At 42.6% G+C, this 114875-nt stretch carries 116 protein-coding genes, 4 tRNA genes and 2 pseudogenes (1 of these 122 running past the window's edge); 74 read left to right on the top strand and 48 right to left on the bottom strand.

Features of this window, described 5'->3' with window-relative positions:
• From zwf to MiAbW_RS03540, 3 genes are all read left to right on the top strand, one after another.
• Positions 1-1008, top strand: partial view of a glucose-6-phosphate dehydrogenase gene (zwf, locus tag MiAbW_RS03550; RefSeq protein ID WP_151694951.1) — the 3' portion only. The gene continues 522 nt to the left of window position 1, outside the view; 1008 of the gene's 1530 nt are visible here — the last part of the coding sequence; its start codon lies off the left edge, out of view; the stop codon is at positions 1006-1008.
• A 105-nt stretch (positions 1009-1113) separates the two neighbouring features.
• Complete coding sequence (gene opcA, locus MiAbW_RS03545; protein ID WP_151694950.1) at positions 1114-2469, top strand: glucose-6-phosphate dehydrogenase assembly protein OpcA; 1356 nt, start codon at positions 1114-1116, stop codon at positions 2467-2469.
• Positions 2470-2626: 157 nt separating this feature from the next.
• Positions 2627-3211, top strand: coding sequence for a Uma2 family endonuclease (locus MiAbW_RS03540; RefSeq protein ID WP_151694949.1), 585 nt, complete (start codon positions 2627-2629; stop codon positions 3209-3211).
• A 274-nt stretch (positions 3212-3485) separates the two neighbouring features.
• Here MiAbW_RS03540 and MiAbW_RS03535 read toward each other — a convergent pair whose 3' ends face one another.
• Positions 3486-4694 (bottom strand): phosphoglycerate kinase, encoded by a 1209-nt coding sequence (locus MiAbW_RS03535; protein WP_151694948.1) that lies wholly within the window; start codon positions 4692-4694, stop codon positions 3486-3488.
• Between the two features lie 163 nt (positions 4695-4857).
• Here MiAbW_RS03535 and MiAbW_RS03530 point away from each other — a divergent pair, with 163 nt between their 5' ends.
• The 3 genes from MiAbW_RS03530 to MiAbW_RS03520 all read left to right on the top strand — a co-directional run bounded on the left by MiAbW_RS03530 (position 4858) and on the right by MiAbW_RS03520 (position 6159).
• On the top strand, positions 4858-5268 hold the full coding sequence (locus tag MiAbW_RS03530) for a universal stress protein (protein ID WP_151694947.1): 411 nt from the start codon (positions 4858-4860) through the stop codon (positions 5266-5268).
• Positions 5269-5503: 235 nt separating this feature from the next.
• A complete protein-coding gene (locus MiAbW_RS03525; RefSeq protein ID WP_002757141.1) occupies positions 5504-5986 on the top strand; it encodes a photosystem I reaction center protein subunit XI in 483 nt (160 codons plus the stop codon).
• A 56-nt stretch (positions 5987-6042) separates the two neighbouring features.
• Entirely contained in the window at positions 6043-6159 is a 117-nt protein-coding gene (locus MiAbW_RS03520) for a photosystem I reaction center subunit VIII (RefSeq protein WP_002737043.1), read from the top strand.
• A gap of 167 nt (positions 6160-6326) precedes the next feature.
• Here the strand turns inward: MiAbW_RS03520 and MiAbW_RS03515 are convergent, their stop codons facing one another.
• A complete protein-coding gene (locus tag MiAbW_RS03515) occupies positions 6327-8528 on the bottom strand; it encodes an ATP-binding protein (protein WP_151694946.1) in 2202 nt (733 codons plus the stop codon).
• Between the two features lie 360 nt (positions 8529-8888).
• On the opposite strand from MiAbW_RS03515, the gene cobN reads away from it, so the two are divergent.
• The 4 genes and pseudogenes from cobN to MiAbW_RS03495 all read left to right on the top strand — a co-directional run bounded on the left by cobN (position 8889) and on the right by MiAbW_RS03495 (position 14978).
• Positions 8889-12530 (top strand): cobaltochelatase subunit CobN, encoded by a 3642-nt coding sequence (gene cobN / locus MiAbW_RS03510; RefSeq protein ID WP_151694945.1) that lies wholly within the window; start codon positions 8889-8891, stop codon positions 12528-12530.
• 57 nt (positions 12531-12587) lie between these two features.
• A pseudogene (locus MiAbW_RS03505) lies at positions 12588-13067 on the top strand (AAA family ATPase); the annotation flags it as partial.
• Between the two features lie 271 nt (positions 13068-13338).
• Positions 13339-14391, top strand: coding sequence for a phosphotransferase (locus MiAbW_RS03500; protein WP_151694944.1), 1053 nt, complete (start codon positions 13339-13341; stop codon positions 14389-14391).
• Between the two features lie 206 nt (positions 14392-14597).
• Complete coding sequence (locus tag MiAbW_RS03495; RefSeq protein ID WP_151694943.1) at positions 14598-14978, top strand: DUF7682 family zinc-binding protein; 381 nt, start codon at positions 14598-14600, stop codon at positions 14976-14978.
• Between the two features lie 18 nt (positions 14979-14996).
• Here MiAbW_RS03495 and MiAbW_RS03490 read toward each other — a convergent pair whose 3' ends face one another.
• Positions 14997-15482 (bottom strand): DUF29 domain-containing protein, encoded by a 486-nt coding sequence (locus MiAbW_RS03490; protein ID WP_151694942.1) that lies wholly within the window; start codon positions 15480-15482, stop codon positions 14997-14999.
• Between the two features lie 304 nt (positions 15483-15786).
• Between MiAbW_RS03490 and MiAbW_RS03485 the strand changes: the two genes are divergently transcribed.
• Entirely contained in the window at positions 15787-16680 is an 894-nt protein-coding gene (locus tag MiAbW_RS03485; protein WP_151694941.1) for an ROK family protein, read from the top strand.
• A gap of 15 nt (positions 16681-16695) precedes the next feature.
• On the opposite strand, the gene MiAbW_RS03480 is transcribed toward MiAbW_RS03485, so the two are convergent.
• A complete protein-coding gene (locus MiAbW_RS03480; RefSeq protein WP_151694940.1) occupies positions 16696-17298 on the bottom strand; it encodes a Crp/Fnr family transcriptional regulator in 603 nt (200 codons plus the stop codon).
• An 81-nt stretch (positions 17299-17379) separates the two neighbouring features.
• On the bottom strand, positions 17380-17673 hold the full coding sequence (locus MiAbW_RS03475; protein WP_181014227.1) for a hypothetical protein: 294 nt from the start codon (positions 17671-17673) through the stop codon (positions 17380-17382).
• Positions 17674-18003: 330 nt separating this feature from the next.
• Here MiAbW_RS03475 and MiAbW_RS03470 point away from each other — a divergent pair, with 330 nt between their 5' ends.
• The 8 genes from MiAbW_RS03470 to MiAbW_RS03430 all read left to right on the top strand — a co-directional run bounded on the left by MiAbW_RS03470 (position 18004) and on the right by MiAbW_RS03430 (position 23614).
• Positions 18004-18339 carry a hypothetical protein gene (locus MiAbW_RS03470; RefSeq protein ID WP_151694939.1) on the top strand — a complete coding sequence of 112 codons (336 nt, stop codon included), beginning with the start codon at positions 18004-18006 and terminating at the stop codon, positions 18337-18339.
• Positions 18336-18947, top strand: a complete 612-nt coding sequence (locus tag MiAbW_RS03465; RefSeq protein ID WP_151694938.1) for a class II aldolase/adducin family protein — start codon at positions 18336-18338, stop codon at positions 18945-18947. Before MiAbW_RS03470 ends, MiAbW_RS03465 begins: the two co-directional genes overlap by 4 nt.
• Positions 18948-19007: 60 nt before the next feature.
• The gene (locus MiAbW_RS03460) at positions 19008-19211 is read left to right on the top strand and encodes a hypothetical protein (protein ID WP_151694937.1); all 204 of its coding nucleotides are present in this window, start codon (positions 19008-19010) and stop codon (positions 19209-19211) included.
• A 169-nt stretch (positions 19212-19380) separates the two neighbouring features.
• Complete coding sequence (gene argH, locus MiAbW_RS03455) at positions 19381-20769, top strand: argininosuccinate lyase (RefSeq protein WP_151694936.1); 1389 nt, start codon at positions 19381-19383, stop codon at positions 20767-20769.
• Between the two features lie 99 nt (positions 20770-20868).
• Complete coding sequence (locus MiAbW_RS03450) at positions 20869-21324, top strand: NUDIX hydrolase (RefSeq protein WP_151694935.1); 456 nt, start codon at positions 20869-20871, stop codon at positions 21322-21324.
• 269 nt (positions 21325-21593) lie between these two features.
• Positions 21594-22733: a restriction endonuclease subunit S gene (locus tag MiAbW_RS03440; protein WP_238707185.1), complete on the top strand. Its 1140-nt coding sequence runs from the start codon at positions 21594-21596 to the stop codon at positions 22731-22733.
• Between the two features lie 442 nt (positions 22734-23175).
• Positions 23176-23421: a hypothetical protein gene (locus MiAbW_RS03435; protein WP_002772702.1), complete on the top strand. Its 246-nt coding sequence runs from the start codon at positions 23176-23178 to the stop codon at positions 23419-23421.
• Positions 23408-23614 carry an HNH endonuclease gene (locus tag MiAbW_RS03430; RefSeq protein ID WP_147071021.1) on the top strand — a complete coding sequence of 69 codons (207 nt, stop codon included), beginning with the start codon at positions 23408-23410 and terminating at the stop codon, positions 23612-23614. Before MiAbW_RS03435 ends, MiAbW_RS03430 begins: the two co-directional genes overlap by 14 nt.
• A 212-nt stretch (positions 23615-23826) precedes the next feature.
• Here the strand turns inward: MiAbW_RS03430 and MiAbW_RS03425 are convergent, their stop codons facing one another.
• Positions 23827-24912: a molecular chaperone DnaJ gene (locus MiAbW_RS03425; RefSeq protein ID WP_151694932.1), complete on the bottom strand. Its 1086-nt coding sequence runs from the start codon at positions 24910-24912 to the stop codon at positions 23827-23829.
• Between the two features lie 395 nt (positions 24913-25307).
• On the opposite strand from MiAbW_RS03425, the gene MiAbW_RS03420 reads away from it, so the two are divergent.
• The 6 genes from MiAbW_RS03420 to mtnB all read left to right on the top strand — a co-directional run bounded on the left by MiAbW_RS03420 (position 25308) and on the right by mtnB (position 32381).
• Positions 25308-26666: a CmpA/NrtA family ABC transporter substrate-binding protein gene (locus tag MiAbW_RS03420; protein WP_151694931.1), complete on the top strand. Its 1359-nt coding sequence runs from the start codon at positions 25308-25310 to the stop codon at positions 26664-26666.
• Positions 26667-26778: 112 nt separating this feature from the next.
• Positions 26779-27609, top strand: a complete 831-nt coding sequence (gene ntrB, locus MiAbW_RS03415) for a nitrate ABC transporter permease (protein ID WP_151694930.1) — start codon at positions 26779-26781, stop codon at positions 27607-27609.
• A 70-nt stretch (positions 27610-27679) separates the two neighbouring features.
• Positions 27680-29698 (top strand): ABC transporter ATP-binding/substrate-binding protein, encoded by a 2019-nt coding sequence (locus MiAbW_RS03410; protein ID WP_151694929.1) that lies wholly within the window; start codon positions 27680-27682, stop codon positions 29696-29698.
• Between the two features lie 79 nt (positions 29699-29777).
• Positions 29778-30617 carry a nitrate ABC transporter ATP-binding protein gene (locus MiAbW_RS03405; RefSeq protein ID WP_151694928.1) on the top strand — a complete coding sequence of 280 codons (840 nt, stop codon included), beginning with the start codon at positions 29778-29780 and terminating at the stop codon, positions 30615-30617.
• 216 nt (positions 30618-30833) lie between these two features.
• Positions 30834-31307, top strand: coding sequence for a phosphate-starvation-inducible PsiE family protein (locus MiAbW_RS03400; protein ID WP_151694927.1), 474 nt, complete (start codon positions 30834-30836; stop codon positions 31305-31307).
• 456 nt (positions 31308-31763) lie between these two features.
• Positions 31764-32381, top strand: coding sequence for a methylthioribulose 1-phosphate dehydratase (mtnB, locus tag MiAbW_RS03395; protein ID WP_151694926.1), 618 nt, complete (start codon positions 31764-31766; stop codon positions 32379-32381).
• Between the two features lie 47 nt (positions 32382-32428).
• On the opposite strand, the gene MiAbW_RS03390 is transcribed toward mtnB, so the two are convergent.
• Positions 32429-32499, bottom strand: a tRNA-Cys gene (locus MiAbW_RS03390).
• A 134-nt stretch (positions 32500-32633) separates the two neighbouring features.
• Here MiAbW_RS03390 and MiAbW_RS03385 point away from each other — a divergent pair.
• Complete coding sequence (locus MiAbW_RS03385) at positions 32634-32969, top strand: hypothetical protein (RefSeq protein WP_151694925.1); 336 nt, start codon at positions 32634-32636, stop codon at positions 32967-32969.
• Between the two features lie 634 nt (positions 32970-33603).
• Positions 33604-36297, top strand: coding sequence for an efflux RND transporter permease subunit (locus MiAbW_RS03380; RefSeq protein ID WP_151694924.1), 2694 nt, complete (start codon positions 33604-33606; stop codon positions 36295-36297).
• A gap of 6 nt (positions 36298-36303) precedes the next feature.
• Here MiAbW_RS03380 and MiAbW_RS03375 read toward each other — a convergent pair whose 3' ends face one another.
• The 5 genes from MiAbW_RS03375 to MiAbW_RS03360 form a co-directional block, all read right to left on the bottom strand.
• Positions 36304-37728, bottom strand: coding sequence for an FAD-binding domain-containing protein (locus MiAbW_RS03375; protein ID WP_151694923.1), 1425 nt, complete (start codon positions 37726-37728; stop codon positions 36304-36306).
• A gap of 175 nt (positions 37729-37903) precedes the next feature.
• Entirely contained in the window at positions 37904-38596 is a 693-nt protein-coding gene (locus MiAbW_RS03370) for a Uma2 family endonuclease (RefSeq protein ID WP_172967338.1), read from the bottom strand.
• A 130-nt stretch (positions 38597-38726) separates the two neighbouring features.
• Positions 38727-39437, bottom strand: coding sequence for a chromosome partitioning protein ParB (locus MiAbW_RS19505; RefSeq protein WP_172967337.1), 711 nt, complete (start codon positions 39435-39437; stop codon positions 38727-38729).
• Complete coding sequence (locus MiAbW_RS03365) at positions 39438-40787, bottom strand: ParA family protein (protein WP_151694922.1); 1350 nt, start codon at positions 40785-40787, stop codon at positions 39438-39440.
• Positions 40788-41027: 240 nt separating this feature from the next.
• The gene (locus tag MiAbW_RS03360; protein WP_151694921.1) at positions 41028-41969 is read right to left on the bottom strand and encodes a serine hydrolase; all 942 of its coding nucleotides are present in this window, start codon (positions 41967-41969) and stop codon (positions 41028-41030) included.
• Positions 41970-42079: 110 nt separating this feature from the next.
• Between MiAbW_RS03360 and MiAbW_RS03355 the strand changes: the two genes are divergently transcribed.
• The 6 genes from MiAbW_RS03355 (at position 42080) to MiAbW_RS03330 (ending at position 46844) form a co-directional block, all read left to right on the top strand.
• The gene (locus MiAbW_RS03355) at positions 42080-42742 is read left to right on the top strand and encodes a 4'-phosphopantetheinyl transferase family protein (RefSeq protein WP_151694920.1); all 663 of its coding nucleotides are present in this window, start codon (positions 42080-42082) and stop codon (positions 42740-42742) included.
• 95 nt (positions 42743-42837) lie between these two features.
• Positions 42838-43971 carry a glycosyltransferase family 4 protein gene (locus MiAbW_RS03350; protein ID WP_151694919.1) on the top strand — a complete coding sequence of 378 codons (1134 nt, stop codon included), beginning with the start codon at positions 42838-42840 and terminating at the stop codon, positions 43969-43971.
• A 55-nt stretch (positions 43972-44026) separates the two neighbouring features.
• Entirely contained in the window at positions 44027-44320 is a 294-nt protein-coding gene (clpS, locus tag MiAbW_RS03345) for an ATP-dependent Clp protease adapter ClpS (RefSeq protein ID WP_002765336.1), read from the top strand.
• Positions 44321-44322: 2 nt separating this feature from the next.
• Positions 44323-44607 carry a DUF2103 domain-containing protein gene (locus MiAbW_RS03340; RefSeq protein WP_151694918.1) on the top strand — a complete coding sequence of 95 codons (285 nt, stop codon included), beginning with the start codon at positions 44323-44325 and terminating at the stop codon, positions 44605-44607.
• A 5-nt stretch (positions 44608-44612) separates the two neighbouring features.
• Positions 44613-46559: a pentapeptide repeat-containing protein gene (locus MiAbW_RS03335; RefSeq protein ID WP_151694917.1), complete on the top strand. Its 1947-nt coding sequence runs from the start codon at positions 44613-44615 to the stop codon at positions 46557-46559.
• Positions 46560-46580: 21 nt separating this feature from the next.
• Entirely contained in the window at positions 46581-46844 is a 264-nt protein-coding gene (locus MiAbW_RS03330) for a DUF2442 domain-containing protein (RefSeq protein WP_151694996.1), read from the top strand.
• 107 nt (positions 46845-46951) lie between these two features.
• On the opposite strand, the gene MiAbW_RS03325 is transcribed toward MiAbW_RS03330, so the two are convergent.
• The 5 genes from MiAbW_RS03325 to MiAbW_RS03305 are packed head-to-tail and all read right to left on the bottom strand — an operon-like array spanning position 46952 to position 51154.
• Positions 46952-47992, bottom strand: coding sequence for a sulfate/molybdate ABC transporter ATP-binding protein (locus MiAbW_RS03325; protein ID WP_151694916.1), 1041 nt, complete (start codon positions 47990-47992; stop codon positions 46952-46954).
• 19 nt (positions 47993-48011) lie between these two features.
• Positions 48012-48854 carry a sulfate ABC transporter permease subunit CysW gene (gene cysW / locus MiAbW_RS03320; RefSeq protein ID WP_110577640.1) on the bottom strand — a complete coding sequence of 281 codons (843 nt, stop codon included), beginning with the start codon at positions 48852-48854 and terminating at the stop codon, positions 48012-48014.
• A gap of 41 nt (positions 48855-48895) precedes the next feature.
• A complete protein-coding gene (gene cysT, locus MiAbW_RS03315) occupies positions 48896-49738 on the bottom strand; it encodes a sulfate ABC transporter permease subunit CysT (RefSeq protein ID WP_151694915.1) in 843 nt (280 codons plus the stop codon).
• Positions 49739-49757: 19 nt separating this feature from the next.
• Positions 49758-50099, bottom strand: a complete 342-nt coding sequence (locus MiAbW_RS03310; RefSeq protein ID WP_151694914.1) for an NIL domain-containing protein — start codon at positions 50097-50099, stop codon at positions 49758-49760.
• 11 nt (positions 50100-50110) lie between these two features.
• Entirely contained in the window at positions 50111-51154 is a 1044-nt protein-coding gene (locus MiAbW_RS03305; RefSeq protein WP_151694913.1) for a sulfate ABC transporter substrate-binding protein, read from the bottom strand.
• Between the two features lie 170 nt (positions 51155-51324).
• Here MiAbW_RS03305 and MiAbW_RS03300 point away from each other — a divergent pair, with 170 nt between their 5' ends.
• Positions 51325-52104, top strand: a complete 780-nt coding sequence (locus tag MiAbW_RS03300) for a Crp/Fnr family transcriptional regulator (protein ID WP_002794831.1) — start codon at positions 51325-51327, stop codon at positions 52102-52104.
• A gap of 16 nt (positions 52105-52120) precedes the next feature.
• Here the strand turns inward: MiAbW_RS03300 and rnc are convergent, their stop codons facing one another.
• Complete coding sequence (gene rnc / locus MiAbW_RS03295) at positions 52121-52801, bottom strand: ribonuclease III (protein WP_151694912.1); 681 nt, start codon at positions 52799-52801, stop codon at positions 52121-52123.
• A 58-nt stretch (positions 52802-52859) separates the two neighbouring features.
• On the opposite strand from rnc, the gene MiAbW_RS03290 reads away from it, so the two are divergent.
• The 7 genes from MiAbW_RS03290 (at position 52860) to MiAbW_RS03265 (ending at position 59379) form a co-directional block, all read left to right on the top strand.
• The gene (locus MiAbW_RS03290; protein ID WP_151694911.1) at positions 52860-53414 is read left to right on the top strand and encodes a hypothetical protein; all 555 of its coding nucleotides are present in this window, start codon (positions 52860-52862) and stop codon (positions 53412-53414) included.
• A gap of 208 nt (positions 53415-53622) precedes the next feature.
• Positions 53623-55479 carry a threonine--tRNA ligase gene (gene thrS, locus MiAbW_RS03285; RefSeq protein ID WP_151694910.1) on the top strand — a complete coding sequence of 619 codons (1857 nt, stop codon included), beginning with the start codon at positions 53623-53625 and terminating at the stop codon, positions 55477-55479.
• A 115-nt stretch (positions 55480-55594) separates the two neighbouring features.
• Complete coding sequence (locus MiAbW_RS03280) at positions 55595-56620, top strand: CobW family GTP-binding protein (RefSeq protein ID WP_151694909.1); 1026 nt, start codon at positions 55595-55597, stop codon at positions 56618-56620.
• A 99-nt stretch (positions 56621-56719) separates the two neighbouring features.
• Positions 56720-56845: a hypothetical protein gene (locus tag MiAbW_RS20405; protein WP_260441968.1), complete on the top strand. Its 126-nt coding sequence runs from the start codon at positions 56720-56722 to the stop codon at positions 56843-56845.
• A gap of 225 nt (positions 56846-57070) precedes the next feature.
• Positions 57071-57850 (top strand): hypothetical protein, encoded by a 780-nt coding sequence (locus MiAbW_RS03275; RefSeq protein ID WP_151694908.1) that lies wholly within the window; start codon positions 57071-57073, stop codon positions 57848-57850.
• Positions 57850-58659: a metallophosphoesterase family protein gene (locus tag MiAbW_RS03270; RefSeq protein WP_151694907.1), complete on the top strand. Its 810-nt coding sequence runs from the start codon at positions 57850-57852 to the stop codon at positions 58657-58659. The genes MiAbW_RS03275 and MiAbW_RS03270 overlap by 1 nt, the downstream gene beginning before the upstream one ends.
• Before the next feature lie 21 nt (positions 58660-58680).
• Entirely contained in the window at positions 58681-59379 is a 699-nt protein-coding gene (locus tag MiAbW_RS03265; protein WP_151694995.1) for a metallophosphoesterase family protein, read from the top strand.
• 123 nt (positions 59380-59502) lie between these two features.
• Here MiAbW_RS03265 and MiAbW_RS03260 read toward each other — a convergent pair whose 3' ends face one another.
• From MiAbW_RS03260 to MiAbW_RS03245, 4 genes are all read right to left on the bottom strand, one after another.
• Positions 59503-60486: a methyltransferase domain-containing protein gene (locus MiAbW_RS03260; protein WP_151694906.1), complete on the bottom strand. Its 984-nt coding sequence runs from the start codon at positions 60484-60486 to the stop codon at positions 59503-59505.
• Positions 60487-60662: 176 nt separating this feature from the next.
• Positions 60663-60902: a FeoC-like transcriptional regulator gene (locus MiAbW_RS03255; RefSeq protein WP_151694905.1), complete on the bottom strand. Its 240-nt coding sequence runs from the start codon at positions 60900-60902 to the stop codon at positions 60663-60665.
• A 31-nt stretch (positions 60903-60933) separates the two neighbouring features.
• Positions 60934-63264 carry a Fe(2+) transporter permease subunit FeoB gene (gene feoB, locus MiAbW_RS03250; protein WP_151694904.1) on the bottom strand — a complete coding sequence of 777 codons (2331 nt, stop codon included), beginning with the start codon at positions 63262-63264 and terminating at the stop codon, positions 60934-60936.
• Between the two features lie 42 nt (positions 63265-63306).
• Positions 63307-63942: a FeoA family protein gene (locus MiAbW_RS03245; protein WP_151694903.1), complete on the bottom strand. Its 636-nt coding sequence runs from the start codon at positions 63940-63942 to the stop codon at positions 63307-63309.
• 420 nt (positions 63943-64362) lie between these two features.
• Between MiAbW_RS03245 and MiAbW_RS03235 the strand changes: the two genes are divergently transcribed.
• Complete coding sequence (locus MiAbW_RS03235) at positions 64363-66237, top strand: ABC transporter ATP-binding protein (protein WP_151694901.1); 1875 nt, start codon at positions 64363-64365, stop codon at positions 66235-66237.
• On the opposite strand, the gene MiAbW_RS03230 is transcribed toward MiAbW_RS03235, so the two are convergent.
• Complete coding sequence (locus MiAbW_RS03230; protein WP_151694900.1) at positions 66230-67627, bottom strand: amidase; 1398 nt, start codon at positions 67625-67627, stop codon at positions 66230-66232. The two genes, MiAbW_RS03235 and MiAbW_RS03230, sit on opposite strands and share 8 nt — an antisense overlap.
• Before the next feature lie 142 nt (positions 67628-67769).
• On the opposite strand from MiAbW_RS03230, the gene pyrR reads away from it, so the two are divergent.
• Positions 67770-68303 (top strand): bifunctional pyr operon transcriptional regulator/uracil phosphoribosyltransferase PyrR, encoded by a 534-nt coding sequence (gene pyrR, locus MiAbW_RS03225; protein ID WP_150976025.1) that lies wholly within the window; start codon positions 67770-67772, stop codon positions 68301-68303.
• 16 nt (positions 68304-68319) lie between these two features.
• Here pyrR and MiAbW_RS03220 read toward each other — a convergent pair whose 3' ends face one another.
• The 5 genes from MiAbW_RS03220 to MiAbW_RS03200 all read right to left on the bottom strand — a co-directional run bounded on the left by MiAbW_RS03220 (position 68320) and on the right by MiAbW_RS03200 (position 72544).
• The gene (locus MiAbW_RS03220; RefSeq protein WP_172967336.1) at positions 68320-68595 is read right to left on the bottom strand and encodes a GlsB/YeaQ/YmgE family stress response membrane protein; all 276 of its coding nucleotides are present in this window, start codon (positions 68593-68595) and stop codon (positions 68320-68322) included.
• 14 nt (positions 68596-68609) lie between these two features.
• A complete protein-coding gene (locus MiAbW_RS03215; protein WP_052278120.1) occupies positions 68610-68846 on the bottom strand; it encodes a CsbD family protein in 237 nt (78 codons plus the stop codon).
• Between the two features lie 270 nt (positions 68847-69116).
• A complete protein-coding gene (locus MiAbW_RS03210; RefSeq protein WP_151694899.1) occupies positions 69117-69899 on the bottom strand; it encodes an endonuclease/exonuclease/phosphatase family protein in 783 nt (260 codons plus the stop codon).
• A gap of 120 nt (positions 69900-70019) precedes the next feature.
• The gene (locus MiAbW_RS03205) at positions 70020-71636 is read right to left on the bottom strand and encodes an ABC transporter substrate-binding protein (protein WP_151694898.1); all 1617 of its coding nucleotides are present in this window, start codon (positions 71634-71636) and stop codon (positions 70020-70022) included.
• Between the two features lie 368 nt (positions 71637-72004).
• The gene (locus MiAbW_RS03200; protein WP_151694897.1) at positions 72005-72544 is read right to left on the bottom strand and encodes a pentapeptide repeat-containing protein; all 540 of its coding nucleotides are present in this window, start codon (positions 72542-72544) and stop codon (positions 72005-72007) included.
• 69 nt (positions 72545-72613) lie between these two features.
• Here MiAbW_RS03200 and MiAbW_RS03195 point away from each other — a divergent pair, with 69 nt between their 5' ends.
• Entirely contained in the window at positions 72614-73231 is a 618-nt protein-coding gene (locus tag MiAbW_RS03195) for a DedA family protein (protein WP_151694896.1), read from the top strand.
• Positions 73232-73619: 388 nt separating this feature from the next.
• Positions 73620-74390 carry an FkbM family methyltransferase gene (locus tag MiAbW_RS03190; RefSeq protein ID WP_151694895.1) on the top strand — a complete coding sequence of 257 codons (771 nt, stop codon included), beginning with the start codon at positions 73620-73622 and terminating at the stop codon, positions 74388-74390.
• Between the two features lie 28 nt (positions 74391-74418).
• On the opposite strand, the gene MiAbW_RS03185 is transcribed toward MiAbW_RS03190, so the two are convergent.
• The 6 genes from MiAbW_RS03185 to MiAbW_RS03160 form a co-directional block, all read right to left on the bottom strand.
• Complete coding sequence (locus MiAbW_RS03185) at positions 74419-75504, bottom strand: glycosyltransferase family 4 protein (protein ID WP_151694894.1); 1086 nt, start codon at positions 75502-75504, stop codon at positions 74419-74421.
• A 354-nt stretch (positions 75505-75858) separates the two neighbouring features.
• Positions 75859-76164, bottom strand: a complete 306-nt coding sequence (locus tag MiAbW_RS03180; protein ID WP_151694893.1) for an RNA recognition motif domain-containing protein — start codon at positions 76162-76164, stop codon at positions 75859-75861.
• A 275-nt stretch (positions 76165-76439) separates the two neighbouring features.
• Positions 76440-77165, bottom strand: coding sequence for a PEP-CTERM sorting domain-containing protein (locus MiAbW_RS03175; RefSeq protein ID WP_151694892.1), 726 nt, complete (start codon positions 77163-77165; stop codon positions 76440-76442).
• A 283-nt stretch (positions 77166-77448) separates the two neighbouring features.
• Positions 77449-78282 (bottom strand): 1,4-dihydroxy-2-naphthoyl-CoA synthase, encoded by an 834-nt coding sequence (gene menB, locus MiAbW_RS03170; RefSeq protein ID WP_151694994.1) that lies wholly within the window; start codon positions 78280-78282, stop codon positions 77449-77451.
• A 120-nt stretch (positions 78283-78402) separates the two neighbouring features.
• Positions 78403-79434, bottom strand: coding sequence for an adenylate/guanylate cyclase domain-containing protein (locus MiAbW_RS03165; RefSeq protein ID WP_151694891.1), 1032 nt, complete (start codon positions 79432-79434; stop codon positions 78403-78405).
• Positions 79435-79518: 84 nt separating this feature from the next.
• The gene (locus MiAbW_RS03160) at positions 79519-80220 is read right to left on the bottom strand and encodes a DUF3120 domain-containing protein (protein WP_151694890.1); all 702 of its coding nucleotides are present in this window, start codon (positions 80218-80220) and stop codon (positions 79519-79521) included.
• Positions 80221-80383: 163 nt separating this feature from the next.
• Here MiAbW_RS03160 and MiAbW_RS03155 point away from each other — a divergent pair, with 163 nt between their 5' ends.
• Positions 80384-81046: a hypothetical protein gene (locus MiAbW_RS03155; RefSeq protein ID WP_151694889.1), complete on the top strand. Its 663-nt coding sequence runs from the start codon at positions 80384-80386 to the stop codon at positions 81044-81046.
• Here MiAbW_RS03155 and MiAbW_RS03150 read toward each other — a convergent pair.
• Both MiAbW_RS03150 and MiAbW_RS03145 read right to left on the bottom strand, forming a co-directional pair.
• Positions 81043-81477, bottom strand: a complete 435-nt coding sequence (locus MiAbW_RS03150) for a VOC family protein (RefSeq protein WP_151694888.1) — start codon at positions 81475-81477, stop codon at positions 81043-81045. The two genes, MiAbW_RS03155 and MiAbW_RS03150, sit on opposite strands and share 4 nt — an antisense overlap.
• A 16-nt stretch (positions 81478-81493) precedes the next feature.
• Positions 81494-82009, bottom strand: a complete 516-nt coding sequence (locus MiAbW_RS03145; protein WP_046661831.1) for a TIGR02652 family protein — start codon at positions 82007-82009, stop codon at positions 81494-81496.
• A 108-nt stretch (positions 82010-82117) separates the two neighbouring features.
• Here MiAbW_RS03145 and MiAbW_RS03140 point away from each other — a divergent pair, with 108 nt between their 5' ends.
• The 4 genes from MiAbW_RS03140 to petG all read left to right on the top strand — a co-directional run bounded on the left by MiAbW_RS03140 (position 82118) and on the right by petG (position 84945).
• A complete protein-coding gene (locus tag MiAbW_RS03140; RefSeq protein ID WP_104395477.1) occupies positions 82118-82669 on the top strand; it encodes a gamma carbonic anhydrase family protein in 552 nt (183 codons plus the stop codon).
• Positions 82670-82734: 65 nt separating this feature from the next.
• Positions 82735-82854 (top strand): photosystem II protein Y, encoded by a 120-nt coding sequence (locus tag MiAbW_RS03135; RefSeq protein ID WP_002747397.1) that lies wholly within the window; start codon positions 82735-82737, stop codon positions 82852-82854.
• A 173-nt stretch (positions 82855-83027) separates the two neighbouring features.
• The gene (locus MiAbW_RS03130; RefSeq protein WP_151694887.1) at positions 83028-84362 is read left to right on the top strand and encodes an FAD-binding oxidoreductase; all 1335 of its coding nucleotides are present in this window, start codon (positions 83028-83030) and stop codon (positions 84360-84362) included.
• A 466-nt stretch (positions 84363-84828) separates the two neighbouring features.
• On the top strand, positions 84829-84945 hold the full coding sequence (gene petG / locus MiAbW_RS03125; protein ID WP_002738052.1) for a cytochrome b6-f complex subunit V: 117 nt from the start codon (positions 84829-84831) through the stop codon (positions 84943-84945).
• Between the two features lie 170 nt (positions 84946-85115).
• On the opposite strand, the gene MiAbW_RS03120 is transcribed toward petG, so the two are convergent.
• Positions 85116-85667 (bottom strand): 1,2-dihydroxy-3-keto-5-methylthiopentene dioxygenase, encoded by a 552-nt coding sequence (locus MiAbW_RS03120; protein WP_151694886.1) that lies wholly within the window; start codon positions 85665-85667, stop codon positions 85116-85118.
• A gap of 131 nt (positions 85668-85798) precedes the next feature.
• Here MiAbW_RS03120 and MiAbW_RS03115 point away from each other — a divergent pair.
• Positions 85799-85871, top strand: a tRNA-Ala gene (locus tag MiAbW_RS03115).
• Positions 85872-86389: 518 nt separating this feature from the next.
• On the opposite strand, the pseudogene MiAbW_RS03110 reads toward MiAbW_RS03115, so the two are convergent.
• Positions 86390-86821 (bottom strand): annotated as a pseudogene (locus tag MiAbW_RS03110) (GtrA family protein); the annotation flags it as partial.
• 172 nt (positions 86822-86993) lie between these two features.
• Positions 86994-87773: a pantothenate kinase gene (locus MiAbW_RS03105; protein ID WP_151694885.1), complete on the bottom strand. Its 780-nt coding sequence runs from the start codon at positions 87771-87773 to the stop codon at positions 86994-86996.
• 481 nt (positions 87774-88254) lie between these two features.
• On the opposite strand from MiAbW_RS03105, the gene MiAbW_RS03100 reads away from it, so the two are divergent.
• On the top strand, positions 88255-89532 hold the full coding sequence (locus MiAbW_RS03100; RefSeq protein WP_151694884.1) for a M16 family metallopeptidase: 1278 nt from the start codon (positions 88255-88257) through the stop codon (positions 89530-89532).
• A gap of 3 nt (positions 89533-89535) precedes the next feature.
• The gene (locus MiAbW_RS03095; RefSeq protein ID WP_151694883.1) at positions 89536-90795 is read left to right on the top strand and encodes a M16 family metallopeptidase; all 1260 of its coding nucleotides are present in this window, start codon (positions 89536-89538) and stop codon (positions 90793-90795) included.
• Between the two features lie 52 nt (positions 90796-90847).
• Here MiAbW_RS03095 and MiAbW_RS03090 read toward each other — a convergent pair.
• Positions 90848-90919 (bottom strand) — tRNA-Asn (locus MiAbW_RS03090).
• Positions 90920-91066: 147 nt separating this feature from the next.
• Between MiAbW_RS03090 and MiAbW_RS03085 the strand changes: the two genes are divergently transcribed.
• The 15 genes from MiAbW_RS03085 (at position 91067) to MiAbW_RS03015 (ending at position 104455) form a co-directional block, all read left to right on the top strand.
• The gene (locus MiAbW_RS03085) at positions 91067-91540 is read left to right on the top strand and encodes a hypothetical protein (protein WP_151694882.1); all 474 of its coding nucleotides are present in this window, start codon (positions 91067-91069) and stop codon (positions 91538-91540) included.
• A gap of 361 nt (positions 91541-91901) precedes the next feature.
• Positions 91902-92234: an antibiotic biosynthesis monooxygenase family protein gene (locus MiAbW_RS03080; protein WP_002798459.1), complete on the top strand. Its 333-nt coding sequence runs from the start codon at positions 91902-91904 to the stop codon at positions 92232-92234.
• A gap of 107 nt (positions 92235-92341) precedes the next feature.
• A complete protein-coding gene (locus MiAbW_RS03075) occupies positions 92342-93178 on the top strand; it encodes an EcoRI family type II restriction endonuclease (protein WP_151694881.1) in 837 nt (278 codons plus the stop codon).
• A gap of 39 nt (positions 93179-93217) precedes the next feature.
• Entirely contained in the window at positions 93218-94246 is a 1029-nt protein-coding gene (locus tag MiAbW_RS03070) for an adenine-specific methyltransferase EcoRI family protein (RefSeq protein WP_151694880.1), read from the top strand.
• A 289-nt stretch (positions 94247-94535) separates the two neighbouring features.
• Positions 94536-94784, top strand: a complete 249-nt coding sequence (locus MiAbW_RS03065) for a DUF4160 domain-containing protein (RefSeq protein WP_002736965.1) — start codon at positions 94536-94538, stop codon at positions 94782-94784.
• Between the two features lie 4 nt (positions 94785-94788).
• Positions 94789-95034, top strand: a complete 246-nt coding sequence (locus MiAbW_RS03060; RefSeq protein WP_036401527.1) for a DUF2442 domain-containing protein — start codon at positions 94789-94791, stop codon at positions 95032-95034.
• A gap of 203 nt (positions 95035-95237) precedes the next feature.
• Positions 95238-95492, top strand: coding sequence for a hypothetical protein (locus MiAbW_RS03055; protein ID WP_151694879.1), 255 nt, complete (start codon positions 95238-95240; stop codon positions 95490-95492).
• Positions 95473-95733, top strand: coding sequence for a Txe/YoeB family addiction module toxin (locus MiAbW_RS03050; RefSeq protein ID WP_002756268.1), 261 nt, complete (start codon positions 95473-95475; stop codon positions 95731-95733). The genes MiAbW_RS03055 and MiAbW_RS03050 overlap by 20 nt, the downstream gene beginning before the upstream one ends.
• Before the next feature lie 390 nt (positions 95734-96123).
• Positions 96124-98694, top strand: coding sequence for a DUF3536 domain-containing protein (locus MiAbW_RS03045; protein ID WP_151694878.1), 2571 nt, complete (start codon positions 96124-96126; stop codon positions 98692-98694).
• Between the two features lie 135 nt (positions 98695-98829).
• Positions 98830-100077, top strand: a complete 1248-nt coding sequence (gene trpB, locus MiAbW_RS03040; protein WP_151694877.1) for a tryptophan synthase subunit beta — start codon at positions 98830-98832, stop codon at positions 100075-100077.
• Positions 100078-100182: 105 nt separating this feature from the next.
• Positions 100183-101166 carry a CAP domain-containing protein gene (locus MiAbW_RS03035; RefSeq protein ID WP_151694876.1) on the top strand — a complete coding sequence of 328 codons (984 nt, stop codon included), beginning with the start codon at positions 100183-100185 and terminating at the stop codon, positions 101164-101166.
• A 175-nt stretch (positions 101167-101341) separates the two neighbouring features.
• Positions 101342-101971: a ribonuclease H-like domain-containing protein gene (locus MiAbW_RS03030; protein WP_151694875.1), complete on the top strand. Its 630-nt coding sequence runs from the start codon at positions 101342-101344 to the stop codon at positions 101969-101971.
• Between the two features lie 285 nt (positions 101972-102256).
• Positions 102257-102907 carry a DUF3318 domain-containing protein gene (locus MiAbW_RS03025; protein WP_002756971.1) on the top strand — a complete coding sequence of 217 codons (651 nt, stop codon included), beginning with the start codon at positions 102257-102259 and terminating at the stop codon, positions 102905-102907.
• Positions 102908-103020: 113 nt separating this feature from the next.
• A complete protein-coding gene (locus MiAbW_RS03020) occupies positions 103021-104016 on the top strand; it encodes an anti-sigma factor antagonist (RefSeq protein ID WP_151694874.1) in 996 nt (331 codons plus the stop codon).
• Entirely contained in the window at positions 104003-104455 is a 453-nt protein-coding gene (locus MiAbW_RS03015) for an ATP-binding protein (RefSeq protein ID WP_151694873.1), read from the top strand. The genes MiAbW_RS03020 and MiAbW_RS03015 overlap by 14 nt, the downstream gene beginning before the upstream one ends.
• 6 nt (positions 104456-104461) lie before the next feature.
• On the opposite strand, the gene MiAbW_RS03010 is transcribed toward MiAbW_RS03015, so the two are convergent.
• From MiAbW_RS03010 to petN, 5 genes are all read right to left on the bottom strand, one after another.
• Entirely contained in the window at positions 104462-104914 is a 453-nt protein-coding gene (locus tag MiAbW_RS03010) for a GUN4 domain-containing protein (protein WP_238707189.1), read from the bottom strand.
• A gap of 13 nt (positions 104915-104927) precedes the next feature.
• Positions 104928-105143, bottom strand: a complete 216-nt coding sequence (locus MiAbW_RS19875) for a hypothetical protein (protein WP_238707183.1) — start codon at positions 105141-105143, stop codon at positions 104928-104930.
• Between the two features lie 115 nt (positions 105144-105258).
• A complete protein-coding gene (gene sbcD / locus MiAbW_RS03005) occupies positions 105259-106512 on the bottom strand; it encodes an exonuclease subunit SbcD (RefSeq protein WP_151694872.1) in 1254 nt (417 codons plus the stop codon).
• A gap of 42 nt (positions 106513-106554) precedes the next feature.
• Entirely contained in the window at positions 106555-106698 is a 144-nt protein-coding gene (locus tag MiAbW_RS19500; RefSeq protein WP_002736416.1) for a hypothetical protein, read from the bottom strand.
• Positions 106699-106714: 16 nt separating this feature from the next.
• The gene (petN, locus tag MiAbW_RS03000; RefSeq protein ID WP_012265708.1) at positions 106715-106804 is read right to left on the bottom strand and encodes a cytochrome b6-f complex subunit PetN; all 90 of its coding nucleotides are present in this window, start codon (positions 106802-106804) and stop codon (positions 106715-106717) included.
• 85 nt (positions 106805-106889) lie between these two features.
• Here petN and MiAbW_RS02995 point away from each other — a divergent pair, with 85 nt between their 5' ends.
• Together MiAbW_RS02995 and aroB are read left to right on the top strand one after the other, a co-directional pair.
• Positions 106890-107285 carry a hypothetical protein gene (locus tag MiAbW_RS02995; RefSeq protein ID WP_151694871.1) on the top strand — a complete coding sequence of 132 codons (396 nt, stop codon included), beginning with the start codon at positions 106890-106892 and terminating at the stop codon, positions 107283-107285.
• 157 nt (positions 107286-107442) lie between these two features.
• A complete protein-coding gene (gene aroB, locus MiAbW_RS02990) occupies positions 107443-108543 on the top strand; it encodes a 3-dehydroquinate synthase (protein WP_151694870.1) in 1101 nt (366 codons plus the stop codon).
• Here aroB and MiAbW_RS02985 read toward each other — a convergent pair.
• Positions 108520-109656, bottom strand: a complete 1137-nt coding sequence (locus MiAbW_RS02985; protein WP_151694869.1) for a geranylgeranyl reductase family protein — start codon at positions 109654-109656, stop codon at positions 108520-108522. The genes aroB and MiAbW_RS02985 overlap by 24 nt on opposite strands.
• A 389-nt stretch (positions 109657-110045) precedes the next feature.
• Between MiAbW_RS02985 and MiAbW_RS02980 the strand changes: the two genes are divergently transcribed.
• Both MiAbW_RS02980 and MiAbW_RS02975 read left to right on the top strand, forming a co-directional pair.
• Complete coding sequence (locus tag MiAbW_RS02980; RefSeq protein ID WP_151694868.1) at positions 110046-111230, top strand: AAA family ATPase; 1185 nt, start codon at positions 110046-110048, stop codon at positions 111228-111230.
• Positions 111230-111820, top strand: a complete 591-nt coding sequence (locus MiAbW_RS02975) for a DUF4276 family protein (protein ID WP_151694867.1) — start codon at positions 111230-111232, stop codon at positions 111818-111820. Before MiAbW_RS02980 ends, MiAbW_RS02975 begins: the two co-directional genes overlap by 1 nt.
• A 281-nt stretch (positions 111821-112101) precedes the next feature.
• On the opposite strand, the gene MiAbW_RS02970 is transcribed toward MiAbW_RS02975, so the two are convergent.
• The gene (locus tag MiAbW_RS02970) at positions 112102-112494 is read right to left on the bottom strand and encodes a DUF4278 domain-containing protein (RefSeq protein ID WP_151694866.1); all 393 of its coding nucleotides are present in this window, start codon (positions 112492-112494) and stop codon (positions 112102-112104) included.
• Positions 112495-113000: 506 nt separating this feature from the next.
• Here MiAbW_RS02970 and MiAbW_RS19495 point away from each other — a divergent pair.
• Together MiAbW_RS19495 and MiAbW_RS02965 are read left to right on the top strand one after the other, a co-directional pair.
• Positions 113001-113174 carry a hypothetical protein gene (locus MiAbW_RS19495; RefSeq protein WP_172967335.1) on the top strand — a complete coding sequence of 58 codons (174 nt, stop codon included), beginning with the start codon at positions 113001-113003 and terminating at the stop codon, positions 113172-113174.
• Between the two features lie 21 nt (positions 113175-113195).
• Positions 113196-114245, top strand: a complete 1050-nt coding sequence (locus tag MiAbW_RS02965; protein ID WP_151694865.1) for an AI-2E family transporter — start codon at positions 113196-113198, stop codon at positions 114243-114245.
• A 1-nt stretch (position 114246) separates the two neighbouring features.
• Here the strand turns inward: MiAbW_RS02965 and MiAbW_RS02960 are convergent.
• A tRNA-Gln gene (locus MiAbW_RS02960) sits at positions 114247-114319 on the bottom strand.
• Between the last annotated feature and the right edge of the window lie 556 nt (positions 114320-114875).

Genomic DNA, 114875 nt, shown 5'->3' with positions numbered 1-114875 from the left:
TCTGCCCAAGTTCTCAATCGAGTCGTACAAGAGGTTTGTCAGGAGAACCAAGTTTATCGTATTGACCACTATTTAGGCAAGGAAACCGTCCAAAACTTGTTGGTGTTCCGATTTGCCAACGCTATCTTTGAACCCCTCTGGAATCGTCAATTTATCGATCACGTCCAGATTACCGTGGCCGAAACCGTGGGAGTGGAGGAGCGGGCCGGATATTACGAAAAATCGGGAGCTTTGCGCGATATGGTGCAAAATCACCTGATGCAGTTATTCTGCTTGACGGCGATGGAAGCACCCAACGCTATTAACGCTGATAGTGTCCGCGGCGAAAAAGTCAAAGTCCTACAAGCGACTCACCTGGCCGATATTAATAACCTGGAAAAATCCGCCATCCGCGGCCAGTATAAAGCCGGTTGGATGAAAGGAAAACCCATTCCGGGCTATCGGGAAGAACCGGGGGTTAATCCGGAATCGACCACTCCCACCTACGTGGCCATGAAATTAATCGTCGATAACTGGCGTTGGCAGGGTGTCCCCTTCTATCTGCGTACCGGTAAACGTCTGCCCAAAAAAGTTTCCGAGATTGCCATCCAATTCCGCAATGTGCCGTTATTAATCTTCCAATCGGCGGCTCAACAAACTAATGCAAATGTACTGAGTATGCGGATTCAGCCTAACGAAGGTATTGCCCTCCGTTTTGAGGCGAAAATGCCGGGGTCGGAATTACGCACGCGCACGGTAGAAATGGACTTTAGCTATGGTTCCTCCTTCGGTGTTGCCAGCGCCGATGCCTATAATCGCCTACTTTTAGACGCTATGCTGGGAGATCAAACCCTATTTACCCGTTCTGATGAGGTAGAAGAAGCATGGCGCATCGTTACTCCCGCTCTCGCCGCTTGGGACGCTCCCGCCGATCCCGCCTCCGTACCCCAATACGAAGCGGGTACCTGGGAACCCACAGAAGCGGAATTTCTCCTTAACCGCGATGGCCGTCGTTGGCGAAGACTCTAAAACAGTGAACAGTGACCAGTAATCAGTAAACAGTAAACTAAAAACTCACATCTGATAACTGGTAACTGATAACTGATAACTGATAACTGATAACTGATAACTGACATGACTACCCAAAGCCCCCCCATTGTCTCCCTGCAGGCACCGAAAGATGTTTCCATCGATGTGATCGAGCAGGAACTGCGCGATATCTGGCAATCCTATAATGATAATGAGGATGGTATGGCAGCCACCCGGGCCACCACCTTTAGCTTTATTGTCTATGAACCCGACGCGGTACAGGAATTGTTAACCCTTCTCGGCTATTACACCGGCCCGATTGATGGTATTGCCGGTCCCCGGACCCACGCCGCCATCAAAGTCGCCCAGAAAGACCTAGAACTAGAAGTAACTGGGCTTTCTAGCGATGAATTTGTCGCTCGGTTAAGGGCCGCCTGGGAAGCGGAAAAAAACGCCGAGGATGGGGCTAATCATCGTCAATACGCCGCCGATTTGGATGCGATTGGTGTGGCAGATGCGATCGCTGCCTCCAATCCCTGTCGCATTATCACCCTCTGTCCCACAGCCGAGGCCGATGAAGGGGTAAAAGCCTCCGTTTCTGCCTATTGTCCCGTCAACAAACGTAGTCAGAACACTTTAGTTTGCTGTGAATACGTCACTTTAAGCGGCACAGCGGAAGCCTTGGAACGAATTGGCGGCATTATTTCCGAGTTAACTATTCCCAGTTTGCCCAAATTTCTCTGGTGGAAAGCCAGTCCCGATGGCGAATATGGACTATTTAAGCGTCTGGCCAGTCAATGTGATACGATTATCGTCGATTCCAGCACTTTTCGGGAACCGGAAACGGAACTGCTGCAAGTGGGGGATTTATTAGCAACCGATGTACCATTAGCTGACCTGAACTGGAGTCGTCTGGCCCCCTGGCAAGAACTAACCGCCGAGGCTTTCGATCCACCGGAGCGTCGGGATGCTATTCTGGAAGTCGATCGCATCACTATTGATTACGAAAAGGGCAATCCTTGCCAAGCTTTTATGTTCCTCGGTTGGATGGCCAGCCGGTTACAATGGCGACCGGTGGGATATAGTCACCGGTCGGGAGATTACGCTATTCATCGGATTAGCTTCCTCGGTCACGACCAGCGTTTAATTGAGGCGGAATTAGCCGGTGTTCCCGTGGCCGATTGGGGTGAGGTACAAGGGGATCTGATTAGTATTAAACTCAGTTCTACTAATCTTCAGGCCGATTGTTGTACGGTAATTTGTTCGGGAACTACTGGCTGTATGCGGATGGAAGCTTCGGGAGGGGCCCAATCTTGCCGCATTGAACAAGTGTCCCATCTGGAAGACCAAAAAACAGAAACTCTGCTGGGTAAACAGTTACAGCGTTGGGGCCAGGACGTGCTTTATCAAGAAAGCATGAAAGTCACTGGCGCTATCCTCAAATTATCCCAACCGGATTAGCAAATTAGCAACAATAATCCCACCCACTTTGGAGAGACCTTGTTAACAAGGTCTCTCGATATTTATACGGCAGTCATCACTTAATTAAAACCGATAATTGTACCTTTTCAGAAAACAGGTTATCATAAAAACAGAGCTTTGCTTTCAAGGGGGCAATATGGTCGCAACCACTGAGAAACGCTACACAGTCGCAGAATACTTTCAACTAGAGGAAACTGCCACCGACAGACACGAGTATCGAGATGGAGAAATTATTATTATGACCGGGGGAACTCCTAACCATAATCGCATTGCGGGAAATTTTTATAGAAGATTTCCCTTGACTATCCAGAATCAAGCCTATGATATATTTATCACCGATCTACGCTTGGCAATACCCGCCTATAATGTGTACACCTATCCCGATATTATGATCGTTAAAGGGGAACCAATTCTTGAAAGAGGACGCACCGATACGATTACCAATCCACAGGTTATTATCGAAGTTTTATCAAAATCTACTCAAGACTATAATCGGGGTGATAAGTTTAAATTTTATCGCTCTCTTGATAGTTTTGAAGAATATATTTTAATCGATCAATATGGTTATTATATAGAACAGTTTCATAAAAGAGGTGATCATTGGGCATTCCGGGATTATCACAGTCAAGAAGCGATTTTAACTTTGTTTTCTCTAGATTTTCAAATATCCCTGACAGATTTATATCAGCGGGTGGATTTTACTGCTATTGAAGTATCCTAATGATACTAAATACGTTGAGTATAGGCTACATATCAGGACAGGCAAAAGGGGCAATAGATAATCAGTTTTTAATAACCAGATTTAGTATTATATAGCAAAGATCGGGGTGGTTAGGACAATCAATCGCTGAAAACCTTGACCGATAAGAGTTTGAAAATTGAAAGCGTCCTAACTAACTCGTTCTATGCCATATAATTCATAATTCCCAATTCATAATTCATAAAAAAAGGCGGGCTAGGACCCACCTTGTTTAAACCTGAGATATTAGAGATAATTAGGCTTCATCGAGGGCGGCAATACCGGGTAAAACTTTACCTTCGAGTAATTCCAAACTAGCGCCACCACCAGTGGAAATATGGCTCATTTTTTCCGCCACTCCCACTTTTTCCACCGCCGCCACCGAGTCACCACCACCGATAATAGTAGTTGTACCAGTAGCGGTTAAATCGGCTAAAGTGTGAGCGATCGCATCTGTACCAGCCGCAAATTTATCGAACTCGAACACCCCCATTGGGCCATTCCAGAGGACAGATTTACAGTTAGATAAAGCTTTTTGGAAAACTTTAACTGATTCAGGTCCAATATCCAATCCCATCCAACCATCGGGAATATTTTCGACGCTGGCGATTTGGGACTCGGCATCTTTATCGAATTGATCCGCTAACACCACATCGGTAGGAAGGAGGAATTCCACCCCTTTTTCTTTAGCTTTTGCCTCTAGGGATTTAGCCAATTCCAGTTTGTCTTCTTCCACCAAAGACTTACCAACACTTAAACCACGGGCCTTGTAGAAAGTAAAGATCATACCGCCACCGATGAGAAGTTTATCGCACTTTTCCAATAAAGTTTCGATCACGCCAATTTTACTAGAAACCTTAGAACCGCCGATAATCGCCGCTAGGGGACGTTGGGGAGTTTCAATAGCTGCTTGTAGGTAGTTTAACTCTTTTTCAATCAAATAACCCGCCACCGAGGGGCTGAGATAGTGGGTAACGCCTTCCGTGGAAGCGTGGGCGCGGTGGGCGGTACCAAAAGCATCATTAACGTATAAATCGGCATTAGCGGCTAATTTTTGGGCAAAATCGGGATCATTTGCCTCCTCTTCACCGTGGAAACGCAGATTTTCTAAAAGGGCCACTTGACCGTTAGACATTTGACTAATCGCTGCCGTCACTCCCTCACCAATAGAATCGGGACACATGATCACTTCTTGGCCCAGTAATTCCGAGAGACGTTTAGCCACAGGAGTCAGACGCAAATTTTCTTTAACTTGACCGTCGGGACGACCCATGTGGCTGCATAAAATAACCTTAGCCCCTTTTTTGATTAAATCCTCAATGGTTGGTAGTGCTGCCCGAATACGGGTATCATCGCTGATTGCCCCGGTGGCTTTGTCCATGGGAACGTTAAAATCGACCCGGACTAAGACCCGTTTGCCCGCTAAATCAGCTTCTGTTAAATTCGCTACTGTTTTTTTTGGCACAGCCCATAACCTCCTAGATTGCTTACCGTACAATTAAGATTAAATCAGGGTATCGCTACTTGCGACAATTACTTTGACAAAGATTATTTCAGATTTGGGGATCGGTTTTGTAGTTCCAAGACCGATTTGCCCAGAAAAATTTGATTGGAGAGACTTGCTAATTATGTTTGAGACGATTTTATTTCCCATCGACCACAGCCGCGAAAGTCGTGACGCGACCAGTAGTGTGATCGAATTGGTCAAAATCTTTGACAGTCGCTTGGTGCTGTTGTCGGTGGTGGAAACGACACCCACCGGGGAAATTGCCGCCGACGATAAGATGAATTCGATCGAAGCGGTGGATAGATTGTTACAATCGGCGCAGGCCGTTTTCGCCCAAGCTGGTGTCAAGGCAGAAATGATTGAAAGGGAGGGAATACCCTCTTTTGTCATCTGTGATGTGGCCGATGAAATTAATGCTCACCTGATTGTTATGGGTTGTCGCGGTTTAGGATTAACTAGCGAAGGTGTGTCCGAAAGCGTCACCACCAAAGTTATTAACCTTGCCCCCTGTCCAGTGTTGATTATCCCTTAATCAGTGAGCAGTGATCAGATGTGAGTTGTCAGTTCACTGTTTACTGATCACTGAAACAAAGCTCCCCACTCCCCCGTCTCCTGAGAGAAATGTAACGAATTGTGAGAGTTTCAGCCGTCAACCCTTGAAAACTCGATCGATGGGGTTGCTTGAAGTAATTCTTAGGCCTAAAGTGTAATCTTAAAGTTTTATGATCAATGTTCCTGTTGATCGGAAAAAGGAGAACTCAAACACAATGGCTGAAACTGGATACAAACAGGTGGTGACACCCTACAATGATGATCCGTTCATTGGTCATCTAGCTACCCCCATTTCCGCTTCTGGTTTTACCAAAGCTTTTATTGGTAACTTACCTGCCTATCGTCCCGGTCTAGCCCCAATTCTGCGCGGTCTAGAAGTGGGTATGGCCCACGGTTATTTTCTCGGTGGTCCCTGGGTTGTCCTGGGACCCTTGAGAGACTCGGAATATGCTAATCTCGGCGGCTTAATCCCCGCTTTAGCCATGGTTCTTTTGGCTACGGGTTGTTTAGCTAGTTATGGTCTTGTCTCCTTCCAAGGTAAGGCCGCTAGTGGTGATCCGCTGAAATCGTCCGAGGGTTGGAGTCAATTCGCCGCTGGTTTCTTTATTGGTGGTATGGGTGGCGCTTTTGTGGCCTATTTCCTCCTAGAAAATCTTGGTGTCGTTGATGGCATCATGCGCGGGGTTTTTAATCAATAATTAACCCTTTTTCTACCTGTTATCATTTCCTTATTTTTTTACTAGGAGCATTTGACATGACTGGTGCCTACGCAGCTTCTTATCTGCCTTGGATTTTAATCCCGATCGTCTGTTGGTTAATGCCAGCCGTAGTGATGGGTTTGTTATTTATCTATATCGAAAGTGAATCCTAATTTAGCCTAGGATTCCTACAATTCAGGGCTTGAAAACTAGCTATTTAATAGTTAGTTTTCAGGTTCTATTTTCTTAAGAAAAAGGAAAAAATTGACTGGATGAAAATGGGTAAAACCCTACACCCCACACCCTGCCCCACCGAAAAACTTTTTGCCGCAAACCCTACTTATAAAGCGTTTAGATAGCGGATTTTTTCCAACAATAGGGAGGGTTGAATCGGTTTGAGCAGATAGTCATCAATGCCATGACGACCGAGGAAATTAACGCTGATTTCAGGGGTATCATTCAAGATTAGCACTTTACTGGCTTGAGTTTGGCTAGATTTTTTTAAGAGATGACAGAGATGATATATATCGGGCATTTTCCGATCGACAATTATAATACTTGGCTGCACGATCTCAATTTTTTTGATAGCGGAGACACTATCGATTAACCAAATAACTTGATAACGTGCCACCATCAATAACTCACAAATAAGATTGGCAATTTCTTCGTCACTTTCAATCAAAACTATAGTGGGATGGTGGTGATTAAAATGGGGATTATGATCCGAGGGTTGGGGTTGGGATTTGGAGGGCCTTTGTTGAGGTAAACGGACGGTAAAGATGGAACCTTTATCTAAGCAAGATTCTACCTCGATCGTGCCTCGATGGAGTTCCACTAATTGTTTAGTTAAAGCCAATCCTAATCCCATACCACCATAACGACGTTTACGAGAGCCATCCAATTGGGTAAATTTTTCAAACAGAAGCGGTATTTTTTGAGCAGGAATGCCGATGCCCGTGTCCTCTACCTGAAAAATGACCTGACTGCCTTCTTTCCACAGTCTCAGCGTGACAGCCCCCTGTTCGGGGGTAAATTTCAGGGCATTTTTTAACAAGTACAAAAGTATCTGCTGAACTCGATCATAATCGGCATAAAAATAATGATCTTTTTCGGTAATTTTCATCTCTAAAATCAGATGAATTTCTTTAGTTTCTGCCTCTGTTTTAATAATTTCTAAAACGTGATTACAGAGATATTTTAACGAAAATTGTTTAATGTCTAAAACGGCTTTCCCTGCGGAAAGTTGCGAGAAATGAAGCAAGTCATTAATTAATTCTAATAGTTTATTGCCGTTATCCTGAATCACTTGTAGATAGTGTTTTTGTTTGTCGGGAGGTAAAAAATTACTGGCTGCCGAGCATTTTTGCAGGGTACTGGACAAACCGATAATACAAGTTAGGGGAGTTAATAACTCATGACTCATATTATTTAAAAATTCACTTTTGCAGAGGTTAGCGGCTTCTGCGGCCATTAAAGTATCTTGTAATTCTTGGGTTCTTTCTATTACCCGGCGTTCAAAAATATCTTTTTGTTCCTGTACTTGAGAATATAATTGCGCTTGATAGATAGCGATGGCGAGATGTTCACCAATCTGACCTAAAAATTTCTTTTCCTGCGGCAACCATTGGCGTTTTTCTTGACATTGATGGGCAATTAATAAACCCCACAATTCTTCTTGTACCACAATCGGGGCGATTAATTTTGATTGTACTTGGTGTTGTCGCAAAAATTCGGACAAACAGAAGGAAGAAGAATAGTTAGCATCCACATCATCCACGGACAGAATTAATCCTTGACGATACTTTTCCTTATATTGGGGAATATAGGAAAAACAATCGTCTTCGGGAGTTAAATTTAACACCGAATTTATCTGGTCAGAAATGCGCGACTCGGAAGTTATTTTCCCCTTTCCCTCACCGGTACTGGGGAAAAATTGATAAATTAACAATCGGTCCACTTGCAGAAAATCCCGCACTTCCCTGACTACGGTTTCCAGAATCACCGGTAACTCGAGACTCCGACGAATTTGGGTAATGACTTGGTTTAATAATCTTTCCTGTTGGATTTGTTGGGATAGGGCAGCTTCTACCGGTTGACCAACACAGAAGATGCGGGGACAATCTCTATCAGCAGACGGAGAAGAAATTATCGAGAGAATTTTGACTAAAATTTTATTTTGAAAACTGCTGACATTAATGGATAGAGGCAGATTTAAAATTTGATAACCCTGCTGAATTTTCGGGTGGTGGAGAGACTTGATAGCCAGTCCTTGCAGAAAATTTTTAATCGTGTTTGCTTCAAAACTAATGCGGACTTCGTACTGAAAATTATGCCCTTGGGGACTTGCTAACAATAAAGCTTGTAGGTCAGTGGAAAGCAAGAGTTGATAGATTTCCCCCGTCTTTAGGGGCAGCTCTCTTTCACTGAGACTAATCCTCGGCACTGTCACCTGTAGCGTCAACTGTCCCCACCAAGAACGAATTTGTTCGAGGTGAGTAGATGATAACACTTGACAGCAAACATAAGCGGGAGAAGCATTCATTTATCAGTTATCAGTTATCAGTTATCAGTTATCAGTCATCAGTCATCAGTTATCAGTAAGGTGATGGGGGACTGGGGTTTGGGTTTTGGTCAAGTTTTTTTAATCCCTATCCCCTGCTATTCCCTAATCCCTATTCTTGACGGTGTTTCTCATAAGTGGGAAATGTAACCTAATTTGATATCAACGACCGACTACCTACCACTGGCTCCCCAAAACGAAAACTTCGTACCTCACCATTAAGATAACTGCTATAAATTGCCGCAGACAGATATAATCATCTCTATCTACCTAAGAATGATCCCTCGATCGAGACCCTGATTCTCAAAACCTAATCATTATTTAACCTGACTCTCAAAACTTATGCACCGTATTGCTCCCCAAGCGGGTGGTTGGACAGCAGATACCGAAGGGGTGATTATTATTGACCAAAATCCGGCCCCGATTGTCCTCCTCACCATGGCTGATACCGATATTCAAACTCTAGCGGCAGCTATCGACCATCTACCCGATAATTTTCCCGCAATTCGCGCCCTCAATTTATCGCAGTTACAGCAGCAATACAGTATCGATAACTATGGGGACAAGGTACTATCCCAAGCAAGAGTGATTATTCTTCGCTTATTGGGGGGACGGGGGAGTTGGTCCTACGGGTTGGAGGTAGTTAAGGAAATTGTCGAGGAAACCGGTGCGACTTTATTTGTCCTACCGGGAGAGGATAAACCAGATTTAGAGTTGATGAGTCATTCCACTGCTTCCCTGACTACTGTTAACCAGTTATGGTGCTATTTCACGGAAGCAGGGATAGATAACTGGATTAATGCTGCTAAATTTATCGCGCATACCTGTCTCCATCTCGACTATCTTCCCTCTCCTCCTGGGGTTGTCCCTAGGTTGGGAATCTATTCCCAGATAACCCTATCCCAACCCCAAGCACGGACTTGGATACTTTTCTATCGTTCCCATTATCTCGCAGGTAACACCAAAGCTATCGATGCTTTAATCAGTGCTTTCACCCAAAGAAACATTGAAACTGTCCCTATCTTTCTCTCCTCTCTCCGGGAAATCGAAGTGCAAGAGGAACTATTAACCCTCTTTTCCCAGCATCCCCCAGACCTAATTCTCGACACCACTAGCTTCTCTATCCAGCGACCAGAAGACAAACAAAATCATCACTTCTGGCAGTCCCTCAATAAACCCATCTTCCAAGTAATCCTCAGCAGCAGCAGTTTAGAAGCTTATCAACAGGGTTATCAAGGTCTTTCCCCCCGGGATGTGGCCATGAATATCGCTTTACCAGAAATGGATGGCAAAATTATCACCCGCGCTATTTCCTTTAAATCTGTCCTCACCCGACATCCGAAACTAGAAACGGAAATAGTTGTCTATCAACCCCTCCCCCACCGGGTTGATTTTGTCGCTGATTTAACCGCAAACTATTGTCAACTCTCCTCCCTTCCCAACTCCCAGAAAAAAATTGCTCTCATTTTCCCCAACTATCCCAATAAGGATGGTCGTATCGCTAACGGAGTCGGTTTAGATACTCCCGCTAGTGGTTTAGAAATTCTTCGCGCATTACAAAAACAAGGTTATACCCTCACCGACCTCCCCGACCATAGCGATGAATTAATGCGATTGCTTATTTCCGGTATCACTAATGACCTGGAGACAAGGGAATTAAAACCTATCTATCAATCTCTCTCCCGGTCAGCATATCTAGATTATTTCTCCTCCCTTCCCCCCGATAATCAAAGCGCTATGCTTGACCGTTGGGGACATCCAGAAGGAGATTTTCCTATCCCGGGCCTCCAGTTAGGTAATGTCTTTATCGGTATTCAACCTTCTCGCGGTTATGACCTTGACCCGACTCTTAATTATCATTCCCCCGACCTGGAACCTACCCACGGCTATCTCGCTTTTTACCATTGGTTACGACAGGAATTCCAAGTCACTGCCGTGATTAATCTCGGTAAACACGGCAATTTAGAATGGCTACCAGGGAAAAGTCTCGCTCTTTCTCCCCATTGTTATCCCGAAATTGCTTTCTCGTCGCTGCCGAATTTTTATCCGTTTATTGTCAATGACCCCGGAGAAGGTTCCAGCGCTAAAAGACGTTCCCAAGCTGTTATCATCGACCATCTCACCCCCCCAATGACGCGAGCGGAATTGTATGGGGATTGGGAAAAGTTAGAGTCTCTCATCGATGAATATTATCAGGCAGAATCTCTTGATCCTTCTCGTTTAGCTATGATTCGCGAGCGGATTAGTGATCTGGTGGCGAAAACTAATCTCGATCGAGAGCTAGGCACGATCTCGCGTAGCGAGCGCGTTGCGACCAGTGCTTCCTTTGGTCAATTTCTCACCGTCGTGGATGGTTATCTCTGTGAACTCAAGGAAGCACAAATCCGCGACGGTTTACATATCTTCGGTCAATGTCCCCAGGGTCAGCAGTTAATTGATTTAATCCAATCGATCGCCCGTTCTCCCAGTCCCGACCGCCCTGGTTTAACCCGTTCGATCGCCCTTGACCTCCATCTCGACTGCGACCCCCTGACGGAATATAACGATACTACTACTTATCTGGAAAGTCTCGCTCAGGATTTAATTAGCCAGAAAATTGAACCTCTAGGTGAAAATACGGCAAAAGAATTGGTTTGGCTAGAAAATCAGTTAATTCCTGCTTTAAAACAAACCCCCGATGAACTTACCTATCTCTTAAAAGGTCTCGCTGGCCAATACGTCCCCAGTGGTGCTTCCGGCGCTCCTACCCGCGGCCGTCCCGATGTTCTCCCCACTGGCAGAAATTTCTATTCTGTCGATACCCGCGCAATCCCCACAGAAACCGCGTGGGAAGTGGGAAGAAAGGCCGCAGAGGCACTAATTGAACGTTATACCCAAGAAAATGGCGAATATCCCCGCACTTTGGCGATTTCTATCTGGGGAACTTCGACGATGAGAAATAGTGGCGAAGATGTGGCCGAAGCCATGGCTTTACTGGGAATTCGTCCCCTTTGGGATGGTTTTTTCCGTCGGGTGGTCGGGTTTGAAATCCTTACCCCGTCTAGCTTAGGCCGTCCTCGAATTGATGTGACCGTTCGGGTATCGGGCTTCTTTAGGGACAGTTTCCCTAGCATACTACATCTCCTTAATTCTGGCATAAATGCGGTAGCTTGTCAAGAGGAAGAAGAAAAAATTAATCCTTTAGCGGCGAAAGTGAAGACAGAGAGGGAGTTTTGGCTAAGTCAGGGCTTAGGAGAAAAAGAGGCGAAACTGAGAGCTACTGCCAGAATCTTTGGCTGCAAACCGGGTGCTTACGGGGCCGGTTTACAGGGGTTAATCGAGTCACAAAACTGGCAAAATGATCAAGACTTAGCTAATGCTTATATTAACTGGAGTTGTTATGCCTATGATAGTCAAGGAACTGCCCATTCTTTACCGGAAGTATTGAGAAATAGACTGCAAGAATTAGAGATAGTGCTGCACAATCAGGACAATCGAGAACACGATATTTTCGACTCCGATGACTACTATCAATTTCAAGGCGGCTTAACTGCCAGTGTCCGAGCTTTAACCGGCAAAAATCCCGTCACCTATTTTGGTGATCATTCCCGTCCAGAAAATCCCCGCATCAGAAGCCTAGAGGAAGAAATTCGCCGGGTATATCGTTCGCGAGTAGTGAACCCCAAATGGATAGCGGGAGTGATGCGACACGGCTATAAAGGCGCTTTCGAGATGGCTGCGACCGTAGATTATATTTTTGCCTACTCTGCCACTACTCATCTGGTGGAGGATTTTATCTATCAGGGAGTAGCCGAAGCTTATTTATTTGACCACAAGGTACAACAATTTATTCAGGAGAAAAACCCCTGGGCATTGCGAGATATGGCCGAAAGATTATTAGAAGCTCAACAACGGGGATTATGGACCCAGGTGGACCAGAAAACTTTAGATCGATTGAGGGCAATTGTCCATGAAGCCGAAGGAGCGATCGAATCGGGTCAGTAATTGATAACTGGTCTAGAATCGGTCTATCAAGAAATTAATGAGAAACGGGACTAAATAATGGCCGGAATTGAGGGATTGAGGATTAAAAATGATCGAGTGCTCAAGGATATAACTCTGGGCAAGTTATGGAATACTCAAAATCGAGATTCTCTGACACCGATGACGGCCGTTATCGGCAAAAATCGTGTGGGAAAAAGCACACTTTTTGATGCGTTCGGTTTTTTATCTGATTGTCTTAAAGGAGGAGTAGAAGAAGCTTGTGATGCGCGAGGTCGGGGCGGGTTTGAGCGTCTTCGTTCCCAGAGTCAGGAAGGAAGCATTGAATTTCAGATTTACTATAAAGAAGATTACAATTCCCGACCAATTACCTATGAATTAGCTATTGATCTAGATACGGATAATAGACCTTATGTAAAAAAAGAAAGACTCAGACAGAGAAGAAAAGGTCAAAAGACTGGATGGCCTTTGTCATTTTTACTCCTCGATGAAGGGAAAGGAATCCTCTGGAAGGGAGAAGAAGAAGGGAAACAAGTAAAGGGTTCCGCTTCCCAGTGTGCGAGGTCATTCTGTTATTCTGACTTCCCCTCCCGACTCCCGATGACCGGCTCCCGACTCCGTTCGGCGGTTCGGCTGAGCTCACGGCCGAAGCCTAACCCCGCCAACAAACTTTTTCAGCAGACCCTACTTAAAGACTGATTAACAGACGAATGTAGCGAAATATACGGAGCGATCGAACCAATTTGTAATATATGTGGCCTATAAAATAGGATGATGCGAGCGTTGTCCACACTTGCATCGGGAGGGAACCGTGACGACTTTTCTGGCTTCGCTCAATTTACTGCCTTCTAGTTCTCCCGCTGCCAATTTTCGCACTGGAGAATGGACTTTTCCCACACTCTACTCCACTCTGGCTCCCGCTGCCCTAGCAGATTTAGTTTTTTCTCGTTACGAGATTGATGTACCGAAAAATTGTCAATTTTGGCATCGGGGTTTAAGTGATGTGTATCTCCTCGAAACCCTGACAACTCCCTACATTTTGCGCGTATCTCACTGCCATTGGCGCAGCAAAATGGAAATCGACTTCGAGTTAGAATTATTAGATTATCTCGATCGCTCTCAGGTTCCCGTCGCCGCGCCAATTCGCAGCAAAAACGGTGAATTATGCCTAGAAATTAATGCCCCAGAAGGGAAACGTTACGCCGTCCTCTTTCCCTATGCCCCCGGAGGAATTGCTATTGGGGATATAGATCTAGAACAAGCCTATCATTTAGGGGCGATCGTGGCTAATTTACATCGGGTGACGGCAGATTTTCACCCCCTAGCCTATCGTCATCCCCTCAACCTCAAATATCTTCTCGAGGATTCCCTGCAAATTATCGCACCTTTTCTGCACCAACGACCGAGCGACCTAGACTATGTTTTAGAAACCATTAGGGAAATAGAGGAAGAAACCGCCAAATTACCGACAGAATCTCCCTATTGGGGCATTTGTTGGGGCGATCCTCATAGTGGTAATGTGCATATCACCCCTGATAATCAGATGACCCTATTTGATTTCGATCAGTGCGGTTATGGTTGGCGAGTTTTTGATATCGCTAAATTTCTGCAAGTTTCCCTACAATCCGGCTTAAATCGCCAGGTTCGCCATGCTTTTATCCAAGGCTACGACGAAACAGTGCCTTTAACTGATGGTGAATTATCTTGTCTTCAGTATCTCACCCAAGCGGCCTATATTTGGTCTTGGTCAATTAGCTTAAATAACCTGCGTTTAACCGATTATAGTCGTCTCTGTGCTAATTATTTTACTAGCCGTTTGGCCACTCTCAAACGTTTAAGAACCCAAGAATGGGAATTATTCTAAGCAGCCTTAATCCTGTTGGTGACAGTCAGCCCTAACTAACCAAGATCAACTTTCTTGCTGGTCAATGGCCAAACGAGGTATCGATCCCTGTATGCTGGTAAGTATAGATAATCACTAGGTAAAGACTTTCTTCTCCATCTGCCAAAAGTGAAGCAAGCTTTACCGCTCTTGAATACTCCCTCACAGCCTCACAGACAGATGGTATTATGTCCAGAAGAAAGAAGAAGTTTCCCTGTGGTCACAAGGGTTATGGCCAAGTCTGCCATCATTGCGCTCAACTAGATGCCGCTTGGGAAGAAAGAAAACGTCAAAAAAATGCTTGGGAAGCCACTTTTTCCGAAGATCCGATCGATCTGCGGGAATTACCGAAAAATGTGGTACTTAAAGCTAGGGAAATCCTACAAGGATTGCAAAATCACCGCAATTATCGAGATTTCCATGGTAAACGATTGCGACATGATCGCTTTATTATCAGTATCCCCGTTACCCGCAATTATCGTCTCATCTGTCGCGACTACGGCAATCTCCTCGTCCCAGAAGCGGTGATCTCTCACGAGGACTATAATGTCTGTAAACCGGGTAGGTGAAGCTAATCTTTAGTTCGCTTAGGAAGATTTATTGCTGTTTATATCTTCCCAATCTGGCAGCCAATTTTGATCGAGAATCTCCTCTAGACTAGCTAACACTTCCCCGGGGAAAATACTGGCATCTAATTCGGTTTCGTCAATAAGCAGATTGCGAGCATCGAGATAACATTCCTGCAAAATTTCCCTTAAATAGAGCTTTAAACTGGGACTATCTTTAAGAATTTTTTTGATCTGAATCCGAAAATTGCGAATTTCTTTTTTCCATCCAGCTTGATTATAATCCCGTTGGGATTGCCAGTAAGTTAACTTCAGTAAATGTTCTAAAAGTCGAGTTAATAAACTTTCTAATGCTCGTCGTTCACTCTTCCCCAAATCTGCTAACTCCTCTAATAAATTCTGCCAATCTACCGATTGAAAATCGCCTTGACGCAATTGGTTGATAATGTTTTCTAACCAAAGTTGATAATCGGTATCGTAAAGAGTTGGGATAGTAACTTTGATCATTTTTAAAATGGGTAAAAATCAGGAGTTAAGCTGCAGGTAAGCCGTTGACTATCTAAATTACTCGTTAAGACTGCAAGGGAGCGGGGAGCAGGGGGAAGCAGTTTGAGCATTTGTACTAAAATTTTCAATACGCAGTTTAAATTCAGCACAGCTTGTCTAAACTATAGGAGAAATTTGGGCTAATCAATCAGCTAGTTTTGCCAGTTTAGCCGAATTATCCTCTCGATCACATCTAACCCCGAAAAAAACCGCCAAAAAGAGTGATAATAAACCTAGCTATTCCCAGAGTAACAAGGAAAGCCCGATGGTGAAAACAGTAATAGGTGTCGATTTAGGTGGAACCGCTATTAAAATTGGTAAATTTGACCAAGAGGGCAATTGTCTCGAATCTATCACCTTGGCCACTCCCCAACCCGCTACACCCAAACAAGTCGCAGTTACCATACATCAAGGCATTTGTCAAGTAAATTTAGATAAAAGTTGTCAAGCCATCGGTGTGGGAACGCCAGGACCGACGGATGCTCAGGGAAGAATTGCTAAAATAGCGATTAATTTGGCAGGATGGCGGGATATTCCCCTCGCCGATTGGTTAGAAGAAAGTACGGGAATGCCGACAATTTTAGCCAACGATGCCAATTGTGCCGGTTTGGGGGAAGCTTGGTTAGGAGCGGGCAAACGCTTTCAAAACTTGATCCTGTTGACCTTGGGGACGGGAGTAGGAGGGGCAATTGTCCTCGATGGTAACTTATTTGTGGGCAGTAAGGGAACAGCCGCCGAATTGGGCTTAATAACCCTCAATTTTGACGGTCCATTGTGCAATAGCGGTAATCAGGGTTCCTTAGAACAATACGCCTCCCTGCAAGCTATTCGCCGGATGACTGGCAAAGAACCGAAGCAATTGGCAGAATTGGCCGAAAAAGGCGATCAAGAGGCTTTAGAATTCTGGCAGGGTTACGGTTGTTTACTGGGGGCTGGTATTGCTAGTTTACTCTATGTTCTCACCCCAGAGGCGGTAATTATAGGCGGCGGCATTAGCGCCAGTGCTAAGTTTTTCTTTCCCTCTCTCCTCACAGAAATCGAAAGACGGGTGTTACCTAGTTCCAGAGAAGGATTAGAGGTATTAACGGCCGAGTTAGGTAATCGAGCCGGGATGGTGGGGGCTGCTAAATTAGCTTGGCAATTAGTGGGCGGGATCTGACTAAAATTGTCTGAGTTAATCATGAATAATTAAGTGGCGATCGCAATCGATGCTCACCGTTCCCTGACGCTGAAATTCCCCTAACAAACGCGTCACCGTTACCCTTGTAGTACCGATAGCATTGGCGAGATTTTGATGGGTTAAACGTATCTTTAAACGACTGCCTTGGGCGATTGGTTCTCCCATCTCCCGCTTTAATAACTGTAGTAACTGCTGGAGACGTTCCTCCACTCGTTTGAGTCCTGCGATCGCAAGGAGCGATTCCGTTTGTTGTTGACGACGGATCATTTGATTTAACATCATCCTGGTTAATTCCGCCGAATTTTCCACTTCGGCGATCGTGTACCATTTTAGGTACAGTTCCGACAAGGCTCTGGCGTGATAGGATTCTATATGGGTCAAATTTAAGCCAAAAAAGTGGGATGAATGAACCCAGCCTAGTAAAATTTCCTCTCCACTCTCAGATACTTGACTTAGTTGCGCCATACCCCGATAAACTTGCCAGACTCCATCAACCACCAGAGGAATATTTTCCCCGCGATCATAAAAATGGAGCCGACGACTCTCGCTATAGTCTTCTCGGAAGGGTGAGACGTTGGGGTTATAGGTCAGTAACATGATCAAAGTTCTCCTGGGTGAGGGGCTAACAATTTTAACCCCACTTTACTGTATCAAGGTAAACATTAGGTAATCCCCAGATTAACAGTGAGCAGTTATCACTGAGTTGATAATCGCCTTGACTTCCAGATCGTAACCGCGACTTAAACCTGCTTCTAGGCTGATTTCTTCCTCTTGCTGATTGGGATGGGGAACGTATATAGTAAATTGATAGGAGTCCTGGCAAGGGTTACTGATCGCTTCTTCGTGTTCTTCTTGATAATCGTGGTAAACTTTGCCTAGTTCTTGACCTACATAGCTATTTTGATCGCACATATTGCTCAGGGACATATTAATTACTCCCTGCTCAAATCTTGTCTCTCCTAATACATTCATTTTCTCTCATTTCCTACGCCTAATTAGTATCATTAAAAAATGGGTAAATTAGTATTTATGTCAAGTTTTTAACATTTTTTTGCGAAAAAAGCTTAAATTATTTTAAGTAATTTATCAGTTTATTACAATCTATGTCAAAATGGGATATACTTATCGCAAAAAGGAAAATTTCTGCTATCGATGGGAATGTTAATGATGATCAGATTTGAGTTAAAGGTTTCTGCTTCAGTAATCACTAAAAAAAGCTGGTCAACCTTCAGCTAATTTCTCTACTTTGTTATTCCTGAAAAATTAATTATTTACCAATTTAATTGCCATATATGAGAGTCTATGAATCGATTTACATCAAATCAAATTGTTAGTTTATCCTGTCAAAATAGTCAGCTATACGGAGAAGTGATTCAGGTGATCGAAAGTCGTTCGTCTCTTTGGGTGCGTCCTCTTTGGTTAATTGTCGCCGATAATTTTGAGACAATTGATGTGCGGGAAGGTTCCGATTTAATCCTGCCGATGGACTTATTTAAACCCGCCCTAGACACGGAAGTTTTACCCCTATTTTCCCAAGTCATTAAAGATAGTTATATTAATCATATTTCCTATCCTCTTCAGGACTTTGTGCAGAAAATTTGTCAAAATTATCCCGAATATTTTCAGAAAAATCTATGATTGATGAAGGTTACATTAAATACAATTGTACTTGGATTCCTGACCGTCCCTTAATAAGCTCAGAGATTGCAGAATTAAATTATTGGCGCAATCGCCTCTATCGACTGGGATTAATCGGTCAATACGATAACGGAATCGGTTTTGGTAATGTGAGTCAACGAGGAAAAATAGACAAAGAAATTATTATTTCTGGCACTAACACTGGCGGGATTCCAGTATTAAATGAATCCCATTACACCACAGTTATAGACTACGATTGGAGAGAAAATCGTGTCACTTGTCGGGGAACAATTGCCGCTTCTTCGGAAACTCTCACCCATGGAGCAATTTATGAAGCTAATCCCCAGATTAATGGGGTGATTCATATTCACCATCGCCCCCTGTGGCAAAATTTAATGTATTGCGTGCCGACCACTCAAGAAAATATTGCCTATGGAACCCCAGAAATGGCCGCAGAAATTATCCGTTTATGTCAAGAAGATCGTCTAGAGGAGCAACAAATTTTAGTGATGAGTGGTCATGAAGAAGGAATTATCGCCTTTGGGCAAAATTTAGCAAAAGCGGGCAATTTATTATTAGCCTATTACCAGCAATCTCAATTATCTTGAAAGTGACCTCCTCTTTGTGTTAACTTGTTTGGTAGATTTTCGCCTTTGAGGAATGCCATCGTGATCGACACCTTGCATCATCTATCTGTCTCGATCGACTTTTCGCCTCTTACCAATGTCTTGATGACTATTTCCGAGCAAGACGTGGATATCATCGGCAATGTCCAGAAAGCCTTCTCAAATTTCGTCAAAACTGGGCAAGCATGGGCCCTATTAATCGGTTTGATTGTCGGTTATATGTTTCGAGGTTTTACTTCTTATTAGCTTTTCGCCTATCGGCCTTCAGCCAGAGCGAGCAATTCTTGCTATTCTTATGTTTGTAGGGTTGGAGATTTTTCTAACCTGAAGCGGTAATGCTATCAGCGCCGGATTATTCCCCAAAATTGTCCAGCATATTTTGGTTAACTTTATCCACAATCATCTAACGAAAACAGTGACAGCAAAGAAAACTTGGAGCGATCGCTTTGAAGGTAGTCTCCATCCTACGATCGTAGAATTTAACGCCAGTATTGGCTTTGATATCGAATTAATCGAGTATGATCTCACCGGATCGATCGCTCACGCTAAAATGCTCGCCTATACGGGTATTATCAGCCCCGAAGAAGCAGATAGTCTCGTCTCTGGATTGGAACAAATTCGTCAAGAATACCGCACCGGCAACTTTAACCCCGGCATCGATCAAGAGGACGTGCATTTTGCCGTGGAACGTCGTTTAACCGAGATTGTGGGAGATGTGGGCAAAAAACTGCACACGGCCCGTTCGCGAAACGATCAGGTAGGAACGGATATTCGTCTGTATCTTAGACAACAAATCGATGATATTAGGCAAGAAATTCGCAATTTTCAGCAAGCTTTAGTCAATCACGCCGAAAACCATCTGGAAACCCTGATCCCCGGTTATACCCACCTACAGCGCGCTCAACCGATTAGTTTAGCCCATCATCTCCTCGCTTATTTTCAAATGGCCGAACGGGATCACCAAAGATTAGGAGAAATTCGCACCAGGACCAATATTTCGCCCCTAGGATGCGGCGCCTTAGCGGGGACGACTTTTCCGATTGATCGTCATTACAGTGCCAATTTACTCGATTTTGAGCAGGTGTATAACAATAGTCTCGATGGAGTCAGCGATCGAGATTTTGCTATTGAATTTATGACGGCCGCTAGTCTGATTATGGTCCACCTGAGCCGTTTGAGCGAAGAAATGATTCTCTGGTCTTCCCAAGAATTTAGTTTTATTACTCTCACCGATAGTTGTGCCACGGGATCTAGCATTATGCCCCAGAAAAAAAATCCCGATGTTCCCGAATTGGTGCGCGGCAAAACAGGGCGGGTTTTTGGGCATTTACAGGCGTTATTGACCTTAATGAAGGGTTTACCCCTGGCCTATAACAAAGACTTGCAGGAGGACAAGGAGGCGTTATTTGATGGCGTTAAAACCGTGCGGATTTGTTTGCAAGCGATGACGGTACTTTTAGCCACCGGAATTCAATTTAAAACTGACCGATTAGCTAACGCGGTGGCGGAAGATTTTTCTAATGCAACGGATGTGGCGGATTATTTAGCCAGTAAGGGGATTCCCTTCCGAGAAGCTTATAATTTAGTCGGGAAAGTCGTTAAAAGCAGTTTAGCAGCGGGTAAGTTATTAAAAGATTTAACCCTGACGGAATGGCAAGAATTACATCCGGCTTTTGAGGCCGATATCTACGACGCGATCGCTCCTCGTCAGGTGGTAGCGGCCCGTAATAGCTATGGTGGCACAGGTTTTGAACAAGTGCGCTCGGCTTTAATTCAAGCTAAAGCCATTCTCAATCATGATTGATATTGTTGGGGGTTGGGGGATAGGTGTTAGGCAATAGGAAATAACCAAAACTGCCGACTCCTGAATCCCCTCCCTTTTTTTACTTTTTACCTAATATATATGGGTCGTGTTTGGCATTTTATTAAAAGTGTGATGGGAATTATCTTTCGTCATCCTGTAACTGGGGTGACAATAATTCCGCTGCTTGCTGACGGCACAATTGTTTTAATCCGACGCAGAGACACCGGCAAATGGGCCCTACCGGGAGGGATGGTCGATTGGGGGGAAGATATTTTTAATACTGCCCAAAGGGAATTAAAAGAGGAAACAGGATTAAATTTAGTCAGTTTAGGGCGTTTAGTGGGGGTTTATTCCTCTTTTGAGCGTGATCCGCGCATTCACTCCATTTCAGTGTTAATTGAAGTTACAGCTGCGGGGAATTTTCAGATCAAAGATACATTAGAAGTTAGTGAGGTGAGAGCTTTTAGCGTCGAAACTTTACCTCTAGGTAATCTCAGCCACGATAATGATCGCCAACTAGAAGATTATCTCAAGGGTGCCACTGTAGTGGCTTGATTTTTTCCTAGTATCTGCGACCCTAAGTAGCTGGTTATAATTAAATTAAAAATAGATTTTAGGTTCGATCCCCCCCAACCCCCCTTAAAAAGGGGGGAGAAGAGTTCATAGTAGGGTGGGTTAGACGGCAACAATCTAGGCGTTAAAGTCAATCTAACAATCCGTCGTAACCCACCGTTTTAGTCAACCGAAAGGATATTTGATTTATGTTTGAAAATAAGATTGATCTGGTTTTACGCGCGTTATAAGGAGATGTTGGGATGAGATATATGATTCCTTTAGGAGAAGTGGCGGAATTTATTAATGGAGCGGCGTTCAAACCAGAAGACTGGCATGAAAATGGGCGGAAGATAATTAGAATTCAAAACCTCAATGATTCAAGTAAACCCTATAATCTCACCACCAGAAATGTTGATAAAAAATATGAGGTAAATACAGGAGATATTTTGGTTTCTTGGTCTGCCAGTTTAGGTGTCTTTGAATGGCTAGAAATGGAACCAGCTTGGCTAAATCAACATATATTTAAGGCAATTCCAGATAAAGCAAAAGTACATAAAAATTACTTCAAATACTCTCTAGGTAAAGCCATCAATGATATGGAGTGCTACTTGCATGGTGCGACTATGAAACACGTAAATCGCAAGGAGTTTCTATCGACAAAAATATATGTACCACCCCTCGAAGAACAGCGAAGAATTGCGGCAATTTTAGATAAAGCGGATGGGGTGCGACGCAAGCGCAAAGAGGCAATTCGGTTGACTGAGGAGTTGTTAAAATCGACTTTCCTAGAGATGTTCGGTGATTCTGAAAGAAATTTTAGGGAACACTGTGGACAGGATTGTTTTCTACCCCTAGAAAAGTGTATTGAGAGGTTCATTGATTATCGTGGAAAAACACCAACAAAAGCTAATTCAGGTGTTCCACTTATTACAGCAAAAATAATCAAAAATGGCCGAATACAGCCACCTAATGAATTCATTGCCCGAGAAAATTATGACTCATGGATGCGTAGAGGTTTGCCACAATTAGGTGATGTTCTTTTTACGACAGAAGCCCCGCTAGGAGAAGTCGCTCAAGTTGATGATCCTGATATTGCTTTGGCTCAAAGAGTTCTATTGATGCGAGGTAAATCTAATATTCTTGATAATACCTATTTGTTTGGCACTCTTCAGAGTTCATTTGTTCGTGACCAAATTGAGCGCAGATCTACAGGTAGTACGGTTAAGGGAATTAGACAGAAAGAGCTAAGAAAAGTTGTAATTCCCATTCCTCCAATATTCTTACAACGTAAATATGCAAGTTTTGCTGTTTCCCAACAGAAATGCACGGACAGACAAAAATTGCTATTTAAAGAATCTGAAAATCTCTTTAATTCCCTTTTACAAAAGGCATTTAGGGGAGAACTGTAGCCATGGCATCCCGCGGATTAGTACCATAATTTTGTGGGAAATGCCATTAAAAAAGACGGTTGGACAATTAACCAAGATTTAGCTACCGCCGCGGCGACTTCGACCTCTGCGGTTTTCGGGTAGTCTGCGTATTCGGGAGAACTCTCTAACCCTTTTCCCTTTTTCCCCTTTTACCCTCATTCCCTATTTTTTCTCTTTTCTTTTATTTCCTGCTCTTAGACGGGTCGATTTTTTTGAGAAAATGGGGTTAATGTTAAATTCTATACTAAATCTGGTTATTAAAGACTGATTATTTATTCCCCTTTTGTCGTTTGCATGAGTAGAAAACGGGTTTCTCCGAGAAACCCGTTTTCTGTGCGTTACTCAAGAGTTATCGGTTATCAGTTGGGAAGGTGGTGTTATATTATGGGCAGTAAAGTTGCTCAAAAAGCCAGCTACAACCATGAGCGCTCTTGTCAAACCCTCTAGCCTGATTCCCAAAGGATTGCGGGTGCAACAGATTAATAATCTCACCCTATTCAAATTTACAGATGAACTGGGCGATCGGATGCAGACGCTTCTTGACAAGAAAAAAGCTGATGATCTCACCCCGGAGGAAGTCCTTGAGCTAGAAGCGATTGGCGAACTCGACCAAATTTTCAGCTACATCAACGCTGTCATTGCCGCCAGAGTAAATGGTCATTCCTAAATCGCTTTACCATATTGTTCGACAACGCGCTAGGTTCCGGTGTGAATACTGTCACTATCCCGAACTCCTCAGTTCCGCCCCTCTTTCGATCGACCATATTCAACCCTTTATCCAGAATGCCCGACGGCAATGGATAGCCGGCCAACTCCATCCACCCAAGGATGACCCACAACAAGAAATTAGTGAGACTTAAGGCGTGGTTTAAAAAAGGTTGATCGGGAGTAACAAAAGCTTAATCCTGATTATTTATTCCCCCTTTTGTCGTTTGCATGAGTAGAAAACGGGTTTCTCGGAGAAACCCGTTTTCTGTGCATTACTCAACGGATTTAAAAATTAGGTAAAACCCTACACTCGGCCACCGGGAAAAACTTTTTGCCGCATACCCTAAATACTGGCTTTTTCTCTTCAACGGCTGATTCTGCGAAGTTCCTCCAGAAGTTGCTCAAAAATTTCCTCCATCTCTTCTGGGCTGCTGCCCATATTCCTGACCGGTCCGCGCAGGAACTCTTTAACCGTTATCTTTTTATCGCGGAAGTCACGGACAAAATTATAGATTTTTTCGGTGGATTGAACTTGTAAATTCATCTCCTCTAGCATTTGCTCAATCGGGTCGATGCCATCCTTCTCACAAGCGCGACTGGCCCTCACCATCTCGCCTTCCGGGGTATTTCGCACCGAGCGCAGTTCTCTCTTCAGGTTCTCGTATTGCTTTTTGAGTAGTTCGTTATTGGTTTCAACCTTCTCGCACTGTCGTTTAAGGTCGCTTTCCGATGAGCCTTCAACCGCGAAAGAGTCCCCCATTTGATGCTGTCGTTCGATTTCCAGCAGTCTGGCAATATCTCCCTCTTTATAGGCACGGTTGACTTCCTTCATGATCTCATTGTGACGCATCCGAGTTTCGGGATCCGTAACCTTGTCGGGGTGAAAAATCTCGGCCATTCTCAGGAAAGTGCGGCGTATTTGTCTAGATTCAGGAGATTGAGGCGAGCTTTCATGTGATAGCTCTGTTCCATCATCGTTACGGCCGTAGGAGTCTCCCCCAGAGAAGAAATCCTGCGCGGATTGCTCCGATGATCCTTCCGACTCTTCGTCTCCGAAAAGTTCGTCTAGTTCTTCATCTCCATCCTCAAATTTCGGGCTAATCACCCCCGTTAACTGAAGTGTCTGGTAAATTCCGAGAATGCTTTTCCTCGTCTGCTGCCCCAATTTTCTAGCAGTTAGGATTTCGTCAAAAAGGGCGTGTATTTCGCGGTCGAGGTCGGTAAGTTTTTCATAGAGAGGTTGCCCTCTCTGGAACATCTCCGTCGCCAAGGAACGCATCTGGTCGAGGAATTTCTTCATTTCGCTGCGCTTTCTGGCAATCTGTTTGAGGAGCCACTGATGCTCCTCCTCTAAAGCTTGGAGACGAAAATGTAGGGAAGACAGAGCCAAGGCAGGAGAGGTGGGCGAATCAGAGGAGTTCGGTGATTTCGGCTTTTTGGATCTGGTCATTACTTTGGGGTGAAAGCATATTGTCCATTCTACCAAGCCGCAAGGAACCGTATTCCTAGAACTCACCCTTGGCTCATTTTGTTGTTTCTCCCCACTTCCCCACTTCCCCACCTCCCATCACCCCAAGTCCACAGACAGGCTTAAGTGGCTAGAAGCTAGATATATCAATGGTCTTAATTAATCCTTATCAATCGAATTAAATTTTTGTACATAAAATTCTCGCTCAGATTAATTATTTTTTCCAAATTCCGCTAGACTTATTTATTAAGTTCAATCGAGATTTAATATTCCATAGCTAAATTTCTATAGCACAGTCTAGAAGGAAAGTTTAGCGAGGGATTCCTTTACCCATAATTCAGCACACATACTTGCTTTAGCAGCAGGCAGGAGATTCTATGTCAAATTTTTCGAGACGGAAATTCTTAACCACGGCGGCAGTTTCAGCGGCAGGGGCTGTTGTCCTCAAAAGTTGTGTGGGTAATCCCCCCGACACTACCGGTGGAACCAGCACCACCGCACCCGCTTCCCCGGTTGCTTCTCCTGTGGCGGTAGCTCCCGGAGAGGCCCCCGAAACCACCAAAATTAAATTAGGTTATATTCCTATTGTTGAGGCCGCACCTTTAATTATTGCCAAGGAAAAAGGCTTTTTCGCTAAACACGGGATGCCCGATGTGGAAGTCTCCAAACAAGCTAACTGGGGATCTGCTAGAGATAACGTCGAAATTGGGGCAGATGCGGGCGGAATTGACGGAGGACAGTGGCAAATGCCCATGCCTTACCTAATTTCTGAGGGACTAATCACCAAAAATAACGTTAAAGTCCCCATGTATGTGTTGGCGCAGTTAAACACCCAGGGTAACGGAATTGCGATCGCAGGTAAACACGAGGGCAAAAATATCGGTTTAGACCTAAAACCCGCCAAAGATTACATCCTCGCCATGAAAACGACGGGAACTCCCTTCAAAGCCGCCTATACCTTCCCGAAAGCTAACCAAGACTTCTGGATTCGTTACTGGTTAGCCGCCGGTGGTATTAACCCCGATACGGATATTAACCTAATTGCGGTTCCTGCCGCCCAAACCGTGGCCAACATGAAAACGGGAACCATGGATGCGTTTAGTACCGGCGATCCTTGGCCGGCGAGAATTGTGGCTGATCAGATCGGTTTTATGTCAGCTTTAACCGCAGAAATCTGGCCCTATCACCCAGAAGAATACCTCGCTATCCGCGCCGATTGGGTGGATAAAAACCCGAAAGCCACCAAGGCCCTATTAAAAGGAGTTATGGAAGCGCAGCAATGGCTCGATCAAGAGGCAAATCGGGCAGAAGCGGCGGCAATTCTCGCTAAACCGGCTTATTTCAACCTCAAAGAAGAAATTATCGCCGGTCCCCTCAAAGGAATGCAGAAAATGGGTGACGGTAAACCGGAAATCACCGACAAAAATAAAGGAGTTTTCTACTGGAAAGATCCCGCCGGTAGCGTTTCCTATCCCTACAAGAGTCATGATCTCTGGTTTTTAACCGAAAGTGTTCGTTGGGGTTTCTTGCCGAAAGAAACTTTAACCACTGCCTCAGCATTAATCGACAAAGTTAACCGCGAGGATCTTTGGAAAGCGGCAGCCACAGAATTAGGAGTTCCTGCGGCCGATATTCCCACCAGTACCTCCCGGGGTGTCGAAAAATTCTTCGATGGCAAGACCTTTGATCCTGCCAATCCCCAAGCTTATCTCGATAGTTTGGAGATCAAAAAATAGCGAGCTTTTACCGATAGGCTAGGTGCATAAAAAATCTAGTCTATCAATCCCCAAAATGTTTTCTTCTCTCCCCAATCCAGTAACTTTATCTTCAACAAAGGAAAACGGCAAAATGGCAACTAGCGTCAGCAGAAAAAGTAACGGTGGTTTCAACTTCAGTAAATTCTGGAAAAAGCATTCCCAAGACATTCTTCCCCCGATTATCGGTACCTTGGGTTTTCTGATTGTTTGGCAATTAGTCTCGATGGTGGGATTAATCAAATTACCCCCCCCATCCGACCTAATCACCAATGAACGAACTCGTACTTATTTAATGTATCCTTTCTTTGATCGTGGGGGCATTGATAAGGGACTATTTTGGCAAACTTTAGCCAGTCTGCAACGGGTACTAATCGGTTATTCTTTTGCTGCGGTGGTGGGTATTGGAGTTGGGATTATGGTCGGTTTAAATTCTTTCTTAAATAAAGCCCTTGATCCCCTTTTCCAATTCCTGAGAACAGTTCCTCCTCTTGCTTGGGTTCCCCTATCTCTGGCCGCTTTACAACAAAACCAACCGGCTGCTTTATTCGTTATCTTTATTACCGCAGTTTGGCCGATTTTGATTAATACCACCGTCGGTGTCCAACAAATTCCCCAAGACTATATCAACGTTAAACAAGTCTTGCAATTGTCCAACCAAAAATTCTTTTTCAAGATATTAATTCCCTCAGCGCTTCCCTACATATTCACTGGTTTGAGAATTGCGATCGGTTTAGCTTGGTTAGCGATTATTGCGGCGGAAATCGTTATGTCGGGCATCGTCGGTATCGGTTTCTTTATCTGGGATGCCTACCAAAATAACTACATCAGCGATATTATTCTCGCTCTGTTTTATATCGGTGGTGTGGGTTTATTACTCGATCGCTTTATGGCTTGGTTACAAAATCAAATCGTTCGTCAATAGGGAATTAATGGGGAAACTTTCCCCATTTTTCAAACAACTGAAACTTGAGCCAATTTAAGGAGAAAAAACTATGAGTTTGTTTGTTGCTGTCGATAACATTGATAAAATCTTCCCCCTCAGTGGTGGCGGTGAATATGTGGCCTTAAAAGGAATTGATTTACAGATAAAAAAAGGGGAATTTATCTCCCTTATCGGTCACTCTGGTTGTGGAAAATCCACCCTCTTAAACATGATCGCTGGTTTAGATTTGCCCACAGAAGGGGTGGTGACTTTGCAAGGTCAAAGCATTAAAAAACCAGGGCCAGATCGCATGGTAGTCTTCCAAAACTATTCCCTTTTGCCCTGGTTAACCGTCAAAGAAAATATCACTCTGGCCGTCGATCAAGTTCTCACCCAACTGTCAGAAGAAGAAAGAAAAGCCGAAGTCGAAAAATATATCGATCTGGTCAATCTTCGTCATGCAGTGGATAAACGTCCCAACGAATTATCGGGGGGGATGAAACAACGGGTAGCGATCGCTCGCGCCCTAGCCATCCGTCCGAAAGTCCTGCTTTTAGATGAACCCTTTGGGGCGTTAGATGCCCTGACTAGAGGTAATCTACAGGAACAGTTAATGCAGCTGTGCGAAGAATACCAAATGACCTCGGTAATGGTGACGCACGATGTGGATGAAGCGGTGCTATTATCCGATCGCATCGTCATGCTCACCAACGGCCCCGGCTCAAAAATTGGCGGTATTTTGGAAGTGGATATCCCCCGTCCCCGCAAACGCATGGAAGTGGTGGAACACCCCAGTTACTACAGTCTCCGGAGTGAAATTATCTATTTCCTCAACCAACAAAAACGGATCAAAAAACTGCGCGCCCGCAAAGTCGAAGTTATTGCCCGTCACGGTTTAGAAAAAGTCAATCTAGAAATCGGTTTTGTTCCCCTCACCGCTTGCGCGCCCCTAGCAGTGGCCAAAGAAAAGGGATTCTTTACTAAACATGGTCTAGATGAGGTGAATTTAGTCCGGGAAACCAGTTGGCGAGGCATTGTGGACGGGATCGCAGGGGGATTCCTCGACGGGGCGCAAATGCCTTCAGGAATGCCCACCTGGTTAACCGTCGGTGGTTATCAGGAGCAACCTTTGCCGATTGTCAGCGCCCTGACTATGACTCGTAACGGTAACGGTGTCACCCTCGCTAAACGCTTCTATGACGAGGGAGTGATTGACGGTAACGCCTTAAGACAGATGCTATTGGAATCGAAGGAGCAGCGCCATATTTTTGGCATTGTTCACCCCTCCTCCATGCACAATTTGCTCCTACGTTACTGGTTAGCGGCAGCGGGAATTGACCCCGATAAAGACGTTCACCTCGAAACTATTCCCCCGGCCCAAATGGTAGCTGACCTGAAAACCGGTAGTATTGACGGTTACTGTGTCGGTGAACCCTGGAATCTACGGGCCGCTATGGAAGGCATCGGTTATACCGTCGCTACCGACTTAGAAATCTGGCAGGGCCACCCGGGTAAGGCCCTGGGAGTCCGGGAAGATTGGGCTAATAAATACCCTAATACCCATGTCGCTTTAGTCAAAGCACTGCTGGAAGGTTGTCGCTACTGTGCCTCGGAAGCAAATCAGGAAGAAATTCGTCAAATCCTCGCCAGTCGTCAGTATCTTAGTACCAATATTGATTATATCCAACTGGGTGATCCCAACTCCTACGCGTGCAGTCTCGATCAACCGATGAAAGAATATGCACACCATCTGTTCTATGGAGAAGGGGTAAATCGTCCCAGTCGTACCGAACACCTCTGGATGATGACCCAAATGGCGCGCTGGGGCCACATTCCTTTCCCCCGTAACTGGGTAGAAATTCTCGAACGCGTCTGTCGGGTGGGTGTCTTCAGTACCGCGGCCCGGGAATTGGGTCTAGGGGATATTAAATATCGTCGCACACCGATCCTTTTATTCGATGGTATCGAGTTTGATGCCGAGGATCCGATCGGTTATCTCAATAGTTTAGAGATCAAACAAAACGTCACTATGGCCGAAGTGGCTATTGATGCTCGTCCTAGTGCCAGTGAATCTCGCAAAATTGCCTAAAAATCGACTAAGGGGATAATTCCTAGCCAATTATCCCTAGCCATTTCTCCTATTAACTAATTTCCCCCAAAGACTAATCATGTACACCACCACCGACACAGTTAACCGGGCAACCCAGACCCCCAGTAAAGAAGCTTTTGTCACCATTGAAGGAGTTTCTAAGGTTTATGCCACTCCCAGAGGCCCCTACACCGTCCTCAAGGACGTTAATCTCAACATCAATGAAGGTGAATTTATCTGTGTGATCGGTCACTCCGGTTGCGGTAAATCGACCCTATTAAATATGGTGTCGGGTTTTTCTTCTCCCACCGATGGCATTGTTAAAGTTAACGGCAAGAAAATTACTAAACCTGGGCCCGATCGCATGGTAGTGTTTCAAAACTATGCTTTATTGCCTTGGTTAAGTGTTTTTGAAAATGTCTATCTTGCGGTAGATGCGGTGTCTCCCAATGCTCCGGAAGCACAAAAACGCTCGATCGTGCGGGAACATTTAGCGATGGTGGGTTTAACCGAAGCTATGGACAAAACCCCTCCCCAAATCTCTGGGGGGATGAAACAACGGGTTTCGATCGCCAGGGCCCTTTCTATCCGTCCGGAAGTGTTGATTCTCGATGAACCTTTCGGTGCGTTGGATGCGATTACTAAAGAGGAATTACAGGAAGAATTGCTGAAAATCTGGCAAGATAAACGCTGTACGGTGTTGATGATTACCCACGATATCGATGAGGCTCTTTTCCTCGCTGATAAGCTGGTAATGATGACCAATGGACCGGAAGCGAAAATCGGCGAAGTGATGAATATTCATTTCCCCCGTCCCCGCGATCGGGAGAGAATTATGGAGGATCCGGAATATTATCGTCTGCGTAACTATGCCCTCGACTTCCTCTATAATCGTTTCGCTCACGATGATGTCAGCTAGATGTGAGCATTTGTATTAGTTTGGGGTGCGGTTGACTTAATAGCGATCGCACCTAGATTTTTTTTTAGGGAAGCCTTCTTCAAGTAAAATTATCTCTAAGTAGGTAGATGTTAAAAATTGTCAGATACTCCCCTTATCAAGGGGGGATATACTTACTTGTTAGCTAAATAGAACAATTAGCAATCAAATACAATAATAATTTTTACTTAATTGATCATGCTCAAACAGATACGGAAACTAATTATCAATTTTGGACAACAATGGCGCGATGAAAATTTCATGAGGTCGATTCATCTCATTGAGAACTTAGTTTCTAAGGTTTTATCCGTAGCCTTAATTGTTGTTATTATTGTTTCTCTTTATGATCTAGTAGTTATCCTAATCCGAGATTTATTTACTACGGAACCAGTCGGCTTTTTTGGCAAAACTTTAATTGAAATTTTTGGTTTATTTCTCAACATTTTAATTGCCTTAGAGCTATTAGAAAACATCACTGCTTACCTCAGAAAACACATCGTACAGGTTGAATTAGTTGTAGTTACGGCTTTAATTGCCATCTCTCGAAAAATTATTATTTTCGATCCCAATAAATACAGTAAAGATGATTTAATTGCCCTCACCGTGGGAACCTTAGCTTTAGCGGCAAGTTATTGGTTAATCAGAAAAGTTAATCGCGACAATCGCTCTTGAAATAAGTAGTCACGACCTGATTGATGCCAATAATTGCCGGTTGGATTTTGGTCAAATTGGCAGACTTTTGGCAAAATCACCTAGCTCTCTATAGCCTGAGTATCCTTGCATAGTTCCTAATATTATTATTATAAAAACTAGCCATAAAGGATGTCTTTTTCGTTTATAGCGTTTCCTGTTTGCAAGAGGTACATTACTGGTGATTAAAAGCTTAATCAACGAAGGTTTAACTGTGCCACGTAGGTGTGAGAAACGCTATATTTTTCCGAGAGTACTTGACTTATTTAAGTTTTTCTATTAAGCTAAACATATCTTTAAAATATTAACGGTCACTCTCTATTTTACCTGATAGTGATTGCTTTTGACTTTCTGACCGTATTATGAAACAACCCTAACCTTGAAGGGGGGTGAGGATGTCATAATAGTCAGTCCCTATCTACCATATCTCTAAAAACCATGAGCGATCCTCGTCTATCTCTAGTGGCAGCTGCCCGAAGATTTTATCAACTGGGTTGGATGCTTGGCACGGCGGGTAATTTATCCGCTAAAGTTGATGATCATAGTTTTTGGATTACTGCCAGTGGCAAAAGTAAAGGTAAACTCACAGAAGAGGATTTTGTGCGGGTGGATCTGACGGGAAAAGTCAGAGAATTAGCTCATCGGGATAATCGTCCTTCGGCAGAAACTAGCATTCATCAGGTGATTTATTGCCTCTTTCCCCAAGCACAAGCTTGTTATCATGTTCACTCGGTGGAAGCGAATTTAGTTTCCCGTTTTGCCCGCGAGGATAAGTTATCGTTACCCCCCTTAGAAATGTTGAAAGGTTTAGGTATTTGGGTAGAAAATCCTCAAGTATTTATGCCAGTTTTTGCTAACTATCTCGATGTGCCGAAAATTGCCGCAGAAATAGAAAGTAGATTGTCAACTTTCCCCCCAGAAATTCCCGCTTTACTGATTTCTTACCATGGCGTGACGGTGTGGGGTGAGTCTCTAGAAACTACCGAGAATTATTTAGAGATAGTCGAGTATATTTTTCGCTATCTAGTGGCAGCCCATCAGGTAAAACCTTGTTAAATTTTCATTTAGACAAGGTAATAAAAGAAAGATGCCGACATTTGCCAAGGCGCCACCCAGATTCGAACTGGGGGTAAAGGTTTTGCAGACCTCTGCCTTACCACTTGGCGATGGCGCCGCTTGAGCAATATTCATCCTAGCATAACAGATGACGGTTTGCCAAGAGTGGAACCTAAGAGTCAAGCGATCGATCTATAATTTAGGCAGCGGTTCTCTAATCTAGTGGAGTATTTTAGGCTTAAAAAAGCGATTATGATGAGAAATCAAAGGTATTTACTAACTTTTATCGGTTTATTGGCTTTATGCTTTCCAGTACAGGCTAATAATGCCGTGTACCTTAGCCAAAGTTCTAATACTGCCACGACTTTCGACAGTTATCGTCAAGAATGTTTACAAAGAGCGCGGGGGGAGGGATTAGCAGCTGATGTGGCAAAAGACCTATGCGACTGCACGATTAAAAAATTCCAGGCTCGTTACAATCTACAGCAATTCCGCACCCTCGTGCAGAAGTCGAAAACCGATAAGGCTGCCGCTAGGACTTTATCGAGTGTGGGAGAAGCTTGTTTTGATGAGATTTTGTATGAATAGCAGGGATAGGGATTTTTTTCGGTTATCAGCTTTTTTTCTCCCTTCTCCCTTCTCCCCACTCTGCAATAATTACTCGCAACCAGAAATACCTTGTCTATTATCATACTTTGTGCTTTTTGTCAAAAAAACTTTTTTTTTGCAATAAAACTACACAAAAAAAAGATCATCGTTGTGGGCGAAATTGACTGATTTACCCGTCTTAATTAGAATCATCTTCTAGGTGTGGCAAGGGTTTTAACCATTGCTGCCCAAAAAAGCACAGAATAACCGACTATGAAATTCTATCAAATCGCTGTAACCATTATAACATCGTTGCTAAATAAAAGTCTTTCTCAATTAATTTTTAAGAATTTATAAATATTACGGAATGTTAATTTAAATATTCTCAAGTTTTTGCAGTCAATAAATAATTTTTGCTTATCTTTGTCGGAAAATAGAACTTCTGCAAAAATCCAACATCTACCATGGGGTTAGGAGTCAGGAGATAGGAGACAGGTTTTAGGTGTTGGGGGTTGGGGTTTTGGGGTTTTGGGGTTTTAGCTCAATTTCCCCACTTCCCCACCTCCCCAATTCATAATTCATAATTCCCCTACACCCCACACCCCACACCCCACTTCCGAGTTATTAAACAAAGATGAAAGAATCATGGCGAGAACGTCTGAATATCTCTCGAATAGCGATTAATGCTCCGAGGTTAACCATTGCCTTCTGGTTAGCGGTGGCCGTGGCGGGAATTTTAGCTTTTAGTTCCCTAAAATACGCTCTTTTCCCCGATATCAGCTTTCCAGTAGTGATAATTAACGCCCAAGCGGATTTAGCTACTGCTATCACCACGGAACAGCAATTAACTAAACCCCTAGAAAATCCTCTTTTCTCTCTCCCCAGTCGTCGTGATATTTCTTCGACTACTGCCCCCGGACAGTCAGTAATCAGCATTTTCTTTAAAATTGGTACAAATTTAGACAAGGCCACCGCAGCAGTTAAACAGGCTATCTCACAAGTCCCTTTACCCCCTCAAGCTACCACAGAAGTTATCCCCGTTGATTTAAATGAGTCGGCAACAGTCACCTATGCGCTGGTGAGTGAGCAGAAAACTCTAGAAGAATTAAGCCAAATCGCCCAAGATAATTTAATTCCGCCCTTAAAAGCTCTCCCAGGTACGGCTAAAGTTAATTTACTCGGTCAAGGTACAGTTAGGGAAGATAATCCCCATAAAAGCTTAACCCGACCATTACCCACGCTGGTACGCTTTAACGGTCAAGAAGCGATCGCAGTGCAGGTAATCAAAAAAGGTGCCGCCAATAGTCTCGATCTGGCCGCGGTCGCAGAAAAACTGGTTAAAGACTTAGCACAAAAACTGCCCGATGTCAAGATAATTTTAGCTGAAACCCAAGCGGAATATATTCGCGCTGCCCTACAAGGCACGATCGATGATTTACTTTTGGCAGTTTTGCTGTCGGTGCTGGTGATCTTGATATTTTTGGGCAGTTTCGCCGCTACAATCATTTCTGCTCTGGTTATCCCCCTATCTCTTTTGGGGACTTTCATTATCATGGCAATCTATGGGTTTAATCTGGAAACCCTGACGCTGCTGGCTCTCGCTTTGGTGATTGGCATTGTCGTGGATGATGCGATCGTCGATGTGGAGAATATTTCCCGTTTAATCGACGCGGGGGAAACCCCGAAAAATGCGGCACTCAAGGGGACAAGGGAGATTGGATTAGCTGTGACTGCTTCCACTTTAACCATTGTTGCCGTGTTTATACCCGTGGCTTTTATGGGGGGTGCGGTGGGACAGTTTTTCCAACCCTTCGGTTTAACTGTCTCGGCTGCGGTGATTTTTTCTCTGTTGATTGCCAGAACTTTATCGCCCGTTTTGGCAGTATATTGGCTGAAACCGCAGTCACAGGCAAAAATGACGAAACAAAAGCGACTGATTGAGAATGCCTATCGACGGCTCTTAAACTGGTCACTGCGTCATCGTTTGCTGGTCATTGCTATTGCCCTGATTACCTTTTTTGCGGGTATTGCCTTGATTCCTTTTATTTCTAAGGGATTTATTCCCCGACTCGATCGCGGCGAGTTTAATCTAGTTTATACGTCTCCTTTGCCGAAAATAACGCAAATTAGCCCTCCCTTCGACCTAGCTCAGCTTGCCCTGAGCCAAGCCGAAGGGGGCAAGAATAAACCGACTGCTAAAAGTTCTAGCGATAGTTTCGCTTGGATTTCCCAGTTAGCGAGTTCTCCCGAAAGTTTTCTCCTGCGTCGCACTGTCCGGGATGGCAGCAAATTAGAAGCACCTATTTTGGGGGATGGGGAAGTGGAATCGACTTTTCTGATCGCTGGTTTACGGGGTGAGCCGAATCGGGGCAAAATTCACGTTAAACTGAAGAGCGATCGTAAGTCTCACACCAGTGCCGTGCAGCAACGGATTCGGCAAATTTTACCGCCAATTAGAGGGGTGAATGTCAGTGTCGAGGACATTCCTTTTGTGCAGACGGAAGCGGAAAAGCCGATCCAAATTGCGATTAAAAGCGATAATTTGCAGCTATTGCGCGATAGTGCCGAGAAATTTCGGGTTGAGGCCGCTAAAATCGCCGGGTTAAAGGATATTTCCCTATCATCTAGATTAAATGAGCGGGGGGATTTTTTGGCGATCGAGCGTTTAAATGGTCAACAGGCGATTTTTCTCAGTGCTAATCTCAGTCCGGAATTAGGATTAGAAGATGCGGCGATTAAAATTGAAGGGATTCCTTTACCGGAAGGGATAACTTTACAGCGTTGGGGTACTTCTTCTCAAAGTAGCGATGTTTTGGGCAGTTTTGGTCGCACTTTAATCCTAGCGACAATTTTAATGTTAGGAGTTTTATGGTTATTATTCAGAAGACTGTTAGAAACTATCGTCATCGCTTTATGTTTACCTTTAGCGATTGTCGGGGCAATGTTGGGGTTATTGGTAACGGGTAGTGAGTTTAGTATGATTTCTTTGATCGGGTTTATCTTCCTCTTGGGATTACTCGATAAAAATGCTGTGTTATTGCTGGATTATACTAACCAATTGCGTCAACAGGGTTGGAGTCGGGAGGAAGCGGTTTTAGAAACGGGAATGATTAGGTTAAGACCGATTTTAATGACCACCTGTTCGACAATTTTAGGCATGATTCCGATCGCTTTGGGATTGGGTACTGGTGCGGAATTGCGGCAACCCATGGCGATGGTGATTGTGGGAGGTTTAGTCACTTCTTCCCTGTTGAGTTTAATTGTTGTGCCTGTGTTATATCTGAGTTTAGAGGATGTTTGGAAACGGATTAAAGCCGGTCAAAAGTAGCTAGTTTTACCGTTTTGTCCTCTGATTACTATAGAGTCGTTTAAATTCTTTTTGTTGTTGATTATGATCGACAATTGGCTCAGGATAACCACAACGATGTCTTTCTAAACGGGGGATTTTCCCGGTTACTAAATATTCCGTATCTACGGAGGCTAATTCCGGCAACCACTGACGAATATATTCCCCTTCTGGATCGAATTTTTGTGTCTGACTAGCGGGATTAAAAATTCTTAAAGGTTTCGGATCCATGCCACTAGAGGCACTCCACTGCCAACCACCATTATTAGCGGCTAAATCCCCATCAAAAAGTTTCTGCATGAAGTATTTTTCGCCTTTTTGCCAGTTAATAATTAAATCTTTGGTTAAAAAACTTGCCACGATCATGCGACAACGATTGTGCATCCATCCCGTTTCATTTAATTGTCGCATGGCCGCGTCAACGATCGCATAGCCGGTTTTTCCCTGGCACCAAGCTTGAAAATGTTCTTCGTTATCCTGCCAAGGAAAATGACGAAATTCTTTTCTATAAGCACCGACCGCCAATTCTGGGAAAAAATAGAGACAATGCTGGTAAAATTCCCGCCAAGCTAACTCTTGCTGCCAAGTGATAATACTATCTTTTGCTTCCTGGGCGCGGCAATTTTCTAATAACTCTAGGGTTGCCGTCCAAATTGTGCGAATGCCAATCGCCCCAAATTTTAAAGCAGCACTCAAGCGCGAGGTCCCATCGAAAGCGGGGAAGTTACGATCTTCTTGATAATTGTTAATAGCCCCTTGACAAAATTCTTCTAATCTGCTATTGGCGGCTTTTTCTCCGGGAGCGAGGGGTAAGGGGTTTTGCCAAGTAAAACCTAAATTTTCTAGGGTTGGTAAGTTAATAGTTTCTGTGAGTTTCTCCCCCTCATTTTCGTCTAATCCTTGCAGGTTTTCTAGGGTTTTGGGGCTGGCTTTGGCTAATTGGCTCCAATTTTTCCAAAAAGGAGTATATACGGTGTAGGGACTTTTTGAGAGGGTGAGGACTTGCCCTGGAGCGTGGAGAAGTTGATCCCAGAAGGTTTCTACTTCAATTCCTTTTGTTTGTAAAGCGGCGATTACCTGTTGATCCCGTTGACGCGCGTAGGGTTCGATATCGAGGTTAAAAAAAACTGCTTTTGCCGATAAATTGCCGGCTAAGTTGACGAGTGTTTGACTGGGGTTGCCGCGAATAATCAGTAATTGACTACCTTTTTGGCGATAATTTTTTTCTAATTCCTCTAGACAACCGAGGAGATAGGCAACTCTAGCTGGGGCGATATCATCCCCTTCTAAAATAGCAGGATCGAGGCAGAAAACCCCGATAATTTTCGGACTGCGCTCCCTAGCTTTACTCAGTCCAATATTATCCGAGAGACGTAAATCGCGACGATGCCAGAAAAGGATTAGATTTGACATAAAGTGAGGTGATGAGTGGTCACTGAGCCTGTCGAAGTGAAGATTATCAGGGGCGAGATTATTTTACATTGAGCTTGTCGAAATGTGGGGTACAGTTCAGAACAAATTCAATTCAAAAATACTCTTTCTGTAATTATAGGACAGTGGATCAAGAATAATTGTCTAATTTTACAATCTAGCTGTGATTGGCAGTTAGTTTATTGACAAAATCTCGATGTTCTGCTGTCTCTAACCCCCGCTGCAAAATCACTAAAACTTTTCCTAAGTCGCCCATTAATAAAGCGTTTTTATCTAGCCATAAACCGGGAAAGATTTGAGAGCGCATTATGCCATCACTATGGGGTTCTAGTTTAATATATTCTCCTGCCTGTAGTCGAAACCAATCAATTTCTTGTTCATAAAAGCGCCAGACTAGATATTCTTGGAGTTGATTGCGACGGTAAACATTTAATTTTTGATGAACATCGTAGGAAGCACTAGAAGCGGCAATTTCGACAATTAATTCCGGCGCCCCTTCTACATAATCATCTTGACTAATTGTCGATTGTCCTCCCTTGTCAATTCTTAATAGGGCATCCGGTTGGGGTTCGTTATCAATATCTAATCTCACGGTGGCATTATCACCCAATCTAACACCCGGAGTCGCCGCTTTATAGAGAGCTAACCATCCGACAATATTAGCATGAGGCTCGGCGTGACTTTCAAATCTGAGGGGAGATGCCATATAAACAATTCCTTCAATTAGTTCCGCTTTTTTGAGATGGGGCATCCCTTGATAACGTCGTTCAAATTCCCATCGAGTTAATTTATCGCCGTTTTCTAGGGGAGGAATCGTTAAAGAAGCAGCAATTACTGGGGTAGTTGTCATAAGTTTTCTCTTTTCACCCGTCTTTTAGTTAATCTTTGCCCGCTATCGGATCAGCAATTTCTCCTGATCTTCCATTATTATAACATCCATCGGTAGGGTGTGTTAAAGTAGCTCAACACACCCACAAAAATCAATTAGAAGTCAGCAAATAATCGACAAGTTTGCTCAGAGTTGCTACCCCCATTTTATCTACTCGATCAGTGATATCATTAAGAGAAATAAAGGGCTTCTCCTTTAGAAAATTTGCAGTAACTGTTCTATTTATTCCCGCTTTTTTAATTTGATTAGCATCACAGCTATTCAAAAGCTCTAAAATCGATTTAGAAGGAGGAGAAGCAGGAGGAGAAGCAGGAGGAGAAGCAGGAGGAGAAGCAGGAGGAGAAGCAGGAGGAGGAGGAGGAGAAATAATAATTTTTTCTTCCAGTCTTTTGATTTCTTCTCGCATAGCCTGTAATTCATTTGTTATGCTTAATCTGAATTCACTCAAACACTTCTCAATATCTGGATGGTTGTCAATATCTGGCTTTGGAGCATTTAGTTCAGGGCGAAGTAATTGGATTTGTTGCTTGGCATTATCTTCGTATTCATGATTTATTACGATAGAACTAATAGTCTCAATACTAGAATTTCTTTCTCTGGCTATTCTAGAAGCATAGTATTCTAAATTACCATTAATAATTTCGTACTGTTCAAATCCTGTTTGTTTTAAAGTAATTGGACAGACTATTCCTCCCATATCAATAATAAGATTAGCTAGGTTTTCCAATTTATTTTGCTCGAAGCTTGAGAGAGCTTCAGAAGAACTGATATTATCTAAATCAATTCGTAAAAATTTCCACATTTATTTAACTCCTATTTTAGCTAAAACTTCCAGTGCTAAGGCTTCAAATTCTGCTGCTGATACTCCTGCATCAGCTTGATGTTCGGCATAATCCATTATAGATTGGGGGGCAGGAATTTCTAAATCTCCCACAGTAAAGTATTGATTTATACAGCGAGATAAAGGCATTCTTTCCGAGATAATTGATTCCATCAAGGGTAAACCATACTTGTCTGGAATCACTTGTTTTTGTTTGGGGAAATTATATTTTAAGTATTGAGCGTGGGTAGAAATTTTGGAAGGTAAAACACCTAAAATCTCTAAGTTTTTTTTGCCTAAGTTTTCACGAAGATCATTAATATCTTCATCGATAAGCTTCTTGACTCCTTGTATTCCTTGATTAGAAAAAGGTTTTAAATCAGAAGGAATTATCAGATAATCAGCTGCAATTAAAGATACTTGAGCGTATAAATCTAAGGATGGGGGAGTATCGATAATTGCAATATCATAATCTTGCGTCACTCTTTCTAATTTTTTCGCTAGTCTAATGTAGGCTCCTCCTCTTTGAGTTAATTCGCTTTGCTTACTAATTAAGATAATGTGAGAGGGAATTATATCAATCTCAGGATAAGTAAAACCTTGAGATTTTCTGACGATATCTGGGATAAAATTCGAGTCATTTTTTTCTAGCAAATGAAAAACATTTTTATCTTTTAAATCATCGTCATCATCGAATTGAAACTTAATTAAACCAACGGCAAAGGTACTATTAGCTTGGGCATCAATATCAATTAATAATACTCGCTTGCCTTTTTTACTCAAAGCTGCCGCTAGATTGGTGGCGACGGTGGTTTTACCAACACCACCTTTATGATGATAAATTGCGATGGTTTTCATGGGGTTTCTGTGGTTGATTGTTGGAGAATTGAGCGGTGGAATACCTAAAGATAAGGTTTCGTAGCCAATCAGAGATTTTAACTGTTCTAAGTGAGAGGCAATTTCTAACCCAGAACATCTAAAAATCAAATAAATTTTATCGGGTTTTCTTCGATAAAGTTGAATCTCATCACCATTGGTTAATAATCCCCACTGCACTTTAAAGTAGTTGAGATAATAACCTAAACGGTGACGATGATTGGTGAGCTTTTCTCTGGGATTTTTAGCCTCGATAATTAGACAGTGAGAGGATAAAAACTGCTTTTTATTGATAGGTTTTTGAGCGGAAACAAGGAAATCTAATCGGACTTTACCGAAGCTAACTTGTTGATACCAATGTTCGGCATTGTAGCCTAGTTTGGGGAGTAAATACTGGACAATTAGTTTACTCTCCACTTCCCTTTCGTTATGACAATGGTGAGGGTTAAAAGTCACATATTTGAGGAAATACTTAAGAACAATCTGTTGTTAGTGTAAATGATGACAGCCCTTCTCGTCAAGGTAAAGCACAGACTAAACTTAATCGAGTATTTCAGCTGCAAGAACAAACCCCATCTATCCCAGAAAAGCTATATATTGAGATGAATATCAGTCAATTTACGGGTTCATGGCAGTAGGATGTTTATCTAGCACTTTTGGCAATGACAGAGAAAACCATCCTACCCACAGCTTCAATTAATTGAACTGCATAATTTTCTCGGCTACTTTCTGGGAAATAAAAGGTAAAATTGAGCGATTTTGACTGTTATCTTTTCCCTCGGTAAATACCACCAAGAGATAGGGAGTATGATGGGGAATTTCAATATAGGCTGCATCGTGACGTACTTGACTTGTCCAACCAGCTTTTGACCAAATTTGACTATTTTCTGGTAATCCTTGTCCCAAAAATCCTAAGATTTGTGTATCATCTCCTTGACTCGTCCAATCAGCAGGATTAAGACTTCGTTTTAGTAAAGACATCATCATCTGGGAACGTTGGGAAGAAACCGCAATCCCTCCGATAATAGTATGAATTAAACGCGCCACTGCATTGCTAGTTAACATATTGCGATTTTCCAGTAATTCTCCTAAAAAAGCGCGTTCACGTCCATAGGGACCGTCAGACCAAGTTTTTTGATTAACGTTAATTGTCGCTAATTCCGGCCAATTCAAGGATTGAAAATAACGATTAACTATGTTGCGTTGTTGCTTCCAAGTTTCAAAGGGACCGGCGGCAATTTCCGGACCGCTAGTGGTTCCCGTGAGCAGATCTACAACTAAACTGGTAGCATCATTGCTAGAGTCAACAATCATGTCACGAATGGTGCGATTTAATTCGCTGCTTTCGGCAATCATTCCCCCCTCTAACCACTCATGAATCGCTACTAAATAAAATAATTTCACTAAACTAGCGGGATAGGTTCTTTCTTGTCCGCGATAACTAAATCCGCGGGGGGAATATTTCCAGAATTCTTCGTGAGAAATTGCTCCCCCCGTGTTGACGACAACGGGAGGATCATATACTATCCAAGTTAGGGCAATTTGTTCTTGAGCTAATTGGGGAAATGCTCGCCAAGTTGTTTCTAAAATATCTGTACCGAACTGTTGGAGATGGTCTTCAGTATGAAAAAAGTTCATAAGTGTGCTGCAAAGTCAAGAGTTAGAAGGTGGATAAATTCTTGAGTCGGCAATTCTCATTTTACGGTAAAATTTACCGATAATTAATTATTTGAGCGCTTCTGAGTTTAATGTTTATATCTACCGATGAGGTTCATCTCTATTTTATCAGTCTCGATCCCTCTGGGGATAGACTAGAAAAACTGGCTTCTTTGCTCTCGGAAGATGAAATAATTAGAGCTAATCGTTACCATTTTCCCCAACACAAGCGGCGTTTTTTGGTGACCAGGGGATGTTTACGGGAGATTTTAGGGTCATATTTGGCGATAAGTCCCGAAAAAATCGAGTTTATCTACAGCGAACGGGGAAAACCGAGTATTAACTACCAATTGCAGTTTAATCTCTCCCATTCCGAGGAGATGGCAATCTGTGGCTTGACTTTAACCGCTCGCATTGGGGTAGATTTAGAGAAAATGCGCCAGATGAAAGATTTAGATAGCTTGACAAAAAGGTTTTTTTGTGCTAGGGAACACGAGCTTGTTGAAAAGTCCGCAGAGAAGGAAAAGCTATTTTTTCAGTTATGGACGGCAAAAGAGGCTTATTTAAAGGCACTGGGAACGGGAATTAGCGGGGGACTCGATCGAGTGGAAGTGGGTCTTAATCCCTTAAAATTAGACAATGTGGCGGGGGAATGGCAATTATGGACAGCAGCAATCGGCGATAATTATCGAGCGACGGTGGTTATCGAAGGTAGCGATCGAGTGATTAAAACCTTTGGCCTTTCTGATCTATGATTAATTGGGGAGTTAATTGCCTTGAGAAATTCAGTAATTATTCCTAGCTATCTCAAAAAGCTTGCCCTTAATTATTACTTAACCTTGTTTTCTCTATGCGAATTGCTCTTTTTACAGAAACTTTCTTACCGAAAATCGATGGCATTGTCACCCGTCTTAAACATACCGTGGAACACCTACAAAGATTAGGTCATCAGGTATTAGTTTTCTCTCCCGATGGCGGTTTAAAGGAGTACAAAGGTGCTAAAATTCATGGAGTTACAGGGATTCCCTTACCCCTATATCCGGAATTAAAAATGGCTTTCCCCCGGCCTTCCGTCGGTCAAGCTTTAGAGAGGTTTAAACCTGATATTATTCATGTGGTTAACCCAGCTATTTTAGGGGTGGGAGGCATTTATTTTGCCAAAACTATGAACATTCCCCTCGTCGCTTCCTATCATACCCATCTCCCCCAATACCTACAACACTATGGATTAGGTTCCCTAGAAGGATTACTCTGGGAATTATTAAAATTGGCCCACAATCAAGCAAGTTTAAATCTCTGCACTTCCACTGCTATGGTACAAGAATTATCTAGTCGTGGCATTGAAAAAGTAGAGCTTTGGCAAAGGGGAGTCGATACGGAATTATTTCAACCTCATTTAAAATCCCCGGCTATGAGACTGAAATTATCCCAAAATAACCCCGATAGTCCCCTCTTATTATACGTTGGTCGAGTGTCGGCCGAAAAAGAAATCGATCGCATTAAACCAGTATTAGAAGCGATTCCCGAAGCAAGATTTGCTATTGTGGGAGATGGTCCCCATCGGGAAGCTTTAACAAGTCATTTTGCCGACACAAATACCCATTTTGTCGGTTATTTACAGGGGTTAGAATTAGCCTCCGCTTTTGCTTCCGCAGATGCTTTTCTTTTTCCCTCACGCACAGAAACCCTCGGTTTGGTACTCTTAGAATCCATGGCTGCCGGTTGTCCGGTGGTGGCGGCAAATTCGGGGGGAATTCCCGATATTGTCACCGATGGAGTTAATGGCCATCTCTTCGATCCTAGGGATGAAAAAGGTTTAATTAGTGCCACCCAAAGATTACTAACCGCCAAGGCAGAAAGAGAGGAATTACGACGAAATGCGCGTCTAGAAGCCGAAAAATGGGCATGGCAAGCGGCCACCAAACAGTTATTAAATTACTATCACCGGGTTTTGAAGAATAATTCTGTGGCTTTTGCCGCTTAATTGTTGTCAAAATGCTCGAATTTAACCGCCAAAACCTTAACCTATTGTAACTTCTATGGCCAGCGCACCCAGTACCACCTTAGATAAGTCCACCCAAGTTGTCAAAAAGACTTATCCCAACTATAAAGTTATTGTTCTCAACGATGACTTTAACACCTTCGACCATGTGGCCAATTGTTTAATTAAATATATCCCGGATATGACTACCGATCGAGCTTGGGAATTAACTAATCAAGTTCACTACCAAGGACAGGCAATTGTCTGGACTGGTCCCCAAGAACAAGCGGAACTTTATCACCAACAATTGCGACGGGAAGGATTAACCATGGCTCCCCTAGAGGCCGCATAATTATGAATAATGGTCGCTTAGTTTGGAATCATTCTACTCATATTCCGGGGTTGATTGCGGTATTAGAAAAGTTAATTACCTATCAAGGAATTACCACTGTCACTCCTGGGGTACTTTCTCGCTCAAAAGGTCATTGTCCGCGGTTACAATTGCGGATATCAGTGCCAATTCGTGGTGGTTTTAAGCTGATTGCGAGGATAGGAAAAAGTGTGCAGGAAGTCTTTGTTATTACCGATTTAAACCAAGAGGATTTAGAAATGGCTATCCAAGCTTGTTTAGGAAAATAACTGTCGTGGGTGCGTTGTTGAAAGGCTGCTGGTTACTAATCATTGTTTTTCTGTTTTTCTGTTTACATTCTCTCCCTAGTTTGGCAGTAGTGGATAGGGTTCCCTTAACAGTAACTTTATTGCAGGAACGTTTAAGCGCACCCGTCCTTAAAGAAGGGATGACTACTATCGATTTAGCTAATTTAGTTATCGATATACGCGATGAAAATAAGGAACTGCAAGAACAATTTTATCAACAGATTCAAGGTCAAATTAATCGCGCTAAACAACCCCTAGGTTTAGATTTTAGTAATTCCTTAATTCAAGGCAATTTTATCGCTTCCCGTCTGGGCTTACCGACTCCTTTAACAAAAGTAGCTCTCGCTACCCTATTATCACCCACGGAAGAACAGTTATTACAACAGGACGAAAATTTTTTATTCGATAGCGATGAACCGGTTTTTAATGTCACAGTTTTTCGTGGACCGGTGAAGTTGCAGGGAACCGTATTTATGGGAGAAGTGGACTTTTCTAAGACCTTTTTTCTGCAAATTGTCGAAGCAATGGCAGCAAAATTTAGTCGTGAAAGTAATTGGTTAGAATCGCGTTTTGCTAGGGTGGCGAAATTTAGTAAAGCCACTTTTATGGGAGATGTAAATTTTAGTCAAAGTCAATTTTTAAATAAAGCCATCTTTCGCAGCGCACATTTTAAAAGTATTACTAACTTCCATCGCAGTCATTTTACTGCTGAAGCTTATTTTGATCAAACTAAATACGATAAACCCGCCGATTTTACCCGTACTTTCTGGGAAAAAGAGGCCAATTTTTCCCAAAGTCAATGGCGAGATCGTCCGCTATTTTCTAAGAGTAGATTTTTAAATTTATTAACCTTTAGAAATGCCACTTTTGAAAAATCAGGCGCTTTCCGGTCTAGTTATTTTAATGGTGTGGTTAGTTTTCAAGATGTGAAACTTTTAGATCAGGTAGATTTTAGTAATTCCACTTTTACTAAAAATAGTTATTTAAGTGTATCAGGATTAGCTTTTGATTCCGATAAAGCGAAAATCCTGGGAGATAGAGGAGTAATTGGTCAGGCAATTTATTTACCAAACCTAGCAGGAAATGAGACAGTTTTAAGAAATTTAGTTCGTAATTTTCGCTCCCTAGAACAAATTGCCGATGCTAATCAAATTGAATACAAAACCGAAAAATTGCGATTACAACAGTTAAAACAAAAGCTAAATAATATCTCAGTTATTCGCCTAATTAACCTCACTTGGGTAGCTGATTTTCTGCATACTTCTTTCCTTGCTTTACTATTACTTTTAAGTCAAGATGGTACAAATTTTAGTTTAGTTTTCGGCACAGGAATCATAATTTTTGCCTATTTTGGCTGTTTATTTTGGTTAATCGATCGCGTGCGTCGTCTCACTCCTAAACCAGTAATTCCCAATCGTTATGAAATCTTTTGTATGGTAACTAGCTATATTATTCTCACCCTTTCCGGTGTGTTTAATATCCTGCAATCTGCCAGCCGTCCTCTCTTAACTTTAACAGCTATTGCCCTAATTCTTGTCCCCTTACCCCTAATTTTAATTATCGAACTTTATCGTCGGGGACGCTATCACGATTTAATGGATAGTTCCTATTTCCTGCAAGATGGTAGTATGCGACAATTACGCTTATTAATCACCCGTTTACCCGTAGTTCCCGAATTTCCCCTCTTTCGCGATCGTTATACTCCCATTTCTTGGCAAAAGCGTTGGAATTGGTTAAATTATTACGATTTAAGTCTCAATAATTTGCTAAAATTAGGCTTTAATGATTGGCGAGTTCGCGATCAAGAATTACCCGCTATCATTTCTTTTTTAGTTTGGTATCAATGGGGTATCGGCATCTTTTATATCACTCTCCTTATCTGGACACTCTCGCGCACGATTCCGGGGTTAAATCTCTTGATTTATTTAAAATAAACTGTAAAAATTTAAATGCAAATAAACTTAGAAACCCTTGGACAAAATACTTCTCAAGCTGAAGTAACTCATATTCCTTACCATAAAATATGGATTCTTGCAAACAATGAAGAAATGTTTCTTTCTGATCAAGATTGTCCTTGTTTTCAAGATGTCCCTATTAGACAAATTTTAAATATACAAGAGCCTTTTTCTAATCATTTTTATTGGCCAGATTTAGATGTAGATTTAAGCACAGATAGCAAAGCTTTTAACTTAGTGTCAGCAAAAGTCCCTCGCTTTTAGGGATCGGATGAATGTTGACACTAAATTACAATACACCAACAGCCGCCTAAGCCCCGCATAGGTTATAATGCATCTTTATGCGAAATGCTCTAATAAACCTAAAGTTTTTAAATTGAATAATCGATAACTTTCTCACTTTTATTGTCAAAATCGGTGAGTAAGGTCGCTTTTCTCGGTTTTAAATGTACCGTTTGTTCTGGTTGTAACTGTAATTGCTTATACTCCTCACGATTGAGATAAGCCACCACCATTTCCCCATCAGCTAACATTAATTCTACTTGTATTTCCCAGCCTAAATGAATAACTCTTTTCACCACTGCCCAACTATTCAACCCATCTTGTTCGGGCGTAATTTCGAGGTCGTGGGGACGGATAAAAACGGTAGAATTATGACCCTGATGATGCCCATTTCCTAATCCTGCTAAACTGGGTAAGATATTCACTTCTCCAATAAATTGCATCACAAAAGGTGTGGCGGGATGATCGTAAATTTCGGCGGGAGAACCCACCTGTTCAATCTTACCATGATTCATCACGACAATCGTATCGGCTACTTCCATTGCTTCCTCTTGATCGTGGGTAACAAAAACACTGGTAACGTGAACTTCTTCGTGTAAATTTCTCAGCCATACCCTTAATTCTTTTCTAACTTTTGCATCTAAAGCTCCAAAGGGTTCATCTAATAATAATACATTCGGTTGAATGGCTAAAGCGCGGGCTAAAGCTACTCGCTGCCGTTGTCCTCCCGATAATTGGGCGGGATAGCGATCGCCTAATCCTTGTAATTGAATTAATTCTAATAATTCCTCAACTTTTTTCTTAATTACTGGGGATTTTTGCCGGCGAATTTCTAGACCAAAAGCAATATTTTGACGAACAGTTAAATGTTTAAATAGGGCATAATGTTGAAAAACAAAGCCGATATTTCTCCGTCTAGGATCCAGATGAGTGGTATCTTGTCCATTAATGATAATTGCGCCACTATCGGGACTTTCTAATCCCGCAATTGAACGTAATAAGGTGGATTTTCCCGATCCCGATGGTCCGAGGAGGGCGACTAATTTACCTTTAGGAATGGTTAAATTGATATTATCTAAGGCTTGAAAATTGCCGAAACGTTTGAAAACTTGGTGGATGGTAATACTCATATTTTTAGTTTTTTTGTGGTTAGGTAGTGTGAATTTTGTGGGCGGTTTTACGTTCAAGAATTTCTTTGATAATTAAAGTAACTCCCGCTAGTAAAGCTAGAATAGCCGCCGCACTAAAAGCGGCAGGAGTAAGATAATTTTTATAAGCCTGTTCTACGAAAATTGGCAGGGTGGCAGTTCTTCCTAAAATACTGCCAGAAACCACAGAAACCGCCCCAAATTCTCCCATCGCCCGGGCATTAGTTAACAGCACTCCGTACATCAATCCCCAACGAATATTAGGTAAAGTTACGCGCCAGAAAATCTGCCAATCATTTGCCCCTAAAGTGCGCCCCGCCTCCTCTTGTTCCAAACCAATTTCTTCTAAGACTGGGATAACTTCTCTAGCGACAAAAGGCATGGTGACAAATATAGTTGCTAATACCATTCCGGGTAAAGCAAAAAGTATTTTTATACTGAAAAGTTCTAAAAAAGAACCTAACCAACCATTGCGCCCATAGAGCAGTACAATCATTAAACCCGCTACCACGGGAGAAACGGCAAAAGGTAAGTCAATTAAACTAATTAATAAAGTTTTACCACGAAATTGATTGCGAGCAATTACCCAGGCGGCACAAAGTCCGAAAATTGTGTTTAAAGGTACAGTAATTAGGGCAATAATTACTGTTAATCTTACCGCTTCGATAAAGTCAGAGGTTCCCGCCGCTTCTAAAAAAGCTTGGAATCCATTGCGAAAAGCATAGTAAAATACTGCCGCTGCGGGAATAAATAATAATAGTGCCAGATAGACAAGGGCGATAATAATTAGTAGGGGTTTGTAATCCCATTCTTTCGGTTTAGTTAAGGCTTTTGGATTCTGCATTTTTGATCTGTCTCCAGTCATACTCTAATATTTTTTACTCTTTACTTAACTCTGTATTTTTGCCCCCATTGCTGCAGGAAATTAATTACTATTAACATGAACAAAGAAACCAGTAATAAAACCATGCCGATTACTGTTGCCCCCGTGTAATCATATTCCTCTAGTCTTTGGAAGATTAAAACTGGGGCAATTAAATCCTTAAAGGGAATATTAGAGGAGATAATAACTACGGAACCATATTCACCTATCGCTCTGGCAAAACCGAGGGCAACTCCTGTTAAAATAGCGGGTAGTATTGTGGGAAAAATAACTCGCCAAAAGATTTGCCAAGAGGAAGCGCCGAGGGATAAAGCCGCTTCTTCTACCTCTTTTTCCATTTCCTGTAAAACCGGCTGTAAGGTGCGGACAATGAAGGGTAAAGCGATAAATAACATCGCCACAAAAACTCCTAAAATGGTAAAGGATATCTTAATGCCAAATGGGGCGAAAAATTGACCGAGCCAACCGTTATCACTGTAAACTGTGGCTAGGACTAAACCGGCAACAGAAGTGGGTAAAGCAAAAGGCAAATCCACACAAGCATCGACAATTTTTTTACCCGGGAATCGATAACGCACTAATACCCAAGCGATAATAGTGCCAAAAACTCCGTCAATTAATCCGGCGATTAAGGAAGTCAAAAAAGTGACTTGGTAAGCGGATAAAGAAATCGGTAAAGTGGCAACACGCCAAAATTCGGCAAAACCAAGAGTTAGGGATTTAGCAAATAGTGCCGCTGCCGGTAAAACCAACAAAACCACTAGATAACTAATGGTAATTACCCAAGGAATAGAAACTTTTTTCAGGGGTTGACTGGGAGATAAAGATAATTGTGGGTTAGCCATTGTTAATTATTGCTAGAGATTACCAATTGTCCGCTTCTTCAAGAACTTGTGCTGAATCATACCAAACTTCTACATCTAAATCTGCCAGATAGGAAAGGGCATTTTCTATAGCTTGGGAGTTGCCTTGTAGTTGTAGATCGAACCAGCCATCTTGATTATTATTGGCAGCTAACAAAGCGGAAAATATATTAACTTTTAGACCAGAAAAAGACCCTAAACGTGCTATAATTGGCTCGTTAATATATTGTTTAGGAACCCGAATTTTTATCCGTCGGAACGTGGGGCGATCGAGTCCAGATTGATCGAGAAGTAAGTCACTTTGGGGATGATTACTAGTTTGCCATTGAGGTTGATTATTCATGGTTTTTCTCCTTAGGATTTACCAGCTTTAGTCAGAATTTTATCGAACAAGCCTCCATCATCAAAAAATTGCTTTTGTACCTTATCCCAACCGCCTAAATCCTGCACGGTAAAGAGATTTTTTATCTGAGGAAATTTACTCTCAAACTCTTTAACTATAGTCGGTTCAACGGGACGAAAACCAACTTTAGCAAATTCTCTTTGTGCCTCTGGGGTAAATAAAAACTGCACAAAAGCTTCGGCCACTTTTCTCGTACCCTTTTTATCCACATTAGCATCAACAACCGCCACGGGATTATCAATAGAAATGTTGTAATCGGTGGGAACAGTATAAGCTAACTTCTCACCTTTTTGATTAGCGAGAATCATCTCGTTTTCGTAATTAATTAACACATTTCCCTGACCTTGTTTAAAAAATACATCACTAGATTCGCGAGCATCTCTAGGTAAAACTGGCGCGTTTTTAAACACTTTTTCGACAAAAGTTTGCGCCGCTTGTTCACTGCCTCCCGCTTGCGTCACCGAACCCCAAAGAGCGAGAAAATTCCAGCGCGCTCCGCCAGAAGTCTTGGGATTAGCGGTAATAACTTTAATATTATCCTTGGCTAAATCTGACCATTGATTAATTTTAATATTGGCATCACGAGGAACAAAAGCCACTACAGATTTATGAACAATAGAGTCATTGGGTGCTTCTTTTTCCCAACCGGGTTGAATTAATCCCGCTTGCTCAATTTTCTTGGTATCCAAAGCTAAAGCCAACGCTACCACATCCGCTTCTAAACCATCGATAACCGCGCGAGTTTGGGAACCAGAACCACCATAACTCTGTTCAAAAGTTACTTTTTGCCCCGTTTTTTGTTGCCATTCCTCGACAAATTTGGGAATGATTTTTTCGTAGGCACTTTGGGTGACAGCATAGGAAACAAGTGTCACAGTCAGGGGTTTTTGGCTGTCATTGCCGCTATTGGTGGGGGATGGGGTGCAAGATACCAGCATTCCTCCCATCAGGACAGTTGCCATGAGTAGGGATAAACAAGACTGGGATGACTGCATCGGCGGCGCTCCTGAGATTTACTCTGAGTTTGTATCTGTTTTCAGGTCTGCTTTAATCCTACATCACACAAAACAAAATTTCAATACATTTATAAAACAAATTTGAAACCAAGTTAGGAGCAGGGAAACTGTGAGAAGATAAAATCAGTGCTACATATAGGTTTGAGACTATGGGCAAGAGCGTCAAAGCCAAAAAAACAACCCTCCTACAACAACTGATTAACCAGAGTTTTCTCTTTCGCGGACTAGAGGAAGCTTGGTTAAGTCAGTATCTCGATGCCGACAATCTCAAGCTAGAGACGCTATTTTCCAATCGTCCCGTCTATACGGCTTTTCTGCCTGATGAATTTCTAGATGTTTTGTATGTGATTTTGAATGAGGGTGTAATCGTCGTCCGCAGCACTCCCCTCGACCGGATTATTGCCATTACCTACCCCGGCGGTTGTTTTGGCATGAGGAGTTTACCCTTTAGTTATGGTTTAGCCAGTCGCGCCTTTCCCTGTTTGGTGGAATCCTATAAAACCACCCACGTCCTGAAAATTCCCTTATCGGCGCTAGAAAAGATTTACAACGATAACGAAAGTTTTCGTCAACGGTACTGTTTTTTATTTGAATTACAGCAAAAATTCGAGTATCATTTGCTTAATTGCAGTAGCTATCCACCCCAAGCTGTAGCCACTTTACTCAGAGCCTTAATCTATCAAGAAAGAGAATTAGGCAGTCAACCAGATGCTGAAAATATCTATACTTTTGATCTATCCGTCGATGTGATTGCTCGCGCTTGTCAACTCAATCAACGCACCGTCGAACAGGTATTAAAAGGATTGCAAAACGTGGGATTAATTGCCTCCGAATCGACGGGGGATTTAATTCGGGTACTGGATGCCGAGGGTTTAAAAGAAGTGTACAGTGCCACCCGGGATAAAGTTAATTGGTGGCCCCTCAGATAAGTGGGGTTGGCCCTATTTACCCTGGCAATTGACAGCACTTTAAGGCATCTTCGGCAGCCGCTTTGGTGGCATCCTGTTTCCGTTTACCTTTACCTGTACCGTAGAGAAGATGATTAACCCGCACTTCGGCAGTAAATTCCCTAGCGTGGGGGGGTCCTGTCACCTCGATGATCGCATATTCTGGATTAGAGGCAAAATTGGCCAGGGCCCACTGTTGAAAGAGATTTTTGGCATCGATAAAAGATGGCGATTCCGATTGTTGAGAGACTAAATGAGAGGCTACAGGGATAAAAAGTTGGTGCAGATAGTTTTTAACCGCATTTAACCCCGAATCTAGATAATAAGCCCCAATTATCGCTTCAAAAGTGTCCGCTAATAGGGTAGGATTCGATCGCCCCCGATCTTTAATTGCTCCCTTGCCTAAACGCATTAACTCCCCCAGGCCGATTTCGATGCCCAATTGCGCTAATTGTTCTTCTTTGACCAAATTTGACCGCAAACGGGTTAATTCTGCCTCGTTCATGGCGGGATATTTCTGATACAAAAGTTCGCCCACCAAAAAAGCTAAAATCGCATCGCCCAAAAATTCTAGGCGCTCGTTATTTTCCGTCAATTCGGACTGTTCATTGACATAGGAACGATGGGTTAAAGCTTGGGTGAGAAGGAGAGCATTTTGAAAAGGAGGCAAACAAGACATTACAGAAATGATCAAGTCAAGAGCATTTCTTATCTTAATCCGACCCCACACCGAATAGATGAGACGAACGATCCTTTTTTTACTGTTTTTTCCGGCTAGTTTAGGCATAATCTCCCAAATCTTCTCACCGGAAAACCTATCCGCTGCTATTCTTGCCCTAGGTACCCTGGGGATGTGTATTGAACAGGCACGCATGGCATCGGTGGACTTGGCAGAAATTGCCCAATTTCAGCAAAAAACCAGCGATCCTCGCCTCGATCGCTTTTTTATGGTCACAGTTAGTACAATTGTTTTAGAATTATCGGGCTTTTATGTGGCTGCCCTCTGGATAGGATGGGGGGCCTTAATAGTTCTAGTCAGTCAAATTTGGTTTCATTGTTTAGCCAAGATTCAACTGCAGCCAAGCACGGAAAAAATTATTGACCATGGCATAGGGCCACGTTTACCCATCTTACTCGCTGACGGAATCGGCATAATCTTCGTGGCTTTCTGGTTAGCCAAAATCGCCCCCCTAATTATGGCCATGACTTTAACGGCAATGTTATTAATCTACGGCTCTATTAAGTATAGACCTCTTGTCAAAATCAAAAATCTTCCCTTATGTGAGGAGTAGGTAGCCAGTATTCGGTCGTCAGGAGAATCAAAAATGGGCTTTAATCAATTAAATTCTCTATTTAGAGATTTTATGCCTATTTTTCTCATTTTTGAACTCTCAAAAATTAATTATCGTTGAGCTTGCCGCTAGAGGATTTGAGCGCATTTTTCTCTCAGACATCAGCCCTCCTTTGCTAAAATGATAATCATTATTATTTTAACTAGCAATGGTCAATCAGATTAAGTATCCCCTAGCAGAAAGCGCCGTTATCGAGAAATATTCGCAAAAAATCGTAAAAATACGCCATACTTGCGCCCATATCTTAGCGATGGCCGTACAAACTCTCTTTCCTGAAACCAAAGTCGCTATTGGTCCCTGGACAGAAACGGGATTCTACTACGATTTCGATCGCCCGACAGCCTTTACCCCCGAAGATTTGGAGAAAATAGCGGCAGAAATGGGGCGAATTATCGGGAAAAACCTGCCAATTATCCGAGAAGTGCTGGAAAGAAGCGAAATTACCGCAGAAATCGAGCGCCTTAATCAACCCTACAAACGGTCAATTTTAGAGAGAATTCCCCCAGATGAAACCATTACCCGTTATTTTATCGGTAGTCCGGACGCAGGACGGAGCGATCGAGAACCCTCGTTAATTGATGGCGCTGTTTCTCCCCCGGAAGAATTTTGGTGGGATCTGTGCGCGGGACCCCATCTCAACTCGACGGGGGAAATTAACCCAGATGCTTTCGCATTGGAGAGTGTAGCGGGTGCTTATTGGCAAGGAGATGAAAAACAGCCGCAATTACAGCGAATTTACGGCACAGCTTGGCAAACCCCCGCAGAATTACAAAATTATCTCCAACAAAAAGAAGAAGCGCAGCGACGAGATCATCGCAAATTGGGACAACAATTAAAATTATTTAGCATCCAAGAAGATGCGGGTGGCGGCTTAGTTTTTTGGCATCCCCGGGGTGCAACAATGCGTTATTTAATCGAAGATTATTGGCGCCAAGCTCATTTAGAAGCGAGTTATCAATTTCTTTATACTCCCCATCTAGCTAATTTAGATCTGTGGAAAACTTCTGGACATTGGGACTTTTATCGCGACAATATGTTTGAGGCGATCGAGTTAGAACAGCAAAGCTATCAAATTAAGCCGATGAATTGTCCTTTTCATGTTTTAACCTATCAAAATGACCTGCATTCCTATCGAGAATTTCCCCTCAGATGGGCAGAATTAGGCACAGTTTATCGTTACGAGCGATCGGGGGTTTTACACGGATTAATGCGGGTGCGAGGTTTTACCCAAGATGATGCTCATATTTTCTGTTTACCCGAACAAATTGCCGCAGAGATTCTAGGAGTTTTGAATTTAACCGAGAAAATTCTTTCCGATTTTGGCTTTACTAATTATCAGATAAATTTATCGACTCGCCCCAGTAAATCCGTGGGTAGCGATAGTGTTTGGGAATTGGCAACGGCGGCTTTAATTGAGGCCTTAAATGCTAAAAAGTGGGATTATATTGAGGATCAGGGAGGTGGGGCTTTTTATGGTCCCAAAATTGATATAAAAATTCAAGATGCGATCGGTAGAATGTGGCAATGTTCCACGATTCAGGTCGATTTTAACTTGCCAGAACGCTTTGATATGCAATATGTAGCTAGGGATGGTAGTCGCGAAAGACCGATTATGATTCATCGAGCTATTTTTGGCTCTTTGGAAAGATTTTTTGGTATTTTAATCGAGAATTATGCGGGAGATTTTCCTCTCTGGTTAGCACCTATTCAAGTCCGTTTATTACCCGTTAGTGATGAACAGCAGCATTATGCTTTAGCGGTAGCAATGCAGTTAAAACAAGCTGGTTATCGAGTGGAAATCGATAAAAGTGGTGAGCGTTTAGGTAAACAAATTCGTACAGGAGAACTAGAAAAAATCCCTGTCTTAGCTGTGATTGGAAAACGAGAAGTTAGCAGTAAAACTCTAAGTGTTCGCACTCGACAAGCGGGTGATTTAGGTTCGATGACGCTGGCAGATTTATTAGAAAAAATGCAAACGGCGATCCTATCTAAAACTAATCTCTGAAGCTTTTGTATAAACTGATCAATTAGTGGAGATCGATCCCATCCAGGAGAATTTAACAGGGTTGAGAAAAGCCTATTTTCTGCCAATTAATTAACTTACAAGTGGGTTAGCTGCCATGAGTTCTTTGATAATTCCTCTCTCCGATTCCCTCCCTTGCTTGCCTAAATCGGGAATGCCTGTGACGATTATTACTGGTTTTTTAGGGAGTGGAAAAACTACCTTACTAAATCATATTCTTGACAATAAAGAAGGGTTAAAAGTTGCCGTATTAGTCAATGAGTTTGGAGATATTAATATTGATTCTCAATTGCTCGTTTCCATCGATGAAGATATGGTAGAATTGAGTAATGGCTGTATTTGTTGTACAATTAATGATAGTTTAATTGAGACAGTCTATCAGGTCTTAGAAAAAGAAATACCCGTAGACTATCTAATCATTGAAACCACAGGATTAGCCGATCCTTTGCCAATTATCCTCACTTTCTTGGCGACGGAATTAAAATATCTGACTCGCTTAGATTCTATTATTACCCTCGTGGATTCTGAAACCTTTACCGCCGATCATTTTGATAGTAATATTGCCCTTAGTCAAATTCGTTATGGTGACGTGGTAATTCTCAATAAAATAGATCGAGTCAGTGACAAAAAATTAGATGATTTAGAAAAGTTTATTCGTAGAGAAAAACAGGGTATAAGACTCCTAAAAAGTAGTTATGTTCAGGTTCCTTTGGGTTTATTGTTAGATATAGGTTTAACTAAAGAAGAATTGTATAAAAACCAGTTGAGAGACTTTCAAAAAAATCGCCCAAGCTTCAGTAATAATCAATCTCCTGAAGACTTTAATTTTGTCTCCTTTGTTAGCGATAAACCATTTAATCTAGATAAATTTGAACCTTTTCTCACGGAAAAAATGCCGATCAATGTTTTTCGAGCTAAAGGTATTCTCTGGTTTCAACAAAGCGATTTAAAACATATTTTTCAATTGAGCGGTCTTCGTTACGATCTGCAAGCGGTAGAATGGGATACATCTCCTAAGAATCAGTTAGTTTTTATCGGCAGAAATTTAAATAAAGAGGAAATCTTGACACAACTAAACGAATGCTTGGCTAGTTCGCAAAAAATTCAAAAGTACAAACTATGAATAGACCTCTTGCAGAAATCAAAAATCGTTTTTAGGGTTAGGAGTCAGTAGCCAGTAGTCAGTAGTCAGGAGAATTAAGAATGAATAATAATCAATTAAATGGTCTATTTACAGATTTTATGCCATTTAACCCTTATTTTTGCGGCGATAAATTCAGCGAGAAAACGATCTCTTCAAGAAACCCGTTTTCTCGCTGAAAAAACTATCCCGAAAGCGATCGATTAAGGGAACAATTAAAAATGATGGGAATTACCTTAGTTGATTTACCCGATGGACAAAGCCAATGGTATCCTAGAGAAAAGAGCCATAACCATGATTAATATCCCAAGAAACCGCCAATTTTTCCCAAAATAACCTGGCTAAGTCTAGAGGATTGGTTAAGGAAGATTACTTGCCCCAATCTAACTTATGCTAGAATGATTATCATTACCACAGTAGAGAAGGAGCAGAATGATTATCGTGGTGACGGGGGGTATAGCTGCGGGAAAAACCCATTGGATTCGCGAACAAATCGCTCAGAGCAAGCAGCCAAGCCTATATTTTAGTCCCCAGACGGAAACTTTTCCCATTGATCGCCTCACTTTACAGAGTGAGTTTCCCCAGTTGTCCTGTGTTTCTAGGGAAGAAGAAGACCTTTTGAGCAGTTTATCCATGGAAAACACGATCTATATGGAAGTACCATGGCATTTAGACACGCAATCCCTCGAAAGCTTTCTAAAACCCCTCAATTGTCATCGGGTAGCGATTACGTCTCCAGAAGCAGAAATCTCCGAAGGACAAGTACCCGTCAATGAAATTGTCTTTAGTCCGGTCAAAACAACCATAAAAGGTAATCAATGGTTAAAAAAACGAGAAATACAGATTTATAGAGCCGTTTTAACGGGAGAAGTCCTCGATTTTTCCAGTTTAACCACCTTTTGGACAGAATTAACCCAAGGAGCCTATGGGGAAGTGCTGCGGGTCAAAAGTATCTTCGATATCATCAATGGTCAGTGTATTTATGGGGAATTTATGGATGAATGCCCAGAAAAAGACTTTCAAAGCTTAAATTTCCCCTTAAATGTCGATGGGAGACCGAATCGCTTTAGTGGGATTGAAATCGTCGGTCGCAATCTCGATAAACCGACAATTGCCGATACCCTGAGTGATTGTTGTCTGTCCGATGAGGCACTTTTTTATTATCAACAACAATTTCAAGAATCTTTAGAGCCAGAAATGGAGTTAATCTGATGAAAATAGCCGTTTTATCCTGTATTCATGGCAATATGCCCGCTTTTAATGCTGTTTTGCAAGATTTAGACCAACAGGGTTGTCAAGAAATCTACTGTTTAGGGGATTTGGTTGGGTATGGACCCCATCCTAACCAAGTGGTGGAAAAAATCCGTCAACTGGGGATTACTACAGTACAAGGGTGTTGGGATGAGGATATCGTTGAGGGATTAAATGCCTGTGAGTGCAGTTATCCGTCGCTTTTAGCAGAAAAACGCGGTAGATTAGCTCATGAGTGGACAAATCAAATAATCACCCCAGAAAACCGTAATTATTTGTCAAAACTGCCCGAAATTTTTAAGCTAGATCACCTCTGTTTTGTTCATGGTAGTCCCCAAAGTAACCATGAGTACCTTTTAGCCGAAATGGACGCTTTTACGGCTTTAGAACGGGTTTTATCGGTAGATACAGAGGTTTTATTCTGTGGACATACCCATATCCCCTACATTCGCACTCTCGAAGCGGGAAGCTTGCAAATAAAAGTTTATCAACCCGATGGGGAACAGTCGCGGCAATTTACCACACCGGTTAAACGTATCATCAACGTGGGATCGGTGGGAGAACCGCGTCACGGTCGTCCAAATGCCACCTATGTGATTTACGATCGAGAAACGGCAGCGGTACAACTGCGAGAAGTGGCCTATAACTATCAGGAAACCTGTCAGGCTATTTTAGAATCGGGTTTACCTCCTATTTTCGCTTGGCGATTGGCTAAGGGTCTAGAATATGCGGAAAAAGCCGATGATCCGACTCATGTTTGCGAACGTTAATTTGTGATAAATCAAGAAATTATGTGGGCGATTTTAAGCGGTATTCAAGGCAATTTACCAGCCTATCAAGCGGTCTTGGAAGATATTCAGCAACGGTCAGTTACTGTAGAAAATTTATATATTTTAGGAGATTTTATCGGTGTTAATCCCGATAGTGAAATGCTGGTAGAACAAATACGTTATCCCACTAAAAATAACTTATATCCGCAGGTTTGTCGGGGATGGTGGGAAGAACAATGTCTAATTTTACACAGTTTAGGAGCAACAGGAGAACCGACGGAATTAATCGATAAACATGGAATTGACAGCACTAAACAACTCTGGGACGCAGTTTCTTTAGAAACGGTGCAATGGTTACGAAATCTCGATTTTGGTTTTGTCGAGTTGGATTGTTTATTAATTCATGGCAGTAGTGTCAGTGTTAGTGAAGAATTAACCCCCGATACTCCCCCATGGCAAATTTTAGATCGACTGCAACGGATGGGAGTTAATAATCTATTTTGTGGTCGTGCGGGAAAAGTTTTTGATTATTCTTTACAGTCCGCTAATTTAACCAGCACTGTTACTACTTTAGATAAACGGCAACCAAGTCAAACTTTGACGATTCAAGATAAGCGTTTAATTGGGGTTGGTAGCGTTGGTAAAGAATTAAATAAAGCAGTTTACACTCTCTATAATCCTAGTAATAATTGCGTGGAGTTTAGAACCGTACCTTATTAATCTTTCAGAGATTAATTAAATATTAAAGATTAATTTAAGTAGGTAGGTGTTAAAAATTATCAGACACCCCCCTTATCAAGGGGGGATTAAGGGGGGATTTATCTTCAATTTAATTATAACCAGCTAGATAACTGAGGTGAGAGACTCTTGCTGACTTGCTTGCAGATGGGATTGAGCGCGAACAGCGCGGAACATCCCAAAACGACATAAACCCGTGCCAAAGGCCAAACGCATCAGCAGAATTGTCGGCACTTCTCGGACGGATTTAAGCAACCCAGTTAGACCAAATTGCCACCAACCTTGGGGACGAATCACCCCCTGCCAAATGGTATCAATCCAAGAGGGTAGAGTGGCTTTTGTCCAGTCAGCAGTCATCACTTCCCCATCTACCAATCCCGTGGCCGCCAACTGTTCGGCAAAACCTTCGATACTGGCAAAAGCGGGGTGAGACCACTGATCCAAAAGTTGGCGCATTACGGGACGTTCCCAGAAATTGAGCGGTTTTTGACGGTCATCTCGCTGATTCCAGTCCGCTACCACCAGGACTCCCCCCGGCTTAAGAACTCGCAGTAATTCCCGAGCAAAAACGGCTTTGTCCGGCATATGGGGACCGGCTTCGATTGACCAGACCACATCAAAACTCTCGTCGGGAAAAGAAAGGGCCATGGCATCATCGACCAAAAAGCGAGCATTTACATCTGGGGGTGTTAGTTCTTTGGCCCGTGCCACTTGTTTGGGACTAATGGTGACACCGGTAACGGCAAATCCGTAGTCGCGGGCCAGAATGCGACTGCTGCCACCAATACCACAACCGACATCGAGGAGAGTTGCACCGGTGGGTAGTTTATCCAAACCTCCCCAAGAGACCATTTCCGCCACAAAGTCGGCTTTTGCCGCTAGAAAGTCTTTTTTTTCTGGTGGGGAACCGTAGTGACCTAAATGGATGTGTTCGCCCCAATAATATTCTAAAATCCCGTCCTGGGTCCATTGGTCGTAGGAATTGGCCACCGAGTCCGACGATTGGTACTTGCGAGAGGAAACAAAATAGACGACGATAGCGATCGCTAGGAGTAAACCTAAAGATGATGTCACCAAAAGTATATTCATTAAATGATGCCGGGCAAACTGATACAAAGCTTAATAACTCTTAAAGATTATACAACTTTGAGGTTCTGCGGTTAAGTGACTTTGGTTCTTCGCCAGAAATTAACTATCTCCGTTGAAAGCGACTGGTAATACAGCAGTTATCTTAATGGTGAGATCACTTCTGTAGTGGTGAACTTTTAGTTGTTTGTCCCTGTGGAATTGCCCTCAATCCATTCGTAAAAAGCCATAGATTCCGGGGAACAACGGCTGCATCCTCCGCATTTTTCTAGGGAAATCAGGCGAATTCGCCCTTTTTTCAGCAAGCGATCGAGCATAGGACTTAAGGCATCCGCTGACATCCGAAAGTGTGTGGATAATTCAGCCAGAGATGCTTTCTGATTTTTGGCAAGATAAGCCTGTATATCGGTTAAAATCATCTTTATCAACCTAGAAAGGTAAATTTAGGAGTTAGGAAGTGGAGAGGGGACGGTTGATTTTTCGGGGACGGAGATTTTTTAAGGTGAATAAAACCCCGACTACGGTTAAACCCATCAAGACTATCCAAAAGAGAGAAAACCCCGGATGTCGAGAAAAAGTGGCGATTTGATAGAAGGAAGTGGCAACAATATAGGCCATTCCTGTGGTCCAGAGGGCAATAAAAACAGTCCAACCGGCATTAGTTTCGCGATATACTGCCGATGTGGCCGAAACACAGGGGAAATAGAGCAGAACAAACAAGAGATAGGCAAAAGCACCCGCTTGACCATCAAATCTTTTCGCCATTGCCCCAAAGATTCCTAAATCTACTTCTTGCTTCTCGGCAGCCGTTTTTTGATCTTGCAAATCACCAAGATTTAAACCCAAGGGATCAAGTAATTGATTGGGTAATTGCGCTAAATTGGCGGGAATAGTGGCGATAGCTTCCTGAATTTGCCCCCAAAAGTCGAATTTTACCTGTGCTGCCCCTTTATTCGGGTTATCTTCCCCTGCTAGTTGGCTGTAAATCGAGTTTAATGTGCCTACCATCGCTTCTTTGGCAAAAACTCCCGTAAAAATTCCCACTGTTGCCGGCCAATTTTCCGGTTCTAGTCCCATGGGTGAGAAAATAGGAGTTACAGCTTTACTGGTAGCACTTAAAACCGAGCGCTCGCTGTCTTGATTACCAAAAGAACCATCAAAACTGAGGGAGTTTAGTAGTCCCAAAATCATCACCATTAAAACGATAATTCGTCCAGCTTTCCATAAAAACGCTTGCAGACGTTCCCAAGTACGAATTAACACCCCTTTCAGACGCGGTAGATGATAGGGAGGCAATTCCATAATAAAGTGACTGACTTCTCCCTTGAGTAGGGTTTTTTTCATCACCAATCCCGTCAAAATAGCGGCGAGAATTCCTAAGATATAAAGACCAAAAACGATATTTTGACCTCCTATGGGGAAAAAAGCCGCCGCAAATAGGGCATAAACAGGTAATCTGGCCCCACAGGACATAAAAGGGTTCATCATAATCGTCATTAAACGATCACGAGAATTTTCTAGGGTTCTGGTGGCCATAATTGCCGGTACACTGCAACCAAATCCCACTAGCATGGGGACAAAGGATTTACCCGGCAATCCCACCAAACGCATCAATCGGTCCATGACGAAGGCTGCCCGGGCCATATAGCCAGAATCCTCTAAAATTGACAAAAAGAGGAACATAAAGCCAATTACGGGGATAAAAGTAGCGACGGTTTGCACACCTCCCCCCGCCCCATCAGCGAGCAGAGCAATTAGCCAACCAGGGGTATGGATTTTTTGTAAAACTTGGGACAAACCATCGACAAAGATAGTCTGGGCAGTTAAATCGAAGAAATCGATAAAGGCAGCACTAACATTGATGGTAAACAAGAACATTAGGTACATTACGCCCAAAAATATCGGAATTCCTAACCAGCGATCGAGAACAATCCGATCGAGGCGATCGGACATGGTATCATTTATCTGTCCAGTCCGTTGAGTGGCTCCCTGGGTAACTTGTTGAATAAAGCCATAACGAGTATCAGCAATTAAAATATCAAGGTCTTCCCCTAAAACTTGGTGTATTTGTCGTCTATGCTTGACGATAATGCTTAATAGTTCCTGTGAGCGCAATTCTGGGGCGATGCGATCCTCGTATTGCAGTAGATTTAAAGCAGTCCATCTTGGCTCAACGATCCTTTTACTGCTATGGTCGTTAATGTAGGCAACAATCTCGTTAAGAGCTTCCTCAATTACCGCAGGATAAGCGACATAAGCAGCAGTATGGCTAATATTACTGACTAATTCCCCAATTTTTTGCTTTAATTCTCCGATTCCCTCCCCTTTAACCGCACTAATCGGCACGACAATTGCATCCATGCGAACGCTTAAGAGTTGCGGATTAACCACAATACCCCTAGTTTTGGCCACATCCATCATATTCAGGGCAATCAACATCGGTAAACGCATCTCCATGATTTGGGTAGTAAGGTAGAGATTACGCTCTAAATTGGCAGCATCGACGATATTAATCACTAAATCCGCTTCTCCTGACAGCAGATAGTCCCTAGCGACTAATTCATCCATTCCTGTCTCCCCTTCTTCTACATCGAGGGAATAGACTCCGGGTAAATCCACAAGGGTGATATCTTCCCCGTTAACTTGAAATTGTCCCTCTTTGCGATCGACTGTTACTCCCGGCCAGTTGCCGGTCCGTTGATTGGCCCCTGTGAGAGCATTAAAAAGGGTAGTTTTGCCACAGTTAGGATTGCCAATTAAGGCGATAATCGGTTTGACCATAATTTAGGATATTGAGTGATGAATAGGCTTAGATGATTAAATTTAGCTTTTTGGGTCTATTTCTTCGACGATTAAAGCGTCTGCCTCCTGTTTACGCAGACTGAGATGAAATCCCCGCACTCGAATCTCGACGGGATCCCCCAAAGGTGCGACGCGAATAACGGTAAACTCTGTCCCCGGAGTTAATCCCATTGATAACAATTTTCCTTTGTATCCGCGCAATGCTCGGTCATAACCGACAACTTTACCGGCTTTTCCTATGGGTATCTCCCGCAGAAATGTTCTTACTTCAGGTAGGTCTTTTTTGGGTTCCAGTTTTTTCGGTTGAATGTCACTAACGAGGATTTTTTCGGCCATTTCCGCCCCGATACCGATACGATTGTCTTGAATGCCAATTAAAACCGATCCCCTCGGTTGGGAGCTAATTACCTGTAATTGAATGCCGGGGTTTAATCCCATACCTAGGAGTCGATTGATCCCTCCTGTCCCCTGAAATCCCACTAACCAGACGGTTTTTCCCATTTCCACTTGTGCTAAAGGATAAGTGGCAGCAAAGTCATTACCCGTGGGAGTGACATTATCTAATTCTGTCTTTTTACCACCCCAACGGAAAAATTGGGCTTTATTTGGCGATTTTTCTGGTTTTTCTGGTTCATTCGGTCTAATTTTATCGTCCATGCTTTTCTTATCTCCAAAGGTAAGGTAATGAAGGTCTTTCATTCAAGAGTGATAATAATTCCTTGATAGCTCATCGAGTTTACCGAAGTAGCCAAAGGGTGAGAACTGCACTACTATCAGCCTCAGTCAACGGTTTTGAAACTGTCTAAGACTTGCGATCGCTCAAATAAATGCTAATTATTCTCAATTGCCAGTCTAATCGAAAAGGGGAGACAGGAACGAAAAATTTTTCTTTAAAAAAGTCACCGGTCTCCGGTAAATGGCGATCGCTGAGAGACGAAAATCTTCTTAATGCCGGCAAAATTCTCCCTTGCAAGGGAGATTCCCCCAGCTATCTACCAATTAATTGCACCCAGCTACTGGGAACAGAAAAAGCTATATTTATAAGTAAATCAAATCTGTCTTTCTGTTTAAAGACCCATGGATAACAAAGTTCTCGACGTTCGCCATCTCACCGTTGAATTTTCTAATCAGAAAAGAACAACAGTCGCCGTTAATAACATTAGTTTTAGCTTGCAGAAAGGTCAAGTTCTCGGTTGTGTGGGGGAGTCGGGTTCAGGAAAATCTGTCACCTCCCTCGCACTCATGGGATTGGTTCCCTCTCCGGGAAAAATTACCGGGGGAGAAATTTGCTTTCGTCCAGCAAAAGGTCAGTCAATGCAAGTAGTAGATTTATTATCTATTCCCCCGGAAGAATTGCGTTATTATCGCGGGGGAGAAATGGCAATGATTTTCCAAGAACCAATGAGTTCTCTTAATCCAGTGTATAACATCGAGTTTCAACTCACCGAAGCAATTTTACTGCATCAAAAAGTCACCACCGAACAGGCAAAAAATCAAGCAATGTCTCTACTGCAAGAAGTGCGTTTATTACCCAGTGATGAACAGTTAGAGGAGAAGTATATAGAAACTTTTCCCTTAGAAAATAAGGGTCATGTTAGGGAAAAAATTAGAACTTATATTCAAGAACAAAAAGAAGCAATTCTCAAGCGTTATCCTCACGAATTATCGGGGGGACAATTACAAAGGGTAATGATTGCCATGGCGATTTCTTGTAATCCTACCCTATTAATTGCCGATGAACCAACCACCGCTTTAGATGTGACTGTCCAAGCAGAAATATTAAGATTATTACGAGATTTGTGTAAAAGCGATCGAGAAATGTCGATGGTTTTTATATCCCACGATCTGGGAGTTATTAACGAAATTGCCGATCAAATTGTCGTAATGTATCAAGGAGAAATTGTCGAACAGGGGACTAAAGAAGAAGTATTAAATTCTCCCCAACATCCCTACACAAAAGGTTTACTTGCCTGTCGTCCTCGCTTAAACTCTCGTCCCGAAAAATTACCCACCGTCAGCGATTTTTTACAAGTGGAAAAAGACTCCGAAGGTAAGATTATTGAACTACAGGAAATTACTCCACCAGCAGTTAAATTTATTACTCTCCAGGAGGAAGAAAGCAGAATTGAAGGGTTACAACATCACGAGAATATTTTATCGGTAGAAAACTTATCGGTTAGATTTCCAGTTAAGGGAGTTTTCGGGCAAGTAAAGACCTTTTTTAATGCCGTAGATCAGGTCAGTTTTGCCGTTAAACAGGGGGAAACTCTCGGTTTAGTCGGTGAGTCGGGATGCGGAAAATCCACCTTAGCAAGGACAATTCTGCGCTTAATTCCCGCCACTTCTGGAAATATCTATTTCCGAGGAGAAAATCTTGCTAAATTAAACCCCAGTGAGCCAAAATTAAGATTACTACGCCGGGAATTACAGATAGTTTTTCAGAATCCCTACAACTCCCTAAATCCCCGTTTATCCATCGGTAAAGCAATTTTAGAACCGATGGTTATTCATCATACCGGCGGCAATTCCCAAAAGCGACGGCAACGAGTAGAATATTTATTAGAACGAGTTAAACTCGATCCTACTTGGTTTGATCGCTATCCCCATCAATTATCGGGAGGACAACGACAAAGGGTTTGTATTGCCCGCGCTTTAGCCTTAAATCCTCAGTTTATCATCTGTGATGAATCTGTCTCTGCTTTAGATGTTTCCGTACAAGCGGGAGTCTTAAATTTACTCAAAGAATTACAGCAGGAATTTAATCTCACTTATATCTTTATTTCCCACGATTTAAGTGTTGTCAGATTTATGAGCGATCGCATTATGGTGATGAATAAAGGTAAAATTGAGGAAATCGGTACAGCTAACGAAATTATCAACTCTCCCCAAAGCGATTACACCCGCAAACTTATCGCTTCCATTCCCCAATTTACCCAAAGTCTTGCTAGTTAAAATTAGCCATCAAACCGAAAGGATTAGCTGCCTCTAATTGTGCCGATAAACCTAACAAAGTGATTTCATCAGCAGGTTTACCCACTAACTGGATTCCCACGGGTAAACCCTGACTATCCACTCCTGTGGGTAAAGCAATCGCAGGTAAACCACTCGCATTAGCAATCGGGGAAGGGGCAATCCAAGCAATCATCTTATCAACCGCTGCTTCCGGTGGTAAATTTTCCCACTCACCAATTCCGGGGGGTTGATGTAGGAAAATGGGCAAAAGTAAGACATCAAAATTATCAAACATCGCCACAATTTGCCGCGAAATAATGTGCATCTGCTGCACTGCTTGCAGGTACTCCCCCGCGCTGCCAGAATTCTCTAATAACCATTGGTTAAGGGGACTTAATAACTGCTTGGGAATTCCCGTCGCTGCCGTTCCCGCTTGCCAAATACGGCGAAAAGGAGCGATTAACGCCTGTAAATCGGGAGAATACTCCGTTAAATGATGCCCCATGTCCTCTAAAATTTTAGCCGTAGCGAGGACAGCATTTTTATAGACGGAAGCCGCCTCGCCGAAGGGGGATATGGAAGTAGAAAAAGCGATTCTTAGGGGTTTTACGGCTCTCTGAGTGGCTTCTAGGAAAGAAAAGGGCGGATCTGGTAGCCAGTAGGGATCGCCCGTCGTATAGCCAGAAATCACGGTAAGCAGCGCAGCCCCATCTGCCACCGTCTTAGAAAGAGTGCCGTTAGTGGCGATACCGCTTTGAAATTCCCCCACCGGGGCATAGGAAACGCGCCCACGACTGGGTTTTATCCCCACCAAACCGCAACAACCCGCCGGAGTACGAATGGAACCACCACCGTCGGAACCCTGGGCAATCGGGCAGAAACCCGCCGCTACCGCCGCCGCCGCGCCGCCACTGGAACCTCCTGCGGTATAATCGCGGTTGAAGGGGTTACGAGTCGGCAAAAAACCCGGATTTTCGGTGTAGGGAAAGGAACCTAGTTGGGAAGTGGCAGTTTTGCCCAGAAGGATAAAACCCGCCATTTTCATTCTGGTGACGATTCCTTCGTCATATTGGGCGATATTTCCCTGTAAAGCGGCGACTCCGTAACTAACCGGCATTCCAGCGACGGCATTTAAGTCTTTAATGGCGGTGGGAACTCCAAAAAAAGGCGGTAATTCGGCAGTAGCGGCGATTTGACTTAATTGTTCCGTTTGGGCGCCAGCGGTGGCTAGGGCGCTTTCCCTGGCGACATGGACAAAACTACCAATTTGACAGTCAAATTTCTCAATTCTGTCGAGGTATAAATGGGTTAATTCTAGGGGGGAGATTTGTTTAGTGCGAATCAGTTGGGCTAATTCTAGGGCAGATTTTTGCAATAATTCATCACTCATGAGCGATCGAGTTAAAATAGGTAAGTGAAAATAATTATATTCGTTAGTGGGAAGATGGTTTTAAAGGAAAAAAGAAAAAGTAAAAAAAGTCCATTGCCGTAAAAATTTCCCTATCCCCTATCCCCCGTTCTCTTGGAAAATTATGACCTCACAGTTAATTGAAATTCTCTCGGCTGACGAAATTCGTCGCACCATTACCCGTTTAGCTTCCGAAGTTATCGAAAAAAGTGGCGATTTAAATAACTTGATTTTGATCGGTATCTACACGCGAGGAGTGCCTTTAGCTAATTTAATTGCTAGTCAAATCGAGAGCTTAGAAGGGGTAAAAGTTCCCGTGGGAGCGATCGATATTACCTTCTATCGCGACGATCTCGATCGCATTAAAACCCGCACTCCTGCTAAAACCAAAATGCCCCTAGATGTCACGGGAAAAACCGTGATTTTAGTTGATGATGTTATCTATAAAGGTCGCACGATCCGCGCCGCTTTTAATGCTATTATTGAGTATGGCAGACCGCAAAAAATTCGCCTATTAGTCCTCGTTGATCGTGGTCATCGGGAATTACCAATTCACCCAGATTTTACGGGCAAAAAACTCCCCACCGCAGCCGAGGAACAGGTCAGAGTTTATCTACAGGAGATTGACGGCAAAGATGGGGTGGAATTAATCAAATAAAGAGGAGTTAAGACTATTAGCGAGGAAGGAGTTTGGTAACTAATCCCCAGAGGAAAATAAACAGGATTGCCCCGATAATAGCCACAAAAATACCCGGTATGCTCAAGCTAGAACTCCCTAGGGCAAAACTGCCAGTTTGAAGCAAATTTAACAGGGTTCCCCCCACAAAAGCCCCGATAATTCCTAGCAAAGTCGTGGCAAAAATACCACCCCCCTGTCGCCCAGGATAAATAGCTTTTGCGATCGCACCAGCAATAAAGCCCAAAATTATCCAAGAAATGACATTAATCATGATTTTAATCCCGTTCAGTTAATTTTGTCTTTGATGTTTTCGATTGCGTCCTGGGCGGCGTTTTTCATGTCCTCCAACAAATTTTCTGCCTTATCTTTGACATCAGCTGCCACGTTCATTGCCGCTGCTTGTACCTGCTTTAATTCTCCTTCTGCTTTCATTTTCTCGTCGCCAGTTAATTCTCCAGCAGCCGATTGTACTTTCCCCTCGACATTTTTGGCAGCCGCTTTCATTTTGTCTTCGATGCTCATAAATTTTTCCTCGGTCAAGAAATTGTTCTTGTTATTTTTATAACACAAATGCGGTAATTACTGCCCTTTAAAAACGTAAATAAATCCTAAGTTTTTGGGAATAATTATTATTGGTTTCGCCATTGAGAGCGATCTATATCTGGCAAGGCTTGCGCTTATTGTTAATTTTTTTGCCGTTTAAAAAACTTAACAAATTTAACCATCGAATCACCAGAGCCTGCTGAAGCTTTCAGCCTCTATATATTTGCTAAATACAAAAATGATCTATTTTTAGGGCAAGGTAAAAGCAGCAATTACGGGATAATGATCGGAAGGAATAAGATTCAACCAACGAGAACGATCTACTTTTGCCCAATCTAACTGCAAACGGCTATCATAATAAATTGTATCGATGGCTAAATAAGGGGTATCGGTGTAATTATTAAAGCTCATTTGTTCTGCTAATTCCAAATCTGCTAAAGCATCCTTTAATTTAATTTCTGACTGGAGATGTTGAGTTAAAATCTGACGGGGTAATCGTTGATAATTAACATTAAAATCCCCCGTTAAAAACAGGTAATCTTCTGTTAAATCTAGTTGACAAAAACGCTCCTGTATGCACTTAGCCCCTAAGTCCTTAGCTTTGTCGCTATAGTAATCGAGATGGGTGTTATAAAACTGCAAAGTTTGCCCCTCAAGATTGCGAAATTTAGCCCCCGTTACCATGCGGGGATAAGGATTACCCCAAGCTTCAGTGATACTGCCAACAATATCGGGAGTTTCTGATAGCCAAAATTCGTAAATTTCCAAACATTTTAACCGACTTGGTTGATATAAAATCGCACAATGTTCATCTAATCCTGTTCCCCTGCGATCACTGCCTAAACTTTGATATTTTGGCAATAAACGGTGTAAATCCAATAATTGATTAGCGCGAGCTTCCTGAGTACCAATTATATCAGGAGAATAGTGAGCAATTAAAGCCGCGACTGCTTCCCTTCTTACTCGCCAATTACGCTCATCGGGATCAGGTTTATCGTAGCGAATATTAAAGGACATTGCTGTTAGTTTCATAGGAAAATGGATAATGAGGAAGGAAATAGAGAGTTTTGTCAGTGAACAGTGAACAGTGAACTAAAAACTCACATCTGATAACTGATAACTGATTCAAGGCTGACTCCTAATAATTAATTATCAGGATTTTTTGGCAATTGTCCAGAAGGGAAAAGTCTGACTGGGATTGATGATAACTCCCGTGATGCCATTGCGAGCAAAAGCGTATTCCTTGGTTTGCCAAAGGGGAATATAGGGAACTTCATCGGCGAGAATTTCTTGAATTTTGCCAAAAATTTGCTTTCTTTTGGCTGGGTTAGTTTCCCGACGGGATTGGGCGATTAATTGATTCATTTCTTGACTATAAAAAAATGAGCCTTGACTTTGTGATCCTCCCTCTTCGCAGCCAGTTTCTGGGGAACCTTTAGCACAATCTAAAAAGGGATAAATATAGTTATCTGCATCCAAAAAATCGGGATACCAATTAGATAGGGCAGTGGTATAAAGTCCCTGGCTAATATTACGGAAAAAGGCCGCTCCTAGTATACTATTAGGTTCAAATTGAATCATATTATCTAAATCCCGTTTTGCTAGAGCTTTCATCACCGCCGCCACGCTGCTGGAAGTGATCGATCCCGAGGAGTGCCAAACTTCTACAATTGCGGGTTTTTCTGGACTATAACCAGCAGTTTTTAGTAATTGTTTTGCTTGCTCTATATTATGGTTGCCATAGCGCTCTTTAAACACTGGTTGTGACTCGGAAAAAGTAGTAGGAATGAGACTAAAAAGAGGGATGCCTTGACCTTGTAAAATGCGATCATTAAGTAAATCTCGATCGACTAGAGAAGCAATTGCTTGTCGTACTAAAATATTATCGGTGGGTTCACTTTTGAGATTGACGCTCATAAAGTTAATTGCTGCCCCAGAAGATTCGATCACTTGCCATTTTCCCTGGGCTGCTTCTGTGCGTAATTTTCTCACTTGAGGAGGCAGTAAAGATTGATAAGCAATATCTACCGCCCCCGTCTGAAAACCGTTAAACAAATTGGCAGGATTCGAGAGATAAATTTGAACATTAACTTCCTTATTTTTGGCCGGTTCTCCCCAATAGCGATCGAAGGCTTCTAAACTAAAAGAATCGCTGGTAACTGCTTTTAATCGATAATGTCCTGTGCCGATAAATTCTTCGGGTTTAAATTTCCCTTCGCCAATTTGATAAAATTTTGGTGAAACCGCACAGGCTCCAGGGTAAGCTAAAAGAGCAGGAAAGGCGGCAAAAGGTCTGGTTAATTTAATAGTAATTTCGTCTTCTTTGGTAGCGGTGATTTTATCAATTGTATCCTGGAGAAGAAAGGAAGGTTCACCACCATTTTTTATAAATCTTTCTAGGGAAAACTTCATCGCATCTGCGTTAAAAACCGTCCCATCATGAAAGATAACTCCTCGACGTACTGGGATAGTATAAGTCAAACCATCGGGGCTAATTTTGGGTAATTCCGTGGCCAGGAGAGGCTTTAAATTAGTGGTTCCTTCTGCGTAGGTGTAGAGAGTTTCACCGAGATTATAAATAATAAAAAGTCCTGCTAACTCATAACTATCAGCAGGATCGATCGAGCGTGGTTTTAGGGTTGTCCCAATCATCAGGCGATCGCTATTCCCCTGAAGTAAATTGGAATTAGTGGACTGACAGCCCACAGTCAGAAGAAGACAGAGGCAAAATAAACTTAAATAGCGATAAAGTTGGCGTAAAGGTCTCATCGATGGCGATTAACGGCAGCTAGGTATCAATCAATCCTATCATTTTTGTGCATAATCTTTTCTTCTAGGTTCCCTTAAGGAACTAGGTTGATTGCTTAATTGGTTGGGGAAAATTATTCAATAACTGCACTAATTACCCAGACAATTAACCTAAATTTTCTAGTCGAGGATGGCCAAAACTTGATCAATTTGGCCAAGAGGAAGAGCAATAGCTTAAAAGTCTTATTTCTTGAAGATCAGTGATTGCATCTGGTTCAGAATAGCTGGAGCTATGGAGGCAGATCAACAGGGGAATGGGTCAGATTTTTAAGCCTAGATCAGGTTCCAGCAACGAATTAGAAACTCATCTTCTTTTATCTATCAGCCATTTAGGTTAATCCTGTCCCCTCTAAACAAGCTCGATCGAAAATTGCCCCCGTGGTTATTGCCGAGGCTAAACTAGCACAAAGAAGATTGGCATCAGTAAAATTTGTTCCCCGTAAAACCGCCCCGAAAAAAATTGCTTCCTCTAAATCGGTTGCCGACATATCTGCCCCGGACAGATTAGCGCTAGTAAAATCCGCATGGGTTAAAATCGCCCCGACAAAACTCACTCCCCGGCCATCGACACCGCGAAAATCCGCCCCAGACAAATCTAGATGATTAAAAACAGCCCCAGCTAAAAAAGCGCCGGCCAAACTTGCCCCAGTGACGATCGCATCAAGGAGAATTGCCCCGCGTAAATCGGCATTACGAAAATCTGCTCCCCTTAAATTTGCCCCTGTCAGGTCAGCACCGCGTAAATTTGCCCGTAAATTCGCCTCAGCTAGGTCTGCACCCGCTAAATCAGCCCCTGACAAGTTCATGCCCGCTAAATCTTTTATCTCACCCTGACGAATTGCTAATAAATCAATACTGGGAAAAGTCATGTTCAGCCACGGTTAAATACTGTAAAAATATCTTAGAATATTCGTAAACCTTTGTTAAGAAAGCGCTCCATGTCCCTAGAGCTATTATCCCTAGAAAATATTGAAGAAATCGCCCACCAATACGGATACTGGGCAGTATTTATCGGCATCACCCTCGAAAATACCGGGATTCCCATCCCAGGAGAAACCATCACCATTGTCGGCGGCTTCCTTGCCGGTAGCGGTGATTTAAACTATTGGTTAGTTTTAGTCAGCGCAATTACAGGAGCAGTTTTGGGCGATAATTTTGGCTATTGGCTCGGTCGCGCTGGAGGTTGGCCGTTTTTGTTAAAAGTTGGCAAATTCTTTCGGATTCCGCCTCAAAAACTAGAATTAGCCAAGGAACAATTTAGTAAAAATGCACCCCGGGCGGTCTTTTTCGGTCGCTTCGTGGCTTTGTTAAGAATCTTTGCAGGTCCCATGGCGGGAATTGCCCGAATGCCCTACGGTCGCTTTTTCCTCTGTAATCTCGGTGGGGCCACGGTGTGGGCGACGATTATGGTGACATTATCCTTCTTTTTAGGCCGCTTGTTACCCTTGCACCAGTTAGTTACTTCTATGGCTCGTTTTGGTATCTTGGCTTTAATTATCGTCCTGGCTTGGACAATTATCCACCCCATCCTTGAGTCACGGAAAACGGCGGTTTAAGTTCGTCATTTCAGTTATCAGTGATCAGTTATCAGTTATAAACGGCAAAATTAAGGATTAAATTGTATAAAATCTCTAAATAGACCATTTAGTTAATTATTATTCATTCTTAATTCTCCTGACTACTGACTACAGGCTACTGACTCCTAAACCTAACAGCAATTTTTGATTTTTACAAGAGGTCTAGTGACTAAGCTGTACTGAATTTAAACTGCGTATTGAAATTTTAGTACAAGTGTTCAAGATGCTTCTCCCTGATCCGCAGCTCCGGCACTCCCCTGCAATCTTAACGAGTAATTTAGATAGTCAACAGCTTACCTCATTCTTGACGGGGAGCGATTCATGGTGTTAATATAATTTTGTCCAAGATTACAACTATACATCAACGGTGATTGCCAAAAAAATTACTTTTTCTAATGGATTGGAATGTTACTACAGTAGTAGCAAAGAGGAAACAGAATACATTTTTTCGGAAATATTTACTGAAAGGCAATATGAAGGGCATAATATCATCATCAAAGAAGGCGATGTAATCTTTGATGTTGGAGCTAATATCGGTCTCTTCTCTATTTTTGTCAAGGGAGTTGAACCAACAGCAAAAGTTTTCGCCTTTGAGCCAATCAAGGCAACTTTTGATGTTTTGCAAAAAAATATTCATTTGCATTCTTTAGAGGATGTTGTTTTATTTAACTGTGGATTAAGTTCAGAAAATAACCCAGCAAAAATCTTTACTTTTTATCCCAATATGTCTGCTAATTCAACCACGAAGCCAGAGGATACGCTGGCTGAATTAGAAGATATTAAAGTCGATCAGAATTCCCCAAAAATAGAAAATTTGTTTGAAGAGTTTTTCCAAGAAAAAGAACAAGTAGTCTGTGAAGTAAGAACTCTATCCTCCGTAATTAATGAACTCGGTATTGACTCCATCGATTTATTGAAAATTGACGTGGAAGGAGAAGAATACGAAGTATTTCAAAGCATCAAAGCTAAAGACTGGCCAAAAATTAAGCAAATAGTGGCTGAAATTCACGATAAAAAGGGACGCTTAAAACAAATAAGCCAAATGCTGGCGGACAATGGCTTCAAAATTCAACTAGAAAAAAGAGACTTGCTACCTTCGACATTTGTGGATATTTTCCATTTATACGCTGTGCGTTAGTGGTTGAATTTTTATTGTCAAAGTTAATCTATTTTTCCAGAAAATTGGTTAATAACTGACTGAAACGTTGGGCAATAATCGGGGCATCAAATTCTGAAACTTTCGCTCTACCTGCCTTCCCTAAGGAACGAGCTTTTTCTGGATTGAGAAGCACTTCCGCTAATTTACTGGCTAAATCTTCGGCATCTAAGGGGTTGGCTAATAGACCTTGTACACCATCTTCAATCAACTCCGGTGTCGAGGAGGAACGACTGGCGACAATCGGTTTATAACTGGCCATAGCTTCAGCAAAAACTATACCAAATCCTTCTTGCAGACTAGGTAAACAAAAAACTTGACAATCAAGATATTCTTGGATCAGTTCTTGATAGGAAAGATAGCCGAGAAAAGTAACATTTTGCTCTAAATTGAGTTCTTGTGCCAGACGGCGTAAATTATTCCATTCAGGACCTTTGCTGGCAATTCGTACCTCTACATCAGGTATTTGACGGCGGAGAATTGCGGCGGCGCGGATCAAAGTGGCAACATTTTTGCGGGGATACTGGACACCGACACAAAACACCGTCGGCCTCCTCTGCTCGCGGTTTTTTTCCTCATACTTGACCGAGGCGACCGCTGCATCCCACCCTTTGAGATCAATTAGAGAATGAACAATTTCGATATTGCCATCATACTGATAAAGTTGCTTGAGTCTAGTGCGGGAATATTCACTGATAGAGATGACCAGATCGGCACGATGGACGTTCACTTTCTCGGCTTTTGCCATCAATTCTAGAGAAGTTCGCACCCAACCCCGCTCAAAGGTGGCCTCATCGGCAATAATACCAAGAATATAAACAATAAAGGGTACTTTCAGGCGATCGCTGATGGCGTAACCATCCATATCGTAACCCACCACCAGATCATAGTCGTCAAAACAACGGGGATCGAGTCGCCAATTCCAAAGAAAGCGATGAGCCATATAACCTAACGGACCCGATGCTTTGGCCGGCGAGAAGACATCAACCACATGACCCTGGGAGCGCAACTCGTTGGTCAGATGGATATTGGTGACGAAGGTACCACTTCCGAGCTTGACATTTTGGGGAGTTGCTGTGATGATTGCTATCTTCATTTTTTGTCAAAGTTTATGGCAGCGGTTGGATGATGATGGGAAAGTCAGAACAAATAAGGTAGGCGGGAGTAGGTGCGAATCAAATCTTGATTTTACCTGATAACATTCTCAAAATCTATGGACGAACCGAGATTTTTGCGTCTGTTAGCCTTTTTTTGTCAAAACGATGAAATGTGCATATCGAGTATCTGGGATCATTTTTATCTTGAATAGATTCATCGAAAATTTTCGGTCTGAAACCCCGTCCTTTAAAAATAGGCATTAGGATGTGAGAAAACAAACGCAGATTGATTACTTATCCATAGGAAAGCGGTTATTTCTGATAACCGCTTCTGGAATTTTCCAAGAATCTCTTTAGCGTTCGCGGCGCCCGAAGTTTTTCCGCTCACCACCGCCACCACCACCACCAAAATTATCTTCTCTGGGACGAGCTTTATTAACTTTCATCTGTCGTCCCATCCATTCGGCCCCGTCAAGAGTTTCGATCGCTTTTGCTTCTTCCTCATCGGAGGACATTTCCACAAAACCAAAACCGCGCATTTTACCGGTTGCTTGATCTACGGGCAAGTAAACGCGAACAACTGTGCCGTATTCAGCGAATACACCCTGCAAGTCCTCTTTAGTGACTTCATAAACCAGATTACCAACGTAAATCGTCATGGATTGTCTCCCAAGATCATAGCCATTTTGAGAAGGAGATCGGACACAACCCAGTCAAGGCCATCAGGGAAAAACCGCTTCTGTTTGAAACCAATGCTGCTACCGAACCTAACTACTCTCTTTAAACTAGCATAGCTGATCAGTGATCAGTAGTAGTATGGATTATTAATAGCATTTTTCTTTATTCATCGCCCTCACCCTCTCCCTTCTCTCCTTTTCTGGTAGACGGGGTGAGGGCAATTAACCATCTCTGCCATCACTTGTGAAAAATGGCGTTAGGCGGCATTATCTTGGGAATCTTTAATCCCTAAAGGCCGAGATTTTTTCTTCAATGTGGCCATGGCACCACCAAGAGTTAAAATTGCCAACACTGTGCTAGGCTCTGGTATAGCTTGTGAAGCGATACCGATACTTCTTGCGTTTAAATTAGGTTCAAAGGCTTGTGAAGCGATACCGATATTTCCTATAACGTTTAAATCAGGTTTAAATACTTGTGAACCAATGCTTTTTCCGTTTAAATTAAGAGAAGCAACAAACCCATCCCCTGCAACTAAACCATCTGTGTCCAATGACAAGGATAAATAGGCAGCTAGTATATCTGAACGGGTAATTTTGAAATCAAAGGGTACAAAGCCATTGGTTATAGCAAAAGCACCAGAACCAGCTAAGGTCAGATCAATACCATCTGCTGGGATCGCGCCAGGGGGAGTTGTAAATTTAGAAGAGGATTGTGATGACAATTTTTCAAAGAACAATGGAATGAATATCTTCCCCCGAGGAGTGATAACAATATATATGATCTTGTGAATACGAATTGGTCTCGGTCTTCGAGAATTATCAATTCTGAAACTTAAATCAAAAGTATCGCCAGGCTTAAAAGTAGAGGGCAAAAAGCGAGAAAACTCGTTTTCGTAACTGACGATAGCCGCATCTGCTTTGGCACTATTAAGCAATGCTAAACTGACGCCCAATGCAACACCTAATGCTGGGAGTTTTTTCATGCTGATATGAAGTTTTTGTAAGTTGACGTGAAATGATGATAAGTATTTTTACTTAATCTGTCAAGCAATTTCTAGTAAGTTCAATATTTCTGATTGAATATCATTCTATTGATAAGATATATGGCATTGAAATTTTAATAGCAATTTCAGCGAGAAGATAGCCTGCGAGCCTGAATCTGAAGCGGCAGCCAAGCTTTTAGCTATCAGCCGTCAGCTTTTTTCTCCCCAACTTCCCCACTCCCCACTGATCACTGTTTACTGATTACTGTTTACTGCTCACTGATTAGGGTAGCCAAGGATATTGACTAAAATCGGGGGGACGTTTTTCGAGGAAAGCCTGTTTACCTTCGGCTCCTTCGGCGGTCATATAGTAGAGTAAAGTGGCATTGCCCGCTAACTCCTGTAAACCCGCTTGACCATCACAATCAGCATTAAAAGCCGATTTTAGGCAGCGAATCGCCAAGGGACTTTTTTCGAGAATTTCTAAGGACCATTTAACCCCTTCCTGCTCTAATTCCTCCACCGGGACGACATGGTTAACCAAACCCATTGCTAAAGCTTGTTGGGCGTTATACTGCCGACAGAGAAACCAAATCTCGCGAGTTTTTTTCTGACCCACTCCCCGGGCTAGATAACTAGAGCCAAAACCGCCGTCAAAACTGCCCACTTTCGGACCGGTCTGGCCAAAAATGGCGTTATCCGCTGCTAAGGTTAAATCACAAACCAAGTGTAAAACATGACCACCACCGACCGCATAACCTGCCACCAGCGCGATAACTACCTTGGGGATGGAGCGAATTAATTTCTGTAAATCCAGCACGTTGAGCCGGGGTACGCCGTCATCGCCAATATAACCCGCCTGACCGCGCACCGTCTGATCGCCGCCGGAACAAAAAGCATACTTGCCGTCGCTGTGGGGACCTGCACCCGTGAGCAGTACCACCCCAATGCGCGCATCCTCGCGAGCATCACAGAAAGCGTCGTAAAGCTCAAAAACTGTTTTTGGACGGAAGGCATTACGCTTATGGGGGCGATTGATGGTAATTTTGGCGATTCCCCCCCATTTATGGTAAAGAATATCCTCGTAGGTTTTTACGGATTGCCATTCAACGCTCATGGTCTCGGTTATAGGCACAGCTTTTTTACCTTACCTCATTTTGTTAGCTATTGCTCAAGTTCTTGTCTATATTGATACGTTTACTGATCACAGCAAAAAAGTTAGCTGCTCCCTGTTTTTTCAATCTTCAAAACCAACACTGCTGGCAACTCCTGTAATTCCGGTCATCTCCTCACTACTGTTGGCATCAAGGAAACGATCCAAGTCATCAAAAGTGATTCCGTAGGCAATAGTTCTATCTTGGTATCCTTTCAGACTGACGGTATGTTGAGCAAAAACTTGCTGGAGATGGGGTAACCCGATGAGATAACTGTAGGTAGTTGCTCCGATGGCTAAATCCCTACCCATTTCTTTAGTAGCCGACTCTAAACGAAAAGCGGCGTTGACCGTATCGCCGATCGCCGTATAATCTGGATGTTCACCGCTGCCAGTATTGCCCACCATGGCATAACCGGTATTCACCGCCGCACCGATGCGTAATTGGAAGGGTAAGGGATATTGTTCGCTTAAGGTGCGAGTCATGTTGTCTAGTTGCGTAATTGCTTGGAAAATTTGCAGGATATCCTCTTGATTGACTTCCTCTTGGCCGTGAAACCAGATGGCCATGATCGCATCACCAATATATTTATCTACCCAACTGCCGGAACTGCGGATAATACCCCCCGCATGGCGAAACCAATTGCCAATCAGACAAGAAAGCACTTTTTCGTCTAATTGCTGGGTTAAAGCCGTAAAATTCCGCATATCCACCACCATCACCGATGTTAAGCACCGTTCATGGACGGCAGAGGTGAGGGTATCCCATTCTAAATTACGCGGTTGCTTGCCTACATTAGTGGGGGTAGGACGATAGAACTGCACTTCGGTTTTGCCAAAGGTGATCCGATCTTTGTTATAGAGAGTCACTGGAATGGCTACCCTTCTGCCATTGACAAACGTTCCATTGCGACTACCGAGATCGATCAGATAAAAATCTCCTGTTTCCGTGGATTGTAAAATAGCGTGGTTGCGGGAGATACAGTGATCTTTAATCACGATATCGTTATCTTTGCTCCGTCCGATCGTCCAGTAAGGTCTCCCCACGAGAGGGAAAAAACGCTGTCCCTTCTCGGTATGGAGTAGTAAATAGGGATTTTGTCCTAGTATATCCACGGGTGCATGAGCGGCGATCGACAGGCGGTGCTAACTAGATAGTTTATTCTATTTACCAGAAATGGAAATGACCTAGAACAACTCTTAGGCCAGAGAAGCGGTAATCCAAAATAAACCATCGACTAAAATTGTACTCAATACGGCTCCGCTAAATGCCCACCAATGAGATACCCGTTTTTGCAAAGGATAGATACCGATCGCTAAGAGCAGGTTGAGCAGTACGATCGCCCAACTGATGCCCCAGGGGGTCTGAATTTGGGCTAAGGCGTTATCAAATATCGGCGATACTAGGTTGGGGTCTAGTTCCACGGTCATTAGTTGTCGCCAGTAGGGAATTAGTCCGGTTAGATAGAAATATAAGTCGGTGATGGCGGTTCCTAACAAAGAACCAAGATAGAAAAGATTGCCTACTTTGCCGCGACCTTTGTATAATCCCCAAAGAGCAAAGGGCAGCCCGATCGCTTCCATGGGAATATGGATCAAGGGTTCCCAACGCCACCAACCCCAGTACAGAGAACCAGCTAACCAACTCCAACTAAAGCCCAAAAGTAAATCCCCCCAAAGACTGATTTTTGCCTGTTTGAGCAGCCACATCCCTAACCCCACCCAGAAAACGGTTAAACCTAGGCTAATTTCGGGATAGTAGCGCACTAGGGGCGCTTGCATGAACACAGGTACTGATACCAGAAATGCTGCTGTCCAAAAGACGGATTGACATTTTTCCCAGTTAGGGACTAGGGGTTTCAGGCGATCGGGATTACTGGGGACTAGGGTAGAGTTGAGCAAAGGATTTCAGAATTGTTACAAAACTTTACTTATATTAGGATACATCATTCTCTCTCTACTATATCCCCCCTAGGGGCATTTTGATAAATTAAAAAATTGTTTTTAGCGATGCCCTATCCTGTTAGAATCGAAACGAGAGCAGCGATCGAGGAGTCCCAAAAGTATGGCGGCAGGCCATGAAGAAAATCCCAGAATACCCCTAGATAAAGTTATTTTTGTCATTGCTTGCGTCTATCTAGGTTGGGTGGTGGCATGGCTCATCAGTCAAAAAAATGCCACTATCTCTCAAAATGGCACGATTTCCCCAGAAGATCAAAAATTTATCGCCTATCTGCAATCATCCCTGACTATTATTGATCGCCAAGGTCAAACTTCATCCCCCGATCCTCATCCTTCTCCCCAAAATAACCCTCCTCCGGTAGCCACGGTTCCACCACCACCCCCCGCTAATTTACCGGTTAATAATAGTCCTATAAAAAGAATTTACGTTCCGGTTGATCCCCAACCCCCTAAAACTACTGCCAAACTTGTCCCGGTTACACCCCCAAATACCGATATTTCTGCGGCACCATTTCCGGCTGCCCCCGAGGTGAATCAGCCCGTGGCAGCGGTTATGCCTACCAATAATCAGGTAAAAAATACCCTGGTGGGGGTGATGGATTTAGGCGATCAATCTTCAGCTTTATTCGATAATAAGGGCATAACTACTCGTATTTCTCCAGGGGAATTTATCAACGGTTGGACTTTAGTGGAAGTTGGCAATCAACAGGTTATTTTGTCTCGCAACGGCCAAACAAAAGTTTTAGAAGTGGGACAATCTTTTTAGGTTAAACGACGGATAAATTCCAGGGGTAAACCGTCTGTATCGGCAATAAAGGTGACTTCATAGACATGATCTCCGATCATCTGTTGTTGGGGGGGCAAAAGAATATTTAAAGGTTGATATAAATCGGCATCCTCTTGATGGGCTTGCTGAAAGTTATTTGTTAATTTTTCTAACCATTCTGGTAAATTGCTGATATTTTCTGTTAGGTCAAAAGACAAGTGATAATACCCGACATAATGCTGATCACCAAAGGCATCGGGGGCGGGTTTCGGTTGAGGAATTTGGATTAATTCGATGCGTCCGTTTAACCCGGTTAGCCAACAGGCCAAAGTATAACCCGTGGTGAATCTTTCCTCTAGGGTAAAACCGAGAAGTTGATAAAAAGCGATCGCCCGATGGATATTAGCGGTACGAATAGAAGCATGGTGCATTTTCAGTGATTAGTAATCAGTCAAAAAGACGAAAATAGGGATAACGTTTGGGAACCCCCGGTTCTTTTTCTAGATCAAAGTTAATTACATCCCAACAGGGTTCATCGGGGGCATCGGGACTAAATTCTACAGGTAAACCGTAGAGACGGGGAATAGTGGCTTCACCCGGTTCATTGCCGCGCCAAGTAGTGTTACGTTCTAGGTAGGAACTAACTAAATCGCGATAACGGTTGGCAATAATCACTTTAGTCGCTTTAAATCCTTGGGTATAGAGACGATCGAGTGCTTCGTGAATCTCAAAACGAATACCATCCGGGTGAGTGTGTTGACGATACCACTCACCATTCCAGAGTCGCCAATGTCGTCCTGACTGCAAGTGAACCAACTCACCCGTTTTGGGATCGGCTTCAAAAGCCCCATGGCGCGGACACAAATAGGTATCCGTCAAAGTGAGGGCGGGGATTAGCTGCCGACAGTGAGGACAATGGATATCGGGGCCAAAAACAGGGTATTGTAAACTTGCATTGATCATGGGAGAACCTAAACTAAAAATTGCTATCTTTGTACCAATAATCCTACCCATATTATACCCAACCAAATTGGACGGGCATTCTCTTTCGACTTTAGTGCAGATCCTTTCATGTCTTTAGATAACTTAAGATCAACTTCTAATTTCTGGCCGATTGTCGATGTCAGTCAAGCGGCTTTTATTGCCCCCAATGCCACGGTAATGGGCGATATTTCCCTAGCTGTGGGGGTGAGTGTTTGGTATGGGGCGGTATTGCGCGCCGACGTGGAACGCATCGAAATTGGGGCTTATACTAATATCCAAGATGGGGCGATCCTACACGGAGATCCAGGCAAAATTACTATCCTTGAGGATTACGTTACCATCGGGCATCGGGCGGTAATTCACGCAGCCCATATTGAACGCGGTTGTTTAATCGGCATTGGGGCAGTGATTCTCGATGGTGTGCGCGTCGGGGCAGGTAGTATTGTCGGGGCGGGTAGTATTGTGACAAAAGATATACCACCGCGATCTTTAGTGGTGGGCATTCCCGCTAAACGCGTCCGGGAAGTGTCGCCACAGGAGGCTCAAGAGTTGATCGAACACGCCGAGCGCTATGCTAAACTTGCCCTCGTTCATGGGGGAAAAGGTACTGATACCGGATTCCCAAAACGGGCGGATTAGGGTATAAATATAAAATGAGAATCAAGTAACAATCTTTTAAGCACTGACCGAGGAGAAGGAAATCTATGGACTGGAGAGTGTTAATCGTTTTAACCCCTTTGCTTATTGCTGGTGGCTGGGCTGTCTTCAATATCGGTGCTGCCGCTATTAGACAAGCTCAACAGTTTCTCAGCAAACAAAGTTAATAATAGTTTATACTTCTTAGTAAAACCGACCGCCTAGGCGGTCGGTTTTTAATTTTTCCTTATAAGGCGATCGCTGATTGGAATTATCAATTATCAATTATGACTGATCAGTGATAACTGATCACTGAATTGTCAACTCGACTAGGAAACTAATTTTACACTACTACCTAACCATGAAATCTAACTGTCAAAATCTCATTCAAGAACTTGCCCATCTGGAAATGATCACCGATCCGGGGCAAGTGGCGAAACTTTCCTTAGATTATTATCATTTTAGTCCCATTTTAGAGGCACAACTGCAAGATAAACGGGCTGATTTAGTTATTCGTCCCCAGAATAGCCAAGAAGTTATTGACATCGCTAAAACCTGCGTTAAATACCAAATTCCTTTAACAGTTAGAGGTGCGGGTACAGGTAATTATGGTCAATGTGTTCCCTTGCAGGGAGGAGTAATTTTAGACACAACCAAACTAACAAAAATTATCTCGATCAAACCGGGGACAGCCCGGGTAGAAGCGGGTGTAAAAATGGCATTTTTTGATAAACAAGCTCGCGCAATTGGTTGGGAATTAAGAATGGCTCCCTCTACCTATCGGACGGCGACAATTGGCGGTTTTATCGGGGGTGGCAGTGTGGGCATGGGTTCAATTAATTATGGACAATTGAAGGATAGAGGTAATCTGCAAGCAGTGCAATTAGTCACCCTAGAAGCAGAACCAAAAATTATCGAATTACGGGGAGATGAGGTAGAAAAAGTCAATCATGCCTACGGAACCAATGGCATTATTACTGAATTAGAAATAGCTCTCGCTCCCTGTTATCCTTGGGCTGAATTTATCGTTACTTTTGCCGATTTTATCACCGCCGCTAAATTTGGTCAAGCACTCAGTGATAGTGATGGTATTGTTAAGAAAATGGTTAGTGTTCACTCCTGGCCAATTCCCGCTTATTTTACTGCTCTTAAGGATTATTTACCCACAGGAAAAGCAGCAGTTTTGTTAATAGTATCAGAGATCGATCGAGTGGCATTAGAGTCTTTAATTCAAGAATATCATGGTGAACTTACTTACTATAAAACGCCAGAAGAAACCCAAAAAGGCAGCGGTATCTTAGAATTTACTTGGAATCATACCACTCTCCACGCACGTAGTTTTAACCCCAAGATAACTTATCTACAGGCTTTTTATTTTAATCTAGCTACGGTAGAGAAACTCTATAATTATTTTGGGGAGGAAATAATGATGCACATAGAATTTTTAAAATTTCAAGGTAAAGTTATTCCCGCCGGTCTTCCCTTGCTAGAATTTACCACAGAAACTCGATTAAATGAGATTATTGCTATCTATGAACAACAGGGGGCAGCCATTGCCAATCCTCACACTTATATCATGGAAGATGGCGGCAGCAGACAGACTAATCCGCTACAACTAGAATTTAAAAAACTCGTCGATCCCTACGGATTGAACAATCCGGGTAAAATGCGAGCATGGGTTGAAGCAAGGAGGTAGGGATTCGATTCAGGCTAGATTAAACAAGATAAGACCTCTTGCATAAATTTTTTATGGGATAACGGATGGTCTTGCTTTTTTCTCAATTTTTAGATGGAAGTGGAAAAAAGAATAAAATGTGATCTTAGGTCAGGAAATTATCTATAGCGTTTTTCAGTCTGCTGAGGTACAAAAGTTATGGGTTTTAGGCACTCATGCAAGAGGCAAAAGGCAAAAGGGAAGAAAAATAGGTGTACCTCACTAGCTTAGGAAACGCTATATACTTTTGCTATGTTTATTAGCAAAAATTAAGCTTTTCAACATTAATAATGTACCTCTTGCGAAAAGGAAACGCTATAAATACGTCTTAGATGATTAAGAATTGTGTGCGATCGCTATATCTACCTCCTGCCCGCCCGATCTTTCGCAGGCGACCCCTGCTAGGATAAAATACGGGTGAAAAATTGCTAATCCAAGGAGTACAGACGTGATTGAACCTTTAGTGCTAGGGATTGTCCTAGGCTTAATTCCCATTACCCTAGCGGGTTTGTTCGTTGCCGCCTACTTACAGTACAAACGGGGCAATCAATTCGGCTTAGACTAAATCTATCACGCCAATCCCCCGAATTGAGACAATCTCCCGTCAAGCTAGGCACTAGACGGGAGATTTTTAGACATAGCAGATTTGCCGCTTAACACATTATGGCTGCCGGCGTTGCCATCCCTGCAAAATTCATCTGTCTTATTGGGAAAGCGCACGCCTAAAACCAAGAGCTACACGGCTGTTAAACTAGGAAAACGAATAACGGTTTCCGTGTATTCGGGAACCCATCCGGCGGTAGTGGTGAAGTAACGCACTGCTTTAACTCGTTTACTGGCAGTGAGGTGAAACCAATGTTCGCTATGGGCGGGAACATTGATATATTCTTGAGGTTGAATAGTTAATTCCCCCTGAGAACCATCGGCAAAGACAAAGCCAAAAACCCCCTCCCCATCAATGATATAACGCACCTCATCCTCGGCGTGGGTGTGACAGCGCTCGAATTTTGCCAGTAAAGTGTCGAGATTGGGAATTTCGGGGTGTAAAACGATTAAATCTCTAGCTTGATAACCCGCTTCTTGCTTAAGTTGCTCAAAATAACCGTCTAAGCTGGTTAAAACTATTTCTTTTTCTTCGTCAGTCAGAGAAGCTTGCTTAAGTAGCTGACGGGTGGCCTCGTTTTCGATCGGCCAATAGTTTAAAGTAACATTTAATTTAGCCAATTCCAGACTAATATCGGCTAACTGGGTATAGGTTGTCCCATTCTCTAAGCGTAGTATCGCCATTGGTTATCATCCTCAAGATTACTTTTTATATTTTAAAGTTTTCCAGAGGCAAGCCGCTCGATTTTTTGCGCCTCGATCCCTTGCCAGTTCCTAGGATTTTCTGCTCAAAAATGCTATTATGGTCTATATATGGGGAATTAGCTCAGTTGGTAGAGCGCTGCGATCGCACCGCAGAGGTCAGGGATTCGAGTTCCCTATTCTCCATTTTTCAGAGATATTAACCGCTTTTTAAGGTTCAAGAAAGATTATGAACCACTGTCAACTTCCCAAAAGCTAAAATTGTCCAATCCACAGCGCACCGCAAAACCAAAACCGTTGGGATAATAGTTACTGATGTGGCGAATCCGAGGATTTTCTTGGTTGATTTTTTGGGCTCTTAAGCGAGTAGTTATGATATATCAGCAGAAAATAATCCACACAAGCCTTGGCAAGTAAGGCTCACCAGAATTCAAAAAAGCAATTTTAATAAAAACAGCTTTTTGCTTTGTTGGATTCCAGACTATTTAAGGGTTTAGGCTGATTTAAACTACTATAGCGGTTCTCACACCTGAGTGGCACACTTAAACCTTTGCTGATCAGACTTTTCAACATCGATAATGTACCTCTTGCGAACAGGAAACGCTATAATTTGCTATAACCAGTCTAGGAGAGCCATTTTTTGCAGAACTGCTTCGGTGTTATCTTGGCTATTGTCATTAGCCACACAGTACATTTCTGTCTCATGTCTCATTACTCTTATTCTTGGGTTTAAAAACTAGACTATCACTGGCGACATAGTTAATACTCGCCCCCACTAAAACCCCAATCATTGTATTAACTCCTGGGCTAATTCCTAACCAATTTAAGAAGGGAAATATCAAGAAAACTCGCAGTAAAACTGCTAAACCTGCCGAGAGATGATAGAGAGGAAGTTGTATCAAAATCACATCTCTAATTGTCCAATCGCCCCCAGTCCACACCCAGATTCTATAAATAAAGAAACTAGCAATTAAAGATATTTCTATAGAGATGACGTTGGCCACATTTTCGAGCCAAGGTGTATTAAATCCCAAGTCATCAATGAACCAATAAATTAAGAATAAGTTAATTAAAAATGCCACTCCCCCAGCAATGAGAAATCGGACAATTTTATTGTTGTAGATTTTAGTTAACATATAGTACAGTAAAATATGCTCTGGTTTAGCTTTTCTAGGTCAATATTGCTATTAATAACATCATTGTGAACCAGCAGAACCAGTTACTAGAATGATCGCCATAACTATATCCTGAATTTTTTGCCTAGTTGTTGAGAAATTTCCCAAGTTGAGAAAACTTTCCCTGACTTTACTATATATGTTCGCCTTTGTCAATTAAACAGGAGGAGATTCCCTTAACTGCGGCAATTCCGTCAAAAATGATCGTCTTATCCACTAGAAGCGCTTTAATGGCGTTTTCTTGCCAGTAATCCCTAATTAAGTCTCCATCCCCCCCTGTTAAAATTATCCCGCTCTCTGGATATAAATTTAACCATTCCAGACTAAATTTTTCTATTCCCGCCAAAATTGTATAAATTATCCCACTTCTTATCCCTTCTGCTGTTTCTTTTGCCCACATCTGGGGTAATATTGCCGATAAGGACACCTCTGGTAAGGCTGCCGTCCGTTCCCTTAAACTGGCTAATTGCACCTTTAACCCGGGTAAAATTGCCCCCCCCACTAGCTTTTTATCCCTATCCACTCCCGTAAAAGTTAAGGCTGTTCCCGCATCGATGACTAAACAGGGAAATCCGTATTTTTTCCCCGCACCTAAGACAGCTAAAGCTCGATCGATGCCGAATGTTGCATATAAATCCAATAAAGGAATATCTTTTAAAGTAATTATCCGTAAATTGCCATAATTTGCCCATAATTCCCTTTGGCTAGGAACCACAGAAGCGACAGCCAATGCACAACTGCATTTATTTGTCAAGAGTTTAGGGAAAATTTGTTGCAAAAATTCATCACTTAGGGGTTCGGTCAGGTGGGGAGTATCGAGACAAGCTAACAGGGTTTGACCGCGAAAATACCCCCAATGTAGCCGAGAATTGCCGATCATCAACCCTATCCAGTCAGTATCTTGCTCAGTCATTTAGTTAGTGGGAAGTATTTTCAGTGAACAGTGAACAGTAATCAGTAATCAGTAATCAGTAATCAGTGAAAAGACAGCACTGTTAATGCCATTTAATACTTCTCATACTAAATCCGTTGAGTATAGGCTACATATCAGGACAGGCAATAGGCACTCTTGCAATAGGCAATAGAAGCAATAGATAATCAGTCTTTAATAACCAGATTTAGTATCACTTACAGCTTTTCCCAGATACATGAGCTTCGTTGTTACATCTGAAATACTTGATTAGCAATGATCAGCTTGTGCTTCACCTTTACGAGAAAGGCTGTCATGCTATTCACTAAAAACTCACATCTGATCACTGAATAACTGATCACTGATAAGGCTGATATTCGGGGGAATTATCTAGAAATCATGACAAAAGTTTTTTAATGGTTGAGCAGGCAAGAGATAAGATAACCTATGTATAGAATTTAACAAAAAATCTGGTTAACGGACATTGATCAAGTCGATAGCGCAGTGTCAAACAAGTTCTTTTCCCGCTCAGGTATGGCAATTAGATCACGGATTAACCGTAATTCATCAGTATTTACCCGTGACTCCTGTGGTGGTGGTGGATGTGTGGGTGAAAGCAGGTGCGATCGCTGAACCCGACTCATGGTTAGGTATGGCCCATTTTCTCGAACACATGATCTTTAAGGGGACAAAAAAACTTCCCCCCGGACTCTTCGACTATTTAATCGAAAATTGTGGCGGAATGACCAACGCTGCCACCAGTCACGATTACGCGCACTTCTATCTCACCACCAGTGCGGATCAAATTGAACATACCTTACCCCATTTAGCAGAAATTCTTCTGAATGCCGAGATTGACGATGAGGAATTCTATCGGGAAAAAGATGTAGTTTTAGAAGAATTACGGGCCTGTTATGATGATCCCGATTGGATTGCCTACCAAACCCTCTGCGGAAGCATCTATCAAAACCATCCCTACGGACGCTCTATTTTAGGTGATGAACCCCGTTTAGAGCAATTAACCCCCAACCAAATGCGCTGTTTCCATCGCACCTATTATCAACCAGAAAATATGTGTGTGGCGATTATCGGGGGAATTGAACCCCAACCAGCTTTAGAAATTATCCGGCAATCTTTTCGGGAATTTCCCGTCCCCTCGGAATCCCCTCCCCATCTAGTGGTTGCCGAACCCCCTCTGATCGAAATTCGTCGTTCCCAAGTATATTTACCCCACCTAGAACATTCTCGTCTCTTGATGGGATGGATTGGACCGGGATGCGATCGCCTAGAAGATGCCTTTGGATTAGACTTGCTTTCGGTAATTCTTGCCGGGGGACGCTGTTCGCGGTTAGTGCGACAGCTGCGGGAAGAAGCGCAAATCGTCCTCGATATTAACAGCAATTTTTCCCTGCAACGAGATTCCAGTCTCTTTACCATCGGCGCTTGGCTATCTAGCTCACAAACCGCGGCAATTGAAGCTATTATCTGTGAACATCTCCAACGTCTGCACGATCATCCCGTCACCCCCGCAGAATTACACCGCACTCAACAGTTATTAGCTAACGATTATATTTTCTCCACAGAAACCCCAGGCCAATTAGCCGGACTCTATGGATATTATCAAACCCTGAGAGCTGCCGACCTAGCAACGATCTATCCCCAAGTTATCCAAAGTTTGCAACCGTCAGATCTACAGCGTCTCGCTCGTCAGTATCTCTCCCCGGAGCGATATGCTATTACAATAATGCAACCCTGTGAATAAACCATGTCCGCTTCCCCCATTCACCGCTTAACCTTAGAAAATGGCATCACCCTTTTAGTGGTGGAAAATACGGCCGTGGAGTTAGTTGCAGGGAGGATTTTTCTCAAAAATGCGGGTACTCGTTGGGAAAAAAACGAAAAAGCGGGTTTATTTCGTCTTTTAGCCGTGCTGCTCACCAAAGGTACAGAAAAGTTATCTTCCCTAGAAATTGCCGATCGCATTGAGTCCACGGGGGCCGGTTTAAGCGCCGACACAGGGACCGATTATTTTGTGGTTAGTTTAAAGACTGTTACAAAGGATTTTTTAGATATATTGCGTCTAGCGGCGGAAATTATTCGTTTTCCCAGTTTTCCCACTCCAGAAATCGAATTAGAGAAAAATCTCACCCGTCAAAGCATTCGCTCTCAATTGGAACAGCCTTTTAATGTGGCTTTTAATCAATTACGCGCCGCTATGTACCCGGATCATCCCTATGGTATGTCTTTATTGGGTACGGAGGCAACGGTTTCGCAATTGCGACGGGATGATCTGCTGGCCTATCATAGTCGCTTTTTCCGTCCTGATAACTTGGTAATTAGTCTTTCTGGCCGTATTACCCTAGAGCAAGCAGTAAAAGCAGTAACGGAAATTTTTGGCAGTTGGTCAATTCCCGATCTTCCTTTATCTAGTTTACCCCCGGCCGCTTTTGATTTTCAGCCCACCTGTTTAACTACCGTCCAAGCTAGTCAACAGGCGATCGTTATGTTAGGATACCCCGGCTCTTCTGTACAAGAGGATGATTATGCCGTTTTAAAATTATTGAGTACCTATCTGGGGAATGGGTTATCTAGTCGTTTATTCGTGGAATTGCGAGAAAAACGGGGATTAGCCTACGATGTTTCCGCTTTTTATCCCACCCGTCTCGATTCTTCCCAATTTGTCATTTATATGGGAACTGCACCCCAAAACACAGCGATGGCCGTGGCGGGATTGCGTCAGGAAGCAGAAAGGTTATATAAAGTAACTTTGAGTGAGGAGGAGTTACAGTCAGCTAAAAATAAGTTATTGGGTCAATATGCTCTCGGTAAACAAACTAACGCCGAAATCGCTCAATTATACGGTTGGTATGAAAGCTTAGGTTTGGGGATTGAATTTGATCGCACTTTCCCGGATTCTATTAATCAGATTACTGCCGAACAAGCGCGATCGGTAGCCAGTAAATATTTTCAAAATCCTTACATTTCTCTAGTCGGTCCAGAAAATGCGATCGCTGAAATTCTCTAGTCAGAGCAAAAAGCAGCAACAAAAAACTATTGCCGCTGCTATTTTTGATTAACTCCCCGGGTGGGATTCGAACCTACGACCAATCGGTTAACAGCCGACCGCTCTACCACTGAGCTACCGAGGAAGGCTACTCACAATTAATAATTATAATCATAAGTCCCTCAATAATGCAAGTGCTTTCTGGATTTTTTCTCAAAAAAATTTCCAGTGCCAGCAGCGGTGGGCGGAGAATCGACTATTGTGGAGTTAAGGACACCATTAAGTCTAGTCTATGCTTGCCCATCACCGCCGTCCCGTTTCCTTCTGTCTGCTCTCGACAGATCTACCCATCCTCTCCACTTTAGACACTGCCGCTACCCTCTACCAAAAGGATCGCCACCGGTTTCATCTTCTCCTCAATCAACCACCAGTCGCTCTCGCAGAAATAGAGACACTCAAACCTGAAAATAAGCAAAATAAATTAATTTGGCTAGAAATTTCAGCTAATCGGGTAATTATGACCATGCAGGGCCAGGGAAGATTCGCCTATCGTCATTTTTGGGAGCAAGGGGTTTTTGGTGTCAGTCGCTACTGGTTAAATGCCGAAAGTCCTCAACCGGGTTACGCTTTTCGCATCCGCAACTATACCCGTAGTCTCAAATTAGAGGGGAATAATCTCCCCGAATATTTGCGTCTAGAGTACGAATTATGGTCAGATAACCTGATTTTAGGTCATTATGTCCTTCATTTGCAAGTACACCATTAAATAGGGTTGGCTGAATAGAGCTAAAACCCTTGTGGGATAAGACTTTTAGGCTTTTTGTCCTCAAAAAGTGCCAGCCGGTGGCAAAATTTAGGCACTTTTTCCCCGAAAATTAGGTAATTGTGGGGTGGATTGAAGAATTAGTGCTACACTTCCCGAAAAGTCGATTTTATTTGAGCTTGTTGTTAGGAATCCACTTAAAAGACGTTGTTTAATCTGGCTAATACGCTCTTGGGTATAATATGGGGAAAAGTTCCGGCGATTGCAGTAAAATGGGGGAATATGCCCAAAGTTTCCACCTATCGTTACTCTGGAGAGTGTTAGACAGAAAGTTTCTGTATAATATGTAGTTCGCCAACCAGCCATGATTCTTCGCATCTTTCGTGTCGAGATTGATCCATCAACCCGTTCCGCTTTTGAGGCCGGGTTTCGATCCCTGTCCGTCGATGCAGTCACGCGAGCCCCCGGCAATCTTTCGTGCGAGATTGGGATGCCTACTCGATGGGCGCCCAACACGTATTCCATGATCACCCGATGGCGCGACGAAGATGCTTTGGTCGCCTTCGCAGGGCCGGAATGGAACACACCAGTGATTCCCGCCGGTATGGAGGCTTTCGGAAGAAAGCTGTCCGTAGAGCACTACCGGATTGACGATTCTCCCATCGGCGAACAACGCAATGCAGCGGACTCGCGATAAAATCGGGCGGTGTGGATCGTCCAAGGTTGCGAGCCGCTGATTGCCAACGTTATACATACATTACCCGTAGCAGAAAGCAGAAAGTTTAAGTAAGGAAAAGATACATTATGTCTAAAAAAAATCAATCGAAAAGATTAACGAATCAACATAAAGAGTCTAAAGGTGTAGCTGGTATATTTGGGGCTGAAGCAAAATCACACGAAACAATAGTTGGAGAAATTTCACATCTTGTTATTGACCAACTTAAAAAGGAGTTTCCTCAATTATCTTTTCAATACAAAAGAAGTATAAAAAAAGAAGAAATAAACGAAGCATTAAAGAAAGTTGACCCAGAATTAGGGCAAACCCTTTTTGTATCAGATTCAAGTATTAGACCTGATGGTGGAATAATAGAAGTAAAAGACGATAACGGTAATTGGAGAATCGTTTTAGTCTCGGAAGCTAAACGTCAAGGAAAAGACATTGAAAATATCAAAAACGGTAAACTGGTAGGTAAGAATAATAATCAAGACTTGATGGCTGCTGGTAATGCAATAGAAAGGTCGCATAAAAACATATCTGAAATCGCTAATTTGATGTTATATGAATCTCATTTTCCTTATGTCTTATTTCTTGAAGGCTCAAATTTTTTAACAGAAAATATTTCAATTAAAATACCCGATGGAAGGGTTGTAACGCTCGAATATAATTCAGGAATGTTAAATAGATTAGATCGATTAACTTCTGCAAATTATGGAATGCCAATTAATATCAATTTGTGTAAGAATAAGTTTGTCAAACATAAAGATAAAACCATAATGCTTCAAGCAACTTCTATATACACACAAGGGAATGGAGAAAAATGGGATATCAAAAAAATGTTTGATATTATGCTTGAAATTTCTAAAACCTCTCTTCAAGTATTAGGCAGTGAAATATTTAATCAGATAACCAAAAGTAAATAACTAAAAACAAAACATTTATTAAATCAAAAAAGGTTGAACATGGTAAGAAATGCGACAAATAAATTATTGCAAAATGCTAAAAAACTAAAAAGTGACGAGTTTTATACACAACTTTCAGATATAGAAAGTGAGTTGCAACATTATAAAAGTCATTTTGAAAATAAAGTAGTTTATTGCAATTGCGATGACCCCAGAATTAGTAACTTTTTTAAGTATTTTGCTGCAAACTTCAAAAAGTTAGGTCTAAAAAAAATAATAACATCTTGTTATCGAGAACAAGTGAGAGATTTATTTAATACAGAAGAAGATGAAAAGGGTTTTTTCTTTGAATATACAGGTACAGATAGAGAAAAAAATAAACCTATTTCCACTGACATTATTTACTTTAATGGGGATGGAGATTTTCGTAGTCCTGAAAGTATTGAACTATTAAAAAAGTCTGATATTATTGTTACTAATCCGCCATTTTCATTATTCAGAGAATATGTAGCTCAATTAGTTAAATATGACAAAAAGTTTTTGATAATTGGCAATATTAATGCAATAACCTATAAAGAAATTTTCAAACTAATTAAAGAAAACAAAGCCTGGTTAGGAATAAATCTTGGTAGAGGTATTTCTGGTTTCATTGTTCCCGAACAATATCAACTTTATGGAACAGAGGCTCGTATTGACAATTCTGGAAATAGAATAGTTTCTCCAAATAATTGTTTATGGTTAACAAACTTAGACACATCAAAACGACACCAAGATATAGCTCTCACAAAAAGATATTTTGGCAATGAGGAAGCATATCCAAAATATGACAATTATGATGGAATTAATGTCAATAAAACCCAAGACATTCCTTTAGACTTCAAGGGGGTTATGGGTGTACCAATAACATTTTTACATAAATTCAATCCCGACCAATTTGAAATAATTAAATTCAGGAAAGGGAATGATGATAAAGATTTATCAGTAAATGGGAAATGTCCTTATTTTAGAATACTAATCAAGAATAAACGAATACAAACTGAATATATTGATTTAACTGACAAAGAAAAACAATGTATAACTCAGTCCTAGGGTGCGTTCCCTAATGCAAGTCCTACTACAAAGCGATCGCTTTTGGGGAACGCACCATGCACATTGATGGCAGCTGTCAGTGGGATGCCGAAGAACCTAGTGCGATCGCCGTTATCTTCTTGATTAAACTTTAAAACTGCCATTGCTTGGGATAGGAACGCCAACGGCGATCGCTCTTTGGGGATAAGGAGTGCGATTGCTGATCTTGTCGTTTAGGTCGAGGTAACAAAACCCAACAAGCTTTGTTATAATATTTTTGTCATAAAGCAAGACTTATAAAAATAGATTTATGCCAGAAATTACTCGATTTTATGGAATTATCATTAAAATCTTTTTTGCCGATCATCCACCTCCCCATTTTCATGCGATTTATGGAGAATATAACGCCCTATTTAATCTGGAAACCTTAGAAATCATTGAAGGAGACTTACCTAATAGAGCCACAAAAATGGTTGTAGAATGGGCAACAATCTATCAATCAGAATTATTGAAAATGTGGAACACTCAAGAATTTAATAAATTACCACCTTTGAAATAAAACAATGCTTTATCCCAAAATAACATCAGCCGAAATCATTGAAAATTATACTCTATTGGTGCATTTTTCTAATCATCAATCTAGAAAATATAACTGTGAAAATCTACTAGAAAAAACGATGTTTTCTTCCCTTAAAAACTATGCTTTCTTTAAAAACTTTCAACTTGATCCATCAGGTAGCGGAATCATTTGGAATGATGAAGTTGATATAAGCGAGTATGAAATTTGGATCAATGGAATTGAACTATGATTGCCGATTTTGTAGTGCGATCGCCGTTATCTTCTTGATTAAACTTTAAAACTGCCATTGCTTGGGATAGGAACGCCAAGGGCGATCGTTTTGGGAAGGATCAATTTTTGGGTAATGGCGATCGCTTTTCTTGTCATCAGTTCTAACTCATGCTGATTTTGATATAATAGCCATAATTGTTTGACATCTTAAGAGAAAAAATCATGATTAGAGCGATTAAACAGAAAGGAATTGTTGGCAGAGAAGGAAAAATAGAGCTTTATTCTGCGGAACTAGAAGAAGGAACAGATGTGGATATCATTATTTTAGTATCTGATCCTGAACCCGATACAACCGAATATCTTCTTTCAACAGAAGCCAATCAGCGTGAATTATCCGAAGCTATTGACAGAATAGAAAAGAAAGAAAACTTAGTGATAATTACTGTAAAAGAATGGCGTGAAAAATATAGTATTTGATCCAAAAGCTTTTAAACAATTCAATGAATGGGCTATAGAAGACAAAAAACTCTATAAAAAAATAGTTGATTTAATTGACGACATATTGCGCCATCCTTTCTCTGGAATCGGTAAACCCGAACCCTTAAAACATCAACTCAAGGGTTATTGGTCAAGACGCATTAATGATGAACATCGCTTAGTTTATAAAATTACAGAAACAGAAATTGTTATTATCAGTTGTAAATTTCATTATGACTAGGCTCAATGTAATCGCTGTCATCTTGTGGATTAAACTTTAAAATTGCCATTGCTTGGGATAGGAACGCAAATGGCGATCGCTTTTTGGGCAGCAGCAGGAGCGATCGCATCTCTCTTAGGGTAGAACGCTGATGGCAAAGGATGGTCAGTCAGCCCTAGATAGTCAACAGCCTACCCGAAAAAGCTAGATTTTGTAACAAAATTTAGTATTACTTAGGGCTGTGTATAGAGAAGTTGCGAATTGTTAACCTTAGCTTTGCTAGGAAAATAAAACATGGTATTGTGACCCCAGGGCCGTGAAAAACGGCCAGGTTTTCAGTTTTTTTAAACATCAGGTCGCTACATTCTACAGCTATTTTCGCTCAAAAAAACCGATTTTCTAGGCCTTTCTATGACTTATCTTGTTGAAAATCCTTCTACAACCTTTTATTCCTATACCGATACGGGGGTCGATCCCCTGAAAACCGCTCACGGAGTTTATATCACGGTTCACGGACATTTTTACCAACCACCGCGAGAAAATCCCTATCTAGACAGAATTGAACGGCAACCGAGCGCCCATCCCTTCCATAATTGGAATGAACGCATCCATCACGAGTGTTATCGTCCCAATGCTTTTGCGCGCATTTACAATGACCGGGGGGAAGTGATCAAAATAGTCAATAACTACGAATATCTCAGCTTTAACATCGGGGCCACCCTCATGTCATGGATGCAATGCCATGATCCCGAAGTTTATCAACGCATCCTGACAGCGGACCGAAAAAGTTGTCAACGCTTAAACGGTCATGGTAACGCCATCGCCCAGGTCTATAATCATATCATTCTGCCCCTAGCCAACAAACAGGACAAATACACCCAAATTCGCTGGGGAAAAGCCGATTTTCAGCATCGTTTCGGCCGTGATCCCGAAGGAATGTGGTTAGCGGAAACAGCCATTGATTTAGCCACAGTGACAGCTTTAATCGATGAAGGGATTAAATTCACCATTTTAGCCCCTTCCCAGGCCCTGCGCTGTCGTCCTTTCCCTAGCGACCATGATCCCCATCCCCAATGGCACGCGGTGGCCGGAGGTCAAATCGATCCCACCCGTCCCTATCGCTGTTACATCCCCGATGGTCGTTATTTGGATATTTTCTTCTACGATGGCCCAATTTCTCGCGATATGGGCTTTAATGATGTCCTAGCCAGCAGTGATTTTCTCGTCGGTCGTCTGGGACAGGCAATTAAAGGGGATCATCGTCCCTCCCAGTTAATCAGCGTCGCTACCGATGGGGAAACCTTCGGCCACCACAAACAGGGGACAGAGAAGTGTCTTAGCTATGCTTTTACGGAATCTTTCCCTAAAAACGGCTGGACAGTCACCAATTTTGCCCATTATCTCAGTATTTGCCCCCCCACTTGGGAAGTGGAATTAAAACCCGTGACCGCGTGGAGTTGTGTCCATGGCGTAAATCGTTGGCAGGATGACTGTGGTTGCGGGGGAGGGGGAAATTACCAGCAAACATGGCGTAAACCCCTGCGGGAGTCCCTAAATTGGCTCAGAGATGAGTTAATTAAGGTATATGAGATTCAAGGACAGGAATTTTTCCGCGATCCTTGGCAGACAAGGGATGACTACATTGCAGTTATTTTAGATCGATCCCCAGACGCGATCGAACATTTCCTCGCTTTGCATCAAAGTCGCCACCTGAGTAAAAGCGAGAAAATCGATGCTTTGCGTTTGTTAGAAATGCAAAGACAGGCTTTATTGATGTTTACCAGTTGTGGCTGGTTTTTTGAGGAAATTTCTCGACCTGAAGGTACGCAAATTTTGAGATATGCTGGCCGATCCCTGGAATTAGCTGGAGAAGTGGCTGGAATTCAATTAGAAATGAATTTCCTCAGTCGTCTAGCTTTCGCCCCCAGTAACGTTAAGTTATATCAAGATGGGGCCGATGTCTATCGACAATTGGTCACTTCTGCGCGGGTCGATTTGGAACAGGTGGCAGCCCATTACGCTATTAGTTCCCTGTTTACCAATTATCCCAGTCATCATCGGATTTATTGTTACAATACCCGTCAATTAGATTATCAAAAACAAGCGATCGGGTCTTTAACTTTAGCGGTGGGACAGGTGGAATTAACCTCGGAAATTACCCAAGAAAGTGAACATTTTGTTTTTGCTGTTCTACATTTAGGAGGTTGGGATTTTTACTGCTGCATTCAACCGTTTAACAGTCGGTTAATCTATACCAATCTAAAGGATCATCTCTTTGAATCTTTACAACAGGCCAGTGTTTCGACCATGATCGTAGAAATGGGGCGCGGATTGGGAGAAAACTTTTTTGCTTTACCCCATCTTTTTGCCGATGAAAGACACCGGATCATGCAGAAGGTGACAGCCGAAACTAAAAAACGTCTCGATCAATTATACACCCAAGTTTATCGGGATAATTACGGCATTTTAGCGGCTTTCCAACGGGATGAGATTCCCGTACCTCAAGAGTTACAGGTAGCGGCCGATATAGCCATTTCTCACCGTTGTTTACAGGTGATTAATGCCCTAGAAAAAGATTTTGAGCAGCGGCAAGCGACGGAAAATAATCTCGATCAATTATTGGCTATTGCTAAGGAAGCCAATCATTTACACTGTCAATTAAACATTCCCGAAGCGCGTCAAACCTTAGAAAGTTTGCTCTGGCAATCTCTTTGGCAATTATTACACGATGGCGATCCTTTAACGGCGGAGGAGGATGCCCGCTTAATCACCCGTTTAATTGAAGTTAGCCAACAATTAAAGCTAGGATTATCCCTCGATCGCTCTCAGGAATTATACTATTATTATTTCCACGAGCGTCTGGTTCCTAATTGTTTGCGGTCTAATTCAATAGATGTTTCCTGTCCCTGGCCGATGACTCAATTAAAGTGGTTATTACTATTAGGACAGGTGTTAAAAGTTGATGTGAGTATTTGGCTGTAAAATCAGTCAAAGGGTGGGCAATGCTCACCCTTTGATTATTAAGTAGGTTAGGCGATAATTGTCCTGGAACTCAGGTTAACCCGGAGACTAAACCCTTAGATTTATAATGGACATAGTCTCTCATCTAAGATTTACATGACTATCACGCCGATTTATGCCGCCTCAGCCAGCACAGTAAGCCAGTATCCCGATGCTTTTGGGCGTTTTGGACGCTACGGGGGCAAATACGTCCCGGAAACCCTGATGCCAGCCTTAAGTGAACTAGAAACGGCCTATAATCAGTATAAGGACGACCCCGATTTTCAAGAAGAATTAAATCAACTGCTCAAGGATTACGTCGGTAGACCTAGTCCCTTATATTTTGCCGAACGTCTCACCGCCCATTATGCCAAAACGGACGGTACTGGGGCGCAAATTTACCTAAAACGGGAAGATTTAAACCATACCGGCGCTCACAAGATTAATAACGCCCTCGGCCAGGTTTTATTAGCCAAACGCATGGGTAAAAAGCGAATTATCGCCGAAACTGGGGCAGGACAGCACGGCGTGGCCACCGCTACGGTTTGCGCTCGTTTTGGTCTAGAATGCGTGATTTATATGGGAATTCACGACATGGAACGCCAGGAACTCAATGTTTTTCGCATGAGACTGCTTGGCGCGACGGTGCAACCCGTGGCTGCGGGGACGGGAACCCTGAAAGATGCCACCTCGGAAGCGATTCGCGACTGGGTAACTAATGTCGAAACCACTCACTACATCCTCGGTTCTGTGGCAGGTCCCCATCCCTATCCGATGATGGTGCGCGATTTTCATGCGGTTATCGGTCAAGAAACCCGTCAGCAAAGTCTGGAAAAATGGGGCGGTTTACCGGATATTCTCCTCGCTTGTGTGGGGGGTGGTTCTAATGCTATGGGTTTATTTCATGAGTTTGTTAAAGAAGCTGCCGTGCGTTTAATTGGTGTGGAGGCCGCCGGGGAAAGTATCGCATCCGGAAAACACGCAGCCACCCTTACCCAAGGTCAACCGGGGGTTCTACATGGGGCCATGAGTTATTTATTACAAGATAACGAAGGTCAAGTTATCGAGGCCCACTCCATTAGTGCCGGTTTAGACTATCCCGGAGTCGGGCCAGAACATAGCTTTTTAAAAGATAGTGGTCGCGCTGAATATTACAGTGTCACCGACAAGGAAGCACTAGAAGCTTTTCAACGAGTTTCCCGTTTAGAGGGGATTATTCCGGCCCTAGAAACTGCCCATGCTTTAGCCTATTTAGAAACTCTTTGCCCACAAGTGACCGGTAGTCCTCGCATTGTTATTAATTTCTCTGGACGGGGTGATAAAGATGTGCAATCGGTGGCTAAATATTTATCGATGAATGGTTAACAGTGAGCAGTTATCAGTTAACAGTTATCAGTGAGAGGTATAAGCTATTGTGCATCTAAATTTGATCTTCATTTTGACCTGTTACCTGTCCTAGACTAGCTTAATATGAAATGTTCTTTTAAGAAGCGTTATCAGTTAGGAACTTTGATGCTTGTATCGACAAGTTTAATGGCCTGTAGTGCCTTAAACTATAGCTCTTTTACGGAACTTGTACCATCTTTATCTCCCTCTCCTTCTCCTTTAGATGCGGCAACTTTACTTGTTTTAGAGAATAAAATCTATCAAAAGGTTAATCGCTATCGTCAATCTCGCAATTTATCTCCCCTACTGTTAAATCGGGCAATTTCGCAACAAGCAAGATTACATAGCCAACGTATGGCTGCGGGTTTAGTTCCTTTTAGTCATCAAGATTTTGACAAAAGAGCGCAAACTATTGGCGTTTCAGTTCCCTATCAAGCAGTAGGGGAAAATCTGGCAGTTAATCAAGGTTATGATGACCCAGTAATGATGGCTGTGGATGGTTGGATTAAAAGTCAAGGTCATCGGGAAAATATGGAGGGAGATTTTGATAGTACCGGGATTGGAGTAGCGACGGATAATCAAGGAATATTGTACTTTACTCAAATATTTTTAAAACGTCAATCCGCTCCCGTTGCTACTAATCTCCTTAGTTACGATCCTATCAGGAATCAATCTTTTTTCATTACCCTCGAAGAAAACACTAATTATCAAGTTAATCGCTACCGAATTTCTCAAAATTTACCTCCCCTACGTCTCGATGCTCGCATTAGTCATGAAGCTCGCTTATTTAGTCAAAAAATAGCCCATAAACAGGCTCCTTTTAGTCATGATGGTTTTGAGGGAAGAATGAAAGCAGTACAAAGGATGATTCCTTTAGAAAAAATGGGCGAAAATTTGGCTTTTATGAAGGGATATCCTGACCCCGTTAGCGTTGCCGTCAATGGTTGGATTAATAGCCCCGGCCATCAAAAAAATATGGTTGGTGATTATAATGTCACTGGTATCGGTATCGCTAAAAATAATGCTGGTGAATATTATTTTACACAACTTTTTGTTAAAAAGCGTTGACAAAATGACCATGATGATATTTAAATTTAATTATCAGTTTTTAACTATCAGCCTTTTCAGTTATCAGTTATCAGGGAAATAAAGGCACTCGTGCAATAGGCAAAAGCATTACAAATTTCCCTCCTGTCTCCTGTCTCCCATCTCCCCACTTCCTGATATCTTAACCCCTAACTATATGAACTTAGACAATTTTCAAGTGTGCGATCGAGATTTAAGCGATGACCTATTATCCCGTTATTTAGGGGTTAATTCGATCGCTGTAGATACAGAAACGATGGGATTAATACCGGGACGCGATCGACTGTGTTTAATTCAACTCTGTGATCCCAGTGGTTTTGTCACCGCCATTCGCGTTTTTAGGGGTCAAACAGAGGCTCCTAATCTCAAAAAGGTCATGGAAGATGAGCGGATAGAAAAAGTCTTTCATTTCGCCCGTTTTGATGTGGCTCAATTGTCCCATACTTTTGCCATTGCCACTCAACCGATTTTCTGTACCAAGATCGCCAGTAAACTCGCTCGGACTTATACCAGCAGTCACGGTTTAAAAAGTCTCGTGCAGGAATTGGAAGGCATAGAATTAGACAAAACTGCTCAAAGTTCTGATTGGGGAAATGCCGCTAATCTTACCCCAAAACAACTGAGTTATGCTGCTAACGATGTGCGCTATTTAATATCAGCGCGAGATAAACTAATTGTGATGCTGCAAAGAGAAGAAAGATGGGAATTAGCCCAAAAATGCTTTAGTTGTATCCCCATTTTTACCGCTTTAGATTTACAGCAATACAAAGATATATTTGAGCATTAGTCGGCAAAAGTTACGGTCTATATTTTGCCAATAATACCAAATGCGTTTTTAATAGTATGATTGACTCCCAATCGAACTTTAAAAACCCAGTTATGGATTGTTTCTCCCCACTTCCCCACTTCTCACTCCCCACTTCTCACTCCCCACTTCCCACTTCCCTCACTGATGACTGATTACCGATCACTGAAAATGCCCCTAGGGCTAAAAGCTGCCAAGATCACAAAAAAGACCGCTATGATCGAAAATAGAAATCATCGTCATTGGTAGAGAATAGGTAAAAAATCTATGACATCTTATGCGGCCTCCTCTGCACGAGCCGAAATGAGCGAACTTCGGCGCCTAAAAACCCTACTACCTCCAGAATTACAAAGTTGGGTAACGGTAGAAGGTTCCACAGAGGTTAATCCCCCCCTGATCCGTTGTGAAGAAATTGGCAGAGATGAGGTAGAAATTCAGATAGATTTAGCCAAATGGGAAAATTTAGCCATTGATCAGCGTAATTTGCTCTTTTGGCATGAAGTGGCCAGGATTCAAAATGATAGTATTCCCCGGGAAGGCTGGGAAATGGCCGCCCTCGCTATTGGCTTAGGTGGTGCAGTGGGGGAATTATGGGTACAGGACGGGTTATTATTGCTTTTGGCTATGGGATTATGTGGGATTTCCGGTTATCGTCTCTGGCGCAAAAATAACGGTGATAAAATTCTCAAAGAAGCGATCGAAGCCGATGAAAAAGCGATCGCCCTAGCCACCCGTTTCGGTTATTCTCTCCCCAACGCCTACAAGAGCCTAGGCAGTGCCTTTAAAACCCTAATCGAACAAACGCCTAACCGTCGTCTGCGTAAGCGTTATGAGACCCGTTTAGATGCCCTGAGAAAGAGTGCTGCCAAAGCGAAAGCCCAAACCCAAGGCCGTCCGCCCCTAGGCGAGATTCGTTAGCCGATAATCACAGGCAATCTGTGACATTACCCATTGGTATTTGGGGAAAAGTGTAGTAAACATTAGGTAGGTCATCAGGCCTTGTTCATCCATCAAACCACCTCGTTGTGTCGATGACTTCCCAAATTCCTGAAACACGTTTTCTGATCATTCCGATGGAGTATCCCGTTTTGCGGATGCCCGATCGCTTGACTGTCCTGGAAGCAGTACAGTTCAAGGATATCTTTCACCATCTCATCGCCCAAACACCCACTCCCGAAAAAGTCATTCTCGATCTGAATGCCACTCAATTTATGGATAGTAGTGGTGTGGGTGCTTTAGTGCATAATCTCAAAGCGGCTAGGGAAAAAAATATCGAGTTAGTGCTGGCTAACGTCCATCCCCCAGTGATGGGGGTTTTATCGATTACGGGACTAGATCAATTGTTCACTTTCCAAATCCCTCCCCTAGCAGCCCAAGAAAACGGCTTTACCCCCACTGAAAACCATCTACCGGAAACCCATCCCTCGATTCGCAGTTGGTTAAAGCGCTGTCTTGACATTATTGGTGGGATCGTGGGTTTATTAATCACGGGGGTTATTTTTGTCCCCATTGCCATCGCTATTAAGTTAGACAGTCCGGGGCCGATTTTTTTCAGTCAAACCCGCTGCGGTTGGTTGGGAAAGCAATTTAAAATTCTCAAGTTTCGTTCCATGTGTGTGGATGCAGAAGCACTCAAGGATAAAATCCCCAATCAAGCGCAGGGAGCTTTTTTTAAAAATAAAAATGATCCCCGGATTACCCGAGTAGGAAAATTTTTACGTCGTACCAGTTTAGACGAATTGCCCCAGTTTTGGAATGTGATCATTGGTGAAATGAGTCTTGTCGGCACTCGTCCCCCCACACCCGATGAGGTGGAACGCTACGATGTTCCCCAATGGCAACGTTTAGATGTAAAACCCGGTATGACGGGGGAATGGCAGGTGAATGGTCGCTCTCAGGTGCGTAATTTTGAAGAAGTAATTCAACTAGATTTGCGCTATCAAGAAAATTGGAGTTTAGGCTACGATCTACAACTGATTTTTAAAACAATTTTGATTCTCTTTCAAAAAAACAGTGGTGCCTTCTGAAGTCTTAAATTCCCCTTCTTTCCCCCTCCAATTCCATCTACAAGTCCGGACGGAATTGGCAGCTTTAATCCCAGTCCTAAAATGGTTTGAATCTCACGGCCGCTCTTTTTTACCTGACTCGGTGCTTTGGCAGTGTAAGGTGGCTTTAGCAGAAGGATTTACTAATGCTGTCCGTTATGCTCACAAAAATTTACCACCAACTACACCGATCGATCTAGAATTAACTTTACAGTCCCATTCTCTAGAAGTAAGAATATGGGATTACGGTCAACCTTTTGATCTGCAAGCAAAACTTGATTCTCTACAACAACATCCCGTCGCACCTTTGGAAATGGAAAGCGATCGAGGATTACTTTTCATGCGTTCTCTTACTGATACTTTACAATATATCCGCACTGGTGAAGGGAGAAATTGTTTAATTCTTCAGAAAAGTTTCTAAGTCAATTTATCCCCTGCTAGAAACTCTGTCCATGGCACAGGTTTCCAGACGAGAAAAAAGAATTATGCCGCCATCCACACCCCACACAAGGGTGAGAAGATGTCCGGAGGTTGCTTTGAGAGAGAAAGTAATTTGATCGTAGTATAACCACTTGTTATTAAATCGCCAAGCGACTTTTGACTCAAAAGCGTTCCATTTTTGTTGATCATAATTGCCGCTTTCTCCCAAACTTTCAGAGATTTTTTTCTGAACAGATATACCGAATTTTCCCTGACTATATTGTAACCATAGTTGATTGATCGTGGCTAAATCTTCCCAGGTAAAGTTATCTATATCTTCTATCTTAAGATATTTTTCTTTAGTTCGATCAGCAACTGTTAAAAATAAATTAGCTGTTTCTCGATCAGCTTCTTGCCATTTTTCTTGGGCTAATAAATTCCTTAGATTGGTATAATCAATTTCCCTATCACTTTTAGGTTAATTTCCTCCCTAGTGGTAGGGGAAAAACTGGCAAAACCGTTTCTTGAATTGTGACCTGTAATCGGGGTTTTGGCGGAATCACTACGGCTAATTTTACTGCCAACTCTTGCAGAACTTCCCTGGCTGATTGATAACGTTTTTTGGTGCCAAATCCCATTAATTTATCTAAAATTTCGCCGAATGCACCACGAACAGGATTATTAATCAAACGATCACTGTTCCTGTCAGGGAAAGATTAGCAATAAGGGAGCAGGGAGCAGTGAGAAAAAAGCGTTCGACTGAGCGTTCGACAAAAGCTCACGCCGAAGTCTGATAACTGATAGCTAAATCGAGGTTTCTTCCTCCAGCCAAATTTCCGGCTGTTGATTTAATAAAAGCTGGGCCGCCTCTAACATATCATCGACAATATCGCGCAAATCTGTCTTATTATCGATATAAGCTTTTAACGCTTCCATCGGATCTAATTGATTACCCACCCCTAATTCCGGTAAACGGGGACGGGTTAATTGACTAATTAACTCCGCCCGAATACTATAACTATGGGCAGGTTTTAATGCCTCGTCAAGCTGATTGGTGTTGATTAGTTCTAATTGCTCACTGCGAATTTTATAAACTAAGCGGATAACTGCTTCCTGAATATTATATTTTTTCAGAGCTTTCAGCAATTCTTTTTGGGGATTTTCCGCCTCGGAAACATCCACTTCGATCGAACGGAAAGGACGCACAGGTAAAGGACAAAATTCCCATTTAACCTCTCCTTTAGCCACTTCTATTAAAACATAGCCCTTAGCTTCTCTTTCCTCGCTAAAATCCACTCGATCAATGCTCCCCGGATAGACAATAGGCGGATCATTGCTAGGATTAAGATTTTGGTGTTTGTGAACATGACCGAGGGCGACATACTCGAATTGTGGACGATTTAGCAACGATAAAGGCACAGTAAAACCTTTACCAACTGCTAAAAATCTTTCTGCTCCTAAACTAGCTCTATCGGCCATTAAATGGGCTAATAAAACTGTTGGTAAACTTGTATCTAATTGGCGGATTTCTCCTTCTAAAACTGGTTCCAAACGGTTAATTAATAATTCATTTACCCCACTCAAGGATAAACCCTCGGTTTCGGGACGGGTTAAGAGAGTGGCGCGGGTTAACCAGGGTAAAGTAATTACTTGGATATCGCCGTTGCGGGTGGTGATGCGATGGGTGGTCAAGCGATCGCCAACAATAAACCCCGGCACCGCTAAGGTACGATAGATGGAAAGACTCACACCGCCATTACCCTGAGAATGTTGATCGTGATTACCCACTAATAACACCGTCGGGATATTAGCATCGGCAAGACGACGGAATTGACTGGCAAAAGCTTCGTGAACAAAAGGAGGAGGAGTGGCATCGGGAAAGGCATCTCCCCCAAAAAGCACTAGATCCACAGGGGAGGCAATAGCCTGATCGATACAGAGGCTCAAACTGCCCATAAAATCCTCTAAACGCGTGTTTAATCCCGTTTTTGGATTTAAGCGTCCATGGGAAAAACCGCTCCCCATGTGAATATCCGATAAGTGCAGTATTTTAATCATAGTAAAGGAAAAACAGGCGTAATTAAGTACACCTGTTCAAGATTATTTTCCTAATTTTTTATCGCCATCTTGACGACGGCGATCGCGCCATTCTGTAGTCGTCAGGTAGAGAATACCACCACTGACGATAACGAGGAGAATTAAGGCGACAAGAAAGAGAGTGTTGAGAATCAGAGATGTTTCCATGGTATCTATAGATTACCTAGAAACCGTTACGACCCCAAACCACCATGGCGATCGACCAAGTGAATAGGGCGAGAATGCTAACCCAACCAAGTGTCAAAATATCCATAATTGCCTTTGTTAAACGAATTACTTGCGAGATAACTACTCAATTTATAATACTTCATCAGTGACTCCGTTTTAGAGAGGCGATCGTGCAAATTACGCTCAAGGAAAGAATCGAATCCATACAGGTGGGGAGTATCTCGGCGCTGGCTTTTGTGGTTCCCTATCTGCTATTTTTAACTGTTGATCGACTATTTTTAGGGGAATCGCTCACACTAATTGGCGCTTTTGTCAAGATAGCTGGGGCGATAATTAGCGGATTTCTCTTTGGTGTCACCTATCGTTATGTCGTCCGTAACGATGATAATCCCCATCTCAAAGATGGTACAGTGGCAGCTTTTGCCCTAGTCCGCGGCCTAGTTCCCCTACAATTATCCACAGACTTGCTCGCTGACAGTTGGCAATTAAGTCTCTTTCTAGGAGAGAGCTTTATCTGTTTTTTATCCTGTCGTCTGCTCTTAGAGTTGACTAAGCTGCGCCCATAACCGATCATCTTTTTGGCTATCAGGAGACAGGATACTCCGAGACAGGATACTCCGAGACAGGAGATTATTTTTATTTATTCTCCCTGCTCTAGCACTCCCCATCTCCCTACCTCCCAATTGATAATTCATAATTGATAATTTATAATTCTCACACCCTATGGCTATTTGTATTCCCGTTAATTTACCTGATCGCTCCTATAATATTCTGATCGAGAAGGACAGTTTAGCTAATCTCGGTGCAGAAATGAGCCAGTTAAACTTAGGTAAAAAGGTTTTATTGGTTTCTAATCCCGAAATTTTTGAGTATTACGGGCAGATAACCGTTAATTCCCTGGAAAAAGGGGGATTTGCCGTTTCTACTCATCTGATCCCCGCTGGCGAAAATTATAAAACCCTCGATTCGATCACCCAAGTTTATGATACTGCCCTCGCTCACCGGCTGGAACGTTCCTCGACTATGGTTGCCCTCGGTGGTGGTGTGATCGGGGATATGACGGGATTTGCGGCGGCCACATGGTTACGGGGCATTAATTTTGTCCAGGTTCCCACCACCCTGTTAGCCATGGTGGATGCTTCTATCGGGGGTAAAACTGGTGTTAATCATCCCCAGGGCAAAAATCTGATCGGGGCGTTTTATCAACCGAAATTAGTTCTGATCGATCCTAACGTGCTTAAAAGCCTACCCGTGCGAGAATTTCGGGCTGGAATGGCAGAAGTGATTAAATACGGTGTAATTTGGGATGCTGAGTTATTTCAACAGTTAGAAGACTCGGATAATTTAGCCAGTTTTTCTCAGATCGATGGCGAGCTATTGCAAACAATTATTACAAAGTCTTGCCAAGCGAAAGCAGATGTGGTAGGAAAAGACGAAAAAGAAGCGGGTTTGCGGGCGATCTTAAACTATGGTCACACGATCGCCCACGGCATTGAAAGTTTAACCGGATACACTAGGATTAACCATGGGGAAGCGGTGGCCATGGGGATGGTGGCGGCAGGTGCGATCGCTGTTAAACTGGGAATGTGGACTGCCAGCGAAAATCAACGTCAAACCGATTTAATCGAAAAAGCCGCCTTAGAAACCCGTATGCCGCCTTTAAATGCCGATGAGATGATAAATGCTCTCACTGCCGATAAAAAGGTTAAAGATGGCAAGGTTAGATTTATTTTACCAACGGCAATCGGCCAAGTGACCATTAGCGATCGAGTCACCCCCACCCTGGTGCGGGAGGTTTTATCACCAACCGAATCCGGGCAGTAAACGCTTTTTCAATTGTTGCATCGCTTGTTCCGTAACATCCCGGTATTTTAAATCTCCCACGAGAATCCGTCCCATCAGTTGACCAGCGATCGGCCGTTTAACGGCGACATTGTAGGCGATTTGGGTAAATTGATAGAATAAACCAGCTAATTTGGCCGCTAAAGCCATATCTTCCCCCCATTCTTCCCGAATTATCCGACTATAGCCCGCTAAAGCCTGATTATCTCCGGCTAAAGCTCGATCAATCGCTTCGGCTGCCTTAACTCCCGTCAAAATTGCCGGACGGATACCCTCCCCGATGAGCGGATCGAGAATCCCCGCCGCTTCTCCTACAATTAAGGCATTTTGGGCGTTTAGCGGTTGATTTCCATTCCAAAGGGCTAAAGCATACTCACTATAGCGATAATCCTGCAAATTCCAGCCTTTTTGACGGGCATAATTTAACAGTTGTTTTTTTAGCTCCTCGGATTTGATTCTGCCCTTAAAACAACCACCGCTAATTGTGTAACCATTAGACTTGGGAAAAGCCCAGATATAGCCATTTTTTAGGGAACCAAACTCAAAAAAAGCTTTTTGGGGTGGAATAGTCGCTTCTGCGTTAGTAATTTCGAGGGTAGCACCGATAGCTTCGTTTTTCGCTGGTAATCCCAACCAGCGACTGGTATTGCCCTTAACACCATCGGCAGCAATCAGATATTTGCCTGAAAATGTTCGTTGGGATGTGGTAACTTGCCAGTGATCTTGAAGGAATTTGATCTGGGTAACTTCGCTGTTATCTTGGATGGTTGCCCCGACTGCGATCGCCTGTTGACCTAAAAAATCATCGAAACGATCCCTTTGTACCATCCACATCGGTTCTAGCATATTTAACTTAGTGGTGACGGCATCCCCCTGTTTCCAAGTAAACTGTACTTGCGTGACGGTATTCTCGATCACGGGGGTAAAGTCAAAATCAAACCACTGCTTAATTGCCGGGGATACCCCCCCACCACAGGGTTTATAACGGGGTAATTTCGCTTTATCGAGGATCAGGATCGATCTTCCCTTTTTAGCTAGATGATAACCCGCCGTCGCTCCTGCTGGTCCCGCACCGATGATAATACAGTCAAACATTTGTACTAATTTAAGTCGTTGAACAAATTTATAGACAATTTACGCTATTTTGGGCAACTTGTGTTGAGTCTGGTTTCTTGTCCCTTCCTCAGTCGGTTGAGCTTGCCTCTCTAGTTTCTAGCTGATTAGCCCTCTTATTCTTTGTGTGATCAGTTTAACTTACTATAGAAGCGATCAATCTTTGTGTCCTCTGTGTCTGGAGTGGTTCCTTCCATTCGCTCGCCGGCAGGACTATATTTTAGAATACATTTTACCCACCAAACCTAAGAGAGCCGCTGATTTATACCCCAATTTCCCAGAGAGCCTAATCTCTGGCTTTTTTGACTAATTGATCAATCTTCACCTGATCAATCGTATAATCAAAAAAACTATAATGACTCGATTATATTATGAAAATTGTTTCTATTAAAATAAAAAACTATCGTATGTTTAAAAATATACACATAAGAGATATTCCCCCTTTTTGTGTGATTATTGGAGCTAACGGCACGGGAAAATCTACTCTATTTGATATTTTTGGTTTTCTGCGAGATGCCCTCAAAAACAACATTCGCCAAGCCTTACAAATTCGCGGCGGTTATAGAGAAATTATCACTAGAGGTCAAGAACAGGAAGATATTGAAATCGAGCTGCAATTTCGCATGAAAATCTTAGATACAGAACGTCTGGTTACTTATATACTTATAATTGGACAAAACAATAATCGTCCCGTTATCAAACGCGAAATACTTCGCTATAAACGGGGTGAACACGGTGCACCTTTTCATTTTTTAGATTTTAAACTTGGCCAAGGATATGCTATCACCAACGAAGAAGATTTTAGTAAACCAGATAAAGACCTTGATCGAGAAGAACAACAGCTAGAATCTAACGACATACTAGCGATCAAGGGAGTAGGACAATTTCAACGTTTTAAAGCCGCTACAGCCTTTCGTTCTCTGATTGAAAATTGGCACGTTTCTGACTTTCATATTAGCGAAGCTAGAGGAAGTAAAGAAATATCTTATGCTGAACACTTATCCCCCACTGGAGACAATATAGCTACAGTTGCTCAATATATTTATCAACAATATCCCGAAATTTTTCAGCAAATTCTCGAAAAAATGAAACAACGAGTTCCGGGTATTTCTTCTGTGGAAGCCAAAGAAACCGAAGACGGTCGCTTGATTTTACGTTTTCAAGATCAGGCCTTTAAAGACCCTTTTATTGATCGCTATGTTTCTGACGGGACTATGAAAATGTTCGCTTATTTAATATTACTATTCGATCCCAATCCTCATCCCCTACTCTGTGTCGAAGAACCAGAAAACCAACTTTATCCTACTTTATTAAAAGAACTAGCCGAAGAATTCGCCCACTATAGCTATCGGGGGGGTCAGGTATTTGTTTCTAGCCACTCTCCCGATTTTCTCAATGCGGTTCCACTAGCTAGTATTTTCTGGCTAATTAAATCCCAAGGTATCACCCAAATCCATAGGGCTACCGATAGCGAAATCATCAAAAACTTAGTAGCGGAAGGCGATTTACCCGGCTATCTTTGGAATCAAGGCTGGTTTGAAGGAGTAGCACCATAATGAACTATGATATCGTATTTTTGCTAGAAGAGTCATCTATAGAAAATGTGTTAGACGAACTTTTGCCTAAACTTATTCCCCCAGAAATAAGGTATAAATGTATTAGTCATCAAGGCAAACAAGACCTAGCCAAATCTATTCCTATAAAACTCAAAGCTTTCAAGAAATCTAGTCCCAATACCAAATTTATTATTGTTCACGATCAGGATTCCCACGACTGTCAAAAACTTAAAAAAGACCTAGGGGAAATTTGTCAAAATTCCAGTGATGCTCAAGTCTTAATACGGATTATTTGCCATGAATTAGAATCTTGGTTTCTGGGAGATTTAGCAGCGGTGGCCAAGGCGTATAATTTAAATAGTCTCGGTCAAAAACAAAATAAAAGTAAATACAGAGAACCAGACCGGCTTAACTCGGCTAAACAAGAATTAAAAAAGCTAGTGAAAGAGTATTATGCAGGAACCCACTCTAAACAGATTGCCCCCCATCTTTCCCTAACTGAAAATAAATCCCGTAGTTTCCAAACTTTTATACAAGGTATCAAAAATGTTGTGGAAATGATACAACGCCCCAATCCGAACCAGAACTAAAATAGACCTCGACCTAATATAAGTGGGTGGGTGGAATTAAATATAAGATGAACGTAGGTTGGGCTTCGACGGTGAGCTTTTGCCGAACGGTTGAAGCATGAAACCCAACGCCCCCATAGTTTACGCTACCGCTAACCCATCCTACAAATAATTGTGCCTCCCTAATTAATTAAAAGCCTGTAAGCTCCTAACTAGGATGATAATTTCTACCGATAAGATTTTTGTGCCCAAAAATATTCCACCCGGCAGAACCGAGGGGAAAGTGGGAAAAAACTGCTAATCTAGCAGTTTAAGGCTAAGTCTTGGGATTCTTTTTTCAAGAGATTAACGAGGGTTTCGTCACCATTCTCTTGAGCGATTTGTAAACGACGTTCCAGACGACGACGAATATTGTTCAGATGGATGCGAGAAAGGGTTTCCTCTTGGAGGACAACAGGGGGTTTGACAACGGGCAACGGACAAGCGTTCGGGGTGACTTGCCCAGTAAGATGAGGACGGGTGCTGTAGGCAACTCCACGATACTGACGATGCAGTTTCGGCTCTAATTGGAGCATATGGCGAGGATAATGGTGATTCCAGTCTTGACCTCGGTATTTACCCCCGATATCTCCAGTCTTCATCTCCAAGGGGAGAGAATCCCTTTCGTACTTAACTCCTCGATAGGCTAACGTCATATCACTGACTCCCTGCAATGCTTTAAATTGACTTTAATCTCTCTTGTCGTCTCTATTTAGGGACAACAATTCACAAGATTTTATTTCTTATTCTGTATCTATTTTTACATTTTGTTAGGGAAATTGAAAAAACTTTATAAAAATTTAAGATTTTTTAGTTGGTCACAGTATTATTTTTTGGCTGAGTTTGGTCGCCCGCTAAAGGAGCCTTTAGGGTTTTGAAGATGAATTTGGGGGCTGGAAGCGGCTAAATGAACCCCCATACCATCATTGTCTCATAATTTCCCCTTCCCTCTGGACCGACCTCCCCCAGAAAATCTAGCGACTTCGCCTACATTCCTGAAAAATGTTATTATTGCCAGCAAGCTCAATTCTTGCCGTTTTATATCTTTTCTTAACTTGAGCAATAGTATTAATCAAACCCATGGGAGATGATTTCCACATTTTGACCAATTTTTACCCTCTTCAGGGATAAGATGGTGCTTGTGTCACCTAAACATTGATCTATGAGCGGCTTTATTATCAAAATAATCTTGATATCGGCTTTAATTTCCCTGGTAATTAAATATCTTGCCCCTTTATTATCGATCGCTCCCAGTCCTCTTAACACTTTAATTCTGGTTTTTACTCCTTTTCTACTCACGGTTTTTGCCCTCTGGAGACGGACAATAACTGATTAGGAATTTTTCTTCTTACTCATCATGACTTTTGGCAGCAGCTTCGGTTTAGTCCTGTTAGTCTTTTGTCTGTTGATTCTCTGGCAGATTCGACAGATTCTCTTATTATTATTGATGGCGATTCTTCTGGCTCAGATTTTAAATTTAGCTGTGACTTGGTGGCAGCGTCATCACCTTAAACGTTCCCACGCTCTAATTATCACTCTTTTTAACTTCTTTATTGGTATTATCGGTATTTTTGTGGGGATTATACCCGCTTTAGTCCAACAATTTCGCCAATTATTTAGTTTATTACCCCAAGCTATAGAAAGACTCTGGGGACAAGTCCATAGTCTTGAGGATTATCTCGATCCTAGTCTGGCCAGTGTCTTTCCGGACTTTAAAACGATGCTCGCTCAATTACAACCCCTGATTAACCAAATTGCTGGCCGGGGTTTGAGCATTTTTTACGGTACTTTAGGCATTATCCTCAGCTTACTGCTAATTGTTGCCCTGAGCTTGATGATTCTCGCCGATCCTGCCGCTTACCACCGTTGTTTTCTGCGTTTATTTCCCGCTTTCTACCGTTCCAGGGTACGATCGATCCTAGAACAGTGCGATCGAGATTTAAAAGCTTGGCTAAAAGGGATTTTCTGTCATATGTTGATTATGACCTTATGCAGTTGCCTAGGTCTATCCCTGATCGGCATTCCCCTCGCTTTTTCCCAATCTATCCTGGCGGGATTTCTCACCTTTATCCCCAATCTCGGGCCGCTTTTAAGCACGATTTTACCCTTTTCTATCGCCCTTCTGGAAGCTCCCTGGCAACCCTGGGCAGTTTTACTACTCTACAGCAGTATTTATCTGTTAATTCAATATTTCGACCATCATCCACCGCTGCCCATTTTAACAGTGCGGTCGCTCAAACTCTTACCCGCTTTTACCCTGTTGGCCCAGTTGTTTTTTGCCTCGATTTTTGGCTTTTTAGGCCTATTTCTGGCGGTTCCCCTGACGCTTATCGGTCGTATTTGGCTCAAGGAGGCTCTGATCGAGGATATTCTCAATCATTGGCGGACCAGGGATAAAAAATCTTAAACTGGGGATCTAGGATTCGAACCTAGGAAATGGCGGGACCAAAACCCGCTGCCTTACCGCTTGGCTAATCCCCATTGCACAGACCTTTTTAATATTAGCATCTATCTTCCCGGTTTTGTCAAGAAGTTTCTAAAATTTTTTTGCTTACTGTGGCATCCGAGGGTAGAATCAGGAGGCCGCCTGAGCCTCAAACTAAGCTATAGTGGGAACTACTGGTCTGTCAAGTTGAAGTTAGCCCAGACAATCATTGTCAAGCTGTATCCTTAACAAGAGAGCCGTCAAACTAGGTTCGTCTGAGGTGAACATCTCAAGCACGGTTCTGAATGGGGGGGATGGGAGCGATAATGTGATCAGTGGAGATTATTAAGTAAACAGTAAGTAGGTGGGTGGAATTAAATATATAGCGTTTCTGATTCACACGAGGTACATTCCCGATCCTGAACAGCTTAATCAGCAAAGGTTTAAGTGTGCCGCACAGATGCGAGAACCGCTATAAGATGAACGTAGCGACTGTCTTGATTGTCAAGGGGTAATTCAAAAAAACTCAAGCAGTTGCCGTAAAACTCAAAATCTCAAGCCGGAAAAAAGCGCAGCAAAAGCTAAGCTGCTCAGGTTAAACCAAAGCAAGCG

It is taken from the genome of Microcystis aeruginosa NIES-4325 (assembly GCF_008974145.1).
GTDB lineage: Bacteria > Cyanobacteriota > Cyanobacteriia > Cyanobacteriales > Microcystaceae > Microcystis > Microcystis aeruginosa_G.
Note: the sequence above shows the minus strand (reverse complement) of the source record. Positions and strands in the feature narration are given on the sequence as shown.

Excerpts from the sequence above, each read along its gene's own strand:
- MiAbW_RS03095 (WP_151694883.1), top strand. The coding sequence starts at position 89,536 with ATGTCCGCTTCCCCCATTCACCGCTTAACCTTAGAAAATGGCATCACC.
- ntrB (WP_151694930.1), top strand. The coding sequence starts at position 26,779 with ATGGCAACTAGCGTCAGCAGAAAAAGTAACGGTGGTTTCAACTTCAGT.
- MiAbW_RS03200 (WP_151694897.1), bottom strand. The coding sequence starts at position 72,544 with ATGACTTTTCCCAGTATTGATTTATTAGCAATTCGTCAGGGTGAGATA.
- MiAbW_RS03130 (WP_151694887.1), top strand. The coding sequence starts at position 83,028 with ATGAAATCTAACTGTCAAAATCTCATTCAAGAACTTGCCCATCTGGAA.
- MiAbW_RS03310 (WP_151694914.1), bottom strand. The coding sequence starts at position 50,099 with ATGAATAATCAACCTCAATGGCAAACTAGTAATCATCCCCAAAGTGAC.
- MiAbW_RS03465 (WP_151694938.1), top strand. The coding sequence starts at position 18,336 with ATGATTGATGAAGGTTACATTAAATACAATTGTACTTGGATTCCTGAC.
- MiAbW_RS03515 (WP_151694946.1), bottom strand. The coding sequence starts at position 8,528 with ATGAATGCTTCTCCCGCTTATGTTTGCTGTCAAGTGTTATCATCTACT.
- trpB (WP_151694877.1), top strand. The coding sequence starts at position 98,830 with ATGACTATCACGCCGATTTATGCCGCCTCAGCCAGCACAGTAAGCCAG.
- MiAbW_RS03425 (WP_151694932.1), bottom strand. The coding sequence starts at position 24,912 with ATGACCAGATCCAAAAAGCCGAAATCACCGAACTCCTCTGATTCGCCC.
- MiAbW_RS03300 (WP_002794831.1), top strand. The coding sequence starts at position 51,325 with ATGGGCAAGAGCGTCAAAGCCAAAAAAACAACCCTCCTACAACAACTG.
- feoB (WP_151694904.1), bottom strand. The coding sequence starts at position 63,264 with ATGGTCAAACCGATTATCGCCTTAATTGGCAATCCTAACTGTGGCAAA.
- MiAbW_RS03450 (WP_151694935.1), top strand. The coding sequence starts at position 20,869 with ATGGGTCGTGTTTGGCATTTTATTAAAAGTGTGATGGGAATTATCTTT.
- MiAbW_RS03405 (WP_151694928.1), top strand. The coding sequence starts at position 29,778 with ATGTACACCACCACCGACACAGTTAACCGGGCAACCCAGACCCCCAGT.
- MiAbW_RS03175 (WP_151694892.1), bottom strand. The coding sequence starts at position 77,165 with ATGAAAAAACTCCCAGCATTAGGTGTTGCATTGGGCGTCAGTTTAGCA.
- MiAbW_RS03280 (WP_151694909.1), top strand. The coding sequence starts at position 55,595 with ATGAGTTCTTTGATAATTCCTCTCTCCGATTCCCTCCCTTGCTTGCCT.
- MiAbW_RS03105 (WP_151694885.1), bottom strand. The coding sequence starts at position 87,773 with ATGACTGAGCAAGATACTGACTGGATAGGGTTGATGATCGGCAATTCT.
- MiAbW_RS03080 (WP_002798459.1), top strand. The coding sequence starts at position 91,902 with ATGATTCTTCGCATCTTTCGTGTCGAGATTGATCCATCAACCCGTTCC.
- MiAbW_RS03430 (WP_147071021.1), top strand. The coding sequence starts at position 23,408 with ATGGTCATTCCTAAATCGCTTTACCATATTGTTCGACAACGCGCTAGG.
- MiAbW_RS03530 (WP_151694947.1), top strand. The coding sequence starts at position 4,858 with ATGTTTGAGACGATTTTATTTCCCATCGACCACAGCCGCGAAAGTCGT.
- MiAbW_RS03235 (WP_151694901.1), top strand. The coding sequence starts at position 64,363 with ATGGATAACAAAGTTCTCGACGTTCGCCATCTCACCGTTGAATTTTCT.
- MiAbW_RS03020 (WP_151694874.1), top strand. The coding sequence starts at position 103,021 with ATGACTTCCCAAATTCCTGAAACACGTTTTCTGATCATTCCGATGGAG.
- MiAbW_RS03305 (WP_151694913.1), bottom strand. The coding sequence starts at position 51,154 with ATGCAGTCATCCCAGTCTTGTTTATCCCTACTCATGGCAACTGTCCTG.
- MiAbW_RS03055 (WP_151694879.1), top strand. The coding sequence starts at position 95,238 with ATGATTAGAGCGATTAAACAGAAAGGAATTGTTGGCAGAGAAGGAAAA.
- MiAbW_RS03025 (WP_002756971.1), top strand. The coding sequence starts at position 102,257 with ATGACATCTTATGCGGCCTCCTCTGCACGAGCCGAAATGAGCGAACTT.
- MiAbW_RS20405 (WP_260441968.1), top strand. The coding sequence starts at position 56,720 with ATGGTCTATTTACAGATTTTATGCCATTTAACCCTTATTTTTGCGGCG.
- MiAbW_RS02970 (WP_151694866.1), bottom strand. The coding sequence starts at position 112,494 with ATGACGTTAGCCTATCGAGGAGTTAAGTACGAAAGGGATTCTCTCCCC.
- MiAbW_RS03290 (WP_151694911.1), top strand. The coding sequence starts at position 52,860 with ATGAGACGAACGATCCTTTTTTTACTGTTTTTTCCGGCTAGTTTAGGC.
- MiAbW_RS03230 (WP_151694900.1), bottom strand. The coding sequence starts at position 67,627 with ATGAGTGATGAATTATTGCAAAAATCTGCCCTAGAATTAGCCCAACTG.
- MiAbW_RS03475 (WP_181014227.1), bottom strand. The coding sequence starts at position 17,673 with ATGAATGTATTAGGAGAGACAAGATTTGAGCAGGGAGTAATTAATATG.
- MiAbW_RS03205 (WP_151694898.1), bottom strand. The coding sequence starts at position 71,636 with ATGAGACCTTTACGCCAACTTTATCGCTATTTAAGTTTATTTTGCCTC.
- MiAbW_RS03150 (WP_151694888.1), bottom strand. The coding sequence starts at position 81,477 with ATGCACCATGCTTCTATTCGTACCGCTAATATCCATCGGGCGATCGCT.
- mtnB (WP_151694926.1), top strand. The coding sequence starts at position 31,764 with ATGAGCGATCCTCGTCTATCTCTAGTGGCAGCTGCCCGAAGATTTTAT.
- MiAbW_RS03540 (WP_151694949.1), top strand. The coding sequence starts at position 2,627 with ATGGTCGCAACCACTGAGAAACGCTACACAGTCGCAGAATACTTTCAA.
- MiAbW_RS19505 (WP_172967337.1), bottom strand. The coding sequence starts at position 39,437 with ATGTGGAAATTTTTACGAATTGATTTAGATAATATCAGTTCTTCTGAA.
- MiAbW_RS03065 (WP_002736965.1), top strand. The coding sequence starts at position 94,536 with ATGCCAGAAATTACTCGATTTTATGGAATTATCATTAAAATCTTTTTT.
- MiAbW_RS03440 (WP_238707185.1), top strand. The coding sequence starts at position 21,594 with ATGATTCCTTTAGGAGAAGTGGCGGAATTTATTAATGGAGCGGCGTTC.
- MiAbW_RS03350 (WP_151694919.1), top strand. The coding sequence starts at position 42,838 with ATGCGAATTGCTCTTTTTACAGAAACTTTCTTACCGAAAATCGATGGC.
- MiAbW_RS03255 (WP_151694905.1), bottom strand. The coding sequence starts at position 60,902 with ATGATTTTAACCGATATACAGGCTTATCTTGCCAAAAATCAGAAAGCA.
- MiAbW_RS03435 (WP_002772702.1), top strand. The coding sequence starts at position 23,176 with ATGAGCGCTCTTGTCAAACCCTCTAGCCTGATTCCCAAAGGATTGCGG.
- MiAbW_RS03525 (WP_002757141.1), top strand. The coding sequence starts at position 5,504 with ATGGCTGAAACTGGATACAAACAGGTGGTGACACCCTACAATGATGAT.
- MiAbW_RS03470 (WP_151694939.1), top strand. The coding sequence starts at position 18,004 with ATGAATCGATTTACATCAAATCAAATTGTTAGTTTATCCTGTCAAAAT.
- MiAbW_RS03140 (WP_104395477.1), top strand. The coding sequence starts at position 82,118 with ATGTCTTTAGATAACTTAAGATCAACTTCTAATTTCTGGCCGATTGTC.
- MiAbW_RS03260 (WP_151694906.1), bottom strand. The coding sequence starts at position 60,486 with ATGAATATACTTTTGGTGACATCATCTTTAGGTTTACTCCTAGCGATC.
- sbcD (WP_151694872.1), bottom strand. The coding sequence starts at position 106,512 with ATGATTAAAATACTGCACTTATCGGATATTCACATGGGGAGCGGTTTT.
- menB (WP_151694994.1), bottom strand. The coding sequence starts at position 78,282 with ATGAGCGTTGAATGGCAATCCGTAAAAACCTACGAGGATATTCTTTAC.
- pyrR (WP_150976025.1), top strand. The coding sequence starts at position 67,770 with ATGACCTCACAGTTAATTGAAATTCTCTCGGCTGACGAAATTCGTCGC.
- opcA (WP_151694950.1), top strand. The coding sequence starts at position 1,114 with ATGACTACCCAAAGCCCCCCCATTGTCTCCCTGCAGGCACCGAAAGAT.
- MiAbW_RS03355 (WP_151694920.1), top strand. The coding sequence starts at position 42,080 with ATGTTTATATCTACCGATGAGGTTCATCTCTATTTTATCAGTCTCGAT.
- petN (WP_012265708.1), bottom strand. The coding sequence starts at position 106,804 with ATGGATATTTTGACACTTGGTTGGGTTAGCATTCTCGCCCTATTCACT.
- MiAbW_RS03410 (WP_151694929.1), top strand. The coding sequence starts at position 27,680 with ATGAGTTTGTTTGTTGCTGTCGATAACATTGATAAAATCTTCCCCCTC.
- cobN (WP_151694945.1), top strand. The coding sequence starts at position 8,889 with ATGCACCGTATTGCTCCCCAAGCGGGTGGTTGGACAGCAGATACCGAA.
- MiAbW_RS03180 (WP_151694893.1), bottom strand. The coding sequence starts at position 76,164 with ATGACGATTTACGTTGGTAATCTGGTTTATGAAGTCACTAAAGAGGAC.
- MiAbW_RS03030 (WP_151694875.1), top strand. The coding sequence starts at position 101,342 with ATGAACTTAGACAATTTTCAAGTGTGCGATCGAGATTTAAGCGATGAC.
- MiAbW_RS02965 (WP_151694865.1), top strand. The coding sequence starts at position 113,196 with ATGACTTTTGGCAGCAGCTTCGGTTTAGTCCTGTTAGTCTTTTGTCTG.
- MiAbW_RS03210 (WP_151694899.1), bottom strand. The coding sequence starts at position 69,899 with ATGAAACTAACAGCAATGTCCTTTAATATTCGCTACGATAAACCTGAT.
- MiAbW_RS03340 (WP_151694918.1), top strand. The coding sequence starts at position 44,323 with ATGAATAATGGTCGCTTAGTTTGGAATCATTCTACTCATATTCCGGGG.
- MiAbW_RS03485 (WP_151694941.1), top strand. The coding sequence starts at position 15,787 with ATGGTGAAAACAGTAATAGGTGTCGATTTAGGTGGAACCGCTATTAAA.
- MiAbW_RS03495 (WP_151694943.1), top strand. The coding sequence starts at position 14,598 with ATGTCCAGAAGAAAGAAGAAGTTTCCCTGTGGTCACAAGGGTTATGGC.
- MiAbW_RS03420 (WP_151694931.1), top strand. The coding sequence starts at position 25,308 with ATGTCAAATTTTTCGAGACGGAAATTCTTAACCACGGCGGCAGTTTCA.
- MiAbW_RS19495 (WP_172967335.1), top strand. The coding sequence starts at position 113,001 with ATGAGCGGCTTTATTATCAAAATAATCTTGATATCGGCTTTAATTTCC.
- MiAbW_RS03480 (WP_151694940.1), bottom strand. The coding sequence starts at position 17,298 with ATGTTACTGACCTATAACCCCAACGTCTCACCCTTCCGAGAAGACTAT.
- cysT (WP_151694915.1), bottom strand. The coding sequence starts at position 49,738 with ATGGCTAACCCACAATTATCTTTATCTCCCAGTCAACCCCTGAAAAAA.
- thrS (WP_151694910.1), top strand. The coding sequence starts at position 53,623 with ATGGTCAATCAGATTAAGTATCCCCTAGCAGAAAGCGCCGTTATCGAG.
- MiAbW_RS03070 (WP_151694880.1), top strand. The coding sequence starts at position 93,218 with ATGGTAAGAAATGCGACAAATAAATTATTGCAAAATGCTAAAAAACTA.
- MiAbW_RS03135 (WP_002747397.1), top strand. The coding sequence starts at position 82,735 with ATGGACTGGAGAGTGTTAATCGTTTTAACCCCTTTGCTTATTGCTGGT.
- MiAbW_RS03155 (WP_151694889.1), top strand. The coding sequence starts at position 80,384 with ATGGCGGCAGGCCATGAAGAAAATCCCAGAATACCCCTAGATAAAGTT.
- MiAbW_RS03265 (WP_151694995.1), top strand. The coding sequence starts at position 58,681 with ATGTGGGCGATTTTAAGCGGTATTCAAGGCAATTTACCAGCCTATCAA.
- MiAbW_RS03245 (WP_151694903.1), bottom strand. The coding sequence starts at position 63,942 with ATGGACGATAAAATTAGACCGAATGAACCAGAAAAACCAGAAAAATCG.
- MiAbW_RS02975 (WP_151694867.1), top strand. The coding sequence starts at position 111,230 with ATGAACTATGATATCGTATTTTTGCTAGAAGAGTCATCTATAGAAAAT.
- MiAbW_RS03060 (WP_036401527.1), top strand. The coding sequence starts at position 94,789 with ATGCTTTATCCCAAAATAACATCAGCCGAAATCATTGAAAATTATACT.
- MiAbW_RS03045 (WP_151694878.1), top strand. The coding sequence starts at position 96,124 with ATGACTTATCTTGTTGAAAATCCTTCTACAACCTTTTATTCCTATACC.
- MiAbW_RS03325 (WP_151694916.1), bottom strand. The coding sequence starts at position 47,992 with ATGAGTATTACCATCCACCAAGTTTTCAAACGTTTCGGCAATTTTCAA.
- MiAbW_RS03120 (WP_151694886.1), bottom strand. The coding sequence starts at position 85,667 with ATGGCGATACTACGCTTAGAGAATGGGACAACCTATACCCAGTTAGCC.
- MiAbW_RS03185 (WP_151694894.1), bottom strand. The coding sequence starts at position 75,504 with ATGAAGATAGCAATCATCACAGCAACTCCCCAAAATGTCAAGCTCGGA.
- MiAbW_RS19500 (WP_002736416.1), bottom strand. The coding sequence starts at position 106,698 with ATGGAAACATCTCTGATTCTCAACACTCTCTTTCTTGTCGCCTTAATT.
- MiAbW_RS02980 (WP_151694868.1), top strand. The coding sequence starts at position 110,046 with ATGAAAATTGTTTCTATTAAAATAAAAAACTATCGTATGTTTAAAAAT.
- MiAbW_RS03145 (WP_046661831.1), bottom strand. The coding sequence starts at position 82,009 with ATGATCAATGCAAGTTTACAATACCCTGTTTTTGGCCCCGATATCCAT.
- MiAbW_RS03275 (WP_151694908.1), top strand. The coding sequence starts at position 57,071 with ATGATTATCGTGGTGACGGGGGGTATAGCTGCGGGAAAAACCCATTGG.
- MiAbW_RS03520 (WP_002737043.1), top strand. The coding sequence starts at position 6,043 with ATGACTGGTGCCTACGCAGCTTCTTATCTGCCTTGGATTTTAATCCCG.
- MiAbW_RS03195 (WP_151694896.1), top strand. The coding sequence starts at position 72,614 with ATGTCCCTAGAGCTATTATCCCTAGAAAATATTGAAGAAATCGCCCAC.
- MiAbW_RS03075 (WP_151694881.1), top strand. The coding sequence starts at position 92,342 with ATGTCTAAAAAAAATCAATCGAAAAGATTAACGAATCAACATAAAGAG.
- MiAbW_RS02985 (WP_151694869.1), bottom strand. The coding sequence starts at position 109,656 with ATGTTTGACTGTATTATCATCGGTGCGGGACCAGCAGGAGCGACGGCG.
- MiAbW_RS03375 (WP_151694923.1), bottom strand. The coding sequence starts at position 37,728 with ATGTCAAATCTAATCCTTTTCTGGCATCGTCGCGATTTACGTCTCTCG.
- MiAbW_RS03490 (WP_151694942.1), bottom strand. The coding sequence starts at position 15,482 with ATGATCAAAGTTACTATCCCAACTCTTTACGATACCGATTATCAACTT.
- clpS (WP_002765336.1), top strand. The coding sequence starts at position 44,027 with ATGGCCAGCGCACCCAGTACCACCTTAGATAAGTCCACCCAAGTTGTC.
- MiAbW_RS03400 (WP_151694927.1), top strand. The coding sequence starts at position 30,834 with ATGCTCAAACAGATACGGAAACTAATTATCAATTTTGGACAACAATGG.
- MiAbW_RS03360 (WP_151694921.1), bottom strand. The coding sequence starts at position 41,969 with ATGAACTTTTTTCATACTGAAGACCATCTCCAACAGTTCGGTACAGAT.
- MiAbW_RS03220 (WP_172967336.1), bottom strand. The coding sequence starts at position 68,595 with ATGATTAATGTCATTTCTTGGATAATTTTGGGCTTTATTGCTGGTGCG.
- MiAbW_RS03215 (WP_052278120.1), bottom strand. The coding sequence starts at position 68,846 with ATGAGCATCGAAGACAAAATGAAAGCGGCTGCCAAAAATGTCGAGGGG.
- MiAbW_RS03085 (WP_151694882.1), top strand. The coding sequence starts at position 91,067 with ATGCTTGCCCATCACCGCCGTCCCGTTTCCTTCTGTCTGCTCTCGACA.
- MiAbW_RS03035 (WP_151694876.1), top strand. The coding sequence starts at position 100,183 with ATGAAATGTTCTTTTAAGAAGCGTTATCAGTTAGGAACTTTGATGCTT.
- MiAbW_RS03385 (WP_151694925.1), top strand. The coding sequence starts at position 32,634 with ATGATGAGAAATCAAAGGTATTTACTAACTTTTATCGGTTTATTGGCT.
- MiAbW_RS03370 (WP_172967338.1), bottom strand. The coding sequence starts at position 38,596 with ATGACAACTACCCCAGTAATTGCTGCTTCTTTAACGATTCCTCCCCTA.
- MiAbW_RS03270 (WP_151694907.1), top strand. The coding sequence starts at position 57,850 with ATGAAAATAGCCGTTTTATCCTGTATTCATGGCAATATGCCCGCTTTT.
- rnc (WP_151694912.1), bottom strand. The coding sequence starts at position 52,801 with ATGTCTTGTTTGCCTCCTTTTCAAAATGCTCTCCTTCTCACCCAAGCT.
- cysW (WP_110577640.1), bottom strand. The coding sequence starts at position 48,854 with ATGCAGAATCCAAAAGCCTTAACTAAACCGAAAGAATGGGATTACAAA.
- aroB (WP_151694870.1), top strand. The coding sequence starts at position 107,443 with ATGGCTATTTGTATTCCCGTTAATTTACCTGATCGCTCCTATAATATT.
- MiAbW_RS03380 (WP_151694924.1), top strand. The coding sequence starts at position 33,604 with ATGAAAGAATCATGGCGAGAACGTCTGAATATCTCTCGAATAGCGATT.